Below are 115343 nucleotides of genomic sequence, written 5' to 3'. Positions count from 1 at the left end.
CTGAATCAACTTCTTTTTGTACCAATGCTTTACTGTTACTTTCGTAATCACGCCAACCGAGCTGTCATCATATTCAATCGCGCAGTTGACCTTACCAGGGACCCTGCTGAATGTTGCTATTGATTTTTCATCCGCTTCTTGCCGTGGCCCAAAATAAAGATTCTTGTCTTTGTCCACATAACAAATAAAGCCCTCACGATCTGCGAGCGCCTGTAGTACATCCCATTCCTTTTTATCTACGATTAGCTGTTGATCAAGGTCTGCTTCGCCCATTTGGCCGACGAATTTGAGACCATATTTTTTTGCGAAGTACTGAGCAACCTGTCCGGACTTTTGATTCTTAAACGCGATTGTATTCTGGGTATCGATCATCCTGGCTGAATAATCTCGGCCGATAAGTGTAACTAGATTCGGATTTCCGAAGTTTGGCTTTACCCCGTCCACTTTACCAGTGAACACATGCGTAAGTTCACTTTTGCTCCAATGGTTCGGATCTTTCACATACCCAAGGTAAATTTTGACCTCCTGCTCCTTGCGGAACCAATCAGATAAGAGCCGGCTATTGTCAAATGCAGCCTCGAACGAATCGGCCGCCATGTACAATGTATTTTCGACTCGCAGCGTACTTAAATCGGTCCAGTGAACATCTACCCCAGAAACTTCGACGATTGCACGCGGGCTAGAATCAGCAATAATCATAAACACCATCTCCTATCAAGGAATGATAATTTTCTTTCCTACAGGTATCTTTCGAGGATTGATTATATGGTTGGCTTTAGCGATTTGTTGCCATGAAACTCCCGTTTTTCGCTGCAAACCAATCAGTGTATCCCCCTGCTTCATCACGAACGTTTTCCCTGACAGCTTTGATAAAGGGGCTGCTTTCGGAGGGGTATTCGCTTTTTTGGGCGAAAGCACTTTCGGTCCCGTTACCGTTGTTTTTATTTCCTGAACGGGTGGGATGTCCTCTACCAATTCGATGGAGTATTTAACCTTATCCCATCGCAGCACTTGCTTTTTAAAATTCCTTATCCTTACGTAAGTTCGTAACGGCCCATGCGAATAGAGTAGGATGGCCCCTGAATGCATTTGTAGCTGTATGCCGGTTGCATAAGCCATGGCACTCTCTCCAACCAATTGACCGTTCCAGGAAATAATTTTTTCTCCTGGTCCCATATCTTGATACTTCGGCCGAGCGCCTGGTATATCGACTTTTGCAATTTCACGACTATCATCAACATTAGCTTGGCGTTCCGGGGGCAACGGGAAAATAAATGAACCTACTTTGCATACATCTGCAGCCATGTTTTTCACCTCACAGGCGCGCGGCCACTATCGGCCAATGAATGTTTCCATTTAAAAAAATGACCAGTACCTCATCCCCAACCTTAAGCGTCCCATATTTCTCTTTCTGAAGAGTTACCTTTGTTTCTATCTCTTTGGCCCCAGATATGGTGACCGATGTTTTCTCACTGTCCGAATAAATAGTGGGGTTATCAGCTTCTACGGTGTTTTCTTCCACATTGGTTTGGTACAACAGGTGGGTGGCCACCGGACACCAGTCCGTCTCCATATTAAAAAGAGGAATCGCTACCTTCGCTTCTGCCTTATCGACATCCAACGAACTAAGGATTCCTGTTTGGGGGAACATCATATTTTCCATTGTTTATCCAAACTCCCATGCTGCTTTCTTTTTCCCTCGTGAAGCAATGTATTTTGGAGAAAGCATTAGCGCCTTTTCTACACCCTCCTCTGCTTCTTTGGCATTGGTCGGGTGAATAGCAATTGAAATCTTACGATTGTCATGGTGTACAGCCTGCTGACGAGGTACGAATTGTTTGTTTGCTGGCTTCGGTTTCGCAGGAGCTGGTGCCATTGCTGCCGAAGATACTGTTCTGGTTCCTATACGTCCGGCTATCCCGCCTACCGCTCCTCCAACAACACCACCTACAGCCGCACCTAATACAGGGTTTACTGGGAATTTGGATCCCCACATTGCCCCTAAATGCGCTCCGGCAACTGCTCCGCCAATGTTGAACACAGATTCGAACGCAGTTTGAATCTTATTTTTGGCTTGCACAATATCCATCATTTCACTTGCGGCTGTAACTGGCCATGCAGCTCTACGCAGGATGTCTTTTGAGGCGTGCCCAATAAATTCGGTTACCTCTTTTGCGGTATCAACCATCCCTGAAAAAGCATCTTTCCAGTCTGTTTGCCCTGTTGTATAGCTTTCCGTTGCTTTGCTCACAACACTGGTGGTCGCTAATCTACCTGCGTTTACCAGTCCGCCATTCGCATAGAACTTTATCTGCTGCATATTTACTCCAAGATGATATCCAGCCTGTTTCCATAGTTCTATCCCGCGACTTCTTCTGTGAGAAGAAAGGGGAATGATAGCCTCCGGTCCTGCTTCCCCGGCTATGCCACGGCCACCGTCGACCCAGTGCGGTGAATTAACTATACCTCCTGTAAATCCGCCATTAGCAAAGAATTTAAGCATAGGGGCGTATGAAGGTGGTTTAGGTGTATGAGAGGAGTAGGGAGCCGTACCTTTCGCTGATCTTGAAGGAGTTATATGCGTTGGGTATGAAATACCAGATGCATCTGCCTTACCCTTGTTATAACCATTCATCACATCATTTTTTAGCTGATTCCATTTGTCTCCCAGCGAAGCAATTGTGCCTGAAATCCACGATGAAGCACTTGAAAACACGCCTGATATCTTTCTCGGCAACTGTGAAAACCACTGAAGTACCGAGTTATAGGTCCGCGAGGCCCAATCCGTTACCGTTTTATACAGACCACTCCACGCTGCAGAAGCACTGGATGGCAGGTTACCCCACCAGGCGGATATTCTTCCCGGAAGACCGGAGGCCCAGGTTTGTACTCTAATTGCTGTTTGTGAAACCCAGTTAGAAACAGAGGTATACATTTGACCAAAGAAAGCGGAGGCTTTTCCGGGTAATTGCGACATAGTCTGAACAGAGTATCCAATGCCGTACCCGATTTTTTGTGGAAGTTGGGAAAAGAAGTTTCCTACAGCCAGCACTGCCATTCCGACTCCGGCTTTTAATGCATTCATTTTTTGAGTAGCGTATTGTTGAACTTGAATAAAAGCATTTTTCGCCTGATTTTGCATGGATTTCCACATAGTATTAGGGGTGGCTTTTGCCGACGGCTTTGTAGATGCGGTTGATCCACCCGATACTGCAGATACAACCTTTTTGGTTGTGCCTGATTGGTCAGATGCTTTGCCAATCTTTTCACCAATGAGACTTCCAATATAAGCTCCAATTGCGGTTCCAATACCCGGTAAGATTATACTTCCTATTGCACCGCCAGCTACTCCGCCTATCGCACTTCCTGCAACTTGACCGCCTTTTGTACTTATTGCATTTTTCCAATTGCTTTGTTTAGCCGTTCGATACAGATCGTATCCGGCCAGCCCTACACTCGCTACAGTTCCAACTATCCCTGCGGCCTTTCCGACTCTGCCAAGACTAGAAAGTCGTTCTAGTTCTAATTCCGTTCTTGGAATAGGGGACCTTCTTTGCAATGTAGAGCGGATGCGTTGGGGCAGCGTCATCCTTTCAGGAGGTTGTGGTGGTCGACTTACTGAAAATCGGCGCCTTTGACTATAAGTAATAGGTTCACGCTGAACAGCGCCGCGCCGGCCACTGCCGCCTACTCGCCTTCCCCTATCAGATGAGGAAGAGATTGAACCATTCACATATACACGGGCAGCATTCACCGACATGCTCGCTAAGCGGTTTCGCGTCATTTGTCTGACTCCGCGTTGTCCCATAGTTGCAGAAGTAGATTTTTTTAAAACAGACAAAGGATTAAATAACTTAGCTGCTTTCAACAACTTTGGTACGATTAGCAAGGTACTAGTTAATGCTAGTAAACCACCAACTGCCAGTGCTGCAGCAGCTGCTACTTTAGCAATCACAGGGTGATTTTGAAGAACGTTTATAAGTTTCGATAGACCATCTGTAAATGCTTTAAGCGCTGGGGTTGCCCATTGCATTAGGGGTTGGCCTATTTGGAGTCCGATTGTCTGCAGCTGAGACTGAGCAATATGGGATTGACCAAGAAACGTACCGCGAATCGTTGCTATTTGCTGATGAAGACTCTTTTGAACATTCATTTGTTGCTTTAATTTCTCAAACATATCCTTATGAGACGATATAATAGCAAAGTCCTGACCTTGTTCCCCGAAAATCTTATTCATTTCAGCAGCCCATTCCAACTCGCCATGGCCTTTTTTTATATAAGCATCATGTTTCTGGGCTAGTATCGGGATCATATCTTCATAGGATTTTAGTTTATCGTGATTCTGAAGAAGGGCTGCACTGCCAAAACCGCTAATTTTATTCGTTAATTTACCCTTTTTATCTCTCTCAAATGTTACGTTATCAATTAATCCGGCTACATACATAGCTTGTAGCTGTTTTTGGCCACCTTTGGTGTTCAAGTACTTATAAGGATTAATACGCTCGGCGAAATCTTTAATATGTGTACCAGCCATGGATCCTTCCATACCGGCGCGAGCCGCCAAACCAGAGGCCACTAGCACGTCATTTTCATTCCAACCCAAATTTTTAACTACCGGCATCGCATATTTAAATGCTTCACCCAGCGATTCAGAGGAAGCGTGCGTAACGTTAATTACCCGGCTCATAGTATCTGCGAATTTAGCCATTTTTGCTTCATTATTGGTTATCCGAGCGTCCTCTGCCATCCTCGCAAAATTATACGCTGTCTGATTTGCTGAGGACGATTTCCCCATACCAACCTCTACTTCTGCCAAATAAGTTGCTTCTGGTACTACTTTCATTAGTGAATCGCGAGATATTCCAGCATGTGCTAATTCCAAGCTAATTCCTAATGTTTCTTTCTGAGAAAATAATGTTTTTTGGGATAGATCCTGTGATAGCTTGTTAATTTCCTGGAGTTTTGAGTCATCAATATTTAATCCATATACGCTTCCTAGTTGAACCATCTGCATTTGTACATCGCCAGCTTGTTTTGCAAGCTCACCTAGTCCGCCAAGTATTTTCCCGCCGGCCCATGCTCCTGCAAGCCCGGCTATTGCCCCTTTTATTTCGTCTGCGGCCTGCTTTGCATTTTGAGCCCACTGTTTAAATGGATTTTGATTTTGAATAGAATTGGATGTAGACCTCGCTGCGCTTCCCATAGATCGCAGTTGGCTATTTACTTGAGTTAAGGTGCCACCCATATTATTTCTTGCCTGAAGAATCAGTGAAACCGTAAAATCTCTGGCCATGTTTTCCCTCCTTTCTTCCTTGTTTGGTTCAACACTCATAAGCTGAATGCTCAAACAAACAAAGGACGCTCAATCCGCGTCCTTCGCGTTTTCTATTTGCTTTGCTTCTTCCTCGCACAACCACTCGAATGATTCCCATATCGCTTCCTTTTGCTTATCAGGCAGCGTTAACCAGCGGTCGTAGTCGATTCTGCCATTGAGCTGGATCCATCGGTAGAGGTCGAGCTGTTCAGCAAAAAAGCGGCAGCTTGCTTAGCGGAAGCCCGTTTTTCCTCAGTCATACCGAACATTTGAACAAACACTTCCGTATAGAATTGGATGTCTCCATCATCCCAGGAGTTGAATACGTTTTTGAAGTTTACATCGGGATCCACTCCATTTACTTTAACCAGACATTTAGCTCGAATGCCGTTCTCTACTTGGATGGAGCCTTTGGTAAACTGCTCATCATTAATTTCAATGGTGTCCATTACGTTTGCGCGATCAAGACCGGTTGGACGGCGAAAATAAACTTGCATGCCACTTGGTAAATTTAAAGGTCCATATACTTTTTGATCTGCCATATTCATTCATCCTCCATATATTAATAGTTTTAGTTCTAAGATTAAGCGATGCCTTCTGCTTTATACGTAAAGTCACTATCAACTACCGCTTTACCAGATTTCATAGTGAGGCTCAGTTCGGGAATGATGACGTTCAATAATTTGATTTGACCGTTCAATCCTTTTTGAGGTGCATCAACCGATGTTGTCATGGTGAAACGAGGCTGCTGAGGGATTTTCACCCCGCGTTGCATGCTAGCCGTTCCATAAACACGCTGAACGATATCCATGTTGATCCAGCCCTTTTTCAGTTTGCCATCAATGGAAATTTCGCCGTCCAGAATCATGCCGATTCGCTCATTCATCTCTAAATAGGTTTCTGTGTCATTTTTAATATTAATGTCACATTCCTGGAATTCTCCTACAAGCTCCGGCCCGTTCGGACCGACAAGAGTAACGGAAACATCATACCCCTGTATTGGTTGTTGGCTCATTCAGCTTGTCCTCCTTTACTTGATCTACTACTTTACTAATAATGCCTGGTGGCACTGCCTCTACCGATTCAACCGGCTCTATTTTCTTTTCAGCCGGTGCCATGCTAATCACATTAATCGGGCATGTTGGAATGCAAAGCCCGCAGTCTATGCAATGTCCTTCAACTTTGACCTTTGCTCCATCTGCTACCAAAACAGAAACCGGGCATGAATCAATACATGCCCAGCACCCGGTACAAAGCTCTCCAATTGTAATCATTTCATCACCTACTATTCATTCCCGACTAAACGGGTAATGCCATGGTCGATAAAATCGGCTGCATAAATCGGACGAACACGGATTTTCGATTTACAAATGCGTGCCTGCACCAACTCAGGTGTGTTAGTAGTGGAGTCGCAGACGGTCGGTTTAAAATCATAGATTTCACCATTGCTTTTCATAATCGCCAGCATGATGTCAATTTGGTCCGCAATAGCTGCCCACAGTTGCGGTGTATTATCCTCTGAAATGGCCCACTGCGTGCCGCTGTAGACTTGCATTTCGATCTTGTCAAATATACGACGGATGTTCACCTGGTTCCACGCTGAATCGCTTGATAGAGTAACACCGTTACGGATACGGAAGCCGCGTCCATTAACCGGGGTAATTGGCATAATGCGGCCTGTGGTTAAGGTTTTCAGTTCTGAGCCTGTCAGCAGTCTTTCAGTCGAAAGAATGCCGGTGATTTCTTTGTTTGACGGACTGTTATGTGCAGCCAGCGTAGCCAAACGACCTGCCAGGTATCCATCTGGAGCAACATAGTTTCCTTGGTACTCCTGAGGTTCAAGCCAAGGATACGGCATAATGGCCCGCATGCTATCCAACGTAGCAACCGTGGAAACAGCATCGTTAGGGGCTGTGCCTTTAGCCGGATTAATGATTACCATCCGCAGGCCTTCCTCCAGTCCAGCATTAGCTGCATGGGTGAGCAAGGCAGCTTGAACCGCTGCGCTTGACTGCTGAGCAGCAAGAACGATGGAACTGTTCGCTGGTTCAACGATCTTCAACCCTGTTCGAGTTCCATCAGGCCCGATGGTACCCAGGATGTCAGCGTCTGCAGGAGCGTTGCCATCTAATCCGCCGGCTAGTGGCGTGGTACTTATGGTCGCCGGGATGGCGGTAGCGCCAGCTGCTTTAGTAAAGGTTATGTCTGCATCCTTAATTGCCTCTACGTTCGACAAATCAATATTGTCGTAACTCCGGCTTTGGGAGCCGGATATCACAACAATTTTGACTGTATTGGCTGTAGTACCGCTGGTTACGGCTAGTTTAATACCACTTGCATTGGTGCCATTTGCCCATGTACCTGGGGAACTTGCCGTTCCTGTTACTGAGTCAGCGCCAGTAGAATCTTTTAGCGTCAATTTTGCTGATGCGATTCCGGTTCCGCCAACACGTACCACATCGAAATCCGCTGCGCCCTGGTTTAGCGCTCCTTGTAAAGACAACCATCCAGCAAAGGCAGGATCATATTCGCCAATCAGGGTTGCTGCCTGATCAGCAGAACCTATTGATATACGCTGATTTACAGGTCCTTTAGGGAACGACCCAACAATACTAATCTTTGATAAACTTACGCCTGGCGTAGGGCGTGGTCCTGTGTTGGATTCATCGATTCCAACGCGAGGAACGATATAATCTAGTGTCACAATCTATCACCTCTCAATATCAATGTCATTGCTAATAGAAAGAACCGTACTCGCCTGTTGGGGGCGCATACGGTCCTCCTGGTACTCTACTTCATATGTGATTTCAGCAATATGAAGCATTAATGTATCCTCTGCTTTGGTGGAAAGATATTCAATCCCACTCACGAAACCGCCAATAACCTGGCCGTTTAACGTGCGGCCTTCGTCTTCTGATAAAGACAATCGGATATTATGGGCAAGCTCACGAATCATATTTTCACCTGTGGCTTGGTCTTCTTCACGAATCCAACAAACAATGCTCATGATAGAAGTGCAGTAGTCATAATCACGACTCCCTGACTCATACCGTTCTCGATTAATGCCTACGCTTATCCCGCTGTCTTCCAACGATATAAAGCCATTTGCTTTGTTCCAATCAATAATTTCTACAAATGTAGGATCCAATTTTAAATAATCATAAACAAGCGTCACAAGGTCCATTATGGCGTTCCTCCTACCAAATAACTTTCGGCAGCTCGAAGAATAAAGGTTTCATCCTCGTTCTGTAACATTAGGTAAGGACGTGCCGGTATCGTTGATTGCTGTCTTCTGATATAACCGTTGCTAGTTGGAATGTACAAAGCATCGAACCGTTTGGGCCTGACCGTTCCGCCAAGCTGATGGATGCGGGCATAAACAAGGGATGAACCGATTTCCACTGATGAATTTGTCGTTTCTCCAACCGTGATACTTTTCTTGAGGTCTCCGGAACGGTTTAAAATTTTGCCACCATGAACATCCTTAGCCACTCGTCGGTTTTCTATGCCTTGTCTACCTCGCTGTCCTGCATTTCTCCACGCTTTAGTACCGCGAGCTTTTTGAATGGCCATGTCCGTATATACCATTTGCGTAAATGGGCTTAATGGCTTCCAAGCTGGTCTTCCACCTACCTCAAAATTTTTAGCAATGGATTGCTGCATAATGTGCCCGATAATCCCCATTAACGGCTTCGTGTTGATGGAACGCCTCGCCAATTCCTCGAATGCACGTTCTACTGCAGGTAACCCTTGCGCTTCAATTACAATGTTCATAACTCACCAGCCTATCCGATTAATCTGTCCCCATCTGTCCATCCGGTCCATGCGAGCAATCGAACGCTCGAGCGGGCTTCTATGCGGCATAGTGGTTCGAATGGCTGGCCTATTGCTTTCAGAAGCGACACCGGTGGACATAGGGAGAATGAAATCTAACTCCCCATGTTCCATTATCCGTTCCATGGTGGTAACAGCCCTTTTATAAAGGACTTCACCATACGTCGTTTGGTCCTTAAACCGCTCCGTAGTGTGCTGGTCCAATATAAAGCTGGCAGCTAAGTCTGCGCATATACTAATGACAATGGGCGGCAAATCACCAGTAATGGGCATATTATAGCGGCGAGAAAGGCGGCTATCTACAAAAGCAACCGCCTTGTTGATATAAAAATCAAAGTAGTCATCCGGCTTTTTCTCAGCTAACTTTGTCAACGGACGTACATCATCCGGTGTACAGTAGGACATGATATTTCACCACCTTACGCTACGGTTGCAGAGACAATCCAGTTCGGGTGGAATACCCGTGGCAAACCGTAAATACCTACGGTGATGTCCAAGAATGGATTGGACGCTTGACTCTTGTCCACGATCATGGAGAATTTACCCGGCTGTGGCTTATCAAGGCCGCCGTTGTGAAGGCTAATCGTTGAGGCAAAATCCATCAATTTTTCACCAGGAGCACCTTCTCCAAGGATGATGAACTTGTTATCCGGAACAAAGGAAGTAAAGTTACCAGATGCGTCACCAAAACCCTGATCATACAATTTCCATTCAAGCCCCGGGAACAGGAAGTTCATCGCTTGAACCACAGTACGAGGCGAAAGGGTGGTGGCGTAAATGGAGCTTTTCAGCAGGTTTTTAATGCCTTCATTGTTGGCAAGCAGCTTCGCTACTCCATGGTTAATATAGACGGTTTTACCTTGCGCACCGGTTCCCCGGAACACCAGAAGTAAATCTTCGATATCTGAAATGATGTTGTGCGTTGGGTCCGACCAATCCAAGGTAGGCTTATTTTTTGCCGGCACTTTATAATCAACCGTATATTTCACATTATTTTCGTTCACGTCGATTTTGCCTCCAACAACCGGCTGCCAACGAAGCCACTCCAAACGTGTTTCTAGGCGAGTATTAAGCTCTGAAGCACGGCGAACCACACGGATACGGCCAGCACGCTGATTGTAGGTTCCTTCTTCACGCGCAAATAGCAATTCTTCTTCATTCATTCGATAGGTTTCTTTCCAGTAACCGGTCGAATAAATTTTCGTGCTTTGGCCGCTCAATGTGACCATAGACGGGGCGCCATTCAAGTTGTGCGCCTTTGTCATGCCGGTAGTAGCTTCAATTACATCCACTTCGATTCGGCGGCTGAATACATCAACCATTGGGCAGAATTCCATCCCAATATATTTGGTTGGGTCCGTAATTGTATTGCGGACAATATGATTAATCTCTTGCGTACTAGGAAACTGCAGCATTTATTTCCCTCCTCTTAAGTAGCCGGGATTACACCGGGATAATTGTCATGTTAGGCAGCGGTTGGCGGACCATTAAATCCTTCTTAGCCAGGTCATCCAGACCGATTAGTTGATCTGTGAAGAATACTCCGCCAACAAAAACCGTGGCAGTTTTCGAAGCGGGTCCGTCTGGAATCGGCTGAGCAAGAATAACAAGGGCAACTTCTGATCCATCCCCTACAAAAACAAAACCGCCACTTGCGACCGCAGTTGTTAATGCAGTAGTGACGGTTATCGTATTGGTAGTTGAATCAATTGCGGTAATGGCACCAACAGTCTGCTTTTGGGTTCCATCGTTCGCCATCACTGTTAGCGAATCGCCCACTTTAAATGGTGTTATATCCTGCACTTTGAGCGTTTGAGCTGAACCGGCAGCAGGAACCGCGGCCTGCGCTGTTAATGTTGTGCGACGAACCGGACGATACAAGCCATCAGCCGTTGTCAAGCCAAGCACTACGCCAGCGTCAAGGTCGCCGGTCAGCGGCGCCAAGCTAATCGGAAACTTATGTTTCGCACCATCCGCGGTATAGGTTATCTGCTTATCGATAAACGTTTCGCTATCATAAGCACCTGGTGTATTCATGTATCCGTATGGATATTGTTGAAAATCACTCATGCATTATCCCTCCTCTTGATTAAAGAATATACTTTCCGTTTTCGATTTTACCGCCACTTTCAAGCACGTCCTGATCGCACAGCTTCACCATTTCTTCCTGGCGCTGTTCAGGCGTAGCGGAAGATTGACCGCCAGCTTGTCCGAACTGTACACGGGCGCTTTCTGGCAGATTATCAAGATGAGCAAATGCGCTATCGATGTAACTCATTTCTTTTCCCTCTGCCAGCTTGATGGTGCTGCTGGTTACTTCAAGCGGTTGAGAAAGAACAAATGTTTTAATCGGGTCAATCATTGCTGGTGGCACGCCTTTACCGATTAATTCCTGCACTTTGGCATTTACTTGTGCTTCCCTTTTATCGGAAAGCACTTGCTCCGTTTGTTTTTGCTGGGATTCTTCCAGAGCTTTTAGCTTGGCCTCCAGGTCCTCACGCTTTTTGCGCTCCTCTTCAAGCAGAGCATTGACATCTGATGCAGCAGACGTTGGCTGTCCACCTGCCGGAACGCCGCCATCAGGATTTGCTGCAGGTTGTGGTGCAGGAGCTGGGGCCGCAGGTGGTGCCACTGGTTGGTCTGATAATTTAAAAGCACTTGCAAATCCCATTGCAAGGCTTCTCCAGAATCCAACTTCATCATTCGTTTGATTTTGGTTGTTTGGCACTTGTTTTTCCTCCTCTTTAAAGTCCATAAAAAAAGCGTCTGGTTGATCGGATAGCACCCTGGCTTCCGGCAGACGCGTTAAAAACGGTTCATTTGTTAAAGAAATGGCCAGCAGAGTCGGCCCCATCTTCTTCCCTGATTCTTTATCGATGTAATCAGGGTCGTATTCAGCACTGGCAAAACGATATTTCTTATTTCGAATGTAATCCTGTACTTCAGGCGTTGTGGGGTCCGCAAGGCCGTACAACACACCTTCTTCCTCCACAATCTCTTTCACCCAACCGAGCGCTTCGACCCCTCCAAATGTTGTGCTATTGGGTTTATCATGACCGACACGAACAAAAGGAGGGCGGCCCAGCACATTGTTTTTAAAGTTTTCAATCATTTGAGAGAACATTTGCTGGGTGCCTTCAAGCTTCCCATATTGCGGATGATTCCAAGTTCCCAGCCGAAAAAACGGGATTTTAAGCATTCCATCCAATTCGTTCACCTCCCTTCAGACATAATAAAAAGCCATTTCAAATGAAATGACTTAATGTCTTCGCCACCATCGCTTCCAGATTTCTATCCACGATTCATTGATCGGGGGTGAGTTTATCCTACCTACAAGCTGAAAATATTCATTAACGCCTGTACAGATGGCACTAGCAAGTTGTTTTTGCCCAGTATGGTTCGTCAGTAGTACTCTGTCCTGTGCATTACTGATATAGCCCATTTCCACGATAACAGTTGGACATACAGACTGTTTTAGCAAATAGTATTTAGCGCCTTTCGGTGGTCGATCTTTAATATTGTAAAATTCGTTAAGCCGGTACTGGAGAATATCAGCCAGCATGTAGCTTTGATTGTTTTTTTGGTATAAAATATCCGCTCCGCGTTCCGATGAATCTCGCGACCAGTTTACATGCAGACTAATCAGGATTTGCGGAGGCAGTTCGACAGCCAAATGTTTTCGCTGCGCCAAATCCCGTTTATGACGCGAAGGATTTTTTAGCCATTTGTTTTCGTCACTAAGAGCGTAATCGCCTGTTCGATTTAAAACGACATGATAGCCGTAGTTCGCCAATTGCCTGTACAATTCTTTGGCTATCTCCAGATTTATATCTTTTTCTAATAAATTTCCATGCAATGTTCCGCCGTCGATACCACCATGACCCACGTCAATCATAATATCCACTGGGATAGAGTGGATATTTCCTACCGCGCCTGCGCTATTACTTTGCCAGCTAACCAACAGAAACGTAAGCAACAGAATTTTTCGAAACATACCTTCGCTCCCTAATGCAGAAAGAGTCAGAATTACCGTTTTACCAAACTTATTCATAGTATTAGTCTCGTTCTGATCCCTATTCTTCAGCTTGTATACTTTCTTTTGGCTTCATCCTGTTCTCCATCCCTTCGGTATAGGATTAACATTGCTCCAATCAAGAAACTGCGGAGTAATTAATTCCGGCTGATAAGAAGAGTATATGGGCGTCAATAACGAACGACAGCGGCCGTGAAGCGGTGGTGTATTCCCGGGTAGTGCCGGATCATCCATCCCCATTATTAATCCATGACGGCTGCGACATTGAGGACTTGTCCTGGCATCCATAACCGCTGAGAACCTTACGTAATCCACATCATTCGCATGAAATGAAGAAAGACGACCGCGATTGTACGCATAAGTCGTCTCTGTAGTAACGATTAATTCAGCGCGGTTCATGTTCACACGCAGTAGTTCGGCAATAGCTTGCTCAGCTTCTTTACGGGGCATGCCCTGGAGCTGGTGAATAGCTATTTGTTTAACCTTTGTGATGATGTCTGATTCCCAGTTACCGGCCAGCACCAATTGCCTAGCTTCTAACGCTCTAATAGCTTCATGCGGTTTGAACCAGGTGTCCTGTTGCCAATGAGGAAGTTCCTCATCATCACTGTTATTATCATCAGCAGCCAAACGAATAATTTTGCGAAACGATGGCTGCCAATCGGCAAGCTTACGGTGGTCGAACCGTTTATGCAGGTAGTGAACAAGTACCTCGCCTGTAGCCTGGCCGCTGGAGAAAGCGTCACGAGAGTTATCCGTAAGGATTCTACCTAGCGTTCCAGAATGTGCAGGATGCCATGAAATGGCCTGCTGATAAGTGTAAATGCTAGGCAGTACAATCAGCTGAGAGAGGGTTGCCTTAAGCCGTCTTAGCGTCTGTTTGTCCTGTTTCATGAGGTCCCGCATCATCTTTCTGTGCAAGCGGGTCTCCGATAACTCCACCGTCCTGGGTGTAACGAGCATACGTGTCTTCTGCGACGGCAGCCACTTTTTCATCTGGCGTCACCACCTTACGCTGCGGAAGCCCCATTTTCATGCGAACCTCATCGAAATCCTCCTGGATTTGCGGATCCAAATAACCGCCGTTAGTAAGAGAAAGAAAACCATCCACCAGTAGCTTCATATCTTCGCTTTCAATTTCATTTTCTACAAACTGTCCATAATTTTTCTGCGGACCAAAATTATAGTCTACCAGCGGCTTTATCAACTGCTCTATTAATGTTTCGGTAACACCTCCATAGATTCCAGTAACTCCGAGGTTAAAAATACCGAAATGGGATTGACCTAACGCATAACTTCCCGACCTTTGCCCTTCATCGAACACCAGGGCAGGAACGAGCATTCCACGTAGAATCATTTTATTGAAATACTGAACCGCTTTTTCAAATGCATCTCCTACTCCTGACCCCACATTAGTCACAGCTTCAGCTTTACTGGCGTTGTTTGGATCGCTACGTAACGTGATCCCCGTTCCGTTTTGTAGGTTCCTTAGGATTCGCTCACCTAATTCCATTTGGGTAACCTGGTGGCCGGGGTTATCCGGATCATCAGCTAACTCATCAGGCAAATAAAGCGCAATAAGTGGTGTTCCGAAACGATCCAACGCGCGGGCCCACATTTTGAGAATCGGGTCCTTCAGGAGCCAGTTCTTCCTGAGTGGCTTTAAGATACTTTTGCCATAGTGGTTGCCGAACCGCTTATTGTACGTATAAAGGATTGCTTTCTCCGGTGGAATGTCAACCGGACTACCCGCATACCTGCGCCACTGGCTGAATCCTTGGTACTCACCGGTCATCGGGTCAACTTTGATATAAACCGTATAAGGATGATAGGTGGCCAGCTTTTCAATGACTATCCTGTTTCCATCCGGTTTCCAAATAATCTCCGTTCCGGAATAGCCCGCCCACAAAGCTGAAAGCATCTCTTCCACCGCCGTATGCAGGTTTCCTTTCATCGATTCAAAGCATTCGTTAACGAAATTAGCGATCTTCGGATTAGATTCGTTTTGGTATTCTCCCAACTTCATCAAGACGGAAGAGATGAGGAACTGGATGCCGACAGCGATTGTTTCATCCGTATCCAGCATTCTTTCATATTCAAATACACTTACATCATCTGGATTGGATATACAGTTATTAAATAGAAAAAACGTAGTGTACAACTGCGAACCTATCTGCCCAATCTGCGGCCTGTAGGTTTCTTCCACGTTCTCACCTCCTCTGGATTACCAGTTGATATCTGCTGTGGCGTTTCTTCCAGCGCCACGAATACCCATAACACCGTTTAATGAATCCTTCGCCATCATAATGACGTAGCGTAAAGCATCTAACGCATGGTCGTTATCTTTAAGTGGCTTATCTTCGCCTTTTTTGGCCGCTTTCTCATCCCACACATAAGAGGAGAATTCGCGTAAAAGGTTTTTGCATTTGCGCATAACAAATAGACGTTTTTTGGCTATCAAATTACTCACATGCCGTATACCGTCCAGAACTGCATTATCTGCTTTCCGGATGTTTGATACACGATCCTTTCGGAGTTGGGCAATAAAAGATGCCGCGGAGGGATCAATCGCAATAAGCGGATATGTTATATCTGCTACGAATCTTTGAAAATCAACACTATACTCCATGTCAGTTTTTTGCCTGCCTATTTCTCTTCCGTTGTAGTAATACTCGTCTAAAACGTACAAGCAACCATTTTTTTGACCAACCAGCACAAAAGCTGTTGGGTTTTTAGTTCCGTAGTCGATTCCGACATAAAAACGCTCAATGTTCTCTGGCGCCTGATCAATAGCATGAACGTCTTCATCAAACATATCGTATATGGTTCCTTCTGCTAGAACCCAAAGACCGAGAATCATACGCTTGTACCACAAGCCTGAATAAGCATTCTTGACATTTTCCTTGTACGTTTCATCAAGCGCAAGGTTATCATCCAAATCAAAGTGCCATACTTTGTATCCCTTTTCTTCTGCCTTATCAATAAATTCCGTCTTGATAAAGTGATAAGGCGAATCAGGGTTTGTAGTCCATATAGCCCGTGATTTAGGCAATGACATACGGTTGATCGCCTGCTTAACAAACGACTCAGGATGCAGTGTGATTTCATCTACGTACCATCCGGCGACTGTCATACCACGAATACGTTCCTCAGCTCGTTCATCGTGTGCGCCTACACAATATGCTATTTTTTTAACTTTCTTGCCAGCTACTTTAAAAGTGAATATTAGTTGCGCGCCACCGCTGGAAGATTTGATATACCGTACGCGACTACGCCCATATATTTTGATAATATCTTCAATTACATTGCGATAAAGTGTATCGACCGTTTTGCCACTCATGAGAAAACGATCATGCGGTGAGGTACGCATAAATTCAACCCAGGCGATTTGAGAAGCTATCGTTTTACCTGATCGCACCGCGCCTTCAAGTATATTGATAAACGCATTAGCGTTGCAGATCACATCTAATTGCTTTAGGCTAAACGGTTTAAATTCAAACGCCATTATTCCTCACCACCGAACATCTTGTTACTCTGTTCAATAGCTTTTGCTAGAGAGTCTAAGCCATCAACTTCATCATCTTCACGCTCTTCAATTTTAGAACGTTCAAGCGCCAGTTTTTCGCGTTCAATCTGCAGTTTCTCTTCTTCCCGGCGATCCTTGTTCCTCGCCAACTGCAGCTTGTCCGGATCATCAGCAAGCAAATCCAGCTGCTTGTAACCGCCACGGTCGAGAATGTCCTGCAGTATGGTTCTGCGTAATTCCTGAGCCTTCACCCAGTTTCCATGCCGCATGATTCGGTCAGTATATAGCCCGATCTCCAGGCGCAGCCTCAAGACTTTTTCTTCCTGTTCCTTTATCACAGCATCCATGTAGTCTTCCTTCAACTCACGAACTTTTTCTTGAGCCTCGTCATGGTCGGCCAGCTGACGATCAATCTCGTGCAGCTGGTTCCACAAAGCCAAGTAGGCAATGCGACTGTCTTCTGACATGCGTTGCCGAAGTCCCGGTATGAGCTGGGCCACCGCTTTTCGGACGTTAGCCTTTGCTAGTAGCTTTGAAGCTGTGATTCTTGCTGAATTGGCAGTATATCCCGCCCTGATAGCAGCCTGTGTAGCGTTAAAATCAACCAGGTACTCATGTACAAAAAGCTGCTGTTTTGGCGGTAAATCAACATCTTCCGCCTTCTCCATGGAAGTTTCACTGGGAGGAGGAAATTTGCCTTTTGGCCTGCTCTTTTTCTTTTTGGAGTACTCCGTATTTTTTGGAATACTACGTCCATCCGATTGGAGTACTCCATTCGCTTTCTGAGACAATCTTTCTAGCCATTTGTCCTTTGACTTCCATCCTCCAATTGTTTTTTCGGGAAGGCTCAGCAGCTCAGCAATGGCTCTATTGGTTATTTCACCCTTCTTCTCCCTGAATATCTCAAATGCCTTTTCTCTTCTGGGATCGCGCTGTCTGGCCATTTACATCCCCACCTACCTCCCTCATTATTAATCTGCTAAAATGTATAAAGTTAAATTCAACATGAAGGTGATCACATTGAGTACTGAAAACCAAACAGAAGAATATAAAGGTTATGACACCAACATTATTTATGATTATAAGGAACAACCTGATATTGTCAGTGGCCGGTGCGATAACTGCGGTAACGCTCACTTCAAAAGTTCTGTTAAAGATTATGTTTTCCTTAGAGAATGCAGAAAGTGTGGTATGAAGAAAAGTATTTGACCCTACTTATCGGTAGGGTTTCTTATTTGTGTAATTTCATAGTTTTCCTCTACCGCGCTTCGCTTGCTTTAGCCTTCCTCGGCCTTGAAACCGGTTAGGTCCCATCGGCCTCGTTGGCTCTATTTTTCCGCTGCTACACTTTGTTAATTCGATATCACTCCTAAAACATGAAGTGAAATAACCCCCATCAATAGGGGATAAGAAAGGGCAAAGTTCGAAAACCAGCGCCATTACTGGGTTTTTTCGAAAAAATATGTTATGCCAGCGTAACATATAAGTTATGCTACCGTAACATATTGGATTCAGCTTCCATCTCCGAGAACATCGCTTTCTGCATTGTCAATAGCTGATTGCTCAAAAAGCTTGATGGCCGTATCCATGCTGGAAGTATCCCCTCGAAAAATAAAATGAGGATTGAGCATGTAATACTTTTCCCGCCCTATCTTAGTGTAGGCAAGCAGCCGTTTTGAATGGCTGCACAGACCATCCAGAACCCGGCCGGCACGCTGACGACTCCATCCTAAAAGTTCAGCTACCCTTTTCACATTGAAAAACATGGCACTTTCATCCTTTACGTACTGGTCATAATCAAGATAAATAAGCAAAGAAAAAAGCAATGACTTTTCGTCATCGCTTAGCTTCTTATTCCGGACCAGATCACGGTTATTGGCATGGAAAACCATTGTGAAGTCGAAGTTCTTGAATATGCGTGGCCGGAACGCTTTAATTGATTCGCCAGGCTTCACTTCCACTGATACTTTTACGGCTTCCGGTGTGTTGTTCTGAAAGGAACGGGTATTTACAGGGTCGCTCATGTCATATCACCCACCTCCAAAAGTGTAATAAAACCAGCTATTTTGATGCAAAAGCCACAACCCATTTACATTGCTCAGTTTTGAACTGTGCTTTATGAGGTAACAAAATTACCAAATACCCAAAAAGGACAATTAGATGAACGATAAATTGGCTCTTCTTAAGAGGATCGAGGAACTTCGCAAAGAATTAAATCAAGCTACAAAAGATAAAACCCTATCTGACCCTGAAATTGTTTTAATCAGTCAATCTTTAGACAAATTACTAACCCAATACCATAAGTTGATTAGTATACAAAATAAAAAGAATTCCAACGGTCGCGCTGGACCTCGCAACTTCTTTTTTGGGTTAGCAGCCCATGCGATATTTAATTGCGTCAAAGAGGGATATTTAAACCCTTTTTGAGTCTTTACATTGTGTTAATATTTGTTTGCTATATTTGTTCCATGAAAATATAACCATCGAAAAGGTAAACTTATCGAAAGATAAGGACACAAAGTCACGGATCTAAGGTTTTCTAATGACTATGATGGCCGGACTATCGAAAGGAGTTTTTATCTTGACTAGAAAACATTATTCGTTAGATTTTAAACGCGAGGTCATAAGGCAAGTCCTGCAGACACAAAGCCCAAGCTCCATAGCTAGAAAACATCAAATAAACAGCTTTATAATATATCGTTGGGTAAAAGAGTATAAAGAAGGAAAGTACAATTCACTATAAAGTTATACTATTTTATTCCAACCCACCGTTCGCCACTCAACCCGACCACATATTTATTTTGTTGAGCAGCCAACGCCAGGCTGTAAGGCCTGGCATACACTTATACATTAAAAAATTATTTCACTTTATCATACAGCGCCTTAAGTTCCGGGAATCGATCAAGACTAACAGGTGCAGAGTGCGCATCATCAATATGTACCACTCCGTCCTCAGCGATCAGATTTTCACCTGCCGCATCGATTTCATAACCACCACGATGCGGTAGATTCGTTTCAACGATTTTGCCATTAACACTTGCTTCTTCAGCGTCGGATCGTTTGTCAACAATATGGATTGTCCCTGATTTGCTCATGTATGCATATTCTGTCATTTGTTTTCATCTCCCTTTACACATGTAATCCGAATACACATAATCTTGCCGGCTAATTTTGTTCCCCATGGGCATGTCCGGCATTTTTCCAACTGCTTCTTATACTCTCTTTTTTCTGCTCTAGTACGGCGTTTCACATCTTTCTCACCCCTTTCAAGCACAACAAAAAACCGCTCCATTTAGGAGCGGCCCCTTCGCTTACTATTGATTGTCACAATTCAATTTTTTAACTTTGTCTATACCCAACGGAAGTAGTGATATATGATACTCATCTTTTCCTTTACATTCAAAATTAACGAAGTTCATTTGAGCAAAATACCTATAAGTTAAGTACGTATTATCTTTTTTATTTAGCAACACAATTTTTGGCTTTTCGCCATTTTTTAAGTAGTGAGTGTATAAGTCTCTTAACATGTTTATCCTACTATTTGTTATCCCTGAATGTTGTTTTAACATAAATCATAACTCCTATCTTCATTTATAAACAGGGATATTTTACTGCATCTTATTGCTTATTTAAACTGAAATTATGATTAATTACGTTTTTCGCCATAAATAGCCACATAGAAGACCTTGAAGTAAAATGGAAAAAGGACGGATCATCTTGGAACGGCCTCTCACTTATTTCTTTCCTGCGCCAAGCATAACACGCCACATACTTCATCCGCAAAAAACGTCCAGAATGTAAAGTAAAGTCTAGTTTGTAAAGCAATGTCCACTTTGTAAAGTTTTGTCCAAAATGTAAAGTTAAATCCCTACAAGGCAAAACAAAAAAGCTGCCCCTCATGGGAACAGCTCTATTTCTTTCGTCTATTTTTCACATTAACACACTTTTAAGAAAGTAATTAATTCGATTTAGAGTTCCAAATTGTATCAAGTCTACTTCTAGCTTCATCAATATCCATCACGGCATGAGTAAGAAAATGCAACCAATTTTCTTTACTTTCTTGCATTACTTTAAAAATCAGTGGCTTCTCATATTTTATAACAGTTACCACTTCTATTGTAGGAAGCGTATCATTACCGGAATTTAGTCTTAAAAATGTTCGCAGGTAGTTTCTGAACTCGGAAACATTCCTTACGTCATCCGGATATTTTTTTAATAAGAAAAGAAACTCCTCTAAGGCAGATATTAATTTTTCATCTTTCTCTCTCATGATTTACCCCCTTGCAACTGGCTAGCATGTCCAAAGACATAAGCTCCTATAGTTTTGCGTCCTTACCTTTCGATAAGTTTGCCCTTAACAATCTGATATATTCTATCATTTTTACAGTTCATTTTTCTATATAATATCCAATCCCAAAATACATTTATATAAAAATATATGAGGAAAGACCCACCGTTATGCCGGCAGGCCTTCCCTCATCTCGTCTTCATATAATGCCCAAGCTAAATTACGAACCATGGAGCGACGAATTGTATCCACCGTTGTTCTGCTGACATTCAGCTGCTGAGCAATTTGATACAGTTTCTCACCGTCCAAAATCCCTTCTGCGAGTGTACGCTCCCTTTCATCCTTGAGAGAGCGAACAGCCTCTTCTAGCTTCTTCACCTTTCGTTCATATCGCTTCATACGTTCCCAGTTTCTGAGAAGCTTCTGCGCCTCTCGATAGGTTACATCTGAGTTGACACCCTGCGCCTTAGGAAGGGATGCTTCTACACCATATTGTGCCGTTCCGGCGCCTGAATACTGTTTTTCTTGCTCCTCATTACTCTGCAGCGTTTGAACCTTTTCTGCCATCCAACGATAATCTCGCAAATCCTGCTCCACACGCTGCACAGCTTCCAGTGCGGGCTCTAAATCAAGGAAGGCAACTTGTCCATCATGATCCCTCAGCTGAGCTACCTGGTACTCGTCCCACTGCTGACAGGCAGTTATTTTTCCTATATGCATATCATGTATGCGGCACATACTAGACTTTCCCCACTGTGTACCTGGGCATTTTGAGCAAACACGTTCCAGAAAAGTTTCATTAGATTGATTCATTGTTCGTCCCTCCCCTAATATCGTTTCTGGCGGATAGCTCCGCCTTTGCTCCGGCTGTACGTTCGTCCTTTGCGCATCATTTGTTCAAAATCACGAAATGATAGATCTTCTTTCTTGGTTTGACCTTTTTTAGGTTTTTTATTTTTGCATTTTGTTTTAGAAGCTGAATTAATTTTGCGTTTCTTTTTCTCACCTGATATATCATCTTTAAGTTTCATTCCGCTTCCCTCCATGGCAAAATAAAAGAGGACACCAACAGACTGCAGGGTATTATCCTGCTAATCTTGTCAGTGTCCTCGTGGGTTCCCAATGTTGGACAGGTTATTTGATTACCGATTTATTTGTCCTTATTTAAGATCTCTGTGGCTTGTCCTACTTTATGGCCGATAGTCTCCAGCCATTCTTCAAGTTCTGCGCGATCTATTAGATGCTGTTGCATAAGAAAATCACCCCCTCACAAAAAACTAAGCTTGCTTTGTTTTAATTTCGGTTATATTAATAAGTTTTTCCATAGATTCGCCTTCATAATCGACCGGAACTCTTACTTATGTTATCACCCCCTATACTTCCTTATTTGGTTAGTTGCTGGAAACACCGTTTTATTGACTAAAATCGTGTTATAATGTATTTGTTGCAAGCTAAGTTTCTAGAGCTTCCGCATGCAACTCTCAATTCTTGCAATGTACATTCTAAACTGTCTTGTTGAATATAGAGTCCATAGCGGTGCTATGGACTTTTTAATTGTCTTTTTGAACATCACGTGTACGTTGTCTAAATTCAACGTATTACTTTTTTATCGTGCTATAATCGATTTTGCGAAACGTGTTAGCACGTTTATCAACTCTTGATATCAACTCCACTTACATTAAAGGGTCCATGGCTATATGCTATGGGCTTTTTTCTTTCCCTTTGTCACGATCCCTAACACTATTGGTAGGGCAAAGCCTTTATTATTTATTCCATAGTGATACAATAATACTGTAATTGGGATTCATTCCATTACGCGTTCAAAATCCAACCTTATCTTTCTCTTTGCCTGTAGTTAAACAGCTACGGGCTTTTTTAATCCCAGGTGACCGCATTCTAAACTCGTGCTATAATCATTTCGTTGATGCGACTGAAGTTGTTTCAACCTTCTCGTTCAACAGAGGCCACGAGTTCTTAGTAGCCTTTGTCTCTTTTACTTTATGCCTGCTCACCAGTTCAAAAACAGAGTCCTTAGTTGGTTAGCTATGGGCTTTTGTTGTTTTTATAGAAGCTCTTTGGAATCATAATGTACCTGTGTAGCCCGCCCCTTTACCGTTTCTACAGAAGTCATCCCATGGCGTACTGCTTCTACAGCTGTAACTTTTCCTTGCGTTCCATCTATAATTAAGATCATTACTTTACCCGGTTCAATTTCTGCCTCAATACGACCATTTTCATCGATAACAACCTCTTTTTTAACTGTATCCATTCCCTGTATCCCCCCGCTCATGGTACAATGTATGTACGCAAACGATGTTTTTCCTCTCTTGGCTGCTACCCAGGAGAGGTATTTTTTTTGCATATATCTGTAAAACAGGCGTATATTTAATTAACCCAAGTCAATTTCGTTCCCCCTTCCTGGTGAAGGGATTTTTTTTTAGTTATCTATTAATGGAGGAATACTAGGTAACATCCTTGAACCTGCTCCCCTTAATTCCCTTCTGTACTGCAAAAGGGTACATTTATTTACTATTGAACATTCCGTGAATATTTTCTCAAAAACGTTTATTACTTTTTTATAGATGCTATAATCACTTTTACTGACCCGAGCAACTGTAACAACACACACCTCAACTGTTGTGCTCTCGTCTCACTAAAGTCCATGGCTACATGCTGTGGGCTTTTTAGTTTTTCGTAACTCCATATGTGTTTGTGAACAATGCGTGAACTTTAATTTGAACATTACTTGAACATTCGTAGTGACTCCATGCGATCATTGACAACAGTTGGTATAATCCTTTTTGTTAACTCTGGTAAGTTAATGTTTCACTCTGTACAAAATCAACTCCATTCTTTTTAGGGTCCATAGCTATATACTATGGACTTTTTTCTAAGCCGTTTTGACTTTAATATTGAAAATTTAGTGACCATTTTCAGAATAAGGCTTCTTATTTTTCAGAAGTGTTATAATATTTTTGTTGTTAACGATGCCGATAGTATTCGTTTTCATCTCCTAATCGAAAGTTTTCCTGACACTAGAGTCCATAGCTTGTTTCAGCTATGGGCTTTTGCTTTATTTGTAGAAATCAATACATAAATCTTGATATTTTGTATTGCCTGATTTGCATATCATGGAGATTAGGTGAACGTTTTCTGATAATGGCTTATAACTTTTGGTTTATTGCTATACTCATGCGTTGTAGCTACAGTAGACAGTAGCTTTTCAACTCCTATTTTCTAGGTTTCATAGTTCTCTACCCTTTTTTGTGTCCACAGCTGTATGCTGTGGCTTTTTTTATTTCCATAGGTCAGTTTTCAGTTTGTATGTTCGAGTTTTAGGTAATACTTAGAATAATCTCTTTACCTAGTTATTCTCCATCCCCCTTACCCTTCTTAATTGAGAAGAAATTTTTTGTTTAGTTTTCTATCCCAGGGGGAATAGTATAGTAACACCTTGCAAACACCCCCCTTTTTGCACCCCTTCTGTATTGCAGAAGGGTTTATTTATTTTCTGCTTAAATATTAGTTTCCTTCAGCCTGTCTGTTAATGCTGCGCGTCTCGCTGAATCCTTCAGGGTATCGTTGTTTTAATTTCTCAATGTTTTTCTCTGCTATCATTTCAAGAGAAAGGTTAGCCGTAGTTGCTATGGTTGCCAGGTACCAGAGAACATCCCCTAATTCTTTAGCCAACTTCTCCCTATCCAAATTATGCCCATGAAAGACCACTTTTTTGAGCAGGTCAGTTACCTCTCCAGCTTCACCGGATATTCCCATCCCAAAGTTTGCAAAACGGAAGTTATCGCTATCTTTTTCACTTTTATTTGCTGTTCTTTCGGCTAATTCTTGATACTTATTGAAATCCATTACTTCGTCCCTCCTGTTTTCTAATGCAGACAACTGGCTCAAATGTATTATCTTTGCACGGCGTAATTCTTTAAGTTGTGCTCTTGTCATTTGTTTCATTCTCCTTCTACAATCCACCAGCGCCCATGAGGACGCCGGCAGGAACCGATTATTTAACGCTCTTACGCAGCTCCATCCTGTTGCTGTTCTTCGCCTTCATCCTTTCCCTCTGAATCATTGTCTTGAGGATTCTCCGCTGGTTCAGATTTTGATTCCTCTTTAGCCTCCTGCTGTGGCTGCTCTTTATCTTGTCTCCATTCATTCCACTTAGCCGCAAGAGGGGCCAGACGCTTACGGTATTCGTCCACCAGCTCGACAATTTTACCAGATGATATCTCCAGTTCAGAAGCAAGCTTCATGTACGATTCACCTTCTAAACGACGCTTGACGATATTGGCGAAATCGTACGGTAAATCATCATAACTAGGTGCCAGGCCGCTAAGGATAAACTCGTCAATGATTTCACGTTCAGCCTGCTCTTTCACTTCCTTCGTCGGAATCTTCGCTTCTGGAAGGCCGAGATCAGCCTCTAGCTGCTCCCCTTCTGGCCTCACCTCATGCACCACTCCTTTATCATCCACCTTGTACGTTTTCATAGGTTCGTCTGTATGAGCGTTGATCTCTACGGTATAGTTAACGACCAACGATTCCAGTGATATGTCCACCCGGCAGCCGATCATCTCCGAAACGGAATCCAACTTGCCTCGCATTTCATTTTCAGAAACAACAAGTAAAATTTCTTTTTCACCGTTTGGCTTTAAATTCACTTTCTTAACTTCACCCTTGAATTCCATGTATGGCATGACTATTTCCCCTCTCATTTAGCAAATGGATAATTGCTGTATTTGCTGTTCCAAAGTCTCAATGCTTACTTCAATCCTTGGCCGCTGGCTGTAAAACTTTGTGACCGTTACGCTGACGATTTGGCTGTCATCTTTCCACATGATGTTTTTTAGTGCATCCTTGATGCCTTTTAGATAATTGTCAGCATCCGGTTTCGTTGTCGGCCGTATCTGCCCGGTTTCTGCAGCTGCTGTTTTCTTCTTGCTAAAGCTTTTAGGGATTGGCCGATACACTTTGACCACAAGAGATAATGGGCCTTCCAGAAGCACTGTAGGGGCGTGATCAGCTGCTGCTAGTTTTATGTAGTCTTTGTACTCCCGGGACTTAGCCGGGTCATACATACGGACATGGCCGTTGATGGTGGTGGCTCGAGGTCTCCCCTGGGCGATTGGCTCGCCATATACTGTGAAGGTAATCATCTGTCTACTTCCTTTCGTTATAAGAGTGAGCTCCGCCGACCTTCCAACTATTTACTTTTCCGACCGTAGTGGTATTTTTAACCCAATCTGCAACCTTTTTTGGAATGATAACAGGCGCTGGACCCCGTCGTTTTCTTTTCTCACTCATTCATCTTGTCCTCCACTTCAATCTCAATGGATTTGGTTTCCGGATTCACTCGCAGCCGTTTCACTGGCTTCTGCAGCATTCCCGCTTTCACCATTTGGCTTCCTAAGCTTCCAAAACATGCCATAATAGATGAACCACTAGGTTTCTCTGGAATTAACACGCTAAATTTCATTTCATCACCTTCCCTCGGCTGGCATCGAGAAACGTTTCAAACTTGTACAATCCCTCAACAGCATCTTCGGTCGAGACAAGACCCAAAAACCGTTGCTGGAAAGCATCCAGCCCCATCACTTCGCCAGTAGCCTGATAATGTTCAATCAGCGCGTTATAAACATGCCATTTGTTCAGCATGGTGCACCTCCAGATCCAGAAATTTTCCGTACTCTTTCAGGAAAGCTAATTCCACTTTTCCAGTCTGTCCATCCCGGTTCTTCGCAAGATCCAATTCCACAATATTTTTCTTCTCCGAACTTTTGTCGTAGTAATCATCCCGGTAGAGGAACATTATCTTGTCTGCCGTCTGTTCGATTTCCCCTGATTCTCGCAAGTCCGACATCATCGGGCGCTTATCCTGCCTCTGTTCAACCTGTCGGCCTACCTGAGCTAACGCAACAACAGGTACACCGAATTCCTTTGCCATGTTTTTCAGTGCCTTTGTATTCGTGCTCACAGCCTCTGCCCGGGTCATCCCTCGTACCGGCGATTCGATAAACTGCAGGTAGTCGATGAAGATGGCAGCCAGGCCATGCTCTTGCTGAACTCTTCGCGCTTTCGCTTTAATCTTGGCCACCGTCTGTCCAGGCTCGTCATCGATGAGAATATTCCGTTCTGCCAGGTCTGCAGCAGCCATGGTGAGCTTGAGGTAATCCTGTTCGGTTATCTCTCGGCCTTCGAGATTGGAAAGGTTGCCGAGATTGTTAATCATCCGAGCCACCAGTTTTTCAGCTGACATTTCAAGCGAGAAGATCGGGATGGCCCCCGGCCTTCTCCCGGCCATATTCAGCACGAACTGATTCATAAGGGCTGTCTTGCCCATCGATGGCCGGGCCGCTAAGATAATCAGCTCAGTCGGTGAGCAACCACCCAGCAGCTTGTCCAGATCCGCCAGGCCGGTTGGGATGCCTGCCATCACATTCACCGGATCCGGATTGTCTAACCTATCACCGATTCTCTCTACGTAATCCATCACAACGTCTCGAACCTTATGCATCGTGTTCCGAACATTGCTGTCACCGATTTTTTCTAACGAAGCTTGCGCATCTACCACAACCTTTTGAATGTCGGATTGGTCCATCGCCTGCCAGTTACGCGCATTGGCAATAAGTTGGTTACCGGCCCTCATAGCGTTTCTTAGCGTTGCCAACTGCTGAATCCGTTCAGCCCGCTGTTTGATCTCCCAAAACGATGCAATTGAGCCCGCAACGTCTGTGATGTGGCTGGCGCTGATGTCTAACTGTTCGAAGATGGGTACCAACTTCACCAGGTTTATCGATTCCGCATTCTGTTCCCATCGCTCGATAACTTCCTGATAGAGTTTCCGGTTCGGTACCGAATAGAACTGTTCTGGTTGCAAGACCCCGGCCACTTCCCCAATCGTTTCGGGTTCGAAAATCATGCTGGCCAGTAGCTCTTCCTCCAGCTGTACATCAGCCGGTATGCTGTATTCTACTTCGCTCAAGGTCCCGTCCTCCCAAATCCTCGACGGCGATAGTCGTCTCCAAGCACCTGAATCCATTGTGTATCCTGTGACAAACGCGACATATTCCGTTCTCCAATTTGTTTCTCAAGCTGCACACCACCGAGGTTGGTGGTGTAAACCGTGTCTTTTCCTAGCCTTCCTTCTACCAACTCGAACACTTTTGATTCTGTCCAGTCTGTGCCGTTCTCAGCCCCGATATCATCCAATACCAGGCAATCAACTTGCTCTATCATTTCCAGCAGTTCCAGTTCACTATGCTCGCTATCCCGGTTGTAGGTGGACCTGATTTTCGTGAGAAGCTTCGGCGTGGAGATGTAAATGCAGGAATATCCTTTTGCAATGAGCCTTTTTTGAATCGAAACGGCAAGATGCGATTTCCCGACGCCGAAGGGCCCGGTCATTAGCAGATTTCTCGAATTCTCTCGGTCAAAGGCATCCGCATATGCCTCACACTTTTCTTTTGCTGCTTCCTGACTACTGTTTACCGGGTGATAGTTTTCAAAAGTAGCCGTCAGCAAATTTTTCGGTATCAGGCTGTTTTCAGAGAAAAGGCTCTGTAGTTTAGCTTGTTTTGCTTCTACGTTCGCCCGCTTGATTTGTTCTACCATCAGCCGGTCCTCTTCTTCACACTGGCGTCTGAATGTTTCTAGCGCCTCAGTAGGGATATTCATACTTGGATTGTAGAGAAGGTCCCTCACGCTTTTCATTTCGCTCTCCTTTCGGCAAATGAACTAGCTTTTTTTCTTTTTCCGCAGCTGCCTCAGCCTTTTTCTGCTTGAATTGCTCTAAGGTTCGGATGTTTTTGTTCAGGCACTCCTGTAGAATTCGTTCCAGGTAGGCCCATGATCGTTTCTCGTAAATGGCTGCTTCCTGAATAGCCGCTATCATAATGGCATCTGGTTCATAGAAATAACCGCCGTCTAACCAATCAATCATTTTGTCTCGAATGGTGTCTGTAAATCTCCCTATCTCCTGTTCATAAACAGCGATTGGATTTTTTTCTTCCTGTGCTTGCGTAGGAGGAGTAGGAGTATTAAGATCTTTTAAATTCTTTTCATTCTTGTTAGTTGTTAGTTCTTTGTTAGGACTTTGTTGAGACTTTGTTGAGACTTTGTTAGTTCTCGGTTAGACTCTTTGTTAGTTGGTTCATCATCACCTTGATAAAGCGCCCAGTTTACAACGGTTATCAGCCTATTTCGCATTGTTGATTCATTTGTTAAAAATCCGTGCTTTTCTAATTTCAACAAAGTGGTTCGGACGTTCTGTATTGAAACGTCAGAGGCGCAATTTTCTCTTAAATTTTCGAGTGATGTAACAAATTGACCAGGCTTTACTTCGTAAATTTCACCTTTAAATTCCCAAGTGTTAGAACGATGATTGGCCAATAAAAGTATGGTCATCATTACATCTCGTTGCTTACTATTCAGTTGTTTATACATGGCACTCTGTAGAATTTTGCGGTGTAGTTTAATCCATCCGTCCATGTTACAAATCCCCTACGCCGGTATAATGCGTTCCCGATTAGACTCGCGATGAACGATGTGAAGCTTGTCCGGCAGACTTTTAGCGACCAACCAGTTATCAGAATTCAGACGTGCAAACAGCATAGCTTCTTTCTGTTTTCGCGTTGGTCTCTTCCCTTGTTTCATAGCCTACTCCCCCTAATAGATTGATAGAGAGGAGCGCACAGGCGCCCCACCCCGGTTTATTCAATACCCTTCAAAATCAGGCATTTGATCCAACTGCCATTGCTGCATTGTTTCTACACGCAACCTGTATATATCGAACATCACGTACTCATCGTTCATCCAGTCATTAATCTGCAGACTATCAACAATGAATTTTTGCACCAACTCAAACTGCTCTTTATCTAACCCGCGCAATGATTGGTTTAGATGACTAAAAGAATCATTCATATGACCAATTATTTCAGCCATAGCATCGTTAGCGTTTATACAAGTTGGACCTGTCATTTCAGCAATGATAGGCGTATATGTTTTTACTTTTGTACAATCTAACATCGTTAACTCCCCTCCAAGGCGCCAGAGACGCCCAATTATTACTCGAATTTCATTTCCATCGCTTGGTCGAGCTCATCCTTTGGCTTTTCTTCCGGCGCCTTTTCAGGAGCCTGTCCACCTTCTGACTCCCGAATATCTTCGGCAGCTGCCGGTTCCAAATCAATCGCATCGCTATAAACACTCTGAGGCTCACTCGTCACATCTTTCCTAACTGTTTCATCCTGAGCTGCCTGCTGCTGAATCTCTATACTGATCGGTAAGTACTTCCACATATGCCGGATGACCGTTTTTTTAGCCATCTCCTCATAATCAGTTTTCCAAGGACCGTTATTGGCTGCCTTTGAGCGCTGTCGGCGTCTTTCTATCTCTTCTGTATCCATCACTTCAAATTGATAACCACCGTCTTTAAAATGAGCCACAGCGTATACGTATTTCATTTCACCACGCCGTCCAGGAGCCGGCTTATGTACCAGCTTCGGATTAAGACCAAGCTCATAATCGAAATCATCTGCTTCATATACCGCATGAGCATAGATGTTTTGAATCTGACCGGATCGGCGTGCCAGGTCAATCATGCCTTTATATCCGATGATGAACTGCGCTTCTCTTCCATAAGGGATGATGTAGCAATGACCGATAAGGCCAGGTTCAAGTCCCAACTGTGCAGCCTGCATAACGGCTCCCAGAAGGGAAGGCACGTTACACTCAAGTAGTTTTGGTGTAGTTCGGATCGTTGTTAAGGCGATACGCCCAAGCCGTTCGGCATTCAGGTGACTTGGTAGTGCCTTTTCAATCTCCGGTGCCATCTTCTTTAAGTAAGCCGCTATTGTCTGCTCCGGTGTAGCCGGCTTAGTTGGTGCGTTTTGGCCTCGTTGCACCAACGCATGTTTTGCATCTTTGTTTGTAGCCATAAGGCTTGTCCTCCTATTTCACTGCCTTCACGCCAAAGCGACGTGAGATAGATGATTTTGCGAATCTTTCATAGATGTCCGGGTGCTCAGCTTTTAATGCTTTGGAATCAATACGCCGACTTTCGATGTTCTTCCATGTCACTACATAATTGCGAGCCAGTCCTGCCTCATGGTTACCGAGCATGGCCTTGAGTCTATTTTCCAATGTCTTCACACGTTCACTGGCGCCCTTTTCTTCTTGTTTCGCTGTCTCCAGCTCCTCGAGTAAATCATCAGCTTCAAGAGGAAGTTCCGTTTCTGTTCCTTCCTCAGCTGCAGGGTGCATTTTCTTAAGCAGATTACCGGATGCCTCCGAACCATCCAGCATCGGGGATACCTGCGCAAGCACGTGATTTTCCCAGAAGTTCTTCTCAATATCGATAAGCTGAGAAATAAGTTCCTCGTCACGTTCTATCTTTTTGTAAACGAATGTATTCCCGCCGACCAAAGCAGCAATCCACCAAGATTGGAACCCTGTGACGGCCATATAGTGTTGGCACTGAATGAGATATTGCATGGGAACCTCATCGCCTTCCCACAAGTCTTTAAGGTAAGCAGAAGCTGTTTTGCATTCTAGGCCCACATTCTGGCCGACGATAAGTCTGTCCACATTGGCAAGCATGAACGGGTAATCAGGATGCTGTAGAACGGCATTACACCGCTTTACCTTGAAGCCGGTTCGAGAGGAGAATTCCTTCGCTACAATGTCCTCTAAAACGTTTCCCCAGTAGGCTGCTTCCCCGGGCTCGTCCTGATCCAACTGACCCATTTTCTCAAGATAAACAACAACCGGTGATTCGTATTTACTCAGGCCGGCAATTGCTGCAGCATCAGATCCGCCGATACCCCCCTTCCGGATTTCAAGCCAGGCGTCACGGCCCATATTTAGCGTTCGAGCCAGTACATTTGCTTGCATTCGATTCACTCCCTATTTGATTTTCAAAGTTCAACCGTGGTAAAATCCTAGTAGTCGTTCTCAAATATCTCTTGTCAATGACCTGTTGCTTCAGGTCATTTTTTTTATACAAAATCACTCTGCCGCATCCCCGTTCCGTACCATGGATCGTACGATGTATCGGGAATCTTCCGATCCAGCTCGTCATAATACTGATCGAATGTATCCAGGATTACCGTGTGCCGGCGCACCCGATCACCAATTTCCTCCGCGTCGTCAATACCCACTAGGTCGATGAGTACTCGAGTAAACACTGCCTCACTGATCGATAGATTCGCCGCCATACGTTTTGAAAGGATTTCAGCTACCTGGTCAGCAACATCTGCAATACGTTTGCCATACACCGTCAGCTTGTCTGCCATCAATCTCATGCATCGACTTTTCCGATGCACCAGTTCGTCTTGCATTTGAATCGTTTCCTGGTGAGAGAATATAGGTTTATGGCAGCCAGCGCATCGCTTTGTCTCATGATCAAATGGAAGTGACTCCATGCCTGGCGGATAGCTTGTCCCTAAATTGACACTCATGTTATTCACCTTCTTTCTCTGTGTTAAAAATTAGAAGCAGCCATGTGTTGATAAATAACTTTAAGTGTTTCGTAGAATTCATTAAGTGGGTAATCATGTTTCATACGATTACACTTCTTATGAGCCCATTTAAGATTTGAAATTGTTGTTCTACCACCTTTCGTTAACGGCTGAACGTGATCCAATTCCGCATCGTTCCATGTCAATGGCAACCCGCAAAGGTAACAGATTTCAGGAGCTCCAAGCTGTTCTCTCAGTTGTTTCGCTGTGACATCACTGTCAGGATATCGTTTTAGATTATGTTGTAATTTTTGCCATCTATAAGTTGGTGATGTCTTCCTGTATTTTTTGTAGTATTCTCTTTCGCATGCCTTGCAATGGGAACGTCTTTCTGTTAATTCTGACTTGAAAAAACTTCCTGGACGTTTTCTGAAGGCAGAGAGAGGTTTCTCTACTTTGCAGCGTGTGCATCTTTTGAAAGTCTCCATATGGTCCTCCTTTCTAAAAAATTTGTAGGCTGTCACCGTATTCTCAGGTCCGCTTATGCGGTCTTCAGGTCGGGTAGCCAATCTCCCGACGACCAGGCGCCGCAATGGGCGCAGGTTTCGACATTTAGCTAGTAATGTGTTAAAATTTAATTACCGATTATTTTTAGGCCGTCTGTTCGCTGCAGGCGGTTTTTCTTTATTTCTGCTTGATGTTCAGATACTGCTTTGAGCATCAACAGCCGAATCTTTTTCGGTATCGCCAGCCAGTCTTTTGTAATGACATGCATCCCGATTCCTCCTCTGTTTCAAAATCAACCTTCCTAAAACGTTCCTGACTTTAAGCGCTCTATGTAGGCTGTATTCAGTTCAGAAGCGCTAATGTTCAAACCTTCCTGAATAAGACCGGCCATTACCATTGCGAAAAGTCCCGCATCCCTCAGTTCAAAAGCTACTTTTATCGGATCAACCTCTTGCTGTTTGTAAATAGGGGATGTTCGGTATTGGCTTAGTGCTTTAAAAGCCTCCTCAAGTTCCTTCAAGGTGATATCCTTTGCCATACCGATATCTGGATCGATATTCAATACATCCAAAACATCAACCACAAAAGCATTTGTTCTTTCTTGAGCTACTCGTAAAGCCATCCTCCAATTCCAGGATGAAAGCTTTTGTTCACTTTCCTCAGTCATCTGCCTACTGCCATTTTCAAATTTTGTGACGGCCGACCTTTCGTATCCTAATATCTGGCCAAGTTCATGCTGACTGATTTTTTTGCTACGGCGAACTTGTCTAATTCTGTCACCGATGGACATTGCTACTGCCTCCTTTGTCACCCTTTTTGAAAAATAGCCATGTTATCATTTACTTAAAGCAACTAAATTAGGAGCCATTTCCGCAACACACAACCAGCGTTCAAGGGCCATCATTTCAGAAATAGTGAGGTTTTGCATGTCCGAATAATTTTGCCAGTAGAACTGCTTTTTTCGCATTTCAGCGACAGTAGATTTAATAGCATCCATTCGGTTCACCTCCCTTCTCACGTTGTATGTGCTCTACGAAGCTGGATGCATATCGTTCTAGTTTGTCAAGTTCTTGGAGCTTCTGAGGCGATGCAGGAAGGTTTATCACTTCGCTACATTTTTCTTTAAGCAGGATCGATGATTCTGCTATTGGGTCAAGCTGGCGTTTCACTTTGTACCTCCTTACTCATTTTTTCTATTTTTTTATTGTGGTTGTACCAGGTAGCCCTGGCCCAAGCTTGCTTAAACATTTGCACTTCCGGCAGAGAGTCGTTATCCCGGTACCACCTGGCTTGTTCTTCCTCTGACATAAACGGAAGAGCTGAACGAATCTTGATACTTGTGTTTCCTATCTTCGTTTCAAAGCAAGGACGGTTTTCCATGGTCTCATTCCCCCTTGCTCTATGTGTATGAGCTCGGAGAGTTTGGACAACCTCCATACTTTTTGCCTCCTTTCCAATAGAGGATGATATTGGTGACCAAGATGCGCAGAAAGTAAATTTGTAGGATTTTTCACCACCATGTCGAATGACTTAGTACGGAAGAACCGGACTTTGGCGAGCTGGTGTTCTTCTAAGTACAAATTGAAAGAGAGTGATGTAATGGCTGAAATTCCAGTTGGTCTTACCCAGTTCTTAGACTTCACTTTAAAAGGGAGTGGAGCTGCTAAAACAAACTTTGTAAGAAAAATAAAGTATCAACCTGATTACCATCCAGCTTTTGATCACTGGAGACAATTGCGAAACGAGATTAAAAAGATTCACGAAAATAATCTCGATATTGCGACCTTAGACAATTTGCTTAACATCGTTGATCAAAAGAAAAAGAAAGGTTATCAAGAAGCGATCAAGCAATATAAAAAGTTTGTTAAAGGCAAGGAAATTGAATGGTTTGATATTGGCAAATCTCATTGGACGTTTGAAAACTTATTAGTTCGCTCTACCCCTGAAATTGGATTGATAATTGATGGAAAACCACACCTTATCAAGCTATATTTCAAAGGAAAAAATGAAAGAATCGATACACATAACATCAAGTCGACTCTGACCTTAATGAGCCATTCAAATAACTCAACCAATCCACCAGAAAATAGCTGCCACGCTGTTTTGAATGTCCAGCGTAATCGTTTGTATCCAAATCAGGAAGTAAACCAAGATTTGCTCTTTGCTTTGGAAAGCGAAGCTGCACAGCTCATTTATTTGTGGGGCCGGGTTTAGGTGTCTAACTCATTTCCGGCATCGTTCATGTATTGGGCACAGTCATCACAAATCCAATCAGTAGCATGCAGTTCATAGTCTCCAGGTTTGTCTTTACAGCAAACACACAGTGGATTGTTATTATCAGCCGTCGTTTGTTCGGCGGCTTTCTCTAACTCAGCAACTCGCGCTTCCAGTTCTGCGATACGCTGTTCAGTCGTTTTCAAGTGATTCACCCCCTTCCAATTTAGGTTGGTTATTTCAGTGGAGATGGAAAAAAATTTAGGCTGAATTAGGCGCCAAACTTCTTCGATTCGTATATATTTTCTTCAAAAAAAATTTCGATAGGTTCGTTTAAAACCAAAGAAATATTTTTGAGAAGTTCAACAGTAATTCTTCGCCTACCTAACTCATAGCTATTATAAGTTTGAACCGGCATTGCAAGGCTTTCTGCCACATGCACTTGAGTAATTCCCTTATGTTTTCTAACCTGGCGAATTCTCTCATGGACTTTAATTTTCCTCACCCCCCATTTATACGAATCGAAGAACCTTATGAACACATAATAATTCTTCATTTCGTATATGTCAATACTTATTTATACTTTTTGTATATTTATTTTATTCGTTTTGTAGAATTGTGTAAAATTCGATGAAGAGGGGTGGTTAAACCGTGACGTTAGGAGAACGATTAAGACTTTTAAGGGAAAAAAATGATTTAACACAAATAGCTTTAGCAAAAAAGTTAAATATCCCCAATCAAAATATTTCGAACTACGAACGAGACTTTAGACAACCAGATTATGAAACCCTTAAAAAGCTAGCTGATTTATTCGATGTATCTGTAGACTATCTCCTAGGCCGCACAGATCATCCTGAAACAAACGTAATTGGCACGAAACATGTTCGTGTAGCAGATAAAGAAATTGAACTCACAGAAGAAGAATATCGGGTGTTTGAGGAAATAAAAAAGAACCCGGTATTATTCCATGACCTAGCAAGTGATCCTGAAAAGAAGGTAAAGGCCCTTATTGCAATGTGGGAAGGCGTTAGGAAAGCCATGGGCCAACTTGAAGAACGGGATGACATAATAGACGATTAACATACATAACTAACAAAACGTAAAAAAAACACGACTCTACAGACTCCTTTTCCTTCTGAAAACGGGGTATTTTTTTAGCTAAAAGGGATGGAAGGATTATGAACTTATCACAATTGTTACCTAAGAAACCGATCAGTTATTGGGAAGAACGTGCAAACAAAGTGCTCCTCCATTTTAACTTTAAACATCCTGACGAAATTGACATCGAAGAAATTTGTTACCGGTATGGAGTTAAAATCATGCCTTTAGACGAAATATTTTGCCCAGAAATGGTGGACAAACCTTTGAATGCTTTTTCGATACCTTCCACAAAGGGCCGCAGGGGAATTATTTTCATTCGCCCAGGCCTTAACCCAATCGATAAAAAAATCTTACTGGCCGAGGAGTTCTGCCATATATACGCTCATCACGTTTCAGAGCTGCTGGCAGATAAGATTTTGCTGGATAAAACAGAGCAGCAGGCCAAAAGAATGTCTGCGTATCTATTGATGCCACGTCAATTTATGAAAATCATGTACGATGAGATGCCTGCTGAAGGCCTTGCCATCGAGGAAATTGCTGATATTTTTCTTGTGACTGAAGAGTTTGCGCAATATCGGTTAGAACTTGATTTTGACCAGAAGGCGATATCGGTTATAAGCCGATGGCGCGGGCAGTATGGAAGTATTGAGTGGATAGATTAATTTGTATTTGCAATTTATGGTCGAGGCGAAGGGCGCGTTGGCATGATAAAGCTGGCTTGAGAATAATGGATATGCAACGGGGATAATAAAAAATAAAGTGTTAGAAATGGAGGAGAAACAAATGCTTGTGGGGTTTTGTACCCTAATCTACTGATTCTGATTGGAATAGAATAGTGCAAAAAGTTTATATAGAGAAAGCGAGCATTTCACCCGCTTTTCGTTTACTTTTTAGATTGTTGACGGATTTCCTTTAGTAATCGTACGATCAATTGTTAATTTAAATCACTTACTTTAAGTAGTCTTAGTTGCAATATTAAAAAGGTGGCATATTAAACAATCGACCTTCATTTCCATCATCATGCAATACTCTTATGATGGTTCCTTCTTCTTTTAACTTCTCTATTGTATTTTCGGAATTTATCTCTGGAGGTAATTCATCCTGAATTGCAGTGAAAATGTACTGGATGTTATATTTACTGACATACTTTTGAATCACACGATAAAAATTATTTTTTTGACGATTATCGAGTCCATCAAAAATACCATCATGGTAAACAAATTTAAAATATTTCATCGGGCTGTATGTAGCTAATAAAGCAAGATCGAATGCTGCACACATAAGTTTTTTATACGTTGTGCCATCGCCTTTATTCCCTTTGGATTTCGTATCTTGGTCTACTATTTCAGGTTTAATATCTACATTATCATTCTTATTGATATCCAAAGTAATAATACCAATATCTCCAACTGACTTATTTATTATAGATGAGAAATGATGCTTGATAGTAGTTAACAACGTATTCTTTTTACCGTAAATCTCTTGTCTTATATTGTAAACTTCTTGAGATCGTTTTGTGAATAAGTCCTGAATTTGCAAGTCTTTATCATGTGTCTCATGTAAACTTTTGATTTTATCTTGTAAGTTTAATATGTCAGCTTTCAAACCAATAATTTCTTCTTGCAGCACTTTATATTTCTCCATTGCATCTGTAGCATTTAAATATTGCAATAGTTCTGCTCTTCTTAGATTAAAACGACTGATTTCTAGCACATTTTGATTATATTTGGAACTTGCTTCCTCAATAATTTCGGATAATATTTCATTTCTTTCTTCTGTTAGTTCATAATGAAACGCTACTAAGTCTTCGTATTCTTTGACTAATTGTTTTTCAAAATATAACCCAATTTCTTTGTAAAATGACTCCAGTTCTTTTAAGTCTATTCTATAATCAAAAATAGACTTTGTTGCATTTTCTATTTGTTTTTTCAAATAATAATTTTCATTTATATATTTTGTAATTTCAGCATCCACCTCCTGTACCAGTTCTTTAGGCTTTTCAATATCACTGGTACTAAAATCGAAACGACTATACTCTTCTTCCTTTTCCTGAAGTTCTTCTAGTTTAATATCTAGAAAAACCCTATATCTCTCAGCTTCCCCCGCTTGTGCATCATTTAGTTTGGCTAATTCATTCCTAACTTCCTGTAACCTTTGTATTTCGGCGTCTATTTCATACTTTTTTATAACGGATTGAGTATCAAATCCCAATAGTTCTATCACTAAAGGCTTCCAATTTATATGTTTTCCTATATGTTTTGAAAGCTGGAAGACATCTACATAACTCTGATTATCCCTTAAAAAATAAGAAAGTGTTTTTCTATAATTTCGATTTCTTAAAACTTCAAATTGCAAAAGGTCGTTCAAGTACTGTATGGATTTTTCAAGCCCCCCTGGAAATCCCATTCACTCTTCGGTAATTCTTTATAATTTCTCTTACCTACCTCATGAACTTTTATCATGACTTTTTCTCTGGATTTTACAGCTCTTCTTATTGTACAAAATCGACCATCTGGTAGTTGAATTTCAAGAAAAAATATAAAAAGTTCAAATTTTTTATAGTTATCCCTTATAAATTGTCCTTTTTTAGCTTCTTTAAGTAAGCAGTAATCAATCAAAGAGGCCAACAAAGACTTCCCTAAATCATGAGTGGATTTTGTTTGATTCTGTGGGTTCCTAACTTCGGCCAGCACAATATTAATTGAATCTTTAAAATTGATAGGTTGAAATAAATCATCAAGATTACTATACAGTTTGCTCAGTTTCATTTTGACACAACCCTATTAAATCGTTATTTTTGTTATAGCTAATTTTTCCAAAACAAAAAAGCATGTCGATTGATAGAATAAAATTTTTGTAATTAGCATTTTTATTCCTGATTTTATACTTAATATATAATTCGTTAAATTGGAAGTATTCTTGCTCAGTTAATATAGATATTAACTTTGCTGTATTGCTTAAAAGAGACTTTGATATATCCATATGCTTATTAGGTCTAATTTTCATCGTTTTCACCAATATCACAATAAAAGTACATAAAAGCGATAAATTTTTTTATCAAATCTTTTTTATTTATTTCAATTCTCCCGTATTTTTGTTGAATTAATTCTATCGATTTTTTCATAAGATAATCTAGAGCTTTGTCAAAATCAGAAAACAATTCTTTATATGCTATTAATGAGCCATTTATTGAATCTACAATATAGAGATAAGCCTCGTTTTCTTTTTCATTATCACTATTCCCCAAAAATTGCTCTATTTCTTCGAAGCTAGGAATTTTAGGTATCAATACCTTCCTATAGTATTCATCAGACATCCCATTAATTTCATTTTTCCTGTTAATTTTTGTTCTCTTACTCTGAATTCTTCCCTCTATGACTCTTTGGTCAATCATGACTCTTAAATCATCTTTGGCATTATAAAAAATATCAATTAAACTTTTAATCTCATCTGCATCAATATTAATCGGTACATCCCCTGATCCAAAAAAGGAGCACCCATTATATATATCTCTGTCAGCATTATAGATGGAAGAATTCGGTCCCTTTGTATTCTGCCACATTTTCACTATCCTCACACTTCATATCCTGTATTATTTATCATTTACACGGTAGTTTGAATCTCCTTCAGCATTAACGATAGGGGAATTTTGACCACGAGTGTTTTGTTTATATTTTCTATTATCTTTATTATTACTATTTACCGATAAGTTACTATTTATTTTTATCACTTTACTAACCACAAAAATAGACATAAGGAATGATGCTATAGAACAAGCGCTTGCGATTAAATTAAAAGTCTCCATATAATAACCTCCACTTTCTGATTGTCTTCACCTATTAATTACGAAATTTTGATCGTCTTTATTCGAAAATAAACGATCAAAACTGAGAATTTTTTACAATTCGAACTCAATACATATTTAAAATTTATTTAACGAATTTTAACGAGAAGCTAATACGCTGATTGATCTGTTCCTCTTAATTTACAACTTGCCTTCTCTACAAAATCTTTGTAAATTGTTGCTCCTTATTAGTTTCAAAAATGTAACCTTCTCAATTTCTCCCCTATCAATATTACTTATACCTGGTTTACCATATATAGGTCGTTTCATCGGATATAGAAACCTTTCACCTCGTTCATTTTTCCATTCATGACTTCCCATATTATATGATATATAAGGAATCCGCATAACATCATTATCTGTATAATTACAAATGTGACCATTTCCAAACTTCAAATGAAATGCATGCGTAGCTATTACCGGAAATGCTCCCGTCCACTTTGCTCCGCCTTTTTTCTTTCCATTTGGGCCATTATGAAATACGGTATCTTTAAATGGTTCTTTTACTGAAATATCAAGTTTCACAAAATAGAAGGGCTGAAAAAAGGAGATTTCCTCTACTTTAACTTTTGAAAACCTTCCATAACATTCAATATCCAAAAACGAAGTAATATTTGTTAAGGGACTTACAAGAACAGAGCTACCATTCGTATATTCTGAAGTTCCTTCGAATTTTAAAGGTTGTCCTTTTTTTCGCAATTCTTCTAGATTCAAATTGAACTCATCTATTTCATTATTATATTCATTCATTAGCCTAATATTATTTCTTGAATATTTCCCATCAAATTCTTTGTTTTTAAAAATACCGACAAAAGAATGTTCATATTTATTGTTACCTTCCAACGTATGAAAAGACCATTTACCTACTCCATCTTTTTCCTCAATGAATTTTTCGTTAAATATTTCCATATCATCCACCTTACCTTATTTGTTTTTCAACGCAAAGTCTTAAATACCTATAAGATTATATAACAGATGATTTAAAATTTGTGTCGAATCTTGTCATAGCATAGTTACTTACTCCTAGTAACAATAATTCAAACATATATTACAGATAAAAAAATCCTATAATAAGATAATGATTTATCTTTTGTTATTGAAAGAACGGTTAAGGGAGGCTCTTAATGTTTATACCAGGCCTGCTGGCCCCTTTTGCAACCACTATAAACGGAGAACAATCTTTATATACGTCGGCTCTCTGATGGTGGTCCTGATAATCCAGAACACTTGGCAGCTATTTGTCCTAACTGCCATATAGAAGCTCATTACGGACAGAATCAGCATACTTTAACGAAGAATTCTGGCTCGTAAGGTGAGAGAAAAGGGAAAAGATATCATTTGAAAAGTGCATCCTTCGTCTCTTTCATTATTCATGAAAAAAAAGAACATGTATTCCTATTAAATAAATTCATACATCTTTCATGACAGAAAAAATGACAGTCTTTTTCTTTCATTGGATGATACAATCATAGCGAGGTGATTCCATGTCACGCCCTATCGGCAAAGATGTTTTTATTTATCTCCGTAAAAGCCGGAAAGACATAGAAGAAGAGAAAAAAGCATTGGATAGTGGGAGACACTACGATACGCTTTCAAAGCACCGTAAAGAACTGCTGGAGCTCGTTAAGCGTGAGCAGCACAATGTCATTGCCATACTCGAAGAAGTTGTTTCTGGGGAGTTTCTTTCTGAACGAGATGTTGCACAAGAAATGCTTCGCCAAGTGGATGAAGGTGCAGTAGAAGCCGTTGTCGTGATGGACCTTGACCGACTTGGCCGCGGTGATATGATCGATGCAGGAACAATCTTTCGCTCCTTTAAGTTCTCTGACACTCTTATCATTACGCCTACCGAAGTAATTGATTGTAATGCTGAAGGTGCCGAATTATTGTTCGGCGTGAAATCCATTATTGCTCGTGAGGAGCTGCGACAAATAACAAAACGTATGCAAGGTGGTCGGCGCCGTTCAGCAAAGGATGGAAAATCAATCAGTCGTAAACCTCCCTATGGTTATGAGAGAGATGAGAATCTAAAGTTGCATCCTCACCCAGAAGAGGCGCCCATAGTACGTAAAATATTCGAGCTTGCTGCAGCTGGTCACGGACGACAGGCAGTTGTAAAGCAACTCGATTTGCTTGGCATTAAGCCGCCAGAAGGCGATATGTGGGAGCAATCCACAGTAAGCTACATAATTAAAAATGAAGTGTATCTCGGCCATATTATTTGGGGAAAGCATAAATACACCAAAAGAAACGGTAAGCGAACCAAAAAGAATCTGCCCCCAGAACTGTGGGTACGACACGAGAATGCACATGAACCCATTGTTACGCAAGAATTATTCGACCAAGCAAATCTGGCCATCCAGGGACGCTACAGGGCCCCTACAAAGGAAGGGCTACAATTATCTAATCCACTGGCCGGAATCATCAAATGCAGCCGTTGTGGACGTGCATTGTATCAGTCCCATAGTAAAGATCGACCAAACCCACAATTGCGTTGTATCACACCAACCTGCCAACCATTTCAAAAAGGAGTTCTGCTTCCTCTGTTGGAACAAAGAGTGATTGATTCGTTAGCATTATTGGTGGAACAAGCTTCGCTTGAACAGAATGAGTTAGCTGCTTCCGCTGAACAAGAAGAGTCTATGATTGAGCGTAAACAAAAACAAGTGAAGAAGATAGAAAAAGAGACTGAAGAACTTCACGGGATGAGAGAAACAGCATTTGAAATGCTAGAAAAGAAGATTTACACCGAGGAGATATTCTTGCAAAGGCACCAGGCCATTAGTCAAAAGCTAAAAGAAGCTGAAGCTAATATTGAGCAATTAAAAAAAGAAATAGAGCTGGAAGAAGCCCAGCTCCAACATAAAGAAAACATTATCCCTCAAATCAAGAAGGTCATCGATGAATACAGAGAAATTGACGACCCAGTTGAAAAAAACCATTTATTAAAATCCATCCTAGAAAAAGTGTACTACACTCGAAATAAAGAATGGACCAAAAAGGATCAATTCGAATTAGAAATTGTACCGAGGCTTCCGATTTAGGAAGCCCTCATGCCTCTTTCCTAAAGAAAGTCCGTAAGGCTTTATAAACCTCCTTTTTTTCACTAACTATACAGTATTTAAACTTCGGATCACTTATTTTCTCAAAGACAGACATTAATGTGGATTTTCGTATAGATCCTGAAGAGTTATACTGGTTTACTTCCCCATAGCCAAACATATTGCTTACGGCCATCAGCTCTTTTACTAGCTTTACACAACGCTCATTGTCAGAGGTTAGGTTGTCGCCGTCTGAGAAGTGGAACGGATAAATATTATACATGACCGGATTGTACCTTTCACCGATGATTTCAAGCGCCTTCCGGTAGGCAGAGGAGCATATCGTTCCGCCGCTCTCCCCTTTAGAAAAGAATGCATCTTCCGTCACTTCTTTTGCTTCCGTATGGTGCGCGATAAACACGATTTCCACTTTCTCATAGCGGGTCCGCAGAAAGCGGGTCATCCAGAAGAAAAAACTGCGGGCTACGTACTTTTCCAGTGCTCCCATGGATCCGCTTGTATCCATCATAGCAATAATCACAGCGTTGGAATGGGGCTTAACAATCTCTTCCCATGTTTTAAAGCGCAGATCTTCATTGGATATCGTCCACTTATGCGTGCCGTTTAGACCGTTGCGGCGGAGGGCTTCAAGCAGTGTCCGCTTCTTGTCGATATTGCCCATTAGGCCTTTCTTGCGGATATCATTGAAACGTATGTCTGTCACAATGATCTCGTCATTATCTTTCTGCTGCAGATTAGGAAGCTCCATTTCCGCAAACAGCATTTCTTCCAGCTCTTCTACCGTAATTTCCGCTTCATAGAAATCATCGCCGGGCGCATCACCTGCACCCTGGCCCTTGCCCGGACCGTCAGTGGGCTCCCCGTCCCTGGCGACAACATCGCCTACCTTCGATTTGCCATTGCCCTGGCCCACGTGCTGGTTCTTGTTGTAGTTGTAGCGGAACCGATATTCATCGAGCGAGCGAATAGGAATTTTCACAACGTCGCGCCCATTGGACAAAATGATATTTTCTTCGCTCACCAGGTCAGGGAGGTTCTTCTTAATCGCTTCTTTTACTTTCTCCTGGTGGCGCAGCTGGTCTTGATTGCCCTTCCGGTGCAGTGACCAGTCCTCACGCGAAATGATATACAAAGGGCGATCTTCCATCACAACTCCCCCTTATCCGCTACCTGTTTAACAGGCTGCCTACATAGCGGAGAAGTTCGTTTGCGCAGATCGGGCAGTATCCGTGTTCATCAATAAGACGTGCGGTTACTTCATTTACCTTTTTCAACTGAACTTCATCAGGCGTCTTGGAAGAGGTAGTGATTTTAACCACATCTTTGAGGTCAGCAAACAGCTTTTTTTCAATCGCTTCACGGAGACGGTCATGGCTGTTATAGTCAAACCGTTTCCCTTTGCGTGCGTAAGCCGAGATTCGGATAAGAATTTCTTCGCGAAAAGCCTTCTTAGCATTCTCTGATATTCCAATCTGTTCTTCTATCGAGCGCATCAGCTTTTCGTCCGCATCCATTTCTTCGCCGGTAATCGGGTCACGCATTTTGTTTCTGTTGCAATACGACTCCACATTATCCAGGTAATTGTCCATCAGCGATTTAGCGGATTCTTCATACGAATACACAAACGACTTTTGCACTTCTTTCTTTGCCAGCTCATCATATTCTTTGCGAGCGACGGAGATAAAGTTGAGGTAGCGATCCTTCTCTTCCTTGGAAATCGTAGCAGTTTGATCCAAACCGTCCTTGAGCGCCCGCAGAATATCAAGCGCATTGATGCACTCCGTATCGCGACGGATGAGGGCACTTGAAATGCGGTTGATAACGTACCGAGGGTCAATGCCGCTCATGCCTTCATCCTGGAACTCATTCTGCAGCTCTTTTACATCCGACTCTTTAAAGCCTTCTACTGTATCCCCATTATACAGGCGCATTTTCTTCAGAAGATCCACACCCTGCTTTTTGGAATCCTTCAGACGGGTTAGGATGGAGAAAATAGCGGCTGACCGCAGCGCATGTGGTGCGATATGGACATGGCCAAGTTCACTCTGCTTGATAAGTTTGCTGTAGATTTTTTCTTCATCGGACACGCGCAGATTATATGGAATCCGCATGACGATAATGCGTGACTGCAGCGCTTCATTCTTTTTGTTGCCGATAAAAGAACGGTATTCCGATTCATTCGTATGAGCGACTATTAATTCATCTGCGCTTATTAAGGCGAAGCGGCCGGCTTTAAAGTTTCCTTCCTGTGTAAGCGACAGCAGGTTCCAGAGGAATTTCTCGTCACACTTGAGCATTTCCTGGAATTCCATCAGGCCGCGGTTTGCTTTATTAAGCTCCCCGTCAAAACGGTAGGCCCGCGGGTCAGACTCTGAACCGTACTCTGTAATCGTTGAGAAGTCGATGCTGCCCGTGAGGTCCGCGATATCCTGCGATTTCGGGTCGGACGGGCTGAAGGTACCGATCCCTTTCCGTTTGGCCTCGGAGAACAACACACGTTCTACTGGCATTTCTTCGATTCTGCCATTATATTCTGTTTCCAATTTCATTGTGCAGTATGGGCACAGTTCGCCTTCAATAATAACGCCCAGCTCGTCGCCTACATCGCCCCGCATCTCGTGCGGAATTAAATGCAGTGGCTCCTCGTGCATCGGGCAGCCTTTTATCGCATACACGGCACCTTCGTTTGTCCGGGAAAATTTCTCAAGCCCGCGCTTTAGCATCGTAACAAGTGTTGATTTACCACCGCTTACCGGACCCATTAATAAGAGAATCCTTTTACGTACATCAAGCCGCATAGCTGCCGAGTGGAAATATTCCTCGACCAGTTTTTCGATGGACCGATCTAGGCCGAAAATTTCCCGACTGAAGAATGAGTACGATTTGCTCCCGTCTTCGTGGTGTTCTATACCCGCATGCTTAATCATATTGTAGACTCGGGAGTGAGCAGTTTGGGTGAGATTGGGATTCTTCCTGACCAGTTGCAGATATTCCGCAAACGATCCTTCCCAGGCCAGCTGTTCTTCTCGCGCCTGATATTCTGTAATTCTCTTTAGGATATCCATTGGCACTCCTCTCCTTTTCTTTGTTCCGGGATAGTTAATGGATTATTGTTGAGTGCATTTCTACTATCCTATTCGACAGAAGCAGCTGACATGCAAGGCTTACACACAAAAAAAAGCCGCCGTTCTGCTGGTAACAGAACGGCGGCTTTTGCAAATTAGAATACCGCGACTACGGCACCCTTGTATTTATCGTTGATGAATTTTTTCACGTCATCGGATTTTAACACTTTAATCAGTTTTTGAATGGCTGGGTTGTTTTCATCGCCTTTTTTAACACTAATGATGTTTGCGAATGTTTTAGCTGCTTCAGAAGTAGCCTTTTCCATTGAGACGGCATCTTGGAGTTTCAGTCCGCCATTTAATGCATTGTTACCATTAATGACGGCATAATCTACATCACTAAGCGCTCGCGGCAAGATGTCAGCTTTCATCGGCTTAATGATAATTTTATATGGATTTTGAACGATATCCTGAGGAGTTAATTCGATAATCTTCTTGGTTGGTGTAAGCTTAATCCATCCAGTTGTTTCAAGCAGTTTCAGTGCACGTGCTGTGTTGGTCGTATCGTCCGGTATAGCGACAACAGCACCTGTTTTAGGCTGCTTCGCTTTTTGCTTGCCTCCGAAAAGACCCATCGGCTCGAAGTGAATGCCGTCTAATGCTGCAATGTGCGTGTTGTGCTTCTTGTTGAAATCATCAAGGTAAGGAACCGTCTGGAAGTAGTTGGCATCAATTTGCTTGTCCTCCAGGGCCATGTTTGGCAGTACATAGTCATTGAATACCTGCACCTTCATGTCGACGCCCTCTTGTTTTAATTTATCCTTAACAAAGTTAAGAATTTCAGCATGAGGCACGGCGCTTGCGCCTACCGTAATGCTTGTAGTCTTGGCGGCGTTATCTGTACCGCCAGTGCTGCTGCCTGCATTATTGCCGCATGCGGAAAGTACGCCCACCGTGAACAGCATAAGGACTGCGATAATCCATTTTTTCATTTTTCTACCCCTTTTCTTTATTATTAGTTAGAAAACTTGGCTGACGCCAAGCCGCAGGCGAAGGTCGACAGCCTTAGCCTACGCTTATGTGGATAGGATGCGCACATACTTTCCTATCAACTAAAAAAGCCCTCACTGGCAGAACCAGGAGGGCTTGTCTTTAAGACTTTACACTCTTATCTGCCAGGAATATTTCCTGCTGGAATTGGCACAGCATTTTTCCCCTTATACTCGATCAGCAAAATCCGCTGCTAATAAGGGTAAAAATCCGCTGCCGGGTTTCATCGGGCCAGTCCCTCCACCTCTCTTGATAAGCCAGCTATGAAGTTTTCATGAAACTTATATTACAATCCGTCATCCAAGGTGTCAACCGATCTACAAATAATAATTCAATTAAAAATTATCTAAAAAGAAATGAATCCCTCTACTCGCCGGCAAATATACCTTTTTCCTCGGACAACTGTTGGTACAGCTCATGAAGCGTGCCCATTCCATCTACAGCATACTGCGGCGTTCCCCGGTCAATTTTATAATCCGTGACAAGGTATGTTTTCATTCCGATTTCCTTTGCAACCATATCCTGCTGCATGTCGTTGCCAATCATGATACAGTTCCCGGGGTCAATGCCAAGCCGTTCACTAATCTCCTGGAAATAGCGGGGATTCGGCTTGCAGTAGTGGGAATTCTCCATAAAGGTGATCCACTCAAAAGAGCTGGCTTCAATTCCTGTCCACTTCAGCCGCTCCATAATCGCCCCTTCTGGAAAGACTGGATTCGTAGCAACGACCAGACGGTAGCCCTGCTTTTGCGCTTCTTTCACGATTTTAATGGCGGCAGGGTGAGGCTCAATATTGCCCCGCAGCAGGGGAAATTCCTCCTCATAGAATCGGTCAAATACCGGCCAGATCTCATCCCGGCTTATGTTCCCAAACTTTAGAAAGTTTTCTTCAAAGATATCCGCATTTGTACGGTTCGGGCTATTGTCTTGCATCGCCACTTTGGTAGCTTTCCAAAGCGATTTCACAAGCAAATCCGGTGCAATCAAATGGCCTGTGTATTCGCCGAGACGCTTCATGTAACGGCCCACAAAAGCTTCCGTATCTATCGTAAGCAGTGTGCCGTCCATGTCAAAAAGAATCGCTTTATGTGCCATATGGTTGGGTCCCCCTTATTTTCGTACAGTTGGAAATCGGCTACTTCATTCCAGGATACCCCACCTGGCGCAGCCCTTCATATAGTACAATAGCGGCTGTGTTGGAAAGGTTCAAGGAACGTGTTGCATCGCTCATGGGGATGCGGATTACGGTTCCCGGATACTGCTTCATGATCTCAGCAGGAATCCCGCTTGTTTCTTTGCCGAACACAAAAAAATCACCATCCCGGTATTCTTCATCGGAATGGTAGGTCTCTCCGTTCGTTTCAATAAAAAAGAATCGCCCTTCCGGATGCTTGCCGGCAAACTCTGCAAATGAATCGTAATACGTAAGATTCACCGCATACCAGTAGTCAAGCCCCGCCCTTTTTAGGTACTTGTCATCTGTCGAGAAACCCAGCGGCTTAATTAAATGCAAATGGGTTCCTGTTGCCGCGCATGTGCGGGCAATATTCCCTGTATTAGCCGGAATGAGCGGTTCGTGAAGAACGATATGAAAAGCCATTCTTATCTCACCTCAACACAATCATAGCATATTCACCCCAAAAGATGAAAAAACAGGTATTGTGTATTCTCTGTATATTCGCTTGAATCTTTGTAACCCCACTCTCTATGCCGGCTGTCTATTGTATGCGCATTCACAAGGGGCATGCCATTCGCATCTTTCGCCACCACTATCGTCGTATGATCCCAGTTCCCATCTCCGTCAAAATCATAGCAGATAACGTCCCCAATGGTTAACGCAGATGCGTCCGCTTTACGTTGGGCAGAAATAACTTCCCCGCCCTCGAGCATCCATCGAAAGCTGTGGGCCACGGCCCAGCTGTAGCTCCATGTATCGGCATCCGTTCCTGTTGCCTGATACCACCAGCCACTGCCCCGATCACCTGTATGAATCATCGCAATTCCTCCAGCATACAGGCACTGGGAAACATAGTTGGTACAGTCATCCGGAAACCTGAGAAACCCCGGGTTTGTATCGTTCCACCAGAGATCGGCATAGCGAACAGCCTCGACTCTGTTGTATGTAGTCATTGCACCCACCCCCTGCTCTACCAGCGTATGCTTACATTCTTAGTTGGTTCTCCATTTTTTCATAATTCAAACGAATCAAACATTTTTTTAGATAAAACTTAGCCTAAGAAAAGTAATGGAGAAAATGTTTCTTTACGGATAGAAATAGTGGTTCAGCTAAACGAATGGGTAAAGGAATGTAGAATCCAGCACAAGGAGGTAATAATATCATGGCTTTGAACTTGACGCAAAAAATTATGACCATCTTGTAGTTCTGCGCAACCATTACGAACATGGGCGCTGAGCTTGGGGCCACCACTTCCATTTTTACAAGCGATGAAAACACGCGGCACTATTTAAAAGCCCAGGGGCGCGAAGGCGATTGGATACCGTTAAGCGCAGATGAAGGCTGCCAGTACGACGAAGTGCTGCATATCGATCTGGACAAACTTGAGCCGCTTGTTGCACGGCCGCATAGCCCGGATAATGTCGCAAAAGTAAGAGAAGTAGGCCCTATCCCCGTCCAGCAGGTTGTCGTCGGTTCTTGCACAAATTCGTCGTTCTCAGATTTGATGACAGTTGCGAGCCTGCTAAAGGGAAAGACCGTACATCCGAATGTATCCATGGCGGTTGCCCCGGGTTCCAAGCAGGTATTCACCATGATTGCGCGCAGCAGTGCTCTTGGAGACTTAATTGAATCAGGGGCACGCGTACTGGAATCCGCCTGCGAGTCTTATATCGGAATGGGTCAATCCCCTGGTTCCGGGACGAACTCTGTGCGTTCCCTTAACCGCAATTTTAGGGCCGCTCAGGAACGAAGGACGCTTAATTACACAAAACGGAGCGCCACAGCTAAAGTCACACCCTAAAAAGAAGAAAGTTTCCTGCAAACATTTTTATAGGATTCATGAATAACTAGAGGCCGGCTTCCACTTTAAAAGCGGAGCCGGCCTGACGTTTTCTAACGGTGGGCAGAAGCATGGACAATAACATCTGCAGGATTCGTTTCTTGAAGAGCATGCTCATGTTTTAGCAAATATTCTTTAATATTAAGCCCGCCCCCGTAACCGACAAGAGCGCCATTGGAACCAATCACGCGGTGGCATGGAATAAAAATCGAAAGTGGATTTTTATTGTTCGCCATACCTATAGCACGCACAGCCTTTGGCGCATTAATGGCAAGGGCAACATCCTTGTATGAACGGGTTTCCCCAAACGGAATTTTCGTTAACGCCTCCCACACGACCTTCTGGAAGGCCGTTCCATATATATCGAGCGGCACCGTAAATTCTTTACGGATTCCGGAGAAGTACTCATCCAGCTGTTCAATCACTTCCATTAGTGCCTCGGGACTATATTGAATTTTATCCGTGTGTAGCCATCTGTTCGCCCAACGGAGCAGCGAACACTGTGTAGAATCACCCCGCCCAAATTCCACCCAGCATAAACCGGCATGAGTAGCGCCCAGCGTAAGCGGACCAAGCGGGCTGTCATAAATGGTGTAAAAAACTTCAGGCTTCACTCTATCCCTCCCCTTAGAACTCTCCCATTATCTTACACTCGCCGTGATGAGAAATGCGAGAAGATTTATTCGACAATTTCCATAGTTGATAGTGCTTTGTCGATTTCCTTTAGCACGGTAGTGTCCTTTTCTGTCAGTTTGACAGCGTTAAGGGCTTCCTGGCAACGTTCGCCGCCAATTCTGCCTAAAGCCCAGGCCGCAGTACCGCGCATAGCAGGACGTTCATCTTGATTGATTACATCGATAAGCGGTTCAACAGCTGAAGCATCCTTAAAAAAGCCTAGCGCTAGCACGGCATTTCGCTGAATCGGCTTCTTTCCCCGCCAGGCAGCTGAAGATGTGCCGAATCGGCGGGCAAATTCCTTTTTGCCAATGGTAAGCAGCGGCTTAAGCAAGGGTTTCATATTTTCCGGATCGGGTGTGAACTCAGCATGATGGGTGAAGTTGATCTTCCTGTTTTTTGGGCACACCTGCTGACATGTATCGCACCCGTACAACCGGTTCCCTACTGCGTCACGAAACTCTTCTGAAATATAATCTTTCACCTGAGTAAGATACGCAACACAGCGCTGAGAATTGAGCTGCCCTCCTTTGACTATAGCGCCTGTCGGGCATGAATCGATGCATAAGGTGCATTCCCCGCATTCATCCACCAGCGGAACATCCGGTTCGAATGGATAGCTGGTCAGCATCTCCCCCAGATACACCCATGAGCCAAATTCCGGTGTAATGAGGGAAGTGTTTTTCCCAACCCAGCCAATTCCCGCCCGTTCCGCGACCGCACGATCGGATAGGACACCTGTATCAACCATAGACTCGGTTACTATACCCGGAATTTGCTCCTTTAAAAACGTTTGAATTTTCTTTAATTTATTTCGCAGCACCGTATGGTAATCGTCCCCCCAGGCCACCCGGGCCATGATGCCCCGGTACTGACCCTTCTCAGACTTTGGCGGCGATTCCATACGGGACGGATAAGCAAGCGCAATGGAAATAATGCTTTTAACCTCTGGCATCGTGACAGCCGGGTCTGTTCTTTTTTCAATGTCTTTTTCCTCAAAGCCTGATTCATAGCCGTTATCTCTGTGTGTATACAGCCTGTCCTTAAGCGCAAGGAAAGGATTTGCACTGGCGAAGCCAATTTTATCGATGCCAATGGAATGGGCATAGTCGATCACTTCTTGTTTTAATGAAACAGCATGAGACTCCGGATGAGGCACACGCTGCTGCTGTAGGCTGCTCATTGTTGCCTCTCTTCCTATTTCTATCTGCGAATGGCTCCGGTGGCCAGTTCATCGCAGCGGTTGTTTAATTCATTATCGGCATGGCCTTTCACTTTGACAAAGTCAACTTTATGAATGTTCATAAGTGCCAGAAGTTCCTGCCATAGGTCTTTATTTTCCACCGGTTGTTTTTTGCTGTTTTTCCAGCCATTTTTAATCCAGTTCTTGTACCATCCCTGTTTGAAGCAGTTTACCAAATAAGCGCTGTCGCTATGCAGCTTAATATTGCAGGGCTCTTTCAGCGCCTTCATCGCCATTACGGCAGCTGTTAACTCCATCCGGTTGTTTGTTGTAACATCCTCGGCGCCGGACATTTCCCTTCTGTGGTCTCCGTATAACAACACGGCCCCCCAACCGCCCGGACCCGGATTGCCAGAACAGGCGCCATCTGTATAAATCGTAACTTCCTTCATTCAGAACCTCTCTTTGTTCGTCATTACTCCTAGTATAACAAATTGATCCCCCTGCTGAAAAAGCATTGTTTTCCTGAAAAAAGGGCGATTATGTTAAAATTAAAAGAAAAAAAGAGGTGGCAACGTGACACGGCTCTATACAATCCATCCTGCTATAAAAGAAAAAGTCCCAGGTTTAAGGCTGGGAATCATACGCTATCATGAAAGCAAGCTTTCTGCAACACCTAAATTGCTGCAAGGTCGCGTTAATTTATTCATGGAAAACATGCGCATGGATTATCTGGACAAGGCTGTTTCTGATGTGCCGGGTGTTAAAGAAATGCGATCGGTTTTCAAATCACTTGGGATGGATCCCTCCCGTTACCGCCCTTCCAATGAAGCGCTTATCCGGCGCATTTTACAAAATAAGCCTTTCAGCTGGGTCAATTCCGGCGTGGATGTAAATAACTTTCTCTCTATACAGTTTGGCCTTCCTGCAGGGCTCTATAACGCGGATAAAATTCAAGGCGACATTATTTTGCGCTCCGGTGAACTGGGAGATGTGTATGATGGTTTAAATGGGCGGGAAATTACCGGAGAGGACAAGTTTTTCCTGGCAGATAATAAAGGAATATTCGGCAGTCCATTTGTCGATTCAGTTCGAACGCGTGTGGATGAAGCAACTGTGGAGCTCTTACATATTTTCTTTATTCCGCCCGCATACAACCGGTACCCTGAGGAACAAATTCTCCGTGGCGCTGCGGAGATGTTCACCAATATTAACGGAGGAAGCTCCGGCATAGACGGCCAGCCCTTTTTGATTATTTCCTGATAAGAACAGGCGGCCTTAACGTTCTATGTTGGAAATAAAAACGTGTTTCCCGTAAAAACTTTTGCGCGAAACACGTTTGTTCGTTGTATCGATTGAATTGGAGATAAGGCTATCACGATATCACTGCTACTTGATCTCCCTTGAGGAGCGTAATACTACATGCTCAAGAAAAATAATAAGCAGTACGCCAATAACCAGCCCATTTCCAGCCAGGTAACTGACAAAAGGCGGCAGGGATCGCAGCGCTTCTACAGGAACAAACATCAGCCCGATACCTGCCATCAGGCCAAATCCAATGACCATGATATTTCGTTCGCTTAACTGAATACGGCCTAAATCCTGCAGGCCAAAGCCCAGCAGCTGCGTAAACGTAACAAACATGACTGCATAACCGACTGGAGAAGGCAGTTCAGCAATCAGGCTGCTTACCGACGGCATTAAGCCCAGAATCAACACCATAATGGAAGCCAGAACAAAAGGGAGCCGGGATGCAATGCGAGATACCTGAATAACACCGGCAGCGATCGATACAGGTACAAGGCCGACAATTCCGCCAACTCCGGACAAGATATGTGCAACGCCAGTGGCAACCCCGCCGCGCCTGTAGTCGCGGTTATCCGGCCTTACATTTACAACATTTCCGACCACGACAATACTGGCTATCAAGTTCGTGAGCAGAATCAGGCCCGTTAGCATCGCGGTAACAACCGTTCCAAGGTGAAATACTGGGCTGCCCCAGAAAAAGAGGTGCGGCAGGGAGAAAAGCGGATGGTTTCCGCTCACAGGCTGCGTCCAGCCGAGAATGCCAAATACAGCCCATCCAATCAACATGCTGATCAGTATGGCGAAACTTCTAAGATATTTATAGCGTGATCGAATCATGACAAAGGATAAAAACACAAGTATTAAGGAAACCACAGATACACCCGCGTTAACCCCGCTCTTTTTTGCGAAATAGCCGATCCCCAGCATCCCTTTCACAACCGGTCCGCTAAGCGAAACAGCTAATAGTATCAAGTAACCACCTGTTACAAGTGGGGTAAATAATTTCTGGATGCGTTCAATGACACCGGTAAGCCCCAGAATCATTAGCATAATCCCTGTTAGGATTAAGCCCATTTCCAGCTCCCGGCCAACCTCTCCTGGTGTCTGGCCCGTAACGCTTCCCAGACTGGCTAATATAACAAAAATCCCCCACCACATGCCGGCGGGTCCTTCAATAATCGGTAGACGGTGTCCGAACCATACTTGGAGCAGAGACGCCAATCCAATAAAAAAGCAGGTCTGCTGCACAAATTGGCCGACCTGAAGTGTATTTAATCCATATAGCTGGCCGATAACCAGCGGTACAACCAGTGAACTGGACAGGGTAATGAAGAACCACTGTATGGCTGCCGTTAAAGTTACTGTTATAGGAGGCTTATCAGCCAGTTCATAAAGATTTTGTGATTTTCCAATTGAATTCACGCTACCACCCTTGTCTGTTATGTATTTTTTATATGTAATCGTTTAAGCTTTCAGTAATTCTTGCAGAGTATGGACTGCAACCTTAATATCATGCCATACTTCTTTTTTTGCTTTTAAGAGGTCATCCCCGCGCTGGCGAATAACGTAGGCCGGATGCCAGGTTGGGACAACCTTGATGCCCTCAAAGTCATATACGTTTCCCCGATGAGGACCCATCGTTTTCTGCTCGGGGAAAAAGAATTGCTGGGCTACTTTTCCCAGCGCAATCACGACCCGCGGGCGAATCAGCTCGAGCTCCATTTTAAGATATTTAGAGCACGCAATGGTCTCCTCGCGCACAGGCGTACGGTTCTTACCTTTCTCATCGCTAACTCGGCACTTTACTACATTTGTAAGGTAAATATCTTCACGATGAATGCCCGCTTTGCTCAGAATCAGCGTCAACAGTGAACCGCTGATGCCTACAAGCGGCAGGCCCCAGTCTTCCTCATCCTCGCCAGGTCCTTCCCCTACAACCATTAGAGGCGTACGGGTGTGTCCGGTGCCGGGAACCCGGCCCTCGGCCCGTTCACAGAGCGCACAGTCGGTACAGGTTAGAATATGTCGGCGAAGCTGCTCCAGACGAACAATCTTTTCAACTGTATGTAAGGCTGGTGAAATATTATCAGGATTGTACCCATCTTTTTTTAAACGCTGGAAAAAATCACCCATTGCCTGTTGGACATTCTTCATAGCACGATCTCCCATTTCCATGGTACTGTTTAAAGTTTATCATACTTTATCGATTTTGCGGGAGGCAAAGGCGCGCCAAAAAAGGAGAGCAGGCTTTGCCCGCTCTCCTTTCTTACCCTTGTCGTGTTGCCGTTCAATCGTTGTTTGCTTTTTCACTCATTTGCACTGTCCAGGCTTTAAACAGTTGGTCTGGCTCGTTAAATTCGTTGAACACAGGCTCGGTGACTTCAAGCATACCGGAATCAATCATCACATTCATTCGTGTGGCAGGACTCCCACAATCCCTGTTTGACATTAGGAAGCTGTGGCTCTCTGCTGCACGCACTGGTTTTTTGCATAAAAAAATCCGTTCATACAAAATGAAAGGACTTTTTTAACCTACAGGAGCACGCTCGTAATTGAAAGATTGTCGATTGTTTCCCTCAAATTCTGTAGATCCTGTTCGAAAACTTGCTTTAATTCCTGCCGATAAATAATTGAGGCAGGGTGGTACAAAGGAAAAATGTGATAAGGTTGCTGAGACAACGTATACCTGCCCTCCTTTGTCATTTGTTGAATCGGAGTGGTTAAGAGGGTTCCGTGCACAGCCGAGATTGCCTGGTCTCCCGTCAATCTCTTCAACGGAATCGAACCTAATGTCACTATCAATTTCGGATTAAGCATTTCAATTTCATAATCCAACCAGATAGCGCACGCTTTAATCGCCTGAGCAGATGGCGGCTTGTTTGACTTTGTAATACGTACAGAGCCGTTTTTTAGTATGGTCTGCTTTTCTTTGTAGGGCCTGCAGCGTGTTGTGTTACCGATATACATTCTGTCTCTGTTTAATCCCACAGAAGTAAGAAAAGCATTTAGATTCTCCCCAGCTTTACCCTGAAAAGGCAGAGCAGATTTCATTTCTTCAGCGCCGGCGCTCTCCCCTATCAACATAACCTTCGCATCCAATCTTCCTGCACCAGGAACAGGCGTTTGTCCCTCTTCTCTCTTTAAACCGTCTTCACATCGAACACATGTCAAAAATTCATCTGGCAGAATCAAGTGATTCCTCTCCTTTTTCCTTTTAACCTTCCTTTTCCCAAATAAATGCCCAATGAAAGGGAAAAACGCGATCCTTCGTCCTTACCGGAACGAAAAACCGCGTTATTTATGTATGGCGTACCAATCGGTACATAATATGGAGCGGGTGATGGGAATCGAACCCACGTATTCAGCTTGGAAGGCTGATGTTCTACCATTGAACTACACCCGCACTATAAATGGTCGGGAAGACAGGATTTGAACCTGCGACCCCCTGGTCCCAAACCAGGTGCTCTACCAAGCTGAGCCACTTCCCGAACTAACTATGTGGTGCCGAGGACCGGAATCGAACCGGTACGGTAGTCACCTACCGCAGGATTTTAAGTCCTGTGCGTCTGCCAGTTCCGCCACCCCGGCACAATAAAATGGAGGAGGCAACCGGATTTGAACCGGTGAATAAAGGTTCTGCAGACCTTTGCCTTACCACTTGGCTATGCCTCCATAATAAACAGTAAAATCGACTTGGTTAGAATGAATATTAATGGAGCACCCTGCGGGTACATCTGATTTCATTCTTTACTAAGTAGTTTATTCGATGTAGTTAGAATGAATATTAATGGAGCGGACAACGAGACTCGAACTCGCGACCCCGACCTTGGCAAGGTCGTGCTCTACCAACTGAGCTATGTCCGCATGAATGGCTGGGGTACCTGGATTCGAACCAGGGCATGACGGAGTCAAAGTCCGTTGCCTTACCGCTTGGCTATACCCCAATGGGGCGATCGATGGGAATCGAACCCACGAATGTCGGAGCCACAATCCGATGCGTTAACCACTTCGCCACGACCGCCATTTTAAAATTGGCAGGGGCAGTAGGAATCGAACCCACACTGGAGGTTTTGGAGACCTCTGTTCTACCGTTAAACTATGCCCCTATTTCAATTATGGTGGAGGGGGACGGATTCGAACCGCCGAACCCAAGGGAGCGGATTTACAGTCCGCCGCGTTTAGCCACTTCGCTACCCCTCCATTATACAATGGAATGATTTAAGATAACAAATTATAAATTTATGCATTTAAAATCAATATCAATGGTACACCCTGTCGGGTACTACTGATTTCATTCTTTGCCAAGAAGTTCATTCGACGTTGTTAGAATGAATATTAATGGTGCCGGCGAAAGGACTTGAACCCTCAACCCCCTGATTACAAGTCAGGTGCTCTACCAGTTGAGCTACACCGGCGAAATAAAAACATACTAACCTGGTCTAAAATACGAGACAAGCATATAACAAGGTGGTGGCTCGGGACGGAATCGAACCGCCGACACGAGGATTTTCAGTCCTCTGCTCTACCGACTGAGCTACCGAGCCAACTTTGCATATACTGTTTTCTCTCGGGTGAGAGATCCGTTTACTTCTTGAATAAATGGCGGAGCCGACGGGACTCGAACCCGCGACCTCCGGAGTGACAGTCCAGCGTGAACTCCAACTTCACCACGGCTCCATATGTTGGTTGCACCCTAACGGTTACTACTGATTTCATTCTCTGCAAAGTAGATCATTCAACGCTGAAAGAATGAATAAATTGGTTGCACCCTGGCGGGTACCACTCATTTCATTCCAGCAAAGTTGTCAATTCGACGTAGTTGGAATGAATATTTTGGTTGCGGGGGCAGGACTTGAACCTGCGACCTTCGGGTTATGAGCCCGACGAGCTGCCAACTGCTCCACCCCGCGATAATCTATGGTGGAGGATGACGGGATCGAACCGCCGACCCTCTGCTTGTAAGGCAGATGCTCTCCCAGCTGAGCTAATCCTCCAATGGTGACCCGTAGGGGATTCGAACCCCTGAATGCATGCGTGAAAGGCATGTGAGTTAAGCCGCTTCTCCAACGGGCCAACAGAACGTGCCTGCTTTTAGCAGAACATTCACTCTAACAAGTGTTTTTATGGCGGACAGAGTGGGATTCGAACCCACGAGACGGGTTTACCCCGCCTACACGATTTCCAATCGTGCTCCTTCGACCAAACTCGGACATCTGTCCATCTAGAATTAAAGGTTTGCACCTTCAAAACTGAACTGGAAGAAACGATGCGTTAGGAATTCCTTAAAAATTGGGTTAAGCCCTCGACCGATTAGTATTCGTCAGCTCCATGCGTTACCACACTTCTACCCCGAACCTATCTACCTCATCATCTATAAGGGGTCTTACCAGCTTATGCTGTGGGAAATCTCATCTTGAGGGGGGCTTCACGCTTAGATGCTTTCAGCGCTTATCCCGGCCGCACATAGCTACCCAGCGATGCTCCTGGCGGAACAACTGGTGCACCAGCGGTGCGTCCATCCCGGTCCTCTCGTACTAAGGACAGCTCCTCTCAAATTTCCTGCGCCCACGACAGATAGGGACCGAACTGTCTCACGACGTTCTGAACCCAGCTCGCGTACCGCTTTAATGGGCGAACAGCCCAACCCTTGGGACCTACTTCAGCCCCAGGATGCGATGAGCCGACATCGAGGTGCCAAACCTCCCCGTCGATGTGGACTCTTGGGGGAGATAAGCCTGTTATCCCCAGGGTAGCTTTTATCCGTTGAGCGATGGCCCTTCCATGCGGAACCACCGGATCACTAAGCCCGACTTTCGTCCCTGCTCGACTTGTAGGTCTCGCAGTCAAGCTCCCTTGTGCCTTTACACTCTGCGAATGATTTCCAACCATTCTGAGGGAACCTTTGGGCGCCTCCGTTACACTTTAGGAGGCGACCGCCCCAGTCAAACCGCCCACCTGACACGGTCCTCCATCCCGATAAGGGATGCGAGTGAGAAGGCCGGCATAATCAGGGTGGTATCCCAAGGATGCCTCCACCGAACCTGGCGGTCCGGGTTCAAAGGCTCCCACCTATCCTGTACAAATCATACCAGCATTCAATATCAAGCTGCAGTAAAGCTCCATGGGGTCTTTCCGTCTTGTCGCGGGTAACCTGCATCTTCACAGGTAGTATGATTTCACCGAGTCTCTTGCCGAGACAGTGCCCAAGTCGTTACGCCTTTCGTGCGGGTCGGAACTTACCCGACAAGGAATTTCGCTACCTTAGGACCGTTATAGTTACGGCCGCCGTTTACTGGGGCTTCGGTTTACAGCTTCGCGCTTGCGCGCTAACCGCTCCCCTTAACCTTCCAGCACCGGGCAGGCGTCAGCCCCTATACTTCGCCTTGCGGCTTCGCAGAGACCTGTGTTTTTGCTAAACAGTCGCTTGGGCCTTTTCACTGCGGCCCCCTCACGCTTATCACGCTAGCGGGGCACCCCTTCTCCCGAAGTTACGGGGTCATTTTGCCGAGTTCCTTAGCAAGAGTTTTCTCGCGCGCCTTAGGATTCTCTCCTCGCCTACCTGTGTCGGTTTGCGGTACGGGTACCTTACTTCTCGCTAGAAGCTTTTCTTGGCAGTGTGAGATCAGGAACTTCGGTACTTAAATTTCCCTCGCCATCACAACCCGGCGTTACAGTGTACGGATTTGCCTATACACACGCCTCATTGCTTGGACAGACATAACCAGCAGTCTGCTTGCCTTACCCTCCTGCGTCCCTCCATCGCTCAAATGAAGTAGAGGTAGTACAGGAATTTCCACCTGTTGTCCATCGCCTACGCCTTTCGGCCTCGGCTTAGGTCCCGACTAACCCTGAGAGGACGAGCCTTCCTCAGGAACCCTTAGGCTTTCGGCGGAAGGGATTCTCACCCTTCTTTTCGCTACTTACACCGGCATTCTCACTTCCTGCCGCTCCACCCGTCCTTTCGGTCGAGCTTCACCGCTGCAGGAACGCTCCCCTACCCCTGACACCTACGGTGTCAAGCCACAGCTTCGGTACTTCACTTAGCCCCGTTACATTTTCCGCGCAGAGTCACTCGACCAGTGAGCTATTACGCACTCTTTAAATGGTGGCTGCTTCTAAGCCAACATCCTGGTTGTCTGGGCAACTCCACATCGTTTCCCACTTAGTGAAGATTTAGGGACCTTAGCTGGTGGTCTGGGCTGTTTCCCTTTTGACTACGGATCTTAGCACTCGCAGTCTGACTCCCGGATATCTGTAGCCGGCATTCGGAGTTTGACTGAATTTGGTACCCCGCGAGGGGCCCGCATCCAATCAGTGCTCTACCTCCGGTACAGTAAATCCGAGGCTAGCCCTAAAGCTATTTCGGGGAGAACCAGCTATCTCCGAGTTCGATTGGAATTTCTCCGCTACCCACACCTCATCCCCGCACTTTTCAACGTGCGTGGGTTCGGGCCTCCAGTGCGTGTTACCGCACCTTCACCCTGGACATGGGTAGATCACACGGTTTCGGGTCTACGGCTGCGTACTCACTCGCCCTGTTCAGACTCGCTTTCGCTGCGGCTCCGGCTTCTCACCTTAACCTCGCACGCAACCGTAACTCGCCGGTTCATTCTACAAAAGGCACGCCGTCACACAGTTAATGTGCTCCGACTAGTTGTAGGCACACGGTTTCAGGTTCTCTTTCACTCCCCTCCCGGGGTGCTTTTCACCTTTCCCTCACGGTACTGGTTCACTATCGGTCGCCAGGTAGTATTTAGCCTTGGGAGATGGTCCTCCCAGCTTCCCACGAGGTTTCACGTGTCTCGTGGTACTCAGGGTACGTCTCGGAGAGACGGCCATTTCGATTACAGGGTTGTTACCTTCTGTGACGGGCCTTTCCAGGCCGCTTCATCTATGACCGTCTTTTGTAACTCCATGTGAGACGCCCTACAACCCCGGAAGGCGAACCTTCCGGTTTGGGCTTCTCCGCGTTCGCTCGCCGCTACTTACGGAATCACTATTGTTTTCTGTTCCTCAGGGTACTTAGATGTTTCAGTTCCCCTGGTCTGCCTCTACCTGCCCTATGGATTCAGGCAGGAGTACGATCCCATTACGAATCGTGGGTTTCCCCATTCGGACATCTCCGGATCAACGCTTGCTTACAGCTCACCGGAGCATTTCGCAGTTCGCCACGTCCTTCTTCGGCTCCTGGCGCCTAGGCATCCACCGTGTGCCCTTTATAGCTTAACCTCTGGTTTCCAATCAAGCGTCCTGATCAACGTCGATCTTCTGCGTTGCGTTGTCCCTGCGCTGCTCACGTATCAAAATCATACGCTCCGCTGCTCGGTCCTGCCGCGCCTTGAATCTCTCGTTTCTCATGCCGCTTTCTTTCATGGAAATCCGGTTTCACCTAAAAGGTTGTTACAATTGGATTTTCCTATTGCGCATTGTTTCTTCCATGATTCAGTTTTCAAAGTGCAAAATTGACGCCCACGGATGGGCTAACGTCTACGTTGCAACAGCGACGACCAGGACGGTCTAGCATCGTTAACGCAACAGGACGTTGCGCATGTTAACGATGGCACGTTGCGCTTTTAGTAGACGATCCTTTTCGGCAACAAGGTTGCCGGCCTGGCAATGTCCTACTCTCCCAGGGCGCTGCCGCCCAAGTACCATCGGCGCTGAAGGACTTAACTTCTGTGTTCGGGATGGGAACAGGTGTGACCCCTTCGCCAATATTGCCAGACAGCAAGATACTTAGTGTATCTCATTTTGTATTCAATTCCAAGAAGAAGTTCCTGGAAAACTGAACAGTGAAAGTGCCAGTGTGCCGATTCTCCATAGAAAGGAGGTGATCCATCCGCACCTTCCGGTACGGATACCTTGTTACGACTTCACCCCAATCATCTGCCCCACCTTCGGCGGCTGGCTCCTTACGGTTACCTCACCGACTTCGGGTGTTGCAAACTCTCGTGGTGTGACGGGCGGTGTGTACAAGACCCGGGAACGTATTCACCGCGGCATGCTGATCCGCGATTACTAGCGATTCCGGCTTCATGCAGGCGAGTTGCAGCCTGCAATCCGAACTGAGAATGGTTTTTAGGGATTGGCATACTCTCGCGAGTTAGCAGCCCGTTGTACCATCCATTGTAGCACGTGTGTAGCCCAGGACATAAGGGGCATGATGATTTGACGTCATCCCCACCTTCCTCCGTCTTGTCGACGGCAGTCTCCCTAGAGTGCCCAACTGAATGCTGGCAACTAAGGACAAGGGTTGCGCTCGTTGCGGGACTTAACCCAACATCTCACGACACGAGCTGACGACAACCATGCACCACCTGTCACCGCTGTCCCGAAGGAAGCCTCTGTCTCCAGAGGGGTCAGCGGGATGTCAAGCCCTGGTAAGGTTCTTCGCGTTGCTTCGAATTAAACCACATGCTCCACCGCTTGTGCGGGTCCCCGTCAATTCCTTTGAGTTTCAGCCTTGCGGCCGTACTCCCCAGGCGGAGTGCTTATTGCGTTAGCTGCGGCACTGAGGATTGGAGTCCCCAACACCTAGCACTCATCGTTTACGGCGTGGACTACCAGGGTATCTAATCCTGTTTGCTCCCCACGCTTTCGCGCCTCAGCGTCAGTTACAGACCAGAGAGTCGCCTTCGCCACTGGTGTTCCTCCACATCTCTACGCATTTCACCGCTACACGTGGAATTCCACTCTCCTCTTCTGCACTCAAGCCTCCCAGTTTCAGGTGGCCCTCCACGGTTGAGCCGTGGGCTTTCACACCTGACTTAAGAAACCGCCTGCGCGCGCTTTACGCCCAATAATTCCGGACAACGCTTGCCCCCTACGTATTACCGCGGCTGCTGGCACGTAGTTAGCCGGGGCTTTCTCGTCAGGTACCGTCAGACCGGGAGGTCGTCCCGGCGGTTCTTCCCTGACAACAGAGCTTTACGATCCGAAAACCTTCATCGCTCACGCGGCGTTGCTCCGTCAGACTTTCGTCCATTGCGGAAGATTCCCTACTGCTGCCTCCCGTAGGAGTCTGGGCCGTGTCTCAGTCCCAGTGTGGCCGATCACCCTCTCAGGTCGGCTACGCATCGTCGCCTTGGTAGGCCACTACCCCACCAACTAGCTAATGCGCCGCGGGCCCATCTGTAAGTGTCCGAAAACTTTCCATTCAGAACCATGCGGTTCTGCATCCTATCCGGTATTAGCTTCGGTTTCCCGAAGTTATCCCAAGCTTACAGGCAGGTTGCCCACGTGTTACTCACCCGTCCGCCGCTAACTTTGAAAAGCAAGCTTCTCAAAGTCCGCTCGACTTGCATGTATTAGGCACGCCGCCAGCGTTCGTCCTGAGCCAGGATCAAACTCTCCAAAAAGGTTCGATACTGTTCGCTCATACGAGCTGGTCTTACTTAATAAATCCAGAATTGAATTCTGGGTCAATCGCACATTTGGCATTTCACTGTTCAGTTTTCAAGGAACTCTATCGGTCAGTCGCTCAATCAGCTGCGACTTTTATATTATATCAAATGACGGATTGCTTTGCAACATTTTTTTATCTTATGTTTTGTTGCTGTCTGTTTGACTCGCTTAACAGCGACAAGAAATAATATATCATAATCATAGATACGAAGTCAATATAGTTTTTAAACATTACATTAGGACTTTGCAATCTACCTAGAAAAAAATGATTGCTGCTAGCTTAAAATAATGCTTTAAATGGACGGTATGAAATAAAAAGTCTGTAAAACCCACAATGTGTGGGAAACAGCCCTTTTTGTATTCGCTTACAAAACTATGCAAACATCCCAGCTTCCGACTCATTCATCTTATAGATCTCATTGATAGATTTACCACGGGCTCTCTCGAGAATAACCAGGCGAATACCAAGCTGCTTTAAAGCATAATTAATAAATCATCCACGCCTGCCCCAAAGGGGGGCTCCTCATAATGCGCATAATTATCTTGAATCATCCCTAATGCTAATTATACGTAACAGAAGCATTCACAATGGCTTCGGGGGACTTATCAGTAAGCAGGCGTTGCATAGCAGAAGGAAGCTCAACGGATAAAATCGATTGTAGCTATCCGACTGGTTTGGATCGATGATTTGCTCGACACCAATCCGGTCAAGAAATGTGCGTACCGCACCACTATCGTTTAATCTATCCCGAAAAAAGAAGGGAATTAATGAATGAGGCCCATACGTATTGCATTCGCCACCACTTCTGTCCGGTTATTAGCGCAAAGCTTCTCAGTTGCAGCGGTAAGGTAGTCGCGCACCGTATAATCGCTTAATTGCAGACGGGCGGCTATCTGTTTGGTGCTTTCCCCAAACGCGGCGAGCTGGACCACTTCGATTTCGCGCGGGCTAAGCGGCCGTTCATATTGCACAGCGGTGAAACTATTTCCCAACATTGCCCGCTCTATAAAAAAGCTGATGTTTTAACCAAATTGCAGGCTGACATACAAGGTTTCACTGGATGGTTCAAAATACTCGCCACCATTATCAAGCAGGGCAGCTCCCATCACCCGATCATCAGAAAGCAGCGGGGTGACGACAAGAGACGTAAGCCCGAATTCTTCAATGTAGTGGGTTGGCAGGCCATTTAAACCCGCTACAGTTGGCACATAAGCCGGCATTTTGGAAGCGAGCAAAAGCGGAGAGAAAGGGATCTGATCCCAGCGCTCACGTATTCGCCTAATCATATCATTCCGCGCGTTGTATGCCGCTATCCCTTAAAAGGCCATTTGATCAGGTACGTATGAAACTAAAGATACCCGTTTAAAATCCAAAAGCTCTGTAAACATAACCGCGGCAGTTTGCAGCATTTCTGTTTTGCGGACACCTGCCATCTGCTCGCAGAGCCGGGCATTTTTCTGTAAAGGGTGGGGTTTTTCCCCTTTTTTCCATAACTCATGGCTATTGCGGAATAAGAGACTACAATATCTATCATTTCCTGAAGTTCCGGCATCGGGTCAAATGAAAGAAAGGACACGGTTTTGACCCATAGTTCGTAATGTCCGGACAAAGGAAGAACAAGAGAGTCGGCTACTGAAACATCCAAAAAGTTAGCGTCAACGAGGATATCCGGAATCGTGCCAGCTGTTTTGATTACCTGAATATTGTTTTCGGACCGTTTAACCAAAGCAACCCAATCAATGTCAGCCGGAAGAGAAAACGACTGAAAACAGAAGCAAATTCCGCCAAAGGTAAGAAATTCTAACGTTATTAGATTACACCGATGGCTTGGGGGCCGAATAATCCGGATATTGAGCGAATTCTTGAGAACCACCTTTTATTTGGAAGGGATATGGCATAAAAGCAAAGATGGAAACGGTAGAAGATGCGCTCCGGGATGCTTTTACAGCCGATAAATCAACGTCTCTCATCGTTGAATGGCTTGCAGGAAAAAGCGGAGATGAGCCGGCGCTATGAACAGGAGGAGCGGTACAGCAAACTTGGGAAGGAAATTGCCCAGGGAATTCGAGAAGGCTTAGAGTTAGTATACAACAAGAAGATTGAGGATTTTGAAACGGAGGTTAGGCAGTTAAATAATAGATTTGCCAGGCTTGTTTGCCTGCTTGAAAGACAGACTAATTATACAAATGTCAGGGATGGATTCGGCTTATTTCCCAATGACTATTTATGAGAAGGACATCCCCTGATGTTCTTTATTGTTTTAAGAGGTTATAAAAGAAAAAATCCGCGGTTGCCGAAACCCTTTCTTTAGAAACATTTCACCGCGGACTATATTTTACACGATCCGGTATCTTTTTTCCGTTCCATATACTGTTGGTATACATACTTCTTGTAGCAGGGAACGTGTCACTAACTTATTCAGAAGAAGCACAAGGTTAATTTGTATGCCTTTAAAATTCGGATGGGCCATTAATTCACTTATGGACCATGATTTCGAATCTTCTCTCATGGTATCTAGCAAAAACTTGCTGCATTTTTCTATTTTTGATATAACGGAAAATTCCGAGGCTAAAAGCAGCAATTCAATACGTTTCTCTAGTGGATCTGTGCTGGTGATTAGTTCTTCATAAAGCTTAAAAATAGAATAATCTATGGAATGTACTTGCTGCCACACCACGGTCTCCGGTATTTCCCCCGCTTCGAGAATGGTCAACCGAGCCCAGTGTTCAAGAGCATGAAATACGCTATTATAAGCATCAAGTAGTAAGCCATTTCTTACGAATTCCTTCGCCTCAAGGTACCGTTGCAGAAAATGGCTAAACTCGATACAAATCGTGCGTTCTTGAAATTTAGAAGGATGTGTTGAAAATTTTTCCCGAAATGTGTTTATGTATTGATAATCGTCATATAACACTTCACCCTGCATAACTAGCTGAATCAGACGGCGGTGCATACGGGTCTCCATTAAATCAGAAAGGTAACGCTTGTCCAACTGAACCATCTGGATGTTGACTCCATTTACCATCATATTTTTCACATCGACCCGATTCTCAGCATCTTCAACTACAGTAATTAGCATTTCATCAAAACCGTCAATAAGGCTACTTTCTCTATTCTGTGGGGCAATTCTAATCATGGATAAAACGGAATCGCTAATGAATATCGGTTGAAAAGCTTCTAAAGGAAACCATTTCATAAAACCCGAACTCCTCTCCCGCTATTTTCGCAAAAAGAATCAATGCTTTTTAACATCTGTGCCATACATTACCTTCGACAGAAATAGGTAAAAAACCTTCTCCTATTGACATAGTGTAAATATTTATATATTATAATAAATGTACATTTCTTTTACTCTTCCTGAGGTACTAACTATATCCTTCTTAACCTTCCCTGACAGGGGGAGGCTTTTTTCATATCAAAAAATCCCGCTGTAGATGTGCCTATCTCCAGCGGGATTTTTTTAACTTCAATGGTTCAACTGACAGCTTCTGCAAGTTCCGTACACTTCCATTCGGTGAGAGGCCACCTTAAAACCTGTAATTTTTGCCGCCACCTGTTCCACATTACTCAAATTTTCGGTGTAGAAATCTTCTATTTTGCCGCATCTATCGCAAATTGCATGATAGTGGGTCTGCAAATTGGCATCAAAACGACTGGAAGCATCTCCATATGTCAGTTCCTTTATAAGTCCAAGATCCTTAAATACTTTCAGATTATTATAGATAGTCGCCACACTCATGTTGGGAAATTTAGTTTCCAGCATTTTATAAATTTCATCTGCTGTCGGGTGTGTCATTGTCTCTATTAAAAAGCTTAAAATGGCCTGGCGTTGAGGCGTTATCCGAACGCCAGAACCTTTTAATTTTTCGATAGCTATTTTTAATTGTTGTCCAGGCACTTGTATGCACCTCTTCCTTCTGGCTGTCTATTGTCAATAGTGTAAGGTTTTAAATACAAGCTGTCAATTTAGTTAAGTAGAGATTTCACTGTATAAAACCTTCTTCGGTATCACTCCGTGTTTGCCGCACGAAGGTATAACAAAGCGGGTATTTTTCTTATACATCAAAAAAACGCTGGGAATCCCACAGCGTCTCATTTATGTGTACATGCATGGTGCGGTCGGCGAGACTCGAACTCGCACGATCAAGGACCACTACCCCCTCAAGATAGCGTGTCTGCCAATTCCACCACGACCGCTTTATGGCGGGCCTACCAGGATTCGAACCTGGGCGCCTGGTACCGGAAACCAGCGCTCTATCCCCTGAGCTATAGGCCCATATATGGCTCCGCAGGCCGGACTCGAACCAGCGACCGATCGGTTAACAGCCGATTGCTCTACCACTGAGCTACTGCGGAATAAAGAAGATTACTTGCACTTTGAAAACTGAATTGGAAGTAACGATGCGTTAGGAATCCCTTAAAAATTTGGTTAAGCCCTCGACCGATTAGTATTCGTCAGCTCCATGCGTTGCCGCACTTCTACCCCGAACCTATCTACCTCATCATCTATAAGGGGTCTTACCAGCTTATGCTGTGGGAAATCTCATCTTGAGGGGGGCTTCACGCTTAGATGCTTTCAGCGCTTATCCCGGCCGCACATAGCTACCCAGCGATGCTCCTGGCGGAACAACTGGTGCACCAGCGGTGCGTCCATCCCGGTCCTCTCGTACTAAGGACAGCTCCTCTCAAATTTCCTGCGCCCACGACAGATAGGGACCGAACTGTCTCACGACGTTCTGAACCCAGCTCGCGTACCGCTTTAATGGGCGAACAGCCCAACCCTTGGGACCTACTTCAGCCCCAGGATGCGATGAGCCGACATCGAGGTGCCAAACCTCCCCGTCGATGTGGACTCTTGGGGGAGATAAGCCTGTTATCCCCAGGGTAGCTTTTATCCGTTGAGCGATGGCCCTTCCATGCGGAACCACCGGATCACTAAGCCCGACTTTCGTCCCTGCTCGACTTGTAGGTCTCGCAGTCAAGCTCCCTTGTGCCTTTACACTCTGCGAATGATTTCCAACCATTCTGAGGGAACCTTTGGGCGCCTCCGTTACACTTTAGGAGGCGACCGCCCCAGTCAAACTGCCCACCTGACACGGTCCTCCATCCCGATAAGGGATGCGAGTGAGAAGGCCGGCATAATCAGGGTGGTATCCCAAGGATGCCTCCACCGAACCTGGCGGTCCGGGTTCAAAGGCTCCCACCTATCCTGTACAAATCATACCAGCATTCAATATCAAGCTGCAGTAAAGCTCCATGGGGTCTTTCCGTCTTGTCGCGGGTAACCTGCATCTTCACAGGTAGTATGATTTCACCGAGTCTCTTGCCGAGACAGTGCCCAAGTCGTTACGCCTTTCGTGCGGGTCGGAACTTACCCGACAAGGAATTTCGCTACCTTAGGACCGTTATAGTTACGGCCGCCGTTTACTGGGGCTTCGGTTCACAGCTTCGCGCTTGCGCGCTAACCGCTCCCCTTAACCTTCCAGCACCGGGCAGGCGTCAGCCCCTATACTTCGCCTTGCGGCTTCGCAGAGACCTGTGTTTTTGCTAAACAGTCGCTTGGGCCTTTTCACTGCGGCCCCCTCACGCTTATCACGCTAGCGGGGCACCCCTTCTCCCGAAGTTACGGGGTCATTTTGCCGAGTTCCTTAGCAAGAGTTTTCTCGCGCGCCTTAGGATTCTCTCCTCGCCTACCTGTGTCGGTTTGCGGTACGGGTACCTTACTTCTCGCTAGAAGCTTTTCTTGGCAGTGTGAGATCAGGAACTTCGGTACTTAAATTTCCCTCGCCATCACAACCCGGCGTTACAGTGTACGGATTTGCCTATACACACGCCTCATTGCTTGGACAGACATAACCAGCAGTCTGCTTGCCTTACCCTCCTGCGTCCCTCCGTTGCTCAAACGAAGTAGAGGTAGTACAGGAATTTCCACCTGTTGTCCATCGCCTACGCCTTTCGGCCTCGGCTTAGGTCCCGACTAACCCTGAGAGGACGAGCCTTCCTCAGGAACCCTTAGGCTTTCGGCGGAAGGGATTCTCACCCTTCTTTTCGCTACTTACACCGGCATTCTCACTTCCTGCCGCTCCACCCGTCCTTCCGGTCGAGCTTCACCGCTGCAGGAACGCTCCCCTACCCCTGACACCTACGGTGTCAAGCCACAGCTTCGGTACTTCACTTAGCCCCGTTACATTTTCCGCGCAGAGTCACTCGACCAGTGAGCTATTACGCACTCTTTAAATGGTGGCTGCTTCTAAGCCAACATCCTGGTTGTCTGGGCAACTCCACATCGTTTCCCACTTAGTGAAGATTTAGGGACCTTAGCTGGTGGTCTGGGCTGTTTCCCTTTTGACTACGGATCTTAGCACTCGCAGTCTGACTCCCGGATATCTGTAGCCGGCATTCGGAGTTTGACTGAATTTGGTACCCCGCGAGGGGCCCGCATCCAATCAGTGCTCTACCTCCGGTACAGTAAATCCGAGGCTAGCCCTAAAGCTATTTCGGGGAGAACCAGCTATCTCCGAGTTCGATTGGAATTTCTCCGCTACCCACACCTCATCCCCGCACTTTTCAACGTGCGTGGGTTCGGGCCTCCAGTGCGTGTTACCGCACCTTCACCCTGGACATGGGTAGATCACACGGTTTCGGGTCTACGGCTGCGTACTGAATCGCCCTGTTCAGACTCGCTTTCGCTGCGGCTCCGGCTTCTCACCTTAACCTCGCACGCAACCGTAACTCGCCGGTTCATTCTACAAAAGGCACGCCGTCACACAGTTAATGTGCTCCGACTAGTTGTAGGCACACGGTTTCAGGTTCTCTTTCACTCCCCTCCCGGGGTGCTTTTCACCTTTCCCTCACGGTACTGGTTCACTATCGGTCGCCAGGTAGTATTTAGCCTTGGGAGATGGTCCTCCCAGCTTCCCACGAGGTTTCACGTGTCTCGCGGTACTCAGGGTACGTCTCGGAGAGACGGCCATTTCGATTACAGGGTTGTTACCTTCTGTGACGGGCCTTTCCAGACCGCTTCATCTATGACCGTCTTTTGTAACTCCATGTGAGACGCCCTACAACCCCGGAAGGCGAACCTTCCGGTTTGGGCTTCTCCGCGTTCGCTCGCCGCTACTTACGGAATCACTATTGTTTTCTGTTCCTCAGGGTACTTAGATGTTTCAGTTCCCCTGGTCTGCCTCTACCTGCCCTATGGATTCAGGCAGGAGTACGATTCCATTATGAATCGTGGGTTTCCCCATTCGGACATCTCCGGATTAACGCTTGCTTACAGCTCCCCGGAGCATTTCGCAGTTCGCCACGTCCTTCTTCGGCTCCTGGCGCCTAGGCATCCACCGTGTGCCCTTCATAGCTTAACCTCTATCGCCTTGCCTTAAGCTTCGAATCTCTTCGTCTGCTTGTCACTGCGCTGCTCACGTATTAAAATACGCTCCGCTGCTCGTTCCCACGCATCCTCGATCTTCTCGCTTCTGACAACGCTCTAATATGGTATCACCTAAAAGTTATTACAATTGGATTTTCCTATTGCGCATTGTTTCTTCCATGATTCAGTTTTCAAAGTGCAATGTGACAGCAACCGTTAGGTTGCCGGCCTGGCAATGTCCTACTCTCCCAGGGCGTTGCCGCCCAAGTACCATCGGCGCTGAAGGACTTAACTTCTGTGTTCGGGATGGGAACAGGTGTGACCCCTTCGCCAATATTGCCAGACAGCAAGATACTTAGTGTATCTGATTTTGTATTCAATTCCAAGAAGAAGTTCCTGGAAAACTGAACAGTGAAAGTGCCAGTGTGCCGATTCTCCATAGAAAGGAGGTGATCCATCCGCACCTTCCGGTACGGATACCTTGTTACGACTTCACCCCAATCATCTGCCCCACCTTCGGCGGCTGGCTCCTTACGGTTACCTCACCGACTTCGGGTGTTGCAAACTCTCGTGGTGTGACGGGCGGTGTGTACAAGACCCGGGAACGTATTCACCGCGGCATGCTGATCCGCGATTACTAGCGATTCCGGCTTCATGCAGGCGAGTTGCAGCCTGCAATCCGAACTGAGAATGGTTTTTAGGGATTGGCATACTCTCGCGAGTTAGCAGCCCGTTGTACCATCCATTGTAGCACGTGTGTAGCCCAGGACATAAGGGGCATGATGATTTGACGTCATCCCCACCTTCCTCCGTCTTGTCGACGGCAGTCTCCCTAGAGTGCCCAACTGAATGCTGGCAACTAAGGACAAGGGTTGCGCTCGTTGCGGGACTTAACCCAACATCTCACGACACGAGCTGACGACAACCATGCACCACCTGTCACCGCTGTCCCGAAGGAAGCCTCTGTCTCCAGAGGGGTCAGCGGGATGTCAAGCCCTGGTAAGGTTCTTCGCGTTGCTTCGAATTAAACCACATGCTCCACCGCTTGTGCGGGTCCCCGTCAATTCCTTTGAGTTTCAGCCTTGCGGCCGTACTCCCCAGGCGGAGTGCTTATTGCGTTAGCTGCGGCACTGAGGATTGGAGTCCCCAACACCTAGCACTCATCGTTTACGGCGTGGACTACCAGGGTATCTAATCCTGTTTGCTCCCCACGCTTTCGCGCCTCAGCGTCAGTTACAGACCAGAGAGTCGCCTTCGCCACTGGTGTTCCTCCACATCTCTACGCATTTCACCGCTACACGTGGAATTCCACTCTCCTCTTCTGCACTCAAGCCTCCCAGTTTCAGGTGGCCCTCCACGGTTGAGCCGTGGGCTTTCACACCTGACTTAAGAAACCGCCTGCGCGCGCTTTACGCCCAATAATTCCGGACAACGCTTGCCCCCTACGTATTACCGCGGCTGCTGGCACGTAGTTAGCCGGGGCTTTCTCGTCAGGTACCGTCAGACCGGGAGGTCGTCCCGGCGGTTCTTCCCTGACAACAGAGCTTTACGATCCGAAAACCTTCATCGCTCACGCGGCGTTGCTCCGTCAGACTTTCGTCCATTGCGGAAGATTCCCTACTGCTGCCTCCCGTAGGAGTCTGGGCCGTGTCTCAGTCCCAGTGTGGCCGATCACCCTCTCAGGTCGGCTACGCATCGTCGCCTTGGTAGGCGACTACCCCACCAACTAGCTAATGCGCCGCGGGCCCATCTGTAAGTGTCCGAAAACTTTCCATCCAGAACCATGCGGTTCTGAATCCTATCCGGTATTAGCTTCGGTTTCCCGAAGTTATCCCAGGCTCACAGGCAGGTTGCCCACGTGTTACTCACCCGTCCGCCGCTAACTTTGAAAAGCAAGCTCTCCAAAGTCCGCTCGACTTGCATGTATTAGGCACGCCGCCAGCGTTCGTCCTGAGCCAGGATCAAACTCTCCAAAAAGGTTCGATGCTGTTCGCTCATACGAGCTGGTCTTACTTAATAAATCCAGAATTGAATTCTGGGTCAATCGCACATTTGGCATTTCACTGTTCAGTTTTCAAGGAACTTCATTGCCCAGTTATCTAATTAACTGCGACTTATTTATTATATCAGACTATCAAACAAAATACAATAAGTTTTTTCCTGTGAATCAACCACTTGAATATTGTTCAACAGCGACAATAAATACTATATCATACACCTAGAAATTAATCAACCATTTTCAGTTTGCCACTAACTGTTATTTTACAGAAAGCAACAGTTGATGCCTCCGCCTTAATAGCAAAGGCATCCGTCATTTATTCCTGGTGCAAAGTAGGCTCCACTTTGCCCAGTTTATTATTTACAAAACGGGCGGCAACAAACAACAAATCGGAAAGACGGTTAAGATAGCGGATGACAATGGGATTGACCTCATCCTGCTGCTGAAGTGAAATGGCCTGCCTTTCCGCACGCCTTGCAACCGTTCGTGCAAGATGCAGAGCAGCACCCGCTTGCGAACCACCGGGCAAAACAAAATTAGTTAACGCAGGAAGATGTTCATCCCAGCCATCTATTGTCTTTTCAAGAAATGCAACGTCTTCCTCGGCTATTTTCCATCCCACTTCTTTTCCTTTAGGAGTCGCGAGCTCCGCCCCTATGTGGAATAGCCTGGTCTGTATGATGTGGAAAGCGGCATGAAAGCTCTCCCATTCAGGATCGCGGGGCAAAACGCTCAGGGCCAAGCCGATGGCTGAATTAGCCTCATCACATGTGCCGTATGCCTCCACACGCAAATTATTCTTTGGCACGCGAACGCCGTACACCAGGCTTGTTTCACCCTTGTCACCGGATTTTGTGTAAATTTTCATTGCCAATCTCCTCCCCCTATTTTCGTCAGCCAACTGTTTAGTACCCTTTACTGCAGTCAATCCGGTTAATCATTGCATTTAGCTTCCCCTTATCGAGAGACTGAAGATTTTGCCTGAAAATCTCCAGTGCACGCTCCATATATAAAGGAGAGCGTCCTGATAAATGTGGGGTCACGATACAGTTATCCAATTCCCAGAAAACAGATGATTCCGGCAGCGGTTCCTCAGTAAACACATCCAAAACAGCCGCTTTAATGCGCCGCTCTTTCAAATGTCGCGCAAGTGCTTCTTCGTCTACCACAGGTCCACGCGCAATATTGATAAGAACCGCCGATTCCTTTAAGGCGGCTAGTTCCTTATGGCCAATTAAATGACGGGTTTCTTCAGTTAACGGAACAATCACAGCGACATAGTCACAGAGCGGTAGAATATCCACCAGATCAGCCTGCCTGTACATCTCGTGACAAGCCTCTTTCGGTGTGCCGCTGCGTGTTACCCCGACCACTCTCATGCCAAAAGCTTTAGCCCGCTTGGCTATTTCTTCCCCAATCGCTCCCACACCCACAATCCCGATTGTTTTACCATACAGCTCGCTTACGCGAACCGTTCTATCCCATTTATGCTCCTTTTGGTTTTCATACAACAGGTTGCTTTCCCTGGCGACCTGAAGCATGACACTCATGGTATACTCAGCCATGGGTATTTTATGAATGCCTCTTGCGTTTGTTACCAGGATATCGCGTGCTTCCAGCTCCTTAAAAGGCATAAAATCGAGACCCGCGCTCAACACTTGAATCCACTTCAAGCTTTTCATCTTCCCTGTAATCTCTGCCGTTAGATCTTCACCATATGTAAGTAAAATGTCCGCCTGATTCACCTGTTCCTCAGCTTGCGCCATATTCCCGAAAAATTCGAACGTATAGTGTGGAAATTCGCTGCGGAGCGCTTCCTGATGGCGATCGTTCATTTTCGCAGTTGAAACAATTTTCATACTTTCTCTCCCTCCCCAACATTTCGATATGCTTATTGTATCTTTTTAGCCACGACAATCAGTTCTGTACTATCGGGTCCAAATTCACTTCGCTGAAAATCACCATACCTGTTTACAACAGTAAAGCCAGCCAATTTCAACAGGTGGTGGCACTCCACAGGAAACATATACCGAATATAAAAAGGCACGTTTACCTTCTCTACAACCACACCTGTGCTGCCCACACGCTCGTACTGGCGGATAATCTGGGCAATTTGCTGATGATGATCATAGCGCGTATAATCCCAAACATACAATCGGTCCTCAGTGCCAGGTATCTCATAAATGCCTCTCGTTGAGCTTTTTTCATCCTGTTCATAAAGGTGTTTAATAGAAGGAACGAAAATATTGAAGGCAAGAATCCCATCTTCCTGCAAATGGCTCCGAATGCTGCGAAGGGCAGCCAGCTGGTCTTTCACCGTAAGAAGATGAAGAAAGGTCCGGTAAGGAATAATCACAGCCGCGAACTTTTGAGGTAGCGTGAAATCCCTCATGTCAGCTTGCACGAATGCAACATGGTTACCCACCTTCATCATTTTCGCTTTCATCCTGGCCTTCTCGAGCATCGCTTCAGACAGGTCTAATCCCACAATGTCAACACCCGCCATCACTGCGGGAATGGTGATACGGCCTGTACCGCAACCAAGCTCAAGTATCGGCCCGTTTGCCTCCCGCGCCATAGCTGTGTAGAAGTCAACATCATGCTCCAAACCGGTTGAAACAATATCATAATAATCAGTCCAGTCGTAGTGGGAGGTGTCCATGGCATCACTCCTCATACCACACAGAAATTAACTCAAGTTCTCCTCTATAAATGCCAGCGCTTCTTCCACATGCCCATCTACTTTAACTTTCCGATATTCTTTTGCAAGCCGCCCTTCTTTATCGATAATAAAAGTAGAACGTTCAATGCCCATGTATTCCTTGCCAAAATTCTTTTTCAGTTTGTATACCCCATATAATTCGGAAACTTTTGCTTCGGTATCACTCAATAAAAGAAACGGGAGATTATACTTTTGAATGAATTTATCATGCGATTTCAAGTCATCCAGGCTTACACCGAGAATAACAGTATCCTTTTTCTCAAAATTCGCCACATTATCACGGAACGAACAGGATTCCGTTGTACATCCAGGGGTATTATCTTTCGGGTAAAAATAAAGCACCACATTTTTTCCGCGGTAATCAGAAAGCGATACATCCTTCCCATTGCTTGCAGGCAGCGTGAAATCCGGTGCCAATTCTCCAACTTTTAAATCAGCCATTTTAATGCCCTCCTAATTTTAGGTTTTCTTTCATCTTACCAAGTTTTGTCTGATAAAACAAAACAAGGAGCAGGTTCGTTATGAACCGGCTCCCCGATAGTTTCGTACACCAAAATTCCAGACTACAATGCCAATCGCAAAAAACACAATGCCCACAACTGGCGTAAGCATCGTATACATATAGTAATCTTGTCTATGAAGAAAATACGCCGCCGGATAAATCCCGACAAACGCAAACGGAAGAATCCAGGTTAGCAAAATCCGAATCGCTTTGTTGTATATGTTGACCGGATAACGCCCGTAGTTCTGAATATTCCATATCATCGGCGAAATTCCAGTCTTAGAGTCTGAGAAAAAGCCCAGAGCCGCAATGGCTACATATACACCGCCATATACGAGCGCCGCAGATAGAACTAGAAAAATAAACACAAACGGATCGTACCATGCAATCGACAAGTGCAGATGAAGGCCCGCATATAGCATAATCAAAATCCCTGTAACAGCCCCGACAAGCGACTGGGGATCCATTGTTTCGAGCATCACTTGAAACAGGTTGTGTGCCGGACGCGTAAGCACCCGGTCCATCTCGCCACGAATAATATATTTCTCCTGAAACTGCCATAAATTAAAAAAGGTCGAAAACACCGCATATGGAACAAAAAAAAAGCCATAAATAAAGATGATTTCATCTCTTGACCACCCCTGCAGGAGAGAAGTGTGCTGGAACACAACCAGGATAAACACCAGATTGGTGGCCTGAGCTACCAGATCAGAAAAGAGCCCATTTATAAAATCCATCCTGTAGGCCAGCCGCATTTTGAAATACTGTTTAAGGTAATCCCAGAATAATGACAGATAAAACACGAACTACCCTCCCTGCACCACAATATTTTTACGCGCCAGCCACCAGAGCAGCTGCAGCAGAATAAGAAGAACAAAGACCCAAATTACCTGAATCGTTATAGCCGACGTGATGGATGCGCCTCTCATACCCCCGGCAAAAATCATACCTGGCAGGTAACTTATGGCCTGAAAAGGAAGATATTTTAAAATTTCCTGAGCCCAGAGCGGGTAGAAGCTAATCGGCAAAAGCAGCCCGGAAAACAAATCGATAACCACCCTTTTGGCCCGCATTAATCCCTCATTATTATAGAAGAAAAAGGTTAGAAGTCCTGTAAGCAGGTTAATCTGTGTATTGATGGTGAAGCTAATCGCGAGGCTTATAGCATACCAACCCCATGTTGCGGCCGATGCGGGAAAATGAATCGGGAAAATAAAGCTGACAATGACTATTCCCGGCACAGAAAAAAAGAACAGCCTGAATATGCCTTCACCCAGTCCCTGCATCATTTTTACCGTCAAATAGTTATAAGGGCGTATCATTTCGATGGCCACTTTTCCCTCTTTTATGTCCTCCGCCATCTCCTGGTCGATGTTGTTGAAGTAAAACGCTCGAGCCATCCAGCTGATCGCCACATATGTTACCATCTGTGCGGCTGACAAGCCCCCCATCTGTCCATGGCCGCCGTAAATCGCGTTCCACAGAAAATAGTAAGCCCCAATATTGATGGCATAAATCACGATTCCGCTGTAGTAATTGACCCGGTATGCCAGCATCGTAAGAAACCGGATGCGTATAATTTCGGCATACATACTAAGCATAGGCATATCCTTCCTCGTATATTTTGCGTACAATCTCCTCCGTGCTGATCGCTTCGATCGATACATCTTTAACTTCATAACGGGCAATGATCCGGGAGAGAAGGTCTGAAACCTGAACAGCATCCTCTACAAAAACAGCACGGTACTCCATATCGCTCTCTTTGTGCCACGTTAGCGAAAGCCCGGCCGTTGCAACCTGCAGTTCATCCAAAGCAACTTCTGCAGCAAATTCAACATGAACCGTTTTCTGGTTGCCCCAGGTTGTCCGCAAATTGTGAAGGCCGCCATCATAAATGACTTTCCCCTCATCAAGCATCACCACACGTGAGCATAGAGCCTCGATATCAGAAAGATCGTGTGTAGTAAGCAAAATAGTCGTGCCATATTTCTGATTGATTTCCTTAAGGAAGTCACGGATTTTTAGTTTGACCAGCACATCCAGTCCAATAGTTGGCTCGTCAAGAAAAAGCAGAGGTGGATTGTGAATGAGCGCCGCTGCCAGTTCACACCGCATCCGCTGTCCAAGGCTTAGCTTGCGAACCGGTTTTGTCAGCAACTCCTCAATATCCAGAACATCGATAACATGCTCCATATGATCTTTATATTGTTCATCAGAAAGCCTGTACACTTTTTTTAGCAGGGCGAAAGACTCCTGAACCGCAATATCCCACCACAACTGGCTGCGCTGTCCAAAAACAACCCCTATTGTATTGACAAACGTTTCCCGTTCGCGGTGCGGATCCATTCCGTTCACCCGGAGATAGCCTGAGGTTGGCATGAGAATGCCTGTCAGCATTTTAATGGTTGTCGATTTACCGGCCCCGTTCTCGCCAATATAGCCAACCATCTCACCCTCGCCTACCTGCAGATCCACGCCATCCACCGCACGCATCAATTTATACTCGCGGTTGAATAAATCACGAAACGCCCCGGACAGGCCCGCTCGGCTGCGATAAGATTTAAACTCTTTCGTCAACCCTTTAGCTTCAATTCGCAGCATGTAATTCTCCCTCCTGTAAAATCATACAACCACTATCATACCTCTTTTATGAAATGATTTCACCAAACCGTAGGCCGCTATGGACATTCCATTTCGCCTTTTTCATCCCTTTGCCTTATATGATAAAGTAATAAGGTATAGATGATAGAGGAGGCGCAAAAGTGAATCATTCACGTTCGGAGCAAATGTATAAAGAAGCACAACAGGTTATTTTAGGCGGTGTTAACAGCCCCTCCCGTGCCTTTAAGGCAGTAGGCGGCGGCGCACCCGTAACAATGGAAAAAGCACAGGGCGCTTACTTCTGGGATGTTGATGGAAATAAGTACATAGATTATCTCGCCGCATACGGTCCGATCATCACCGGACATGCACATCCCCATGTTACTGAAGCGATCATAAAAGCTGCCCATAACGGCACATTATACGGTACGCCAACACCCTGGGAAACAAAATTCGCGCGCAAAATAAGGGAGGCGATCCCTTCAATGGAACGAATTCGTTTTAATAATTCGGGAACAGAGGCGGTTATGACCACCATTCGAGTTGCACGCGCCTACACCGGCCGCAACAAGATTATCAAATTTGCCGGCTGTTATCACGGCCACTCTGATCTTGTATTGGTTGCTGCCGGTTCCGGCCCTTCCACGCTCGGCATTCCAGATAGCGCAGGGATTCCGCAGTCGATTGCTAACGACGTGATCACCGTTCCTTACAACGATATCGATGCTTACGCAGACGCCCTCAACAAGTGGGAAGGTCAAATTGCAGGCGTTTTAGTTGAACCGATAGTGGGGAATTTCGGTATTGTATCCCCTAAGGAAGGATTTCTGGAGGCCGTTAACCGGTTGACACACGATGCCGGGGCGCTTGTTATCTATGACGAAGTTATTACAGCGTTTCGTTTTATGTACGGCGGCGCCCAAAATCTGCTTGGCGTTGAGCCTGATCTGACGGCTCTTGGTAAGATCATCGGAGGCGGACTCCCAATCGGGGCCTATGGCGGAAAAGCGGAAATCATGGAAAAGGTGGCTCCGCTGGGTCCAACTTATCAGGCAGGGACCCACGCAGGGAATCCGGCATCCATTCAAGCGGGTATTGCATGCCTGGAAGTGCTTGAACAGAAAGGTGTATACGAGCAATTGGATCGGCTTGGTACCATGCTGGAAAACGGGTTAAAGCAGGGTGCCCAAGAGGCGGGCGTCCCCGTCGTAGTGAACCGAGTGAAAGGTGCGCTTGCCGTCTATTTCACCGATAAGCCGGTCACAAATTATGATGAGGCCCAGGCAACCGATGGTGAGGCTTTTGCCCAATTCTTTCATAACATTTTAAATGAAGGTGTATGCCTTGCCCCTTCTAAATATGAAGCATGGTTTGTGACAACGGCTCACACGGAAGATGACATAACGCAAACGATTGAATCAGCCAGAAATTCTTTCATTAAAATGCAACAATAAGTATAATTATACATTATTTATTTGTTGATGGGGGCGCATTCTCGTAAGCGCCCTTTTGTTATATACAAATATTCTATTCATTTAAAGGCATTGTCACATATAATAACACAGCAAAGAAAAACTGGGATATAATAACACAGTAATTGATTTCTCTAAAACAAATTCCGAATCTTTCACATGGATAGTAAAAAAACATTCGCTATCAAAAACATTAACTTTCTATTCACAGTTTTTAAACATAGGAAGAAAAGTGTTAATAAAAACGCTTACAAATGAATATTTAATCATCCTACTATTGTACAGATGCTAAAATCATGATATTCTATATTTACTTTTCAGATAGTTATGTTTTATCACATTTTGTCAGATAAAGTTAAATTACAAATAGAAAACATAGTGAGAGATGAGCGCGAAATACTGAGTATTTGGGAGGTGAAGGTCAGGCTTGCTGACCGAAACAATGAAAGTAGCAGACTTCGGAAATTTTCAAAATCACCTGGCTGAAGAACACGACAGCTGTGGGATTGTAGCGATTATTGAAAAAAACGGGATTCCCAGCCGGGATAATATCTCTAAAATTATTGATGCCCTCATCAAAATGGAACACCGTTCAGGCTTTATTGACGGTGAAGGTGACGGATGCGGGATTCTAGCCGATATTCCGAGGGAACTATGGGCGAAAAAGCTAAAAGAAGCGGGCAAATCGTCTGAACTCGCCTACTCACCTTCTTTTGCAGTCGCCCATATTTTTATACCTGTGCGAGGCCATGTTCCTGGAGAGGTAATGGGGGCAATAAGAGAGCTATTCGGTTCCTATAATCTTTCAATCGAACTGGAACAGAAAAGTGCAGTAAACAGCAATATTCTGGGCAAAAACGGCAGAGCGGACGAGCCAATCTTCTGGCAGACTGCTTTAAAATATGAAGGCAAAGAGAAAATTGAAAATGTTTTATTTGAATTGCTGATTGAGATTGAGAAGAAACACAATGTGCATGTGGCATCTCTGAGCAACCATTCCGCAGCATATAAGGTGATGGGAGCCGCCAACATTCTTCCGCAGTATTTCCAGGATATTCAGGAGCCGGAATTTGCTTCTTCGGTGACGGTTGGGCATAACCGCTACTCGACTAACACGCTGTCAAACTTCTATCGTGTGCAGCCTTTTACCATTCTCGGACACAACGGCGAAATCAACACGATCCGCAAGCTTGAAGCGGAAGGCGAAATGCTGGGTGTGGACTTAGTTCAGGGCGGCAGCGATTCACAAAACATGAACCGTGTAATCGAGACGCTGATTCACCGCCACGATCTCTCTTTATTTGAAGCGATGGAAATGATTTTCCCGCCTATTATTAATGAGATGAAAAACCTTCGTCCTGAACTGCAGGATTTATATGTATATTACCGTCAGACATGGGGCCATTTTGCGCAGGGGCCAGCTGGAATCGTGTCCCGCTATGGCAATGAGTGTATTTTTAGTGTGGATGCGCTGGGCCTTCGTCCGGTATGGATGGTTGAAAGCGACACGTCCCTATACTTTTCTTCTGAGCAGGGCGTAATTCCTGCCTACGAAATGGTGAGAGAACCAAAATCATTAGCTCCTGGTGAAAAAATCGGCGTTCAATTAAATCCAGGGAGCCCGGTAACGATTAAGGGCCACCATGAGCTGCAAAGCCTGGTCCTGGAAAGGGCTAAACAAAAAGCTGATTTCACAGGATTCCGCAGCCAGCTGGCTTTCACGAAAGTAAAACCTGCTGCAGCCCCTTATCCTGATCTTGAGGAAGTCACCAATCAGATCTATGCTGGATTTGGCTGGGAGCGGGAACACGTTCAGTTGGCTGAACAGATGGCGGCCAATGGTGCGGATCCAATACGTTCCCTTGGCCATGATGCCCCGCTTGCCGCTATTGCAAATGCAAGGCAAAACCTGCCTGACTATATTAAAGAAAGTGTTGCCGTTGTAACCAACCCCGCAATCGACCGAGAAAGAGAAATGGAGCACTTCTCAACCCGCGTTATTCTTGGGGGCCGCCCATCGTTAAATCCTTCCGGCAAACAGGTATCGGCTGGCATTGAATTGCCTTCTCCTGTTCTCCTTGAAGGAGCTTCTCTCCAGACTGTTGCAGAGAAGCTGGGAACGCTGTCGCTTGAACAGGTTGTAGAGCAATTCCCGGAACAAACAGCTGTCATTTCCACTCATTTTAATGAGGGAGAAACCATTGAACGGGCTCTTGACCGAATTGTGGCAGCTGCCGTGGCAGCCGCTGAAGATGACAATCGTATCATTCTGCTTGATGATGGATTATGCCACCAGGACAATAAGTATTGGATCGATCCGCATCTCATTCTTTCGAAAGTAGACCGGGCACTTAAAACAGCAGTGATCAAGGATAGCAACCTTCGCCGAAACGTAAGCATTGTTTTGCGTTCTGGGGCCATCCGTAACCTGCATGATCTCGCCTTAGCTTTGGGGCTTGGTGCCGACGCCGTATCGCCTTACGTATTATTTGCAACAGTGTACTCGAAAGACGGCGCTCAATCTGTTGATAATTTATTTAACGCGTTGAATAAAGGCCTTGAAAAAGTTATTTCAACCATAGGCATCCACGAACTTCGCGGATATGCCCGCCTCTTCTCTTCAATTGGTTTAAATAGCAAAATAGCTGAAGTACTTGATATTGTTAATTTCTGCGGTAGTGATATGGCTGGATTCTCTTTTAGTGACATGGAAAAGGACAGCCGGGCACGGTATGAAGACTTTAACGATGCGGCAGCACGACCGGCAAAATTGTTCCATCTATGGCCGCGAATTTGGAAATCCATTGGAGAGGTCGCCTCAGGCAGCCTTTCGTACAGAGAATTCGCAGATAAGCTGCTTCAACAGGAAGTGGAGAGTCCATTAGCCATCCGTCACCTGGCTGATCTGGATAAATCAAAAGCCGATAAAACAATCGATGTAGATTCAGTTGACGTTTCAATCGGTGAACACAACCTTCCCTTTTTAATTTCATCCATGTCCTTTGGATCCCAGAATGAAACAGCATTCCGGGCCTATGCCGAAGCTGCTGACCAGTTGAACATGATCAGCTTAAACGGTGAAGGTGGAGAAATTAAAGATATGCTTGGCAAATACCCGAGAACACGTGGCCAGCAGATCGCTTCCGGCCGCTTTGGGGTGAATGTCGAGTTAGCCAATTCATCCAACTTGCTGGAGATTAAAATCGGCCAGGGTGCAAAGCCGGGTGAAGGCGGACACCTTCCAGGCAGAAAGGTTACGGCAAAAATTGCTGCGGCACGTAATGCAACGATTGGATCTGACCTTATTTCGCCGTCTAATAATCATGATATCTACTCAATTGAGGACCTTGCGCAGATTATTACGGAATTAAAAACAGCCAACAATGAAGCAAAGGTTTGCGTAAAGGTGCCGATTGTGCCAAATATCGGAACCATTGCGGTAGGTGTAGCTAAAGCCGGGGCCGACTTTATTACGCTTAGCGGATTTGATGGCGGTACCGGCGCAGCACGCGTGCATGCTCTGCAGCATGTGGGACTTCCCGTTGAAATTGGGGTCAAAGCAGCCCACACTGCTCTTATCGAAGCAGGCCTGCGCGACAAAATTGAAATCTGGGCAGATGGCGGCGTAAAAAGCGGCTTGGATGTTGTGAAATTGATTGCTCTTGGAGCCAACCGGGTTGGATTTGGTACCCTTGCCATGCTGGCTGTTGGTTGTACTACATGCCGCGGCTGCCACCTGGATACTTGCCATGTGGGGATTGCCACACAGATTGATAGCGTAGAAGAAGCGAAAGAACACGGCCTGCGCCGGTTTGTTCCCCGCGTTTATGATACGGCAGTTGAGAACCTGAAACGCCTGTTTGCAGCTATCGGGCAGGAAGTTAAGGAACTTACTGCACAGCTTGGTTTTACACGTACGCAGGATATGGTAGGCCGCGCCGACTTGCTGATCCAAGCGCGCGGACTCGAGGAACTTGATTTAACATCCCTGCTGCGGAGTGCACCATTCCCGTATCAGGAGCATGTTAAAGTTGAATCCCGTGTGCTTGTTGCGGTTGGAGCTGAGTCTTATGAGTCATCTGGCGCTTTCACTTCACCAAATGCTCCGATTAACGAGACATTTACGAATGTTTTAAGTGACCAGCGTGTGCTTGGAAGCCGTTATTCAGGTGCAAGGGTAAAACCTTATCTGGATGGAGGTTATGTTCATCTACCTGAAGTATCCCTTACGTTTGACAAGGGTTCAGTTCCAGGCAATGGGCTCGCTGCTTTTAATGCGGAAGGTGTATCAATCCGCGTACGCGGAGGTGCCCAGGACGGCGTTGGAAAAACCGGATTTGGCGGCCGCGTTAGCGTAATGAAGTATCCAAATGCTAATCGTGAGTTCATTAACGGTTCCGTAGGAAAAAGCTTCTGCTATGGGGCACAGAAAGGTTTATATATTGTGCAGGGCAACGCGGATGCCCGCGCATGTATCCGCCTCTCAGGTGCAGATGTGATCATTGGCGGCGAGCTGAACCAGCCTATCCGGGATGATCTCGGTGGCATTGGCTCCCGTGCGAATATTAAAGGCTTTGCCTTTGAATACATGACCAACGGCCGTGCGGTTGTACTTGGGGATCCAGGTCCTTGGATTTGTTCCGGTATGACCGGTGGTACGGTTTACCTGCACCTTCAGCCGGAACTTGGACTTGACGAGGCTGCCATCCAGCGCCGCATTGCCAAGGCAGCAAAAGTTAGCATTCAGCCGTTAAACCAGACTGGAAAAGAAGATCTCGCGTACCTGCTCGGCGAGTATATTAAGGAACTGGATGCAAGCGGCCAACCAGAAACAGCTGCACGTATTGAAACGCTGCTACAATCTGCAGAACAACGTTTCGTGATGATTACACCTGTTAAAGAACAGGCTGACCCATCAATCGCTACTGAGTAATTTCATTGTATATTAGCTACCAGCTGCAGTTTCTCACTGGTGTGTGAGTTTACCACCGCAAGCAGCCGCCCCTTCCCGGGGTGGTTGCTTTTTCATTTTTCCGTGGTAATATACAATAGATATAGATGCGCCTTTACGTCTTTTAGGAGGTCCTATGAGAGTCGGAGCACGAATCGTTAAGACAGGGATTGCCCTGATCGTGGCTTTATTCGTCTGTGATTTATTCCAGTTAAATACGCCGGTGATTGCCGCAGTGGCAGCTACCCTAAGCATTCAGCCAACCGTTTATCGCACCGTCATACAACTTCGGGAACAATTCGAGGCCAATATTATCGGCGCGGTCATCGGGGTAACTGCCACTTACTTCTTAGGGCCGCAGCCGATTGTGGTCGGCCTGGTAGTGATGCTGGTGATTATCATTAATCTTAAGCTAAAGCTGCATGACAGCCTTGTATTAAGCGTCATTACCGTTGTATCCGTGATGGAGCTCACAACAGGGAACTATTGGCAATTTGCATGGAACCGGTTTTTTCTTAATGTTATCGGCATTCTATCTGCAGCCGTAGTCAACGCTATCTTCATTCCACCGAGGTATGAGAAACGCCTCTTTAACGAGATTCATGAACTTGCCGATAAATTTTCACTGCTACTGCGCACCTTAATAAATAACGAGATGGATGAAAGAGCATTTAGAGAGGAAAAAGAAAAGGTTAAATCCGGACTTAAAAAGGTTGAAACGCTTTTTGATATGTATACGGAAGAGAAAACCCGCTTTCGCAAAGTTACTTACTCCCGTTCCAAGAAACGGGTGCTGTTTAAACAGATGATTACAGTATTACACAAAGAAATGGATATGCTTCGAACTTTGGAACGCCATATTTTCTCTTCTTTTGAAACGACGCACTATCTGTTTCCGATCATCCAGCAGCAATTGACCGATTTAACCGAATACCACAAAAGCATTTTGATGACCTACCAAGGATTATTAAAGGTTAGGGAGTCGTGGCATATTCCAGAGACGATTGCTGAGAAGAACGAACATCTGATGGATGAATTTATGTCCCTATACCCCGCTGATAAAAACGCTGCTGGTCACGAGGATGACAACGGTTGGCGGCATCTATTTCCTATTGTAGCCGAAATTATGGAGTATTCAGTTCAGCTTGAACACCTGGATAAATTGGTTCACTCTTTCCAAACGCACATACCTGAAGAGGAATAAGAAAAGGACCAAGCAAGCGCGGTCCTTTTCTTCGCTATTCTTCTAGATTCTGCACGGTAAACAAACGGTGGTAGGCTCCCTCAGCCTGCATGAGTTCATGGTGCGTACCTTCTTCTTTTATTTCCCCGTTCTCGATCAAGACGATCTTGTCTGCATGCGTAATCGTGGAAAGGCGGTGTGCGACAATAAAGGTAGTGCGATCCTTAGCGAGGTGGTCAAGTGACTGCTGGATGAGGTGCTCTGATTCTAAATCCAGGGCTGATGTGGCTTCGTCTAAAATAAGGATTTGGGGGTTTTTCAAAAAAACCCGTGCAATGGCAATCCGCTGTTTTTGCCCTCCGGAAAGTTTAACGCCGCGCTCGCCAATCTCCGTCCCATACCCATCCGCAAGCTCCATAATAAAATCATGGGCGTTGGCCGCTTTAGCCGCTGCCATCATCTCCTCTTCATTGGCAGCCGGATTGCCCATCAGTATATTTTCCCTGATAGAATCACTAAACAGGATGTTATCCTGCAGCACGATGCCAATCTGGTTGCGCAAACTTGGCATCGTAACATCTCGCACATCATGCCCATCAATGGACAGACTGCCTCCTGTTACGTCGTAAAAGCGGGGAATTAAGCTGATAAGCGAGGATTTCCCCCCTCCACTCATTCCCACCAGAGCAACCGTTTGTCCTGGCTCCACTTCAAGTGAGATGCCCTTTAATACATCATCCCTTTCCTCTGTATAGCGAAAGCGAACGTTATCAAAAACAACATGTCCTGCAACTTTTTTCAATTCCATCGCACCAGGCTTATCCTCAATATCATAGGGCGCATCAAAAAATTCAAACAGCCTATCCATTGATGCTATAGCCTGTGTAAGTGTTGTGGAGGAGTTTATCAGGCGCCTAAGGGGTGCATACAATCTGTCCAGATAAGCATAAAATGCCACCATTGAGCCAACTGTAAGATGGCCATTCAATACTTGATAGCCTGCAAAAGTAATCACAAGCAACGGAGCAATATCGGTAATGGTATTTACCACAGCAAATGTCTGGGCATTCCAGCTTGTCTGGTCGAGCGCCTTCTCTAGAAATGTTTTGTTTCGCTTATCAAACTGCTTCTGTTCATGATCTTCCAGTGCGAAGCTTTTAATCACCGGCACACCCTGAACCCGTTCGTGGAGGTGCGCCTGCAGATTGGCAAGTGCCTGCGACCGAACCCGGGTTAATCTTCGCAGCTTCGTATAGAAGTACTTTACGGAGAAACCGTAGAAAGGAAACATAGATATAGAGATAAGTGTTAGCCACCCATCCATCGATACCATAATGCCAAGTGCAAGTAAGATAGTTGTTAAATCCAGCCAAATATTCATGAGACCTGTATCTACAAATGACTTCGTCTGCTCCACATCATTAATGACCCGGGAAATAATCTCCCCGGCTTTGTGATTGTGAAAGTACCGCAAAGAAAGCCTCTGTATATGATGAAAGGCGCGGTCACGAATATCATAAAGCACCTTGTTAGAAACCTGCTGGGCAAAAAACTGACGCCAGTATTCGACAGGAAAACGGACCACAGTAAAAAGAATGAATGCGCTCCCCATTACGTACATAAGGGTATTTATTTTCTGCTGTGCTGTCTGGTGGCCAAGCAGCAAGTCATCCACCACATATTTAAGCAGCATCGGCAGCACAAGCGGAATTCCAAACTTAAGAATCCCGATAACAATGGTTGCTGCAATAAGCTTCCAGTACGGTTTTACGAATTTCATATAGCGGCGAATGCTATCCACTTAAATCACACCTTTACTAATAAAAAACTCCCTTCCAAAAGAAAAGGAGTTTTAACGATTTGGAAATTGAAGATATCGTTCGTACCAGCGTTCTACAAAACCTGGATGGAAAGGTCCACGTTTCTCCTGGATCCACGTAACCACTTCCTGAACGCCCTGATAAACAAGCTTAATGACATCATCAGGATATTTCATTAAACGGCCATGCAGCGCAAATTCTTCCTTATCAAGAATATTATAACTCATGTCAGGATATACTTTGACATCGAGATCATAGTCGATATATGTAAGAAGGTCATTACGCATGGAAAAAGGTGATCCTATATTACAGTAATAATAAATTCCATCCGGGCGGATCATGGCAATTGTGTTAAACCATTGTCCACGGCCAAATGTACAGATAGCCGGTTCGCGCGTCCGCCATTCCCGCCCGTCTGATTCCGTAACCCGAACATTATCGTTTCCACCAATCAGCACAGCATCGCTTACGTGCAAAAGCAGGGTTTTATCCCAGGAACGGTGGAAAGATTGGTCGTGCTTATAGCTTTCGATGCGTAATGGAGTACCGGGCGACGTCATCGCGCTCTCCTTTCTGTTGCTGTTAGTTGATTTTCTTGCTCAAGTTTATATATTCCTTTACCTCATAGCCGAGCGAATGATAAAAAGGGATAACTTTCTTATTATCCTGATTTACCATAATAAATACACGGTTTACCCCTTTTTCTTTAAAACGTTTCTCTAGAGCTTCTACCAGCTTGCGCCCTACGCCATGGCGCTGGTACGCGGGGTCAACCGCTAACCGGTAAAAATATCCCCGGCTGCCGTCAATCGTTCCAACAATAACCCCCACGACTTTCTCTTCATATTCTGCTATCATTACCAGTTCACTATCCCAGGCCAACTGTTTGGCTAAGGCATCAATCGTTTCTGTCTCTGTCTGTTCCAGTCCTGTATCTTCCCATATTCTTGAAATATGAGCGTAGTCTCCCAAGCGAAACGAACGTATTAGCACGTCTGTGTCCTCCCTGAATTTCGTCTCTTATTATTTTACACTACCTACTATAAAATGTCGCTATGAACTCCTAACCAAAAGTTAAAAGCAGCACGATGCTGTGCTGCTTTTAGTCGCCTTATAAGTTACATGACATCTGATTACCCAGAACGATCTATTGTGTCTGAAACTAATTTCTGGCTAAGCAGTTTTGTCCACTGGTGATACATTTGTTCCACTGCCCCGGCTTTGAACGCCATGCTTTGTTCCAATTCGTTTATAGCCTCCTGCACACGGCCAATGGTGTCATCCAGTTGTTGCAGGGCAACGGGGTTCTCATCCTCTTCCAGTAGAGATACCTGGCGGCGAAGCTTTAAGTCTCTTTGAATAAAGCGGTACATAAGCAGTTTTTCTCTGTCTTTGCCCAAAGAATCCGACATTTCCGCTTCCCATGAGAGAACATCTTCTAATGAGTACATAAACCCGCCCCTCTTCCTTCTTCTAATACTTATCTATATTCACGAATTGACGAGAGAAAACCTGTCATATTTTTGTATTTTTATGTAAGATTTATGGAAATCTATAGAAAGACGCAATATAGCCGTCTCCTGCATGAAAAATCATGAAATCAAGCATGCTATGAAAGAAAATTTTTAAGTGGTTTCAAGCGCAGTTAATCTGTGTAAGGAATGGTTAGGTAAAAAAGTGAAGGGAGGGAACACTCGCTGCCGCGGGCGAAGAGTGAGCCAATGTGTACATAGGGCGAAAATTAGATACGCTGGAAACTGTTCCGCTGCAAGATTGGAGTATGAATGAACTCCTCTACCATCATGACCTCATGAGTAATGCAGTCCATTACCTAAACGCAGAAGGCGTCAGTTTTCACGGAAACATCATAAAGGAGATTGAAACAAGGGGTGGAGTTCCACATGACAGAGGCGGCTGGGATCATAGCTCGCGTGTCATATATGATTAAACCAGGTTAACAATTGGTTAATATACTTTTTAATCTGTATTGTATTGTATTCTGAATATGATGCGATATAATTAATGATGTGCAATACAAGTAAGGAACGATAATTAACAAGGAGGAGTTATAAAGATGGCAAAATTCGAATTACCAGCTCTACCTTATTCTTTTGACGCGCTTGAACCTCATATCGATGCAAAAACAATGGAGATTCACCATGATCGCCACCATGCAACCTACGTGAACAATTTGAATGCTGCTGTTGAAGGCAATGCAGAGCTTGCAAGCAAAAGCATTGAAGATTTAATGAAAAATATCAATAGCGTTCCTGAAAACATCCGTACGGCTGTTCGCAACAACGGTGGCGGACACTACAACCACAGCATGTTCTGGGAAATCATGAAACCAAATGGCGGTGGCGCCCCCACCGGTGACATTGCGAATGCTATTAACGAAGCGTTTGGCAGCTTTGACAAAATGAAAGAAGAGTTCGCTAAAGCTGCAGCTACTCGTTTTGGAAGCGGCTGGGCATGGGTGGTCGTTGATAACGGCAAGCTGGCTATCACAAGCACACCAAACCAGGATAATCCGTTAATGGACGGCAAAACACCTGTACTCGGTCTCGACGTATGGGAGCATGCCTACTACTTAAAATACCAAAACAAGCGCCCTGACTACATATCCGCTTGGTGGAACACCATCAATTGGGATGAAGTTAACAAACGTTTTGCTTCAGCCAAATAAGTGAACGATCCAAAAAGCTTTCCTATCTGGAAGGCTTTTTTTTATTTTTGTTGAAACTAATGTGTTGTGGGTATCGTAAAATATAAATAGGATGTACTTTCGAAAAGGGGGAATGGAAAATGAATATCGCCACGCTTGTCCGAACACAGCAGCGGTATATCCAGCGCGTATTTTCCTGGATGTTTGTCGGGCTCCTGATGACGGCCATTGTAGCTTTCTTGCTTGGGTCAAACCAGAAAGTGATTTCATATTTTCAGCAGCATCCTGGTGTATTTTTTGGCATCGTAATTGCTGAGCTTGTCCTTGTCTTTTTCTTGTCAGCCCGCATCAATAAAATGTCAGCGACAGCCGCGACCCTTATCTTTTTCATTTATGCAGCTTTAAACGGAGTAACTTTCTCGCTGCTGTTTTCTGTATACAGCCTGGGATCTATCGGGGTAACTTTCCTAGTTACAGCCGGCATGTTTGGTGCGCTCGCCGCCTACGGAGCCATAACCAAGCGCGACCTATCAAAAATGGGATCGATTCTCTTTATGGCCTTAATAGGATTAGTCCTGGCCTCAGTAGTTAACATGTTCATCGCTAGCAGCGGGTTAACCTGGATCATCACTTATGCCGGAGTGATAATATTTGCGGGGCTCACCGCTTATGACATGCAGATTATTAAACAAAACGGCACATTTGTACGCGATGAAAATGAAGAAGTGGTAACGCGCTCGGCGATTATGGGCGCATTAATGCTTTATCTAGATTTTATTAACCTTTTCTTTTACCTGCTTCGCATTTTTGGGAATCGTGATTAAGCATCACGAAAGAGGCCGCCCGGTTTTATACGAGGCGGCTTTCTTGTCGTAAAGGAACGTATATTCTGCTTTAACATGTTGAAGTACCTTGAGCGATTTTTCAAATGGGACCTCCGGTCTCGAAACACCCAAGGAAAACATCGTGAGGCGCATGTCCGTACCTTTCTTTCCCCTTGTGGAGTGTGTGGAACAGAGGGCGAAAAAGACCGGCAACTGTCTCCATCATTGAGATACCCAGATGTTTTGCCGGTCCGCCCGTGGTCCACAAAGCGGCCGTAAAAACTTCTATGAGGGGAACGGAGAGAGCGGCATGGCCCGTGATGTTTTTCTCATTGGCTTACATAGGCTGCAATTTTTTTGTGGGAAGCGGAGAACGTATACTTCCCAAGCTCTTGGGTTGATACCCAGGCAGCTCGGCTTCTCGGTGGCTGTATGATCGACTCCTCAATACCCAAGTACTGGCATTGATATACACTTAAATTCCACTTCAGATGGGAAAATACGTGGGTGTCCTCCAGCACGACCTCAGCGGGCACCGCTTTTACGCCGAATGTTTCAAAAAGAAACTGGCTCAGAACTTCCTTGGATGCTCCACCATCTGCTTGTGTATTCGGAAATTCCCACAGGTTAGCAAGCAGGCCTGTCTCAGGTCTTTTGTGCAGAAGCCAGCGTCCTTCCTTATCCTGCACAAGCGCAACGGCCATTTCTAAAGTCTTGCCCTTTTTTGCTTTACTTTTTACAGGAAGCTTATCCTCCATCCCCATCTTTTGGGCCCGGCAGTGGTCAAACACCGGGCATTCATGGCACCGTGGGGAACGCGGATTGCAGATGAGCGCCCCTAGCTCCATAAGTGCCTGATTAAAAAAAGATGGATTTTGCACAGATATAATTCCCCGCACCAGGGCCTCGAACAATTTCCTCGTTTTCGGTTTGGCAATATCCTCTTCAATATGAAAAATGCGGGACAGCACACGCATAACGTTGCCGTCTACTGCCGGCTCAGGCAGGCCATAGGCGATACTTAGAATGGCCCCCGCCGTGTAGGGTCCAATCCCTTTCAATTTATGGATTTTGTCTGGTTCATCCGGAATGATTCCACCATAATTCTCCTGGACTTCTTTAACGGCGGCGTGAAGGTTACGTGCCCTGGAATAGTATCCAAGCCCTTCCCACAGCTTATATACTTGCTCCAGCTCAGCGTCTGCCAAATGATTCACTGTTGGAAACTTATCCATGAAGCGTTCATAGTATGGGATCACCGTATCTACCCGCGTCTGCTGCAGCATAATTTCAGAAACCCATACACGATAGGCATCCCTGTTTTGCCGCCAGGGCAGACTGCGCTGTTCCCGTTCAAACCAATATAAAAGCTTATCCTGAAATTTCCCTATTTCAAATCCCGCTATAATTTGCTCAATCTGCTGTTCCTGTTGTTCGTGCTGTTTTGCCATTTGCTGCGCTTCTCCCCTGCTAATTGGGTTTCATTTAGACCTTTGTAGATTTTATGTAAAATAGCTAAACTTTTTTTTACCGATGCTTTATAATAAAGAATATCAAAAAACAAAAGCCCCGTCAGGTGCTTTTGCAGTTAGAATTGGAGGAAATATTTTTTGGATACAGGTACCCACATTGCAATGGGTTTTGGACTTGCAGGTCTTGCCTATTTGGATCCGGCTGTTGCTGCTTCACCGGGGCTCGCCTCTGCCGTTCTTCTTGGAACGCTTATCGGCTCCCAGGCTCCAGATATTGATACGGTGCTGAAGTTAACCGGCAATGCCCGTTATATTCGCAATCATCGAGGGCGCTCACACTCCATTCCTGCTATGCTCTTGTGGACCGGACTTATAAGTGGAGGGGTTTATCTTTTCCATTCCGGCATTTCGTTCCTTCATCTGTTACTTTGGACGTTGATTGCTGTTCTCGTCCACGTCACCGTCGATCTATTTAACTCGTACGGCACTCAAGCTACCCGGCCTTTATCAAAACGTTGGATATCATTTAACATGATCAATATATTCGACCCGTTTATTATGGGCATTCATCTTTTAGGATTCGTTTTCTGGCGGGCCGGATTAAATCCCGGCATTGTTTTCGCCTGTGTGTACGCCGTGATGATTACGTATATCATTCAGCGGGCGTTAACCTACCGCCACCTTGTAAAGAAAGTAAAAGAAAATCTCGGCGTTGCAGGCCATTATGTTCTGCTGCCTACTCTCTTCTGGACTCGGTGGGGAATTGTCGTGAAGACGGATACCGTCTCCTACGTCGGCGAAATGATCCAGGGACAAATTATCTGGCATGACACTTTTGTGTATAAAGGTGAGAATGAAATCATTGCCTCCGCCAAACAAGATGTGAATGTGCAGGCGTTCCTTTCCTTCACACGCTACCCGTACGTATACGTCACAAAGCGTGATTTTGGGTATGAAGTAAGGTGGATTGACCTGCGTTATCGAACCAAGACGCACTATGCTTTTATGGCGATTGTACACTTAAACGATGATTTAAGAATACTTGACTCTTATGCGGGTTGGGAGTATCGCGAGCATAAAATCGAAGAAAAGCTCATTCTTGCGCTTGATAAATCCTAAACCTCATGAAAAGAAGCCTGCTCCCTTTATCCGAGGAGCAGGCTTTTCTTCACATCTTACTAAAGAATAACTGCGGCTTACTATAGTAAAATTCGTTCGGCGAATAATCCATTCGCCTTCGAGAGAGTAATGATTTATTTCTTCTTTCCAGGCTTTTTGTTGGTCTGCTGCATTTTGCGCGTCATCTGGTTTAATTGCTTCTGATTCAGATTCATCCCCATTGAGCGGGCAATCTGCTGAATTTGCTTCTCATCCATTTGCATGTTCGTCATCTGGCGTCTCAGGTACCAGACTCCTAACGCAAAACCCCCAACCAACCCGATAATTAAAGTCAGGATTGGTAAAATGATATTCCACATACAGGCTCGTCCCTTCTACACGTTAATTTTCCGGCAATCAAATGTAATTTTACTTGGCTAACCGCAACTTGTCAAAGAATTTATATGTGGCTATCCGCCTATGGCCGGTAAAAATGCTGGGTGTAATACGTTTCATATACACCTGCTCCGAGCCGGGAAAAGTTAGCATTAAGAAGGCTCTTTCTGTGGCCTGCGCTATTCATCCATCCAAATACAGCGTCAATGGCGTCTACGTATCCTGTAGCAATATTCTCGCCAGCCTCATGAAATGAGATCCCCTGCTTGCGCATTAAATCAAACGGGGTGCGTCCGTCTGGAAGCGTATGCGCGAAGTAATGGCGCGTAAACATATCCTTGCTGTGATAAGAGGCAGAAGCAGCGGCCTGCTTGCTCCATGATAAAGGAGATATGCCTTTCTTTAAACGTTCGGTGTTGCTCAACAATAGAATTTCCTCTGCTTCATTCCTATTTACCGAAGGCCAATCTGTAGAATAAGAAGTAATGGCTGGCTTCTTGATGTAGCGGTATGTATAGCCAAAATACTTCTTGTAAACAAGCTCTTCAGGCTTAACCACCCTAATGCCCATGAGCTTATTCTTATCCAGTGTATCATAATACGCAATAAGCGCTTCATTTCCTATTTTATAGAGGATACGATCACGGCTGAGATTTGAAAAGGTGAACCCTACATTGAATAAACTCCACTGTGGTTTGGCAGCATATTTAACCTTTTTCTCAACCTGCCCCCTGGTGTAACCTATTTTAACTCCATTATATGTTGCATTTTTATGGTTCGTAAACAACTCAACAACCCGGCCATTGCGAAATCCAATCCAGTATGAATCATAAATCCACCAGAACGTTTTATTTATCCCGTTATACCCATACTTAGGATTACCCAGCTTGGCTTTCACGTGGGCAGAGGGCTCACCCAGAGCAACGCTAAAAGTTGAGGACGAGGTCGTTGTTGCGGATAAAACATGAGTCTGCCCTACCGCTGTCCGGCTTTGCTCCGCTGTCCTGCCAAGCTGCCCCCCTACGCTTAAACCTGTGCACGCCCCCAAAGCAAACACCGCTCCGGCCGCCAAAGTAGAAAGTATCCATTTATTAGATTTTTTCACTATAACAGCTCCCCGTAATGTCAAGTACCGAAAAAAGCGCTCCTGAACCCGTATAAAGGTCAGTGAACGCTTCTTCGTGTATCGTAACATTAACGGACATAGGTGTCCAGACTTTACTAAAGTTAGTTCAAAGCTTCTGCCGTAACTGATTACTTAGCAAACGCAGCAGCGGCTGGCTCAGCATTTTTCTTCGCCTGCTCAAGAATCGCTGGAGCTTCATTCGGCATAGCAGCCATTCCTTCAACAAAGATATGGCTGTAGTCGGTAATGCCGATGAAAGCCATAATAGCTTGCAGATACTTGTTCGTAAATTCAAAATCAACAGCTGGGCCTTCAGAATACATCCCGCCGCGAGCTTGGATGTGAATGGCTTTTTTACCTTTAAGCAGGCCTTCCGGACCGGCTTCGGTATAACGGAAAGTTTTACCTGCCATTACGATTGTGTCAATGTACGCTTTAAGAAGCGGTGGGTAGCTGAGGTTCCACATCGGCGTAACGAATACATATTTATCAGCAGATAAGAACTGATTTAAGATTTCATCCATGCGGCCTACTACGCGGCTTTCTTCCGCAGTGAGCTCTTCACCGTGCGCTAATTTCCCCCATGCTCCAAGAACGAGTGAATCAATAAGAGGAATATTTTCGCTGTAGATATCTACCTTTTCGATTGTATCCTGAGGGCTGTGCTTCTTATACTCAGCCAGAAAATGTTCGCCAAGCTGAAGGCCATAAGATAAATCAAGCGGTTTTGGATTTGCAGTAATATAAAGCACTTTTGCCATGTAAAATCTCTCCCTTTGTGTAATATAAGATCATCAGCTAAAATAGTTCGCATTGAACTTACTTAAATATACTTTATTATCTTAAGTAAGTAAAGAGCTAATTTCCTCTTTGCCTGTGATACTTTTCCTATGTATGTTTCCCTGTAGGGGGGTAAAGTAATCGATGTTCATGAAATTTTAACAGAAGTAGCATTGCACAAAGCTGGCTTAAGACAGGTAATGTCCCCCTTAACTGTAATAGAAGACGACGTATTTGTCGACTTTTAAGCTGCACTGTCCGAGCTTTACCAGACTTATCCGACACCATTCAATGAGAAAGAGGCCGAAATGGCCCCTCCAAGTTTCAACTATATAAATCCTTTTTCTTCTAAATAAGTAATTATTTGCTCAACCGACTGTTGAAGTGTTTGCTTGTCGTTTTCCACGATAAGCTCAGGCTTTTCAGGCTCTTCATAGGGCGAAGATATTCCCGTGAATTGAGGAATTTCGCCATTCTTAGCTTTTTTGTACAGCCCTTTTGGATCGCGCTGTTCACATGTTTCGATGGAGCATTTCACGTAGATTTCGATAAATTCCCCTTCGTCAACCAAGCTTCTTGCAAGCTGACGATCCGCCTGATACGGCGAGATAAAAGCTGTGAGTACAAGGGCGCCTGCATCCACAAACAACTTGGCGACTTCCCCAATGCGGCGGATATTTTCCGTCCGATCCTCTGGGCTGAAACCGAGGTCTTTGTTTATCCCATGCCGGATATTATCTCCATCCAGCAGGTACGTCCTTAAGCCCCGTGTATGCAGTTCTTTTTCAAGGACATTAGCAAGCGTTGATTTACCGGAAGCTGATAGCCCAGTAAACCAAAGGATGCCGCTTTTATGGCCGTTTAACTCCTGCCGGTCCTTTTTCGTTACGGTTGTATTATGCCAGACAATATTCTGTGCCATTTCTTCTCCCCCTTACTGAACTCCAACCTTCATGCCTTTAATCAATACATTAACTACTTCCGGGCGGCTGAATTCAGGCGGTGGAGCGATTCCATTGCTCAGCATTTCTCTAACCTTTGTTCCGGATAGAATCAGGCGATCTTCTGTATCGTGCGGGCATGTTTTAGTTGAAGCCATGTTACCGCACTTCTTGCAGTAAAAGCTATGTTCAAAAAACAGCGGCGTAATCCCGAGTTCTTCAGAAGTAAAGTTTCGGAAGATCAACTGGGCGTCGTATGTTCCGTAGTAATTGCCAACCCCTGCGTGGTCGCGTCCGACAATGAAATGGGTACAGCCATAGTTTTTGCGTACCATAGCGTGGAAGATAGCTTCACGCGGCCCTGCATAGCGCATAGCAGCCGGAAAAACAGCGAGGAATACGCGGTCGGCCGGATAGTAGTTCTTTAACAGAACTTGGTAGCTATCCATCCGGATATCTGCAGGAATGTCATCTGCTTTTGTTTCCCCGACCAGAGGGTTGAGGAACAAGCCATCAACAATCTCAAGCGCTGTCTTCTGGATATACTCATGTGCGCGGTGTACAGGATTGCGTGTTTGGAATCCCACTATGGTTTTCCAGCCACGTTTTTCAAACTCAGCCCGTGTAGCAGCAGGATCTAAGTAAAATTGACTGAACTTATTTTTCTCCGGGCGCTTCACAAGCGTAACCGGTCCTGCCAGGTATACATCCGGCCGCGAAAAAAGCTTTTTAACCCCGGGGTGTGCAAGCTCGGTTGTGCGGTAAACATTTTCCGCTTCAACCATTTTATCAGGCGTGTATTTTTCCGTTAATTCCAGCACGCCGTAAACTGTACCACCTTTTGACAGTTTAATTTTTTCTCCGATTTGAAGATTGCTAGCCACTTCCTTCGAAACCGGAAGCGTAATCGGAATGCTCCACACCTGTCCGCCAGCAAGCTTCATTGTATGGACAACAGAATTGTAGTCCTCTTCTCCAAGGAACCCCGTAATCGGGCTGTATGCGCCGATTGCAATTAATTCGAGGTCTGATAGTGCTGTGCCGTCTATTTCAACTTCTTTAGCGATGTTTGAAACATTGTAGGATAAATCAACTCTGTTAATTAATGTGCCGCCATGGGGTTGTAAACTCATTTTTTTAAGCTCCTTTGCTTTGAATGTCTCTTATAAATGCAGGCCGCATTCGGTTTTGCCTTTACCTGCCCACCTGCCGGCTCTTGAATCTCCAGCGTCTTCGACAGGTGACGTGCAGTATTCACAGCCAATGCTCGGATATCCTTTATCATGAAGCGTGTTGTATGGAAGATCAAATGCCCGGATATAATTCCACACATCGTCCCAGGTCCAATGAATCAGTGGGCATATTTTGATCGATTTAAATTTATTGTCCTGGTTGACAAACTCTGTTGCCGCCCGCGTAGGCGATTGCTCACGACGCAGCCCTGATAGCCATGCTGCCGCACCGGACAGCGCTCTGGTAAGTGGCTGGACTTTTCGTATATTGCAGCAGCTATTTGGATCTGTTTCCCACAGTTTCTCCCCATATTGCTTCGCCTGCTGTTCCAGTGTGATCGCAGGCTGGTTCATTTCTATTCGTAAACTGGGATACTTCTGCTTCACGCGATCAATCAATTCATAGGTTTCTTTAAAATGCACATTTGTATCCAGAAATACGATCTTGGCATCTTTTTTTACTTTGCTGATTAAATCAATCAGCACGATGCCCTCTGCGCCAAAGCTGCATGCATAAACGAGTTCATCGCCGAACTGTCCATATGCCCATTTCAAAACATCCAGCGTGTCTTTTCCCGCGAGTTCTTCATTAATTCGTGCGAAATCCTCAACCGCAAGATCTTGATACGAAAGCTGAGCCATATTAAATTCCTCCTCCTTGCTCATGGATGGTACTTTTTTCTCTGCGCACTGCGTTGGACAGACTAATTGTACCAACCGTTGCTACAAAAACACAAACAATAACTATTACTACATAAGGGTTTGGTGTGAGAAATGTATTCACCATAAAATAGGAAACCACAAGCGAAGATACGGGAGACACAATCCAAACCTTCACAATTTGTTTAATAACGCCCTTTTGCCAGAGGCTAAAGCCTTTATCCGCCGTGCCGACCCCCAGAATCGCACAGGTTGTCGCCTGGGTTAACGGCACCGGGATCCCAAAGATAGAAGCAATGATAACCAGTGTACCCCCTGTGAGGGATACCGCGCTGCCCTGGAGAAGGGACAGGCGCGTGATTTTCTTTCCATTTGTTTCAAGTACTTTGCCTCCCATAAAGAAAGCTCCAATTGAAACAAATAACGCTCCCAACCAGATGCCTGTATGCACGGTAAGAAGACGCGCGCCTACAAGCGAGCCTACCGCATTAGCTACATTATTCATTCCGGCAGAAAATGCTTCCAGTAACCCGGCAAAAATCAAAAGCAGGCTCAGCCATTTTTTCCATTTGCCGTTTCCCCGGAGCGCAGGCCATTTCTTTTCTGTTCTCTTTATAAGTTTTCCAAGCAGAAAGGCGGCAATAAACGCGATACAGGGGATAAGGACCCAAAAAAGAAGGATTTCGACTACATTCGCCGTTTTCACTGCATGATAGGCTAATCCGACACCAACAATGGATCCAACCGTTACCTCACTTGTTGACAAAGGAATTCCCAGTAAGTTGGCCATAAAAAGGGTGAGCGTAGCAGAAGCAAGAATTATCGCTACCATCTCAACATTTAGAATGGAGGAAGGGATAATCCCTCCCCCAATTGTCTTCACGACTTCTCCGCCTCCGACAACAGCGCCAAGGAATGCTGCGATGGCTACAAGCAGCATCGCGATTCTTTTATTCGTTATCGCGCCGCTTCCGTAAGCCGCTCCCATTGACGCAGCTGTTCCGCTTGCACCTATATTCATCGCGAAAAACAGCGCAATCCCAACCGCGATATATGTCCAAATCATTTCTCAATCACAAATCCTCTGCCCGGCCCGGCGGTTTTTTCCTTTTGCAAAAACATAGTGGCCTCAATCCTTCCCCTAAGGCCCTGTTGAGCCATCTTTATACGGTTAACTGGCTGAGGAGCGTATCCAATCTTTCCTGGAATGGCTCGACTCCTACTCGGTTAACAAAATCATAAAAGCTTTCATTTTCCTGGCGCTCTTCTTTGAAAAACGCTAGCAGTTGCAAAATGACACGGTTTAGGCTATCCCCAGGGATGCGCCCTTTTAATTTTTCATTAAATTTCGCATTCTCCCAAAGTTTGCCCCCGAGGAAAATATCAAAGGCGTCGATCATTCCGTTGTCTGTTTTCACGAGCGCTCCCTGAAAACCAATGTCTGCGATCTGGCGCTGTCCGCAGGAATTCGGGCACCCATTCATATGCATGCGGATCGGTGTATCAAGCAAAAGGTTTTCGTCAAGGAAGATTGCGAGGTCGCGCAGCCGCTCTTTCGTTTCAACGAGAGCGAGGTTACAGAATTCAATGCCCGTACAGCTAACGGCATAAGATATAAAGTTGTTCGGAAAAGGAGTCAGCCTTTCCAGTGCTTGCTCATTCAGAAGCGCTTCGACTTTATCGTTCGGAATATTTGCAAGGACAATATTTTGCGAGTTGCACGTACGAAGGGAGCCATCCCCATATACATCTGATAACCGGGCCAGTTCCTCGAGCTCTTGAGCGGACATCCGGCCAACCGGAACAGTTAAGCCAACATATGTCAGACCCTCTTGCTTTTGTGCGTGCACGCCAGTAAAGTAGCCGGCATTCCAGCCAACCAGCTTATCTTCGCCTTTTTCCGGAAGTTCTCCAATAAGTTCAATCAATTTGCCCTTAAATTTCTCTGGGCCCCAATCGGCCATTAAGAATTTAAGGCGGGCGTGGTGGCGTTTTTCACGGTAACCGTAATCGCGGAAAATAGTCGTAACCCCGATTGCTACCCGCACAACATCCTCTGGCTTAACAAATACATCCAACTGTTTGGCAAGGTACGGCTTAGCGGACAGGCCGCCTCCAACCCAGATGTGGAATCCATTCACTTCTTGGCCGTCAATCACTTTCACTGCCGGTGTAAAGGCAAGATCGTTAATTTCAGCATGACCCGGATTGTAAATACTTGATGAAATTGAAATTTTGTATTTACGAGGCAGGTTAGAGAAATCGCGATTCATGAGAAAAGTATCAGAAAGCTGCTTCACAAGCGGCCTTGTATCCATTAATTCATTGGGGTCAAGCCCGGCAAGCGGATTGCCGATGATCGTGCGCGGCACGTCGCCGCATGCTTCAAAAGAGGACATCCCGGCATCTGACAGTCGTGAAAATATATCGGGCAGATTATCTACGGTCAGCCAGTGGAATTGAACCGCCTGGCGAGTGGTAATGTCGACTAAATCCCGGCCATAATCCCGGGAAATACCTGCAAGCACTCTTGCCTGTTCAGAGGAAAGAACTCCGGATGGAATGCGCACCCGCATCATAAAGTGGCCGTCTTTTGGACGCTGCTGGTACACACCGGCCCACTTAAACCGATCCATATCATCAGCTGTGATCGATTCGAATCCTGTTTTTGCATAACCGTAAATATCCTCAATAACATCAAGACCGTCTTTTTCGAGTTTTGCATACTCATTTTTATTCAACTTTATTTCCGGGTTATTCGCCCAAACAGGTGTGTAGCTCACTTCAAAACTCTCCTCTCTTTTTAAGCAATAGCTTGGGTCTCCCGGTCGAGCACTACAAGCACTCGTTTACCGATCGCTATTGCCATCCCCGTTTTTCTTTTTCCGATAAATTATATCAGTTTAGTCCGTTTTAAAATAGTAAAAATCCCTTCTTCGGTTATAAGAAGAAGGGCATCCCAACCCTCCCCCTCATCTTCAAGCCGCATGCTACTGGAGTTGGCACCTAACCGGATTAGGTTGCCGAGGCTTCAAAGGGCCAGTCCCTCTGCCTCTCTTGATAAGAAAGAGTTAAATCTTATTATTTTAATCGGTTTTAACTGCTTTTGATATATTGAATTATAAATCGCCGCTTACACAATTGCAATCATTTTTTGAAAAGTTATTTTCTATCCAATTCGGCAACTTGCCGTGCGATTTCCGCAGCCGACCATGTGCCGGCATTTGGTTTGCTATAGAAGCGATCAATTTGCGGTTTGTTCCAGATAGACCAGGTTGAACCATTCATTGAAAAAAGACGGCCTGTTACATCTTCAGGAGGTTCAGACAGGTATAGAAGCAGCGGAAGGAGATCTTCCGGGTTCCCTATTTTCCAGTAATCAGGGATGTCTTCTCCTCTGTCCTTGGCCTGGCGCTGCGCTTTTTCTACATGGGGACGTGTCATATCCGTCAGCGCTGCCGGGGCAACCGCATTAACTCGTATGCCAAACCGAATCAGCTCCTGCGCAAGTGTATACGTTAATCCGATCAGTCCTGCTTTGGCTGCGGCATAGTTAGCCTGTCCGATACATCCTTCAATACCGGCTGAAGACACGACATTGATAATGGAGCCTCCGCTTTCTTTCATATATGGCAGGCTTGCCTGAATACAGTAAAACGATCCATTCAAATGTACATTTATAACATCGTGCCACTCCTGTATGCTCATTTTGTAACTCATTCGGTCACGGACAATGCCGGCGTTGTTGATGAGCACATCCAGCCGGCCAAAACGGCGGACCACGGAGTCGACCATATTCTGTACCGCCTCGGGATTACAGATATCACACGGGATGCCGGCTGCTTCTCCGCCTTTCTGCCTAATAAGCTGGACAACGGATTCAACGGTTTCCCGTACGGTGCCGTTTACAATCACGCTATATCCGCTCCTGGCCATACCCATTGCAAGAGCCCGTCCGATTCCGCGGGTTGAACCTGTGATGAGCGCTATTTTCTTATTCATGCTTACCCCCCTCAGCTGAATCTGTTGTTTCTTGCAAAAACCTATTAACAAGCTCGGATTTATGGATTTTACCGGCTGAATTATACGGCATCGTTTCAACTTGGAAAATTACTTTCGGTATTTTATAGGGAACCAGCCGTTCCCGCAGAATCTGACGCAGCTTCTCTTCCCAATTATCAGGTGGTGCGACAAGTTTTACAGCTGCCACTGATTTTTCACCCCAGTAGCTGTCCGCTACGCCGAGTACGGCAGCCTCCTCGATAAAATCGACTTCATTCAACGCGCCTTCAATCTCTACTGGATGAATGTTAATACCTCCACTGATAAACATATCACTCTTTCTGCCCACGAGATGAAGAATACCCCTGCCATCCATGCGGCCCAGATCGCCCGCACTTTTCCAGACAGGCTCGTTGTTCTCGCACTTATTTAGCGCGCTTGGGAAATACCCTTCCGCCATCATTGCGCTTCTCGCAAATATTTCGCCAACTTCTCCCACAGGTACGACATCCCCGCTATCATTGCGAATCTGGATATCAACGCCATGAAAAGCATGGCCAACCGTTCCTTCATGGCCTCGCCCTGCCTGGACCGAGACAAAACCTATTTCAGCAGCACCGTAGTATTCATAGAGCGTGCTGTGGGCAAACAGCTCTTGCACGCGTCTCTTTAGGGTTATATCCATTTTAGCGCCTGCCGTTATGAGCGTTCGTACAGGGGGATGGGGGGCCGTTTGTGTTTCATTCTGGCTTTGCCACTCCTTTACAACTGCCGAATACATCGTGGGAACCATAAATACACTTGTTATCCTGCCTGTTTGCATCTCTTGCAACGCTTCAGCTGCATCAAAATGCTCCATAAGACGAACACTTCCACCTACCGACAACAGATGAAGCATAGAGATAAGCGTAGCGGAGTAATAGAGAGGGCCAGGCAAAAGAAGGAAGTCTTCCCTTCCCAGGCCAAATTCAGCGCTCATCGCGTAAAAACTCGTTACCCATGAACGATGGGTACGAAGAATACCTTTAGGTGTGCCCGTCGTACCGGATGACAACGCCATATAGAAGATATCTGAATCGCTGTGCGGCATCATGTTTGCCTGCGTAGTGAGATTCTGGTCCTCAACCTCAACTGCAGTATCATGGGCAATAATGGGAGTGCTTAGCCCAAGCTGCCCGGCTCCCGCAACCTGTTGGTCTGCAATAATAAGCAATGGACGGTATTGCCTCACAATCCTCTCCCATTCCTTTTTCTTCAAGGATGGATTAACCGGAACTGCTGTCCCGCCGGCCTCACAAATCGCCAGGAACCATTCGATGAACAGATGGCTATTAGGCATCGCAAGCATAATGAGATCGCCTTTTTGAGGACAAAATTGACTCGTGAGATAAGCTGCCCGTGCCTTTACAGCCCGGGCAAGCATTTCGTAGGTATGGGTTGTGCCTTTCGTTATGAGGGCTGGTTTGGCAGGCTCAATGGTTGCATTTTGGTAGACACCGTCCGTAATTAATTTATGCATGATGCCACCCCTCCCACTTTTTAAACAGGGCTGCAATCCCTAAACCGCCGCCAATGCCCATAGTAGCCAGCCCCCATTTAGAATCTATCTCGGCCTTCATCCCATGCAGCAGACGCGTAACGAGAATAGCCCCCGATGCTCCATAAGGATGACCGAGGGCCAGTGCGCCCCCGTCTTTGTTTAAGCAGGCTTCATCTATGCCAAGCTCTCTAATGCTGGCCAGTACCTGGGATGCGAACGCCTCGTTAAATTCAACCCGATCGAGCTGATCCACTGTCAGCCCATGCTTGCCCAACAGTTTTCTGACAGCCGGCACGGGGCCGATGCCCAGGATGTTCGGATCTACGCCTGCCGCTGCCGCATCTATATATTCAAGCGCGGGTGTCAGGCCCAATTCACGGGCCTTCTTGCCTGACACAAGCAGTACCGCTGCGGCCCCATCGTTAATCCCGCAGGCGTTTCCCGCAGTGACAGTTCCGTTCGGAAGGAATACAGGCTTAAGTGCCTGCAGTTTGGCAAGCGACGTGTCGGGTCGCGGCCCTTCATCCTTTACAGCGACTCTCTCAGGCTCTTTACGGCTGGGTGTAGGAATGGGAACCATTTCGTCGGCAAATCGGCTGCCCTCCATTGCTGTAACAGCTTTTTGGTGGCTCCGAAGCGCAAACGTATCCTGGTCTTCGCGGCTAACCCCAAATCTGGCAGCTACATTCTCCGCCGCGATTCCCATATCCGGGTCACCGATTGTGTCCGGCGCAAACCGGGCTCTGGCAAAAACACGCGGTGTTTCCATGCCATACATATTTCTTGGCTTCTCCATCTTCCATGGTGCCAGGCTGCAACTTTCAACACCTCCTGCGATAACTATGTCAGCTGCCCCTGCCTGAATCATGCAGGCTGCTACCCGGATCGCCTCTAAACCTGAACCGCACTGCATATCTACGGTTAATCCTGGCACTTCAAATGGCAACCCCGCTTCGAGTGCGCTCAGCCTCGCCAGATTGCCGCCAGGACCCACCACATTTCCAAGCACAACCTGCTCGACTTGCTCAGGCCTTAATCCAGTTTCCTTGAGCACTTCTTGAAAGACAGCCGCCGCAAGTTTTTCCGGTTCTACATCCTTTAAGATACCGCCGGCTTTTCCTATAGGTGTCCGCCTGGCACTGATCAGATATACATCGTTCATGAATAACCTCCTGCCTAACCCTTATTTCCTCCATTATAAGGACCTGGATCCTACTTAAGCTAACAAAGTTTCGGTGAACCAACTTGCATGCATGCCAGCGACAGCCCTGGCAGCACGTATCACGTATATACAAAAAAAGAAGCTACCATAACAGCAGCCCCTTCACCTGTTCAAATTATCTGTGGTTGTATTGATAGGAAAGTGACGGTTTCGCTTTCCGCACGGCAACTGCGACGAGTGAAGCGATAATAGCCTTCAGCACGTCTCCTGGAATAAAAGGAAGGGCGCCACCAACCAAAGCCTTGCCCCAGCTGATATGCGTCACAAACTTTAACCATGGAACCCCAACCGCGTATACAAGAATAATTCCAAATAAAACGCACGGAATGAACGATTTGATAAAGTTGAGAGATCCGTGCCTTTCCGTGAACTTTCCGATAAAATAGGCCGCAAAAGGCCAGCTAAAGATATACCCGCCGCTAGGTCCAAATAATGCCCCGACGCCCCCTCTGCCACCGGACAGGATAGGCATGCCTACCGCAACCAGGAGGATGAATAAAACGAGGCTTAGTGCTCCTCGCCGAGCCCCAAGAACGGCTCCTGCAAGCATGATACCCAGCGTCTGCCCTGTTATCGGGACAGCCGGCGGCGGCAGAGGAATCGATATAAATCCAAGCACCGCAACCATCGCCGCAATTAAGGCCATGTATGTAAGATCAAGTACGGAAAATTTATCTTTTTTCAATTGTTAACCGCCCCTTTAAATTAGTTTACATATGTAAAGCATAAAGCGATATTGTTATGTTGTCAATAAAGAAATAAGAATCAATACATTTATGCTACAATGGTTGTAATTCAATTCTGAATTGTGCATAATCCGTTTTTTGCCGAATCATGCCTGGTCTTCCACTGGCATACCGCTTCAATAGGAATAAGGATGAAAGGATCAAAAGAGGAGGCATTTATCAATGGCTTACAAATTTGCGAACGTTAGAACTGAACTGCCCGGACCGAAAGCAAAAGCTCTGCTGGAAAAGCGCAAACGCTACGTTGCCAGAGGTGTAAGCAACGGCATCCCGACATTTATTGATCACGCGCAAGGTGCGCTGGTGACAGACGTGGACGGAAACATCTATATTGATTTTGCCGGAGCGATTGGAACCCTCAACGTCGGGCATTGCCACCCGAATGTAACGCTTGCTCTGCATGACCAGGTAGACAACTATATTCACCCGGGTTTTAACGTGATGATGTATGAACCATACATTGCTTTGGCAGAGCGGCTTGCCAAACTCGCGCCAGGCGGGCACGACAAGCAGGTGTTGTTTCTCAACAGCGGCGCAGAAGCAGTGGAAAACGCAGTGAAAATTGCCCGCAAGTATACGAAACGCCAGGGCATTGTTGTATTCTCCCGCGGCTTTCATGGCAGAACGTTGATGACGATGACCATGACAAGCAAAGTTCGGCCCTATAAATTTGAGTTTGGCCCGTTTGCCCCTGAAGTTTATAAGGCTCCCTATCCGTACAGCTTCCGGCGCCCGGCAGGAATGAGTGAGGAAGCATACGATGATTTTATTTTGGATGAATTTAAAAATTTTCTGGCAGGCGACGTAGCCCCTGAATCCATCGCCGCGGTCGTGATGGAACCGGTACAGGGTGAAGGCGGATTCGTTGTAGCCTCGAAGAAATTTGTGCAGGGTGTAGCGAAACTTTGCAGCCAGCATGGCATTCTGTTCGTTGCAGATGAAATTCAGACAGGTTTTGGGCGTACGGGAAAATATTTTGCGATGGAGCATTTTGACGTCATACCGGACATGATCACCGTGTCTAAATCCATGGGTGCGGGTGTGCCTATATCCGGGGTTATCGGACGCACTGAGATTATGGATGCAGCCAGCCCCGGGGAACTCGGCGGCACCTATGCCGGCAGCCCGCTTGGGTGCCGTGCCGCTCTTGCTGTATTGGATATTATAGAAAAAGAACGGCTTAACGATCGTGCCACCGCTATTGGCGGTAAAGTCATGCCTCGATTTAGTGAACTTGCTGAAAAGTATAGCTGTATCGGGGATGTGCGCGGGCTTGGCGCGATGTGCGCCATGGAATTTGTGAAAGATAAGACGAGCAAAGAACCGGCGAAAGAGCTCGTTTCCCAAATTGTATCGGAAGCAAATAAACGAGGCCTGCTTACGTTAAGCGCCGGCTTGTACAGCAATGTCGTCCGGGTACTCATGCCACTCGTTATTACTGACGAAGAACTTGATGAAGGACTCACCATTCTGGAGGAAGCGATTGAGGCAGCCGTTTCCGCAGCCCTCGCTCAGTAGAACCGGGAAAAATTATCTTTACCCCCCTTTTTAAAGGCGGTTATTCATTAGATTTGTAATGCTTTCGAGAGAAGAAATGGTGCAGTCTATCATCTCAGGTAAATCCTCAAAGTTGCTTTCATCTATTTTACGCCCGAAGTCAAGCGTAATCGTATTTTTATATCGTTCTTCTTTTTTGTCAAGAGGAAGAGCAAATGAAAGTTCCTGCCTGATGCGCGGCCTGAAGGACCATAATTCATCCAGCACATCCTCTATTTCCGAGCATAGATGAATTGTGACAGCTTTGTGGTATATGTAAACAAAAATGGTACACCCGGGCTTGCCGGAATCTTTGGCGTCCATTTCTAATATCTCCCCCGAAAGATCCTGGGTTTCCGCCTTTAAAACGATTTCAGCCGCGAGCTGCTGCGGACTTTCCGTATTGTTTTCTTTTAACTGAAAACCGATCCGGTACTCGCGGGACATATCTGCGAGGTCCACAGCGTCGTGGCGCGACGTTACGAGTATCTCACCCGAAAAGTCCTTATCGTATACCGTACCTTCGAGTGCAATCTTTAGATTTTCAAAAATTGTAGGGTCGAACATATTGTCACTCCGGTTTCGACATCAAAATACCCTTTCTCCGTGCTATATCTTCCTGCGCATTTTGTGCAGCTATCTGATCATAATCTACACGGAGTTTTCCACGAACAGTTTGAACAATTGCGGTAATAATCCCTCCGAAAAAGGTAATCAGAAAAATCATGCCACAAATGAACATCATAATCATCGTTGGGCTTGAGAACATAATTGCCATTCATTTCACCTCACTAGCTTATCCCTAATCTTCATTATACATGATTTTATCCCCCGAAGAAAACTTAGCCCAGCGAAGCTGCAACTGAGCATCCCCATCTGGTCTCTGTAGCGTTTTTGCCGCTATGAGGATAACATAGCTCTCAGTCAACAAAGAAAGGCCGGTTTAGGCACCGGCCATTTTTATAATGCCTATGAATGAGTCGACACTTTCGTGGTGTCTCCAGTTGTTATTTGCGTGCTATCCCCGGTGGTGAGGTTCATGGTGTCACCAGTCGTAACGTTAAGGCTGTCTCCGCTGGTCACGTTAACGGAGTCGCCACTCGTAACGTTAAGGCTATCGCCTGTTGTTACATTCACGCTGTCTCCAGTGGTAGTTCCTCCTGCTTTCGCGTTGTTTTCTAAGTAGTCATGTAGGTTAACCACTACTGTTGCAATCTCCTGTCGGGATGCGGTATTAAGTGGGTTAAAGTGCTTATTTGTATCCCCGACCATGAGCTTCAATTCCATTACTTTTGCTACATAATTTTTTGCGTATTTACTTACAGAACCAGCATCTGGAATGGATAATGTATAAGTGCCTGTTTGTGCTGTTCCAGTAGCTGCCTTAACAAGTATAACCGCAAGCTCTTGACGGGTAATCGGTGCGTCTGGTCTGAATTTGCCATTGCCATCCCCAAGCATTAAACCGGCATTTTTAGCAGCTTCCACATATTTAATGCCCCATTTCGCATTAACATCAGAGAAACTGGACTTGGCAACATCCTGTACATTAAGCTTTAGTAAGTTACTAAGTACTACCGCTGTCTCCTGACGGGTGATCGCCTGGGTAGGATGGAATTTGTTATGGTTGTCTCCTACCATAATTCCCAATTCTTTTGCTTTGGTGATAAAACTTACTGCCCACTGGCCAGCGTCGCCAATATCGTTATAGCTGCTTTGGGAAGAAGAAACGGTAGTGCTAGCTGCTTGAACAAGGGCTGGTGCAAGCACACTTGAAGCTAATAACGTGCCCGCGATGACCTTATGTACATTTTTCAATTATGTTACCTCCATAATAAGATTATATTTTCATGACAAATTAATAATACAAATTAAAACGCAATTTGCCATTGATGAAATGTTGTATGCAGACCCTTATTTTTTCTCTGCATGATATTTACACCAATTGAAATGAATTAGAGAGATAACGTGTGGAAAGATAAACGTATACTAGCTTATCCGCAAAAAAAACAACAATCAGGGGTTTTCCGCTCATGAAACGATATTCCAATCTGGATAAGGTCAAAAGCTATAACAACCTTAAAGATATAGTTCGCTGGAGAAGAGAAAGAAGAAAAAAAGAAAAATTGGCACCTATACCGTTCCGCAGGCTCAGCATAAGGAGCTTTCATTTTTAAAAAGCAACCGGACCCAAACAACCATTACCTGGGTTGGGCACTCTACTTTTCTTATCCAAACGGGTGGTCTTAACATTTTAACGGATCCGGTATGGGCCACCAGAATGGGATTAGACACACGAATTACGGCCCCGGGCTTGCATTTAGGGGACCTTCCAAGAATTGACGCCGTTGTCATTTCGCACGCTCATTACGACCATCTTCACTTCCCCACTCTCCGAAGGCTTGGCAAAGGCATACAGTACTTTGTTCCAGAAGGTTTAAGTCGGCTTTTTCATAAAAAATCGTTTTCCAAAGTAAAGGAGTTGGCCTGGTGGGATAAGATATCATTGGGAGGGGTTGAATTTCATTTCGTTCCCGCCCAGCACTGGACAAGAAGGACTTTAACCGATATTAATACTTCGCATTGGGGTGGATGGGTCATAACCGCCAACAAAAAAACCGTGTATTTTGCTGGGGACACGGGTTACTTTCGGGGATTTAAGGACATTGGTAAAAGGTTTTCTATTGATTACGCTCTTATGCCAATTGGCGCATATGAACCGGAATGGATTATGTCAACTGCCCATACAAGCCCGGAAGATGCGGTTAGAGGGTATACTGATTTACGTGCAAAATACTTTATTCCGATGCATTACGGAACTTTCCGCCTTGCAGACGATACGCCAAGGGAAGCGCTTGACCGACTGCAGCGAGAGTGGCAGCGTTTGAAGCTGAGCAGCCGCCATCTAAAAATATTGAAGCTAGGTGAAACGCTCAGAGATAAGTAGCAACAGAAAAAGCCACTCGCTGTGTTAAGTGGCTTTCTTAATGTTCCTACGTAAACCGAGTACGTCGTGGCCTGGGGCTCCACCAGACAAAGGACTTGCTAAGGATCAGGTATTCAGTTCGCGTTTGGCAAAATCCATATTTTCATTATTTCTTTTCTTCTTTCATAAAGAACGGTATGATCTCCCGCATGATAAATCAACTGGTAATAATTCGGGTCATCCACTGTTTTCTTTACTGGGTTGCCCACTTTTTTCATTAATTCCTGATAACCAATTGTTTTATCAATCAACAAAAAACCACAGATTTTACTCGCTGGTACGACTTGATAGTGACCATCGGCTGTTATATCGTTAAATAATGCCCACTCCTGCTCGGCAATTTGCACCGGTACAAATCCTGACTGGCCATTAATCTTTCCTACTTCTTTCCCTGTCCTGTCCAATAAGTTTTGATACGTATCCCCTACTTTTAACGGAACTCCTGTGACCTGGCCTTGTACCGCCAGTGACATAAAAGCCTTGGTATATGGTTGCAGTTTCCCGTTAGGCTCAGCTGCAGCATTCGGATGATTGGTTACGAAAAAAGTGGAAAGCAGCCCAGCTGCCAGCAAAAAAAGCACCGTAATTAAACATTTCTTCATTTGTGCGCCCCGTCCATCCCTGTAGCGTTCGTATCTCGTCGCTCAGGTGGTTGTTTAAAATAGATTTAATAAGTCTGGTTCAATCAAATACACAATTCCATCAGTATTGCATCATGAAACTTTTCGCCAATTAAAAAGCCTCTTTTAATTCTTCCTTCTTCTATAAAACCCATTTTTCTATACAATTGAATCGCTCTATTGTTTCCATCTCGTACTCGAAGATTGATTTTATAAATTCGCTTTGTATCCCGGGCCCACCCCAGCATAAACTCCATCAGGCGTCTTCCAATGCCCAGTCCCGAATATTCCTGAAGGATAGTAAGGCCAAATTCCCCTGCATGAACGGTTCTTGGCCTCGTCCCGCAGCGAAACGTTAAATTGCCAACTATTTTTCCGTTGATTTCTTCAAGTAAAAACAGCTGGTTGTCGCTTTCATAAAACTTCTCAATTTCATCCGCCTGTTTTTCAATGGATGCAGAATATTCCCCTCTGCCAAACGTTAGGTTGATGCTTTCACCAGCAGCTTGGTTGATTTAATGTATGTATGCTTCTGCGTCTTCAGGGCGTCCCGCTCTTAACAACAGGCCATCGCCATTTTTCAAACAATAAGTTTTCATCTTTCACTCCGCACATTGTTTTGTTTGTTCTTTAATGTTGCAGTGCCAAATCAACCGGTTTGCGTCCAGCGCTTACTGCAGACGTCTGTTGTTAAAGGCCGCGTAAATCATGTTCATTATTATAGCTCAAGAGTTCTATTATTTCATTCAAATTTTTTTAAAATGTTACGCTCCGTACCCTCTTTTGGCTAAATAAAAAAGCCTCGCATTTTAGCGGAGGCTTTTTTCTATGTCGATTGCACTTTCAAAACTGAATTGGAAGGAACGATGCGTTAGGAATTCCTAAAAATTGGGTTAAGCCCTCGACCGATTAGTATTCGTCAGCTCCATGCGTTGCCGCACTTCTACCCCGAACCTATCTACCTCATCATCTATAAGGGGTCTTACCAGCTTATGCTGTGGGAAATCTCATCTTGAGGGGGGCTTCACGCTTAGATGCTTTCAGCGCTTATCCCGGCCGCACATAGCTACCCAGCGATGCTCCTGGCGGAACAACTGGTGCACCAGCGGTGCGTCCATCCCGGTCCTCTCGTACTAAGGACAGCTCCTCTCAAATTTCCTGCGCCCACGACAGATAGGGACCGAACTGTCTCACGACGTTCTGAACCCAGCTCGCGTACCGCTTTAATGGGCGAACAGCCCAACCCTTGGGACCTACTTCAGCCCCAGGATGCGATGAGCCGACATCGAGGTGCCAAACCTCCCCGTCGATGTGGACTCTTGGGGGAGATAAGCCTGTTATCCCCAGGGTAGCTTTTATCCGTTGAGCGATGGCCCTTCCATGCGGAACCACCGGATCACTAAGCCCGACTTTCGTCCCTGCTCGACTTGTAGGTCTCGCAGTCAAGCTCCCTTGTGCCTTTACACTCTGCGAATGATTTCCAACCATTCTGAGGGAACCTTTGGGCGCCTCCGTTACACTTTAGGAGGCGACCGCCCCAGTCAAACTGCCCACCTGACACGGTCCTCCATCCCGATAAGGAATGCGAGTGAGAAGGCCGGCATAATCAGGGTGGTATCCCAAGGATGCCTCCACCGAACCTGGCGGTCCGGGTTCAAAGGCTCCCACCTATCCTGTACAAATCATACCAGCATTCAATATCAAGCTGCAGTAAAGCTCCATGGGGTCTTTCCGTCTTGTCGCGGGTAACCTGCATCTTCACAGGTAGTATGATTTCACCGAGTCTCTTGCCGAGACAGTGCCCAAGTCGTTACGCCTTTCGTGCGGGTCGGAACTTACCCGACAAGGAATTTCGCTACCTTAGGACCGTTATAGTTACGGCCGCCGTTTACTGGGGCTTCGGTTCACAGCTTCGCGCTTGCGCGCTAACCGCTCCCCTTAACCTTCCAGCACCGGGCAGGCGTCAGCCCCTATACTTCGCCTTGCGGCTTCGCAGAGACCTGTGTTTTTGCTAAACAGTCGCTTGGGCCTTTTCACTGCGGCCCCCTCACGCTTATCACGCTAGCGGGGCACCCCTTCTCCCGAAGTTACGGGGTCATTTTGCCGAGTTCCTTAGCAAGAGTTTTCTCGCGCGCCTTAGGATTCTCTCCTCGCCTACCTGTGTCGGTTTGCGGTACGGGTACCTTACTTCTCGCTAGAAGCTTTTCTTGGCAGTGTGAGATCAGGAACTTCGGTACTTAAATTTCCCTCGCCATCACAACCCGGCGTTACAGTGTACGGATTTGCCTATACACACGCCTCATTGCTTGGACAGACATAACCAGCAGTCTGCTTGCCTTACCCTCCTGCGTCCCTCCGTCACTATACCCATGAAAGTGATGAAAAGGCTTTGAAGCAGATTCATTTACTTTCATGGGGCCCCTCATTATATAAAGGGCTGGGCGAAGTAGAGGTAGTACAGGAATTTCCACCTGTTGTCCATCGCCTACGCCTTTCGGCCTCGGCTTAGGTCCCGACTAACCCTGAGAGGACGAGCCTTCCTCAGGAACCCTTAGGCTTTCGGCGGAAGGGATTCTCACCCTTCTTTTCGCTACTTACACCGGCATTCTCACTTCCTGCCGCTCCACCCGTCCTTCCGGTCGAGCTTCACCGCTGCAGGAACGCTCCCCTACCCCTGACACCTACGGTGTCAAGCCACAGCTTCGGTACTTCACTTAGCCCCGTTACATTTTCCGCGCAGAGTCACTCGACCAGTGAGCTATTACGCACTCTTTAAATGGTGGCTGCTTCTAAGCCAACATCCTGGTTGTCTGGGCAACTCCACATCGTTTCCCACTTAGTGAAGATTTAGGGACCTTAGCTGGTGGTCTGGGCTGTTTCCCTTTTGACTACGGATCTTAGCACTCGCAGTCTGACTCCCGGATATCTGTAGCCGGCATTCGGAGTTTGACTGAATTTGGTACCCCGCGAGGGGCCCGCATCCAATC

At 45.5% G+C, this 115343-nt stretch carries 122 protein-coding genes, 19 tRNA genes, 7 rRNA genes, 1 pseudogene and 4 riboswitches (2 of these 153 only partly in view); of the genes and pseudogenes, 20 read left to right on the top strand and 129 right to left on the bottom strand.

Features of this window, described 5'->3' with window-relative positions; genetic code table 11:
* The 19 genes from PP175_RS05655 to PP175_RS05565 all read right to left on the bottom strand — a co-directional run.
* Positions 1-699: the 5' portion of a phage late control D family protein gene (locus tag PP175_RS05655; protein ID WP_272441827.1), read on the bottom strand. The gene continues 381 nt to the left of window position 1, outside the view; only the first 699 of its 1080 coding nucleotides appear in the window; its start codon is at positions 697-699; the stop codon falls past the left edge of the window.
* 15 nt (positions 700-714) lie between these two features.
* Positions 715-1305 (bottom strand): LysM peptidoglycan-binding domain-containing protein, encoded by a 591-nt coding sequence (locus PP175_RS05650; RefSeq protein WP_272441826.1) that lies wholly within the window; start codon positions 1303-1305, stop codon positions 715-717.
* Positions 1306-1315: 10 nt separating this feature from the next.
* On the bottom strand, positions 1316-1663 hold the full coding sequence (locus PP175_RS05645; protein WP_272441825.1) for a hypothetical protein: 348 nt from the start codon (positions 1661-1663) through the stop codon (positions 1316-1318).
* 3 nt (positions 1664-1666) lie between these two features.
* On the bottom strand, positions 1667-5293 hold the full coding sequence (locus PP175_RS05640) for a phage tail tape measure protein (protein WP_272441824.1): 3627 nt from the start codon (positions 5291-5293) through the stop codon (positions 1667-1669).
* A 167-nt stretch (positions 5294-5460) separates the two neighbouring features.
* Positions 5461-5856, bottom strand: coding sequence for a hypothetical protein (locus tag PP175_RS05635; protein ID WP_272441823.1), 396 nt, complete (start codon positions 5854-5856; stop codon positions 5461-5463).
* Between the two features lie 41 nt (positions 5857-5897).
* Positions 5898-6329 (bottom strand): hypothetical protein, encoded by a 432-nt coding sequence (locus PP175_RS05630; protein ID WP_272441822.1) that lies wholly within the window; start codon positions 6327-6329, stop codon positions 5898-5900.
* On the bottom strand, positions 6301-6588 hold the full coding sequence (locus PP175_RS05625) for a DUF362 domain-containing protein (RefSeq protein ID WP_272441821.1): 288 nt from the start codon (positions 6586-6588) through the stop codon (positions 6301-6303). Before PP175_RS05625 ends, PP175_RS05630 begins: the two co-directional genes overlap by 29 nt.
* 11 nt (positions 6589-6599) lie before the next feature.
* Entirely contained in the window at positions 6600-8018 is a 1419-nt protein-coding gene (locus PP175_RS05620) for a phage tail sheath C-terminal domain-containing protein (RefSeq protein ID WP_272441820.1), read from the bottom strand.
* A gap of 6 nt (positions 8019-8024) precedes the next feature.
* The gene (locus tag PP175_RS05615) at positions 8025-8498 is read right to left on the bottom strand and encodes a hypothetical protein (protein ID WP_272441819.1); all 474 of its coding nucleotides are present in this window, start codon (positions 8496-8498) and stop codon (positions 8025-8027) included.
* Positions 8498-9088 (bottom strand): phage virion morphogenesis protein, encoded by a 591-nt coding sequence (locus PP175_RS05610; protein WP_272441818.1) that lies wholly within the window; start codon positions 9086-9088, stop codon positions 8498-8500. The genes PP175_RS05615 and PP175_RS05610 overlap by 1 nt, the downstream gene beginning before the upstream one ends.
* A 3-nt stretch (positions 9089-9091) precedes the next feature.
* Positions 9092-9553, bottom strand: a complete 462-nt coding sequence (locus tag PP175_RS05605; RefSeq protein WP_272441817.1) for a phage protein Gp36 family protein — start codon at positions 9551-9553, stop codon at positions 9092-9094.
* A gap of 14 nt (positions 9554-9567) precedes the next feature.
* Entirely contained in the window at positions 9568-10563 is a 996-nt protein-coding gene (locus PP175_RS05600) for a major capsid protein (protein ID WP_272441816.1), read from the bottom strand.
* Between the two features lie 28 nt (positions 10564-10591).
* The gene (locus tag PP175_RS05595; protein ID WP_272441815.1) at positions 10592-11218 is read right to left on the bottom strand and encodes a hypothetical protein; all 627 of its coding nucleotides are present in this window, start codon (positions 11216-11218) and stop codon (positions 10592-10594) included.
* A 19-nt stretch (positions 11219-11237) separates the two neighbouring features.
* Complete coding sequence (locus PP175_RS05590) at positions 11238-12347, bottom strand: phage protease (protein WP_272443196.1); 1110 nt, start codon at positions 12345-12347, stop codon at positions 11238-11240.
* Between the two features lie 60 nt (positions 12348-12407).
* Positions 12408-13199 carry an N-acetylmuramoyl-L-alanine amidase family protein gene (locus tag PP175_RS05585; RefSeq protein WP_272441814.1) on the bottom strand — a complete coding sequence of 264 codons (792 nt, stop codon included), beginning with the start codon at positions 13197-13199 and terminating at the stop codon, positions 12408-12410.
* A gap of 54 nt (positions 13200-13253) precedes the next feature.
* Positions 13254-14075 carry a minor capsid protein gene (locus PP175_RS05580; RefSeq protein ID WP_272441813.1) on the bottom strand — a complete coding sequence of 274 codons (822 nt, stop codon included), beginning with the start codon at positions 14073-14075 and terminating at the stop codon, positions 13254-13256.
* On the bottom strand, positions 14041-15387 hold the full coding sequence (locus PP175_RS05575) for a phage portal protein family protein (protein ID WP_272441812.1): 1347 nt from the start codon (positions 15385-15387) through the stop codon (positions 14041-14043). Before PP175_RS05575 ends, PP175_RS05580 begins: the two co-directional genes overlap by 35 nt.
* Before the next feature lie 18 nt (positions 15388-15405).
* Positions 15406-16686 (bottom strand): PBSX family phage terminase large subunit, encoded by a 1281-nt coding sequence (locus PP175_RS05570; protein WP_272441811.1) that lies wholly within the window; start codon positions 16684-16686, stop codon positions 15406-15408.
* Complete coding sequence (locus PP175_RS05565; RefSeq protein ID WP_272441810.1) at positions 16686-17651, bottom strand: terminase small subunit; 966 nt, start codon at positions 17649-17651, stop codon at positions 16686-16688. The genes PP175_RS05570 and PP175_RS05565 overlap by 1 nt, the downstream gene beginning before the upstream one ends.
* 76 nt (positions 17652-17727) lie before the next feature.
* Here PP175_RS05565 and PP175_RS05560 point away from each other — a divergent pair, with 76 nt between their 5' ends.
* The gene (locus tag PP175_RS05560) at positions 17728-17916 is read left to right on the top strand and encodes a DUF8096 family protein (protein ID WP_442870423.1); all 189 of its coding nucleotides are present in this window, start codon (positions 17728-17730) and stop codon (positions 17914-17916) included.
* A gap of 302 nt (positions 17917-18218) precedes the next feature.
* On the opposite strand, the gene PP175_RS05555 is transcribed toward PP175_RS05560, so the two are convergent.
* Positions 18219-18731 carry a hypothetical protein gene (locus PP175_RS05555; RefSeq protein WP_272441808.1) on the bottom strand — a complete coding sequence of 171 codons (513 nt, stop codon included), beginning with the start codon at positions 18729-18731 and terminating at the stop codon, positions 18219-18221.
* Between the two features lie 136 nt (positions 18732-18867).
* Here PP175_RS05555 and PP175_RS05550 point away from each other — a divergent pair, with 136 nt between their 5' ends.
* Positions 18868-19134: an aspartyl-phosphate phosphatase Spo0E family protein gene (locus PP175_RS05550; RefSeq protein ID WP_272441807.1), complete on the top strand. Its 267-nt coding sequence runs from the start codon at positions 18868-18870 to the stop codon at positions 19132-19134.
* A 53-nt stretch (positions 19135-19187) separates the two neighbouring features.
* Positions 19188-19275: riboswitch (cyclic di-GMP riboswitch) on the top strand.
* On the top strand, positions 19250-19450 hold the full coding sequence (locus tag PP175_RS29845; protein WP_442870422.1) for a transposase: 201 nt from the start codon (positions 19250-19252) through the stop codon (positions 19448-19450). It overlaps the preceding riboswitch by 26 nt.
* A gap of 115 nt (positions 19451-19565) precedes the next feature.
* Here the strand turns inward: PP175_RS29845 and PP175_RS05545 are convergent, their stop codons facing one another.
* From PP175_RS05545 to PP175_RS05410, 28 genes are all read right to left on the bottom strand, one after another.
* Complete coding sequence (locus PP175_RS05545; protein ID WP_272441806.1) at positions 19566-19820, bottom strand: hypothetical protein; 255 nt, start codon at positions 19818-19820, stop codon at positions 19566-19568.
* The gene (locus PP175_RS05540) at positions 19817-19999 is read right to left on the bottom strand and encodes a hypothetical protein (RefSeq protein WP_272441805.1); all 183 of its coding nucleotides are present in this window, start codon (positions 19997-19999) and stop codon (positions 19817-19819) included. Before PP175_RS05540 ends, PP175_RS05545 begins: the two co-directional genes overlap by 4 nt.
* Before the next feature lie 22 nt (positions 20000-20021).
* Complete coding sequence (locus PP175_RS05535) at positions 20022-20276, bottom strand: hypothetical protein (RefSeq protein WP_272441804.1); 255 nt, start codon at positions 20274-20276, stop codon at positions 20022-20024.
* A gap of 389 nt (positions 20277-20665) precedes the next feature.
* Positions 20666-20977, bottom strand: a complete 312-nt coding sequence (locus PP175_RS05530; protein ID WP_272441803.1) for a hypothetical protein — start codon at positions 20975-20977, stop codon at positions 20666-20668.
* A gap of 9 nt (positions 20978-20986) precedes the next feature.
* Positions 20987-21070, bottom strand: a riboswitch (cyclic di-GMP riboswitch).
* A gap of 93 nt (positions 21071-21163) precedes the next feature.
* Positions 21164-21808 (bottom strand): LuxR C-terminal-related transcriptional regulator, encoded by a 645-nt coding sequence (locus PP175_RS05525; protein ID WP_272441802.1) that lies wholly within the window; start codon positions 21806-21808, stop codon positions 21164-21166.
* 14 nt (positions 21809-21822) lie between these two features.
* Positions 21823-22026, bottom strand: coding sequence for a hypothetical protein (locus PP175_RS05520; RefSeq protein ID WP_272441801.1), 204 nt, complete (start codon positions 22024-22026; stop codon positions 21823-21825).
* A 1031-nt stretch (positions 22027-23057) separates the two neighbouring features.
* The gene (locus PP175_RS05515; RefSeq protein WP_272441800.1) at positions 23058-23264 is read right to left on the bottom strand and encodes an XtrA/YqaO family protein; all 207 of its coding nucleotides are present in this window, start codon (positions 23262-23264) and stop codon (positions 23058-23060) included.
* 1253 nt (positions 23265-24517) lie between these two features.
* A complete protein-coding gene (locus PP175_RS05510; protein ID WP_272443195.1) occupies positions 24518-24859 on the bottom strand; it encodes a nucleoside triphosphate pyrophosphohydrolase family protein in 342 nt (113 codons plus the stop codon).
* Between the two features lie 161 nt (positions 24860-25020).
* Positions 25021-25701, bottom strand: a complete 681-nt coding sequence (locus PP175_RS05505) for a 2-methylcitrate dehydratase (RefSeq protein ID WP_272441799.1) — start codon at positions 25699-25701, stop codon at positions 25021-25023.
* A gap of 18 nt (positions 25702-25719) precedes the next feature.
* Positions 25720-26160 carry a RusA family crossover junction endodeoxyribonuclease gene (locus tag PP175_RS05500; protein WP_272441798.1) on the bottom strand — a complete coding sequence of 147 codons (441 nt, stop codon included), beginning with the start codon at positions 26158-26160 and terminating at the stop codon, positions 25720-25722.
* A 4-nt stretch (positions 26161-26164) separates the two neighbouring features.
* Positions 26165-26308: a hypothetical protein gene (locus PP175_RS05495; protein ID WP_272441797.1), complete on the bottom strand. Its 144-nt coding sequence runs from the start codon at positions 26306-26308 to the stop codon at positions 26165-26167.
* The gene (locus PP175_RS05490) at positions 26301-26480 is read right to left on the bottom strand and encodes a hypothetical protein (RefSeq protein WP_272441796.1); all 180 of its coding nucleotides are present in this window, start codon (positions 26478-26480) and stop codon (positions 26301-26303) included. The genes PP175_RS05495 and PP175_RS05490 overlap by 8 nt, the downstream gene beginning before the upstream one ends.
* Entirely contained in the window at positions 26477-26659 is a 183-nt protein-coding gene (locus PP175_RS05485; RefSeq protein ID WP_272441795.1) for a hypothetical protein, read from the bottom strand. Before PP175_RS05485 ends, PP175_RS05490 begins: the two co-directional genes overlap by 4 nt.
* Positions 26634-27986 (bottom strand): replicative DNA helicase, encoded by a 1353-nt coding sequence (locus PP175_RS05480; RefSeq protein ID WP_272441794.1) that lies wholly within the window; start codon positions 27984-27986, stop codon positions 26634-26636. Before PP175_RS05480 ends, PP175_RS05485 begins: the two co-directional genes overlap by 26 nt.
* The gene (locus PP175_RS05475) at positions 27983-28714 is read right to left on the bottom strand and encodes an ATP-binding protein (protein ID WP_272441793.1); all 732 of its coding nucleotides are present in this window, start codon (positions 28712-28714) and stop codon (positions 27983-27985) included. Before PP175_RS05475 ends, PP175_RS05480 begins: the two co-directional genes overlap by 4 nt.
* Entirely contained in the window at positions 28662-28997 is a 336-nt protein-coding gene (locus tag PP175_RS05470; protein WP_272443194.1) for a DnaD domain protein, read from the bottom strand. The genes PP175_RS05475 and PP175_RS05470 overlap by 53 nt, the downstream gene beginning before the upstream one ends.
* An 80-nt stretch (positions 28998-29077) precedes the next feature.
* Complete coding sequence (locus PP175_RS05465; protein WP_272441792.1) at positions 29078-29491, bottom strand: hypothetical protein; 414 nt, start codon at positions 29489-29491, stop codon at positions 29078-29080.
* Between the two features lie 12 nt (positions 29492-29503).
* Entirely contained in the window at positions 29504-29656 is a 153-nt protein-coding gene (locus PP175_RS05460) for a DUF6906 family protein (protein ID WP_272441791.1), read from the bottom strand.
* 60 nt (positions 29657-29716) lie between these two features.
* Entirely contained in the window at positions 29717-30028 is a 312-nt protein-coding gene (locus PP175_RS05455) for a hypothetical protein (protein WP_272441790.1), read from the bottom strand.
* Between the two features lie 38 nt (positions 30029-30066).
* Positions 30067-30939 (bottom strand): recombination protein RecT, encoded by an 873-nt coding sequence (gene recT, locus PP175_RS05450; protein ID WP_272441789.1) that lies wholly within the window; start codon positions 30937-30939, stop codon positions 30067-30069.
* A gap of 13 nt (positions 30940-30952) precedes the next feature.
* Positions 30953-31894, bottom strand: coding sequence for a YqaJ viral recombinase family nuclease (locus PP175_RS05445; RefSeq protein WP_272441788.1), 942 nt, complete (start codon positions 31892-31894; stop codon positions 30953-30955).
* A gap of 104 nt (positions 31895-31998) precedes the next feature.
* Positions 31999-32460, bottom strand: a complete 462-nt coding sequence (locus tag PP175_RS05440) for a hypothetical protein (RefSeq protein ID WP_272441787.1) — start codon at positions 32458-32460, stop codon at positions 31999-32001.
* Positions 32461-32483: 23 nt separating this feature from the next.
* Positions 32484-32948, bottom strand: a complete 465-nt coding sequence (locus PP175_RS05435; protein ID WP_272441786.1) for an HNH endonuclease — start codon at positions 32946-32948, stop codon at positions 32484-32486.
* Between the two features lie 146 nt (positions 32949-33094).
* Positions 33095-33235 (bottom strand): hypothetical protein, encoded by a 141-nt coding sequence (locus PP175_RS05430; RefSeq protein WP_272441785.1) that lies wholly within the window; start codon positions 33233-33235, stop codon positions 33095-33097.
* A 33-nt stretch (positions 33236-33268) separates the two neighbouring features.
* The gene (locus PP175_RS05425) at positions 33269-33757 is read right to left on the bottom strand and encodes a helix-turn-helix domain-containing protein (RefSeq protein ID WP_272441784.1); all 489 of its coding nucleotides are present in this window, start codon (positions 33755-33757) and stop codon (positions 33269-33271) included.
* A gap of 45 nt (positions 33758-33802) precedes the next feature.
* Positions 33803-33964 (bottom strand): hypothetical protein, encoded by a 162-nt coding sequence (locus PP175_RS05420; protein WP_272441783.1) that lies wholly within the window; start codon positions 33962-33964, stop codon positions 33803-33805.
* On the bottom strand, positions 33951-34136 hold the full coding sequence (locus PP175_RS05415; protein ID WP_272441782.1) for a hypothetical protein: 186 nt from the start codon (positions 34134-34136) through the stop codon (positions 33951-33953). Before PP175_RS05415 ends, PP175_RS05420 begins: the two co-directional genes overlap by 14 nt.
* Positions 34120-34347 (bottom strand): hypothetical protein, encoded by a 228-nt coding sequence (locus tag PP175_RS05410; RefSeq protein ID WP_272441781.1) that lies wholly within the window; start codon positions 34345-34347, stop codon positions 34120-34122. Before PP175_RS05410 ends, PP175_RS05415 begins: the two co-directional genes overlap by 17 nt.
* 219 nt (positions 34348-34566) lie before the next feature.
* Between PP175_RS05410 and PP175_RS05405 the strand changes: the two genes are divergently transcribed.
* Positions 34567-35181, top strand: coding sequence for a hypothetical protein (locus PP175_RS05405; RefSeq protein ID WP_272441780.1), 615 nt, complete (start codon positions 34567-34569; stop codon positions 35179-35181).
* On the opposite strand, the gene PP175_RS05400 is transcribed toward PP175_RS05405, so the two are convergent.
* Together PP175_RS05400 and PP175_RS05395 are read right to left on the bottom strand one after the other, a co-directional pair.
* On the bottom strand, positions 35178-35387 hold the full coding sequence (locus PP175_RS05400) for a hypothetical protein (RefSeq protein ID WP_272441779.1): 210 nt from the start codon (positions 35385-35387) through the stop codon (positions 35178-35180). The genes PP175_RS05405 and PP175_RS05400 overlap by 4 nt on opposite strands.
* Positions 35388-35452: 65 nt before the next feature.
* Entirely contained in the window at positions 35453-35686 is a 234-nt protein-coding gene (locus tag PP175_RS05395) for a helix-turn-helix transcriptional regulator (protein WP_272441778.1), read from the bottom strand.
* 146 nt (positions 35687-35832) lie between these two features.
* Between PP175_RS05395 and PP175_RS05390 the strand changes: the two genes are divergently transcribed.
* On the top strand, positions 35833-36261 hold the full coding sequence (locus tag PP175_RS05390; protein ID WP_272441777.1) for a helix-turn-helix domain-containing protein: 429 nt from the start codon (positions 35833-35835) through the stop codon (positions 36259-36261).
* Positions 36262-36359: 98 nt separating this feature from the next.
* Positions 36360-36944: an ImmA/IrrE family metallo-endopeptidase gene (locus tag PP175_RS05385; protein ID WP_272441776.1), complete on the top strand. Its 585-nt coding sequence runs from the start codon at positions 36360-36362 to the stop codon at positions 36942-36944.
* A 313-nt stretch (positions 36945-37257) separates the two neighbouring features.
* On the opposite strand, the gene PP175_RS05380 is transcribed toward PP175_RS05385, so the two are convergent.
* The 6 genes from PP175_RS05380 to PP175_RS05360 all read right to left on the bottom strand — a co-directional run bounded on the left by PP175_RS05380 (position 37258) and on the right by PP175_RS05360 (position 41035).
* A complete protein-coding gene (locus tag PP175_RS05380) occupies positions 37258-38688 on the bottom strand; it encodes a DUF2326 domain-containing protein (RefSeq protein ID WP_272441775.1) in 1431 nt (476 codons plus the stop codon).
* Entirely contained in the window at positions 38646-39050 is a 405-nt protein-coding gene (locus PP175_RS05375; RefSeq protein ID WP_272441774.1) for a hypothetical protein, read from the bottom strand. Before PP175_RS05375 ends, PP175_RS05380 begins: the two co-directional genes overlap by 43 nt.
* Entirely contained in the window at positions 39028-39264 is a 237-nt protein-coding gene (locus PP175_RS29840; RefSeq protein ID WP_442870451.1) for an ABC-three component system middle component 6, read from the bottom strand. The genes PP175_RS05375 and PP175_RS29840 overlap by 23 nt, the downstream gene beginning before the upstream one ends.
* Positions 39265-39277: 13 nt before the next feature.
* Positions 39278-39844, bottom strand: coding sequence for an ABC-three component system protein (locus tag PP175_RS05370; protein ID WP_272441773.1), 567 nt, complete (start codon positions 39842-39844; stop codon positions 39278-39280).
* A 30-nt stretch (positions 39845-39874) separates the two neighbouring features.
* On the bottom strand, positions 39875-40087 hold the full coding sequence (locus tag PP175_RS05365; protein WP_272441772.1) for a hypothetical protein: 213 nt from the start codon (positions 40085-40087) through the stop codon (positions 39875-39877).
* Positions 40088-40267: 180 nt separating this feature from the next.
* Complete coding sequence (locus tag PP175_RS05360) at positions 40268-41035, bottom strand: hypothetical protein (RefSeq protein WP_272441771.1); 768 nt, start codon at positions 41033-41035, stop codon at positions 40268-40270.
* 276 nt (positions 41036-41311) lie between these two features.
* Between PP175_RS05360 and PP175_RS29835 the strand changes: the two genes are divergently transcribed.
* Positions 41312-41437 (top strand): HNH endonuclease, encoded by a 126-nt coding sequence (locus tag PP175_RS29835; protein WP_442870450.1) that lies wholly within the window; start codon positions 41312-41314, stop codon positions 41435-41437.
* A 173-nt stretch (positions 41438-41610) separates the two neighbouring features.
* A complete protein-coding gene (locus tag PP175_RS05355) occupies positions 41611-43170 on the top strand; it encodes a recombinase family protein (protein ID WP_272441770.1) in 1560 nt (519 codons plus the stop codon).
* A 7-nt stretch (positions 43171-43177) separates the two neighbouring features.
* Here PP175_RS05355 and yhbH read toward each other — a convergent pair whose 3' ends face one another.
* From yhbH to PP175_RS05325, 6 genes are all read right to left on the bottom strand, one after another.
* Positions 43178-44335 carry a sporulation protein YhbH gene (gene yhbH, locus PP175_RS05350; protein ID WP_272441769.1) on the bottom strand — a complete coding sequence of 386 codons (1158 nt, stop codon included), beginning with the start codon at positions 44333-44335 and terminating at the stop codon, positions 43178-43180.
* A gap of 19 nt (positions 44336-44354) precedes the next feature.
* Positions 44355-46253, bottom strand: coding sequence for a PrkA family serine protein kinase (locus PP175_RS05345; RefSeq protein WP_272441768.1), 1899 nt, complete (start codon positions 46251-46253; stop codon positions 44355-44357).
* Between the two features lie 155 nt (positions 46254-46408).
* Positions 46409-47245 (bottom strand): MetQ/NlpA family ABC transporter substrate-binding protein, encoded by an 837-nt coding sequence (locus PP175_RS05340; protein WP_272441767.1) that lies wholly within the window; start codon positions 47243-47245, stop codon positions 46409-46411.
* A gap of 173 nt (positions 47246-47418) precedes the next feature.
* A riboswitch (SAM riboswitch) is annotated at positions 47419-47562 on the bottom strand.
* Positions 47563-47669: 107 nt separating this feature from the next.
* Entirely contained in the window at positions 47670-48398 is a 729-nt protein-coding gene (locus PP175_RS05335; RefSeq protein WP_272441766.1) for an HAD family hydrolase, read from the bottom strand.
* Positions 48399-48438: 40 nt separating this feature from the next.
* Positions 48439-48903 (bottom strand): tRNA (uridine(34)/cytosine(34)/5-carboxymethylaminomethyluridine(34)-2'-O)-methyltransferase TrmL, encoded by a 465-nt coding sequence (trmL, locus tag PP175_RS05330; RefSeq protein WP_272441765.1) that lies wholly within the window; start codon positions 48901-48903, stop codon positions 48439-48441.
* 32 nt (positions 48904-48935) lie between these two features.
* Positions 48936-49433, bottom strand: a complete 498-nt coding sequence (locus PP175_RS05325) for an amidase domain-containing protein (protein WP_272441764.1) — start codon at positions 49431-49433, stop codon at positions 48936-48938.
* Positions 49434-49696: 263 nt separating this feature from the next.
* Between PP175_RS05325 and PP175_RS05320 the strand changes: the two genes are divergently transcribed.
* On the top strand, positions 49697-50281 hold the full coding sequence (locus PP175_RS05320; protein WP_272443193.1) for an aconitase family protein: 585 nt from the start codon (positions 49697-49699) through the stop codon (positions 50279-50281).
* A 92-nt stretch (positions 50282-50373) separates the two neighbouring features.
* On the opposite strand, the gene PP175_RS05315 is transcribed toward PP175_RS05320, so the two are convergent.
* From PP175_RS05315 to rnhA, 3 genes are all read right to left on the bottom strand, one after another.
* Complete coding sequence (locus tag PP175_RS05315; RefSeq protein WP_272441763.1) at positions 50374-50934, bottom strand: methylated-DNA--[protein]-cysteine S-methyltransferase; 561 nt, start codon at positions 50932-50934, stop codon at positions 50374-50376.
* A 65-nt stretch (positions 50935-50999) separates the two neighbouring features.
* On the bottom strand, positions 51000-52178 hold the full coding sequence (gene queG, locus PP175_RS05310) for a tRNA epoxyqueuosine(34) reductase QueG (protein ID WP_272441762.1): 1179 nt from the start codon (positions 52176-52178) through the stop codon (positions 51000-51002).
* A gap of 20 nt (positions 52179-52198) precedes the next feature.
* A complete protein-coding gene (gene rnhA, locus PP175_RS05305) occupies positions 52199-52630 on the bottom strand; it encodes a ribonuclease HI (RefSeq protein ID WP_272441761.1) in 432 nt (143 codons plus the stop codon).
* Positions 52631-52754: 124 nt separating this feature from the next.
* On the opposite strand from rnhA, the gene PP175_RS05300 reads away from it, so the two are divergent.
* Positions 52755-53441: a B3/B4 domain-containing protein gene (locus PP175_RS05300; RefSeq protein ID WP_272441760.1), complete on the top strand. Its 687-nt coding sequence runs from the start codon at positions 52755-52757 to the stop codon at positions 53439-53441.
* Between the two features lie 126 nt (positions 53442-53567).
* On the opposite strand, the gene PP175_RS05295 is transcribed toward PP175_RS05300, so the two are convergent.
* The 26 genes from PP175_RS05295 to PP175_RS05170 form a co-directional block, all read right to left on the bottom strand.
* Positions 53568-54908: a purine/pyrimidine permease gene (locus tag PP175_RS05295; protein WP_272441759.1), complete on the bottom strand. Its 1341-nt coding sequence runs from the start codon at positions 54906-54908 to the stop codon at positions 53568-53570.
* A gap of 42 nt (positions 54909-54950) precedes the next feature.
* Positions 54951-55640: a uracil-DNA glycosylase gene (locus PP175_RS05290; RefSeq protein ID WP_272441758.1), complete on the bottom strand. Its 690-nt coding sequence runs from the start codon at positions 55638-55640 to the stop codon at positions 54951-54953.
* Positions 55641-55773: 133 nt separating this feature from the next.
* Positions 55774-55899 carry a hypothetical protein gene (locus PP175_RS05285; protein ID WP_272441757.1) on the bottom strand — a complete coding sequence of 42 codons (126 nt, stop codon included), beginning with the start codon at positions 55897-55899 and terminating at the stop codon, positions 55774-55776.
* Positions 55900-56018: 119 nt separating this feature from the next.
* Positions 56019-56678 carry a uracil-DNA glycosylase gene (locus PP175_RS05280; protein WP_272441756.1) on the bottom strand — a complete coding sequence of 220 codons (660 nt, stop codon included), beginning with the start codon at positions 56676-56678 and terminating at the stop codon, positions 56019-56021.
* 137 nt (positions 56679-56815) lie between these two features.
* Positions 56816-56889 (bottom strand) — tRNA-Gly (locus tag PP175_RS05275).
* An 8-nt stretch (positions 56890-56897) separates the two neighbouring features.
* A tRNA-Pro gene (locus tag PP175_RS05270) sits at positions 56898-56974 on the bottom strand.
* An 11-nt stretch (positions 56975-56985) separates the two neighbouring features.
* Positions 56986-57074 (bottom strand) — tRNA-Leu (locus PP175_RS05265).
* 9 nt (positions 57075-57083) lie between these two features.
* Positions 57084-57158: transfer RNA gene (locus PP175_RS05260), tRNA-Cys, on the bottom strand.
* Positions 57159-57274: 116 nt separating this feature from the next.
* Positions 57275-57350: transfer RNA gene (locus tag PP175_RS05255), tRNA-Gly, on the bottom strand.
* Positions 57351-57355: 5 nt separating this feature from the next.
* Positions 57356-57430 (bottom strand) — tRNA-Gln (locus PP175_RS05250).
* A 1-nt stretch (position 57431) separates the two neighbouring features.
* Positions 57432-57507, bottom strand: a tRNA-His gene (locus PP175_RS05245).
* Between the two features lie 11 nt (positions 57508-57518).
* Positions 57519-57592, bottom strand: a tRNA-Trp gene (locus tag PP175_RS05240).
* A gap of 10 nt (positions 57593-57602) precedes the next feature.
* Positions 57603-57686 (bottom strand) — tRNA-Tyr (locus PP175_RS05235).
* Between the two features lie 139 nt (positions 57687-57825).
* Positions 57826-57901: transfer RNA gene (locus PP175_RS05230), tRNA-Thr, on the bottom strand.
* Positions 57902-57954: 53 nt separating this feature from the next.
* Positions 57955-58030: transfer RNA gene (locus PP175_RS05225), tRNA-Phe, on the bottom strand.
* A 56-nt stretch (positions 58031-58086) separates the two neighbouring features.
* Positions 58087-58163 (bottom strand) — tRNA-Asp (locus PP175_RS05220).
* A gap of 157 nt (positions 58164-58320) precedes the next feature.
* Positions 58321-58396: transfer RNA gene (locus tag PP175_RS05215), tRNA-Met, on the bottom strand.
* 8 nt (positions 58397-58404) lie between these two features.
* Positions 58405-58480 (bottom strand) — tRNA-Val (locus tag PP175_RS05210).
* Between the two features lie 2 nt (positions 58481-58482).
* Positions 58483-58559 (bottom strand) — tRNA-Glu (locus PP175_RS05205).
* 51 nt (positions 58560-58610) lie between these two features.
* A tRNA-Ser gene (locus PP175_RS05200) sits at positions 58611-58705 on the bottom strand.
* Between the two features lie 71 nt (positions 58706-58776).
* A 23S ribosomal RNA gene (locus PP175_RS05195) occupies positions 58777-61715 on the bottom strand.
* Positions 61716-62094: 379 nt separating this feature from the next.
* A 5S ribosomal RNA gene (gene rrf, locus PP175_RS05190) occupies positions 62095-62211 on the bottom strand.
* A 98-nt stretch (positions 62212-62309) separates the two neighbouring features.
* A 16S ribosomal RNA gene (locus tag PP175_RS05185) occupies positions 62310-63844 on the bottom strand.
* Together the 16S, 23S and 5S rRNA genes with 16 tRNA genes alongside form the textbook arrangement of a ribosomal RNA operon.
* An 811-nt stretch (positions 63845-64655) precedes the next feature.
* Positions 64656-64886, bottom strand: coding sequence for a response regulator transcription factor (locus PP175_RS05180; protein ID WP_272441755.1), 231 nt, complete (start codon positions 64884-64886; stop codon positions 64656-64658).
* Between the two features lie 27 nt (positions 64887-64913).
* Positions 64914-65177: a hypothetical protein gene (locus PP175_RS05175; RefSeq protein WP_272441754.1), complete on the bottom strand. Its 264-nt coding sequence runs from the start codon at positions 65175-65177 to the stop codon at positions 64914-64916.
* A gap of 62 nt (positions 65178-65239) precedes the next feature.
* Positions 65240-65617, bottom strand: coding sequence for a hypothetical protein (locus PP175_RS05170; RefSeq protein WP_272441753.1), 378 nt, complete (start codon positions 65615-65617; stop codon positions 65240-65242).
* Positions 65618-65890: 273 nt separating this feature from the next.
* Between PP175_RS05170 and PP175_RS05165 the strand changes: the two genes are divergently transcribed.
* Positions 65891-66121 carry a hypothetical protein gene (locus tag PP175_RS05165; protein ID WP_272441752.1) on the top strand — a complete coding sequence of 77 codons (231 nt, stop codon included), beginning with the start codon at positions 65891-65893 and terminating at the stop codon, positions 66119-66121.
* A gap of 105 nt (positions 66122-66226) precedes the next feature.
* On the opposite strand, the gene PP175_RS05160 is transcribed toward PP175_RS05165, so the two are convergent.
* The 15 genes from PP175_RS05160 to PP175_RS05090 all read right to left on the bottom strand — a co-directional run bounded on the left by PP175_RS05160 (position 66227) and on the right by PP175_RS05090 (position 79084).
* The gene (locus PP175_RS05160) at positions 66227-67087 is read right to left on the bottom strand and encodes a nucleotidyltransferase-like protein (RefSeq protein ID WP_272441751.1); all 861 of its coding nucleotides are present in this window, start codon (positions 67085-67087) and stop codon (positions 66227-66229) included.
* A 270-nt stretch (positions 67088-67357) separates the two neighbouring features.
* A complete protein-coding gene (perR, locus tag PP175_RS05155; RefSeq protein WP_442870449.1) occupies positions 67358-67795 on the bottom strand; it encodes a peroxide-responsive transcriptional repressor PerR in 438 nt (145 codons plus the stop codon).
* 207 nt (positions 67796-68002) lie between these two features.
* Positions 68003-68088 (bottom strand) — tRNA-Leu (locus PP175_RS05150).
* Between the two features lie 4 nt (positions 68089-68092).
* A tRNA-Arg gene (locus tag PP175_RS05145) sits at positions 68093-68167 on the bottom strand.
* A 5-nt stretch (positions 68168-68172) separates the two neighbouring features.
* Positions 68173-68247 (bottom strand) — tRNA-Asn (locus PP175_RS05140).
* Between the two features lie 69 nt (positions 68248-68316).
* Positions 68317-71255: ribosomal RNA gene (locus PP175_RS05135) — 23S ribosomal RNA — on the bottom strand.
* Positions 71256-71487: 232 nt separating this feature from the next.
* Positions 71488-71604, bottom strand: a 5S ribosomal RNA gene (gene rrf / locus PP175_RS05130).
* Positions 71605-71702: 98 nt separating this feature from the next.
* Positions 71703-73237, bottom strand: a 16S ribosomal RNA gene (locus tag PP175_RS05125).
* A gap of 338 nt (positions 73238-73575) precedes the next feature.
* A complete protein-coding gene (locus PP175_RS05120; protein WP_272441749.1) occupies positions 73576-74127 on the bottom strand; it encodes a cob(I)yrinic acid a,c-diamide adenosyltransferase in 552 nt (183 codons plus the stop codon).
* Positions 74128-74164: 37 nt separating this feature from the next.
* On the bottom strand, positions 74165-75118 hold the full coding sequence (locus PP175_RS05115; RefSeq protein WP_272441748.1) for a D-2-hydroxyacid dehydrogenase: 954 nt from the start codon (positions 75116-75118) through the stop codon (positions 74165-74167).
* Between the two features lie 32 nt (positions 75119-75150).
* Positions 75151-75921 (bottom strand): class I SAM-dependent methyltransferase, encoded by a 771-nt coding sequence (locus PP175_RS05110; RefSeq protein ID WP_272441747.1) that lies wholly within the window; start codon positions 75919-75921, stop codon positions 75151-75153.
* A gap of 27 nt (positions 75922-75948) precedes the next feature.
* Positions 75949-76422, bottom strand: coding sequence for a thioredoxin-dependent thiol peroxidase (bcp, locus tag PP175_RS05105; protein ID WP_272441746.1), 474 nt, complete (start codon positions 76420-76422; stop codon positions 75949-75951).
* Positions 76423-76500: 78 nt separating this feature from the next.
* Positions 76501-77286: an ABC transporter permease gene (locus tag PP175_RS05100; RefSeq protein WP_272441745.1), complete on the bottom strand. Its 786-nt coding sequence runs from the start codon at positions 77284-77286 to the stop codon at positions 76501-76503.
* 3 nt (positions 77287-77289) lie between these two features.
* A complete protein-coding gene (locus PP175_RS05095) occupies positions 77290-78084 on the bottom strand; it encodes an ABC transporter permease (protein ID WP_272441744.1) in 795 nt (264 codons plus the stop codon).
* On the bottom strand, positions 78077-79084 hold the full coding sequence (locus PP175_RS05090) for an ABC transporter ATP-binding protein (protein WP_272441743.1): 1008 nt from the start codon (positions 79082-79084) through the stop codon (positions 78077-78079). Before PP175_RS05090 ends, PP175_RS05095 begins: the two co-directional genes overlap by 8 nt.
* Positions 79085-79245: 161 nt before the next feature.
* Here PP175_RS05090 and PP175_RS05085 point away from each other — a divergent pair, with 161 nt between their 5' ends.
* The 3 genes from PP175_RS05085 (at position 79246) to PP175_RS05075 (ending at position 86711) form a co-directional block, all read left to right on the top strand.
* Entirely contained in the window at positions 79246-80538 is a 1293-nt protein-coding gene (locus tag PP175_RS05085; protein ID WP_272441742.1) for a glutamate-1-semialdehyde 2,1-aminomutase, read from the top strand.
* Positions 80539-80998: 460 nt separating this feature from the next.
* Positions 80999-85489, top strand: coding sequence for a glutamate synthase-related protein (locus PP175_RS05080; protein WP_272443192.1), 4491 nt, complete (start codon positions 80999-81001; stop codon positions 85487-85489).
* 154 nt (positions 85490-85643) lie between these two features.
* A complete protein-coding gene (locus PP175_RS05075) occupies positions 85644-86711 on the top strand; it encodes an FUSC family protein (RefSeq protein WP_272441741.1) in 1068 nt (355 codons plus the stop codon).
* Between the two features lie 34 nt (positions 86712-86745).
* Here PP175_RS05075 and PP175_RS05070 read toward each other — a convergent pair whose 3' ends face one another.
* From PP175_RS05070 to PP175_RS05055, 4 genes are all read right to left on the bottom strand, one after another.
* Positions 86746-88491 carry an ABC transporter ATP-binding protein gene (locus PP175_RS05070; protein ID WP_272441740.1) on the bottom strand — a complete coding sequence of 582 codons (1746 nt, stop codon included), beginning with the start codon at positions 88489-88491 and terminating at the stop codon, positions 86746-86748.
* A gap of 51 nt (positions 88492-88542) precedes the next feature.
* A complete protein-coding gene (locus PP175_RS05065; RefSeq protein WP_272441739.1) occupies positions 88543-89070 on the bottom strand; it encodes a DUF402 domain-containing protein in 528 nt (175 codons plus the stop codon).
* Between the two features lie 22 nt (positions 89071-89092).
* Positions 89093-89503 (bottom strand): GNAT family N-acetyltransferase, encoded by a 411-nt coding sequence (locus tag PP175_RS05060; protein WP_272441738.1) that lies wholly within the window; start codon positions 89501-89503, stop codon positions 89093-89095.
* A 140-nt stretch (positions 89504-89643) separates the two neighbouring features.
* A complete protein-coding gene (locus PP175_RS05055; protein WP_272441737.1) occupies positions 89644-89961 on the bottom strand; it encodes a hypothetical protein in 318 nt (105 codons plus the stop codon).
* Between the two features lie 272 nt (positions 89962-90233).
* On the opposite strand from PP175_RS05055, the gene PP175_RS05050 reads away from it, so the two are divergent.
* The 3 genes from PP175_RS05050 (at position 90234) to PP175_RS05040 (ending at position 91999) form a co-directional block, all read left to right on the top strand.
* The gene (locus PP175_RS05050) at positions 90234-90458 is read left to right on the top strand and encodes a hypothetical protein (protein ID WP_272441736.1); all 225 of its coding nucleotides are present in this window, start codon (positions 90234-90236) and stop codon (positions 90456-90458) included.
* A gap of 126 nt (positions 90459-90584) precedes the next feature.
* On the top strand, positions 90585-91196 hold the full coding sequence (locus PP175_RS05045) for a superoxide dismutase (RefSeq protein ID WP_272441735.1): 612 nt from the start codon (positions 90585-90587) through the stop codon (positions 91194-91196).
* Between the two features lie 119 nt (positions 91197-91315).
* Positions 91316-91999 (top strand): Bax inhibitor-1/YccA family protein, encoded by a 684-nt coding sequence (locus tag PP175_RS05040; protein WP_272441734.1) that lies wholly within the window; start codon positions 91316-91318, stop codon positions 91997-91999.
* 329 nt (positions 92000-92328) lie between these two features.
* Here PP175_RS05040 and mutY read toward each other — a convergent pair whose 3' ends face one another.
* Positions 92329-93450 carry an A/G-specific adenine glycosylase gene (gene mutY / locus PP175_RS05035; protein ID WP_272441733.1) on the bottom strand — a complete coding sequence of 374 codons (1122 nt, stop codon included), beginning with the start codon at positions 93448-93450 and terminating at the stop codon, positions 92329-92331.
* 159 nt (positions 93451-93609) lie between these two features.
* Here mutY and PP175_RS05030 point away from each other — a divergent pair, with 159 nt between their 5' ends.
* The gene (locus PP175_RS05030) at positions 93610-94590 is read left to right on the top strand and encodes a metal-dependent hydrolase (RefSeq protein ID WP_272441732.1); all 981 of its coding nucleotides are present in this window, start codon (positions 93610-93612) and stop codon (positions 94588-94590) included.
* 134 nt (positions 94591-94724) lie between these two features.
* Here PP175_RS05030 and PP175_RS05025 read toward each other — a convergent pair whose 3' ends face one another.
* From PP175_RS05025 to PP175_RS04970, 12 genes are all read right to left on the bottom strand, one after another.
* Positions 94725-94949, bottom strand: a complete 225-nt coding sequence (locus tag PP175_RS05025; RefSeq protein WP_272441731.1) for a YneF family protein — start codon at positions 94947-94949, stop codon at positions 94725-94727.
* A gap of 98 nt (positions 94950-95047) precedes the next feature.
* Positions 95048-96070 (bottom strand): CAP domain-containing protein, encoded by a 1023-nt coding sequence (locus PP175_RS05020; protein WP_272441730.1) that lies wholly within the window; start codon positions 96068-96070, stop codon positions 95048-95050.
* Between the two features lie 149 nt (positions 96071-96219).
* A complete protein-coding gene (locus PP175_RS05015; protein ID WP_272441729.1) occupies positions 96220-96852 on the bottom strand; it encodes an FMN-dependent NADH-azoreductase in 633 nt (210 codons plus the stop codon).
* Between the two features lie 347 nt (positions 96853-97199).
* A complete protein-coding gene (cysC, locus tag PP175_RS05010; protein WP_272441728.1) occupies positions 97200-97793 on the bottom strand; it encodes an adenylyl-sulfate kinase in 594 nt (197 codons plus the stop codon).
* A 12-nt stretch (positions 97794-97805) separates the two neighbouring features.
* Positions 97806-98945 carry a sulfate adenylyltransferase gene (gene sat, locus PP175_RS05005; protein WP_272441727.1) on the bottom strand — a complete coding sequence of 380 codons (1140 nt, stop codon included), beginning with the start codon at positions 98943-98945 and terminating at the stop codon, positions 97806-97808.
* 30 nt (positions 98946-98975) lie between these two features.
* On the bottom strand, positions 98976-99686 hold the full coding sequence (locus PP175_RS05000) for a phosphoadenylyl-sulfate reductase (RefSeq protein ID WP_272441726.1): 711 nt from the start codon (positions 99684-99686) through the stop codon (positions 98976-98978).
* Position 99687: 1 nt separating this feature from the next.
* A complete protein-coding gene (locus PP175_RS04995; protein WP_272441725.1) occupies positions 99688-100770 on the bottom strand; it encodes a sulfate permease in 1083 nt (360 codons plus the stop codon).
* Positions 100771-100867: 97 nt separating this feature from the next.
* Positions 100868-102487 (bottom strand): nitrite/sulfite reductase, encoded by a 1620-nt coding sequence (locus PP175_RS04990; RefSeq protein WP_272441724.1) that lies wholly within the window; start codon positions 102485-102487, stop codon positions 100868-100870.
* Between the two features lie 186 nt (positions 102488-102673).
* A riboswitch (SAM riboswitch) is annotated at positions 102674-102771 on the bottom strand.
* A gap of 95 nt (positions 102772-102866) precedes the next feature.
* Positions 102867-103706 (bottom strand): SDR family NAD(P)-dependent oxidoreductase, encoded by an 840-nt coding sequence (locus PP175_RS04985; RefSeq protein WP_272441723.1) that lies wholly within the window; start codon positions 103704-103706, stop codon positions 102867-102869.
* Positions 103699-105225, bottom strand: coding sequence for a class I adenylate-forming enzyme family protein (locus PP175_RS04980; RefSeq protein ID WP_272441722.1), 1527 nt, complete (start codon positions 105223-105225; stop codon positions 103699-103701). The genes PP175_RS04985 and PP175_RS04980 overlap by 8 nt, the downstream gene beginning before the upstream one ends.
* Entirely contained in the window at positions 105218-106408 is a 1191-nt protein-coding gene (locus PP175_RS04975; protein ID WP_272441721.1) for a thiolase family protein, read from the bottom strand. The genes PP175_RS04980 and PP175_RS04975 overlap by 8 nt, the downstream gene beginning before the upstream one ends.
* A 175-nt stretch (positions 106409-106583) precedes the next feature.
* Positions 106584-107153: a biotin transporter BioY gene (locus PP175_RS04970; protein WP_272441720.1), complete on the bottom strand. Its 570-nt coding sequence runs from the start codon at positions 107151-107153 to the stop codon at positions 106584-106586.
* A 223-nt stretch (positions 107154-107376) separates the two neighbouring features.
* On the opposite strand from PP175_RS04970, the gene gabT reads away from it, so the two are divergent.
* Positions 107377-108732 (top strand): 4-aminobutyrate--2-oxoglutarate transaminase, encoded by a 1356-nt coding sequence (gabT, locus tag PP175_RS04965; protein WP_272441719.1) that lies wholly within the window; start codon positions 107377-107379, stop codon positions 108730-108732.
* A gap of 30 nt (positions 108733-108762) precedes the next feature.
* On the opposite strand, the gene PP175_RS04960 is transcribed toward gabT, so the two are convergent.
* From PP175_RS04960 to PP175_RS04950, 3 genes are all read right to left on the bottom strand, one after another.
* Complete coding sequence (locus PP175_RS04960) at positions 108763-109317, bottom strand: hypothetical protein (RefSeq protein WP_272441718.1); 555 nt, start codon at positions 109315-109317, stop codon at positions 108763-108765.
* A gap of 4 nt (positions 109318-109321) precedes the next feature.
* Positions 109322-109528: a hypothetical protein gene (locus PP175_RS04955; protein ID WP_272441717.1), complete on the bottom strand. Its 207-nt coding sequence runs from the start codon at positions 109526-109528 to the stop codon at positions 109322-109324.
* A gap of 191 nt (positions 109529-109719) precedes the next feature.
* Positions 109720-110568 carry an S-layer homology domain-containing protein gene (locus PP175_RS04950; RefSeq protein ID WP_272441716.1) on the bottom strand — a complete coding sequence of 283 codons (849 nt, stop codon included), beginning with the start codon at positions 110566-110568 and terminating at the stop codon, positions 109720-109722.
* 215 nt (positions 110569-110783) lie between these two features.
* On the opposite strand from PP175_RS04950, the pseudogene PP175_RS04945 reads away from it, so the two are divergent.
* Positions 110784-111697: pseudogene (locus tag PP175_RS04945) on the top strand (MBL fold metallo-hydrolase).
* A gap of 113 nt (positions 111698-111810) precedes the next feature.
* Here PP175_RS04945 and PP175_RS04940 read toward each other — a convergent pair.
* The 3 genes from PP175_RS04940 to PP175_RS04930 form a co-directional block, all read right to left on the bottom strand.
* Positions 111811-112338: a hypothetical protein gene (locus PP175_RS04940; protein WP_272441715.1), complete on the bottom strand. Its 528-nt coding sequence runs from the start codon at positions 112336-112338 to the stop codon at positions 111811-111813.
* A gap of 83 nt (positions 112339-112421) precedes the next feature.
* Entirely contained in the window at positions 112422-112808 is a 387-nt protein-coding gene (locus PP175_RS04935; protein WP_272443191.1) for a GNAT family N-acetyltransferase, read from the bottom strand.
* Positions 112809-113245: 437 nt separating this feature from the next.
* Positions 113246-115343: ribosomal RNA gene (locus PP175_RS04930) — 23S ribosomal RNA — on the bottom strand; it runs 916 nt beyond the window's last position.

It is taken from the genome of Aneurinibacillus sp. Ricciae_BoGa-3 (genome assembly GCF_028421645.1).
Taxonomy (GTDB): domain Bacteria; phylum Bacillota; class Bacilli; order Aneurinibacillales; family Aneurinibacillaceae; genus Aneurinibacillus_B.
Note: the sequence above shows the minus strand (reverse complement) of the source record. Positions and strands in the feature narration are given on the sequence as shown.

Coding starts and splice junctions, on each gene's coding strand:
- PP175_RS05385 (WP_272441776.1), top strand. CDS start 36,360: ATGAACTTATCACAATTGTTACCTAAGAAACCGATCAGTTATTGGGAA.
- PP175_RS05565 (WP_272441810.1), bottom strand. CDS start 17,651: ATGGCCAGACAGCGCGATCCCAGAAGAGAAAAGGCATTTGAGATATTC.
- PP175_RS05635 (WP_272441823.1), bottom strand. CDS start 5,856: ATGGCAGATCAAAAAGTATATGGACCTTTAAATTTACCAAGTGGCATG.
- PP175_RS05440 (WP_272441787.1), bottom strand. CDS start 32,460: ATGAGTGTCAATTTAGGGACAAGCTATCCGCCAGGCATGGAGTCACTT.
- PP175_RS05475 (WP_272441793.1), bottom strand. CDS start 28,714: ATGAAAAGCGTGAGGGACCTTCTCTACAATCCAAGTATGAATATCCCT.
- trmL (WP_272441765.1), bottom strand. CDS start 48,903: ATGGCTTTTCATATCGTTCTTCACGAACCGCTCATTCCGGCTAATACA.
- PP175_RS05610 (WP_272441818.1), bottom strand. CDS start 9,088: ATGAACATTGTAATTGAAGCGCAAGGGTTACCTGCAGTAGAACGTGCA.
- PP175_RS05335 (WP_272441766.1), bottom strand. CDS start 48,398: ATGGCACATAAAGCGATTCTTTTTGACATGGACGGCACACTGCTTACG.
- PP175_RS05460 (WP_272441791.1), bottom strand. CDS start 29,656: ATGAAACAAGGGAAGAGACCAACGCGAAAACAGAAAGAAGCTATGCTG.
- PP175_RS05090 (WP_272441743.1), bottom strand. CDS start 79,084: ATGCTGCGAATTGAAGCTAAAGGGTTGACGAAAGAGTTTAAATCTTAT.
- PP175_RS05435 (WP_272441786.1), bottom strand. CDS start 32,948: ATGGAGACTTTCAAAAGATGCACACGCTGCAAAGTAGAGAAACCTCTC.
- PP175_RS05650 (WP_272441826.1), bottom strand. CDS start 1,305: ATGGCTGCAGATGTATGCAAAGTAGGTTCATTTATTTTCCCGTTGCCC.
- PP175_RS05365 (WP_272441772.1), bottom strand. CDS start 40,087: ATGGAGACTTTTAATTTAATCGCAAGCGCTTGTTCTATAGCATCATTC.
- PP175_RS04975 (WP_272441721.1), bottom strand. CDS start 106,408: ATGAACGATGTATATCTGATCAGTGCCAGGCGGACACCTATAGGAAAA.
- PP175_RS29845 (WP_442870422.1), top strand. CDS start 19,250: ATGACTATGATGGCCGGACTATCGAAAGGAGTTTTTATCTTGACTAGA.
- bcp (WP_272441746.1), bottom strand. CDS start 76,422: ATGGCTGATTTAAAAGTTGGAGAATTGGCACCGGATTTCACGCTGCCT.
- PP175_RS05550 (WP_272441807.1), top strand. CDS start 18,868: ATGAACGATAAATTGGCTCTTCTTAAGAGGATCGAGGAACTTCGCAAA.
- PP175_RS04940 (WP_272441715.1), bottom strand. CDS start 112,338: ATGAAGAAATGTTTAATTACGGTGCTTTTTTTGCTGGCAGCTGGGCTG.
- PP175_RS05055 (WP_272441737.1), bottom strand. CDS start 89,961: ATGTACTCATTAGAAGATGTTCTCTCATGGGAAGCGGAAATGTCGGAT.
- PP175_RS05095 (WP_272441744.1), bottom strand. CDS start 78,084: ATGCTTAGTATGTATGCCGAAATTATACGCATCCGGTTTCTTACGATG.
- PP175_RS05025 (WP_272441731.1), bottom strand. CDS start 94,949: ATGTGGAATATCATTTTACCAATCCTGACTTTAATTATCGGGTTGGTT.
- PP175_RS05160 (WP_272441751.1), bottom strand. CDS start 67,087: ATGAAATGGTTTCCTTTAGAAGCTTTTCAACCGATATTCATTAGCGAT.
- sat (WP_272441727.1), bottom strand. CDS start 98,945: ATGAGTTTACAACCCCATGGCGGCACATTAATTAACAGAGTTGATTTA.
- queG (WP_272441762.1), bottom strand. CDS start 52,178: ATGAGCAGCCTACAGCAGCAGCGTGTGCCTCATCCGGAGTCTCATGCT.
- PP175_RS05590 (WP_272443196.1), bottom strand. CDS start 12,347: ATGCTTAAAATCCCGTTTTTTCGGCTGGGAACTTGGAATCATCCGCAA.
- PP175_RS05115 (WP_272441748.1), bottom strand. CDS start 75,118: ATGAAAATTGTTTCAACTGCGAAAATGAACGATCGCCATCAGGAAGCG.
- PP175_RS05360 (WP_272441771.1), bottom strand. CDS start 41,035: ATGGAAATATTTAACGAAAAATTCATTGAGGAAAAAGATGGAGTAGGT.
- PP175_RS05535 (WP_272441804.1), bottom strand. CDS start 20,276: ATGTTAAAACAACATTCAGGGATAACAAATAGTAGGATAAACATGTTA.
- PP175_RS05370 (WP_272441773.1), bottom strand. CDS start 39,844: ATGTGGCAGAATACAAAGGGACCGAATTCTTCCATCTATAATGCTGAC.
- PP175_RS05175 (WP_272441754.1), bottom strand. CDS start 65,177: ATGATTAGGCGAATACGTGAGCGCTGGGATCAGATCCCTTTCTCTCCG.
- PP175_RS04995 (WP_272441725.1), bottom strand. CDS start 100,770: ATGATTTGGACATATATCGCGGTTGGGATTGCGCTGTTTTTCGCGATG.
- rnhA (WP_272441761.1), bottom strand. CDS start 52,630: ATGAAGGAAGTTACGATTTATACAGATGGCGCCTGTTCTGGCAATCCG.
- PP175_RS05495 (WP_272441797.1), bottom strand. CDS start 26,308: ATGAGTGAGAAAAGAAAACGACGGGGTCCAGCGCCTGTTATCATTCCA.
- PP175_RS05485 (WP_272441795.1), bottom strand. CDS start 26,659: ATGCTGAACAAATGGCATGTTTATAACGCGCTGATTGAACATTATCAG.
- PP175_RS05615 (WP_272441819.1), bottom strand. CDS start 8,498: ATGGACCTTGTGACGCTTGTTTATGATTATTTAAAATTGGATCCTACA.
- PP175_RS05180 (WP_272441755.1), bottom strand. CDS start 64,886: ATGTTGGGAAATAGTTTCACCGCTGTGCAATATGAACGGCCGCTTAGC.
- PP175_RS05110 (WP_272441747.1), bottom strand. CDS start 75,921: ATGGACACCTCCCACTACGACTGGACTGATTATTATGATATTGTTTCA.
- cysC (WP_272441728.1), bottom strand. CDS start 97,793: ATGGCACAGAATATTGTCTGGCATAATACAACCGTAACGAAAAAGGAC.
- PP175_RS04960 (WP_272441718.1), bottom strand. CDS start 109,317: ATGTTCGACCCTACAATTTTTGAAAATCTAAAGATTGCACTCGAAGGT.
- PP175_RS05645 (WP_272441825.1), bottom strand. CDS start 1,663: ATGGAAAATATGATGTTCCCCCAAACAGGAATCCTTAGTTCGTTGGAT.
- gabT (WP_272441719.1), top strand. CDS start 107,377: ATGGCTTACAAATTTGCGAACGTTAGAACTGAACTGCCCGGACCGAAA.
- PP175_RS05040 (WP_272441734.1), top strand. CDS start 91,316: ATGAATATCGCCACGCTTGTCCGAACACAGCAGCGGTATATCCAGCGC.
- PP175_RS05525 (WP_272441802.1), bottom strand. CDS start 21,808: ATGAATCAATCTAATGAAACTTTTCTGGAACGTGTTTGCTCAAAATGC.
- PP175_RS04955 (WP_272441717.1), bottom strand. CDS start 109,528: ATGGCAATTATGTTCTCAAGCCCAACGATGATTATGATGTTCATTTGT.
- PP175_RS05380 (WP_272441775.1), bottom strand. CDS start 38,688: ATGGGATTTCCAGGGGGGCTTGAAAAATCCATACAGTACTTGAACGAC.
- PP175_RS05045 (WP_272441735.1), top strand. CDS start 90,585: ATGGCAAAATTCGAATTACCAGCTCTACCTTATTCTTTTGACGCGCTT.
- PP175_RS05520 (WP_272441801.1), bottom strand. CDS start 22,026: ATGAAACTTAAAGATGATATATCAGGTGAGAAAAAGAAACGCAAAATT.
- PP175_RS04980 (WP_272441722.1), bottom strand. CDS start 105,225: ATGCATAAATTAATTACGGACGGTGTCTACCAAAATGCAACCATTGAG.
- PP175_RS05405 (WP_272441780.1), top strand. CDS start 34,567: ATGGCTGAAATTCCAGTTGGTCTTACCCAGTTCTTAGACTTCACTTTA.
- PP175_RS05080 (WP_272443192.1), top strand. CDS start 80,999: ATGAAAGTAGCAGACTTCGGAAATTTTCAAAATCACCTGGCTGAAGAA.
- PP175_RS05120 (WP_272441749.1), bottom strand. CDS start 74,127: ATGAAAATTTACACAAAATCCGGTGACAAGGGTGAAACAAGCCTGGTG.
- PP175_RS05640 (WP_272441824.1), bottom strand. CDS start 5,293: ATGGCCAGAGATTTTACGGTTTCACTGATTCTTCAGGCAAGAAATAAT.
- PP175_RS05605 (WP_272441817.1), bottom strand. CDS start 9,553: ATGTCCTACTGTACACCGGATGATGTACGTCCGTTGACAAAGTTAGCT.
- PP175_RS05075 (WP_272441741.1), top strand. CDS start 85,644: ATGAGAGTCGGAGCACGAATCGTTAAGACAGGGATTGCCCTGATCGTG.
- PP175_RS05345 (WP_272441768.1), bottom strand. CDS start 46,253: ATGGATATCCTAAAGAGAATTACAGAATATCAGGCGCGAGAAGAACAG.
- PP175_RS05065 (WP_272441739.1), bottom strand. CDS start 89,070: ATGACGTCGCCCGGTACTCCATTACGCATCGAAAGCTATAAGCACGAC.
- PP175_RS05340 (WP_272441767.1), bottom strand. CDS start 47,245: ATGAAAAAATGGATTATCGCAGTCCTTATGCTGTTCACGGTGGGCGTA.
- PP175_RS05600 (WP_272441816.1), bottom strand. CDS start 10,563: ATGCTGCAGTTTCCTAGTACGCAAGAGATTAATCATATTGTCCGCAAT.
- PP175_RS05015 (WP_272441729.1), bottom strand. CDS start 96,852: ATGGCAAAAGTGCTTTATATTACTGCAAATCCAAAACCGCTTGATTTA.
- PP175_RS05510 (WP_272443195.1), bottom strand. CDS start 24,859: ATGGATTTCAATAAGTATCAAGAATTAGCCGAAAGAACAGCAAATAAA.
- PP175_RS05000 (WP_272441726.1), bottom strand. CDS start 99,686: ATGGCTCAGCTTTCGTATCAAGATCTTGCGGTTGAGGATTTCGCACGA.
- PP175_RS05430 (WP_272441785.1), bottom strand. CDS start 33,235: ATGCATGTCATTACAAAAGACTGGCTGGCGATACCGAAAAAGATTCGG.
- PP175_RS29840 (WP_442870451.1), bottom strand. CDS start 39,264: ATGGATATATCAAAGTCTCTTTTAAGCAATACAGCAAAGTTAATATCT.
- PP175_RS05445 (WP_272441788.1), bottom strand. CDS start 31,894: ATGCAAGCAAATGTACTGGCTCGAACGCTAAATATGGGCCGTGACGCC.
- PP175_RS05325 (WP_272441764.1), bottom strand. CDS start 49,433: ATGACTACATACAACAGAGTCGAGGCTGTTCGCTATGCCGATCTCTGG.
- PP175_RS05540 (WP_272441805.1), bottom strand. CDS start 19,999: ATGGAGCGGTTTTTTGTTGTGCTTGAAAGGGGTGAGAAAGATGTGAAA.
- PP175_RS05410 (WP_272441781.1), bottom strand. CDS start 34,347: ATGGAAAACCGTCCTTGCTTTGAAACGAAGATAGGAAACACAAGTATC.
- PP175_RS05490 (WP_272441796.1), bottom strand. CDS start 26,480: ATGAAATTTAGCGTGTTAATTCCAGAGAAACCTAGTGGTTCATCTATT.
- PP175_RS05515 (WP_272441800.1), bottom strand. CDS start 23,264: ATGGATACAGTTAAAAAAGAGGTTGTTATCGATGAAAATGGTCGTATT.
- PP175_RS05530 (WP_272441803.1), bottom strand. CDS start 20,977: ATGAGAGAGAAAGATGAAAAATTAATATCTGCCTTAGAGGAGTTTCTT.
- PP175_RS05425 (WP_272441784.1), bottom strand. CDS start 33,757: ATGTCCATCGGTGACAGAATTAGACAAGTTCGCCGTAGCAAAAAAATC.
- PP175_RS05285 (WP_272441757.1), bottom strand. CDS start 55,899: ATGAATGTGATGATTGATTCCGGTATGCTTGAAGTCACCGAGCCTGTG.
- PP175_RS05355 (WP_272441770.1), top strand. CDS start 41,611: ATGTCACGCCCTATCGGCAAAGATGTTTTTATTTATCTCCGTAAAAGC.
- mutY (WP_272441733.1), bottom strand. CDS start 93,450: ATGGCAAAACAGCACGAACAACAGGAACAGCAGATTGAGCAAATTATA.
- PP175_RS05555 (WP_272441808.1), bottom strand. CDS start 18,731: ATGAGCGACCCTGTAAATACCCGTTCCTTTCAGAACAACACACCGGAA.
- PP175_RS05165 (WP_272441752.1), top strand. CDS start 65,891: ATGAGCCGGCGCTATGAACAGGAGGAGCGGTACAGCAAACTTGGGAAG.
- PP175_RS05570 (WP_272441811.1), bottom strand. CDS start 16,686: ATGGCGTTTGAATTTAAACCGTTTAGCCTAAAGCAATTAGATGTGATC.
- PP175_RS05420 (WP_272441783.1), bottom strand. CDS start 33,964: ATGGATGCTATTAAATCTACTGTCGCTGAAATGCGAAAAAAGCAGTTC.
- PP175_RS05375 (WP_272441774.1), bottom strand. CDS start 39,050: ATGAAACTGAGCAAACTGTATAGTAATCTTGATGATTTATTTCAACCT.
- recT (WP_272441789.1), bottom strand. CDS start 30,939: ATGGCTACAAACAAAGATGCAAAACATGCGTTGGTGCAACGAGGCCAA.
- PP175_RS05290 (WP_272441758.1), bottom strand. CDS start 55,640: ATGAAGAATGTCCAACAGGCAATGGGTGATTTTTTCCAGCGTTTAAAA.
- PP175_RS05545 (WP_272441806.1), bottom strand. CDS start 19,820: ATGACAGAATATGCATACATGAGCAAATCAGGGACAATCCATATTGTT.
- PP175_RS05455 (WP_272441790.1), bottom strand. CDS start 30,028: ATGTTAGATTGTACAAAAGTAAAAACATATACGCCTATCATTGCTGAA.
- PP175_RS05465 (WP_272441792.1), bottom strand. CDS start 29,491: ATGGACGGATGGATTAAACTACACCGCAAAATTCTACAGAGTGCCATG.
- PP175_RS05595 (WP_272441815.1), bottom strand. CDS start 11,218: ATGAGTGATTTTCAACAATATCCATACGGATACATGAATACACCAGGT.
- PP175_RS05585 (WP_272441814.1), bottom strand. CDS start 13,199: ATGAATAAGTTTGGTAAAACGGTAATTCTGACTCTTTCTGCATTAGGG.
- PP175_RS05505 (WP_272441799.1), bottom strand. CDS start 25,701: ATGCCATACATGGAATTCAAGGGTGAAGTTAAGAAAGTGAATTTAAAG.
- PP175_RS05500 (WP_272441798.1), bottom strand. CDS start 26,160: ATGATTACCTTCACAGTATATGGCGAGCCAATCGCCCAGGGGAGACCT.
- PP175_RS05630 (WP_272441822.1), bottom strand. CDS start 6,329: ATGAGCCAACAACCAATACAGGGGTATGATGTTTCCGTTACTCTTGTC.
- yhbH (WP_272441769.1), bottom strand. CDS start 44,335: ATGGAAGATCGCCCTTTGTATATCATTTCGCGTGAGGACTGGTCACTG.
- PP175_RS05580 (WP_272441813.1), bottom strand. CDS start 14,075: ATGAAACAGGACAAACAGACGCTAAGACGGCTTAAGGCAACCCTCTCT.
- PP175_RS05625 (WP_272441821.1), bottom strand. CDS start 6,588: ATGATTACAATTGGAGAGCTTTGTACCGGGTGCTGGGCATGTATTGAT.
- PP175_RS04985 (WP_272441723.1), bottom strand. CDS start 103,706: ATGAATAAGAAAATAGCGCTCATCACAGGTTCAACCCGCGGAATCGGA.